Below are 115343 nucleotides of genomic sequence, written 5' to 3'. Positions count from 1 at the left end.
CCAAGCTCCGCGCGTTGGCTGTTTAAATCCTCAGAGACTGTATCTGCCGCATCAATGGCAGCTTGTGCGCCCGCCTGCGTCGAAATGTCCACACTCAATATTGCACTGGCAAAACCACCATCAGTCTGCTGTAGCGACTGAGTGGTATTAGCGTCGGGACCTACCTGAAAACTACGAGACTCACCGTCAAAAATTTGTGCTCCACCAAATGTAGTGTTTTCAAACGTTTCGCTGATTTGCGTTTGCAACTGCGATACTTCCTCTTGCAATGCTTGACGGTCACTATCTGTCAGCGCCCCATTACCAGCTTGAATCGATAATTCTCTAATTCGGGAAACCGCATCATTCACACCAGATAATGCCGAGTCAGCAGTTTGCGAATACGAGATACCATCATATGCGTTACGAATAGATTGACTGTAGCCGTCCTGTTGAGACGTCAAACGATTAATGATCTGCAAAGCCGCAGCGTCGTCTGCAGCAGAATTAACCTTCTTACCAGAAGCCAGCTGTTGATTGAGTTTATTAGCAGTCTGCTCCGTACGATTAAAAAAAGCAGTACTTTGTGATTGGATTTTCATATATACCCCCATTCACTATCATTAGGTTAAATCTACGCTATTGTGAGCAAAAAGTCACCATAGCCGTTAAATTTCCTGCAATGACTGGCATAAATACTGCAAAACACATAGAAGTGATATAAAGTATTGAGTAGTAGCTAATTTATTGTATCGGTGAGATATCTAGAGCAGTTTCGATACTCGATACTGTAAAGTTTTGATTGCACCTGTAGGTGGACACCCTATGTTTGATAATAAAACCATTTTAATAACCGGCGGCACAGGCTCTTTTGGCAAAAAATATGTAAAAACTTTGCTCGAGAGATACAAGCCTAAAAAAATCATTATCTTTTCTCGAGATGAGTTAAAACAGTTTGAGATGCAACAAGAGTTTAATCAACGCTGCATGCGATACTTTATCGGAGATGTACGAGATAAAGATAGGTTACGAAGAGCAATGCAAGGCGTCAACTACGTCATTCATGCCGCTGCATTGAAACAAGTTCCTGCTGCTGAATATAATCCTATGGAGTGTATTAAAACCAATATTAATGGGGCTGAAAATGTGATTGAAGCCGCTTTAGATAATGATGTAGAAAAGGTTATCGCACTTTCTACAGATAAAGCAGCAAATCCAATTAATTTATACGGTGCTACGAAGCTCGCATCAGATAAACTTTTCGTCGCTGCGAACAATATTGCAGGTGGACATAAAACTCTTTTTTCCGTTGTCCGTTATGGCAATGTTGTCTGCTCCAGAGGCTCTGTAGTTCCTGTCTTTCAAAAGTTCATTGATGAAGGTAAAGATCACATTCCTATCACACACCCTGAAATGACCCGTTTTTGGATAAGCCTGCAGCAAGGGGTTGACTTTGTACTGAAGAATTTTGAGCGGATGCTAGGTGGTGAAATCTTCGTTCCAAAGATACCTTCCATAAAGATTACGGATTTGGCGACCGCGATGGCCCCCAACTTACCGCAGAAAATTATTGGTATACGTCCAGGCGAAAAACTTCACGAAGTAATGTGTCCTGCAGACTTATGCTTTGATACTTTTGAATATGACGATCATTTCGTTATCGCTCCGGGTATAAAGTTCAGTAGTCGAAGTAACGACTTTACGATCAACGCAATTGGCGAAAAAGGCCACCCTGTTAGTACTAACTTCGAATTTAACTCTCTCGATAACCCTGATTATATGTCTGTTGAAGAAATATTGGCATTTAACATTGAGGCAATTAAATGATCCCATATGGCAGACAAGATATTAATCAAGATGATATAAATGCTGTCATTGAAGTTCTAAGGTCAGACTGGCTAACCCAAGGCCCTAAAGTTCAAGATTTTGAGTTAAAAGTTGCGCAACACTGCAATGTTGAACATGCTATCGCATGTAATAGTGCTACTTCAGCTTTGCACATAGCGTGCTTAGCAATAGAAATCGGTCCAGATGATATCGTTTGGACATCACCAGTCTCATTCGTAGCAAGTAGTAACTGTGCCCTATATTGCGGTGCAAGCATCGACTTTGTTGATATAGACACCCAAACGGGTAATATGTCGATTCAAGCTTTGACAAAAAAACTTGAGCAATCAAAATCTGAAAATAAATTACCCAAAGCTATCATTCCAGTGCACCTTGCAGGTCAGCCTTGCGATATGTATGAAATTGCTGAACTGTCGAAAAAATATGGATTTAAAGTAATAGAGGATGCCTCCCACGCTATCGGTGCGAATTACAAAGGGGAACCTGTAGGAAACTGTAAATACAGTGATATCTGCGTATTTAGCTTTCATCCAGTAAAGATTGTCACAAGTGCTGAAGGAGGCATGCTTACAACTAAGCATGGACAATTAGCACACAGAGCCAAGTCATTTAGAAGCCACGGTATTACCTCTGATCCAAAAGAATTACTCCAGCAAAGTCACGGTCCTTGGTATTATGAACAGCAATCTTTAGGCTTTAATTATCGACTGACAGATATACAAGCAGCTCTCGGTCTAAGTCAAATGTCGCGCCTAGAAGATTTTGTTACTCGGCGAAACCAGTTGGCTGAGATTTACAGTGATAATTTGCCTAAGCAGTTTTGCCATTTAACTCGGCTATCTAATCGTCGCTCCTCCTATCACCTTTATATCGTGCTGCTACCTGAAGGCTTGGACCAAAAATACGTGGTCACACATTTACGCGATAAGGGAGTGTTTGCACACGTCCATTATATCCCGATTCATTTACAGCCGTTTTACCAGTCTCTCGGATTTAAAAAAGGTGATTTTCCCAATGCGGAAGCGTACTATAAACGTGCCATTACTTTGCCTCTACACCCTAATTTGACAACACAAGATATTGCTTACATCTCGTCCATATTGTCGGAGCTATTATGAAGTTAGCACTAGGTACCGTTCAATTTGGTTTAGATTATGGAGTGAGTAATTTTGATGGCAGACCGGGCACAGCAGAAGTGGCTCAAATTCTAGAGATTGCTGAAAAAAATAATATCAACTTGATTGATACTGCTATCGGTTACGGCAATAGTCACAACGTCCTAAACGATCATCATGTAGCCAAACGTGATTTCAATCTGATCACGAAACTTCCTCCGCTCAACAAAGCTTACTTCGAAAAGTCGGATGTAGACCATTACCTGCAATATATTGAAAGTGCTTTTGAGGAACTCGGCGCCGACTCTTTATACGGCGTGTTATTTCACCAAAGTGCAGATCTCCTAAAGCCCGGAGTAGAAGCAATCTGGCAAAGACTAACAGCCCTTCAAAGTGAAAAAAAAATTTCAAAGCTAGGTGTATCGATGTATGCCAATGCTGACTGTAAACAGCTCTTATCACTTTATCAGCTTGATCTAGTTCAACTACCATACAATGTATTGGACAGATACTTTGAACAGACAGGATGGTTAGCTCAATTCCGACAACGAGGAATTGAAGTTCATGCTCGAAGTATATTTCTACAGGGGTTGCTTTTGATGGAATCTGACAAAGTACCGCCTTACTTCAAGCCTTGGATAAGCAACCTTGAACAGATTTCAAAACTCGCAGAGACCTTCAATACCTCCAAGTTAGTTATTAGCCTCGCTTATGTATTACAGCAAAAAGCGATAGATCACTGTGTTGTTGGAGTAAATAAGGCTCGAGAGCTTACTGACATACTATCAGCTTTTGAGAATGCGATTCACATAGCTTCAAGTGACTTGCCAGATTTGAGTGTGGATGATTTAGCGTTAACCAACCCCGCACTGTGGCCATAACGAATAGGAATTAAAATGCAAATGAAGACAAACCAGTCCCCACTAAAGCTTGCGTTCATTGGTGGTGGCAATAATTCAGCTGTCGGTTATGTACACTTTGCAGCCACTCAACTCGACAACAAATTCACCGTTGTTGCTGGTGCTTTTTCACGAGATACGGAACAAAACATTGCAACCTCAAATCGCTGGGGTATATCAGAGCAACGCACTTATCGTTGCTGGAAAGAGCTTATAAAAAAAGAGAAAAGTAACGTAGATGCCTTTGTTGTACTGACACCTACACCCCACCATATCGAAGTTCTCACAACTTTGTTGGAGCAAGATATACCCGTAATTTGCGAAAAATCATTAGTTTGCGGCCCACTTGAAATAGCAACTCTCGAGAAGACTTATAACGCCAGTAAGCACTTCTTAGCAGTTACCTATAACTATTCAGGTTATGCCATGATCAGAGAGCTAAAGCATCTGATTAAGCACGATAAGCTGGGAACCATACAGAAAGTTCATTTAGAGATGCCTCAAGAGGGTTTTCGTAGACCTCCAGATATTGCGGGGAAAGCTTCTAGCCCTCAGGCTTGGCGCTTACACGACAGCGAAGTTCCAACAATTTGTTTGGATTTAGGCGTTCATTTACATCACTTGTCCACTTACTTGCTCGACATTGAACCGAACGAAACCATAGCAGAATTTGCGAATCACTCGCAGTACCCAAATTTAGTAGATGATGTACATATGCTATTAAAATATCCATGTAATATTAAAGGTAGTATGTGGATGTCTAAGACAGCAATAGGACATAGGAATGGCTTAAAAGTGCGCATTTATGGTGAAAAAGGGAGTGCGTTTTGGTATCAACTCAACCCAGATGAACTTGAACTCAACTATAATGATGGCCGCAGAGAAATTTTGGACCGCGCTGGGCAATGTGAGTACGCAGGTCAATTTCGGTATAACCGTATGAAGCCAGGCCACCCTACCGGGTTTGTCGAAGCATTCGCTAACCTATACGCAGATATACACCACGAGCTATGCTTATATCTGGAAGGTGAAAAGAAAAGCAATGACTACGTATTTGGCCTAGAGCAAGCTAAAGCAGGTCTGTGCCTATTTAAAGCCGCCAAAGAATCTGTACACTCTGGTACATGGGAAAAAATAGCGAATTAACATCGTTTCAATAGACCTTATTTATTCCCTAATCAATTTTAGGGAATAAATTTTCAGCCAATTGCATCAAACACTTCGCTCTCGAGTTCTGAATGAGCCAAGCTTTGCTAACGACTTTTACCTTCGGTTTAGCTCTTCATACCACTAAAATAAAAATCACTTTCGGGATATCTCCCCCTTGCATAAGGTGTTGTTCAACCTATCTTTTGTAGCTCACCTTGTGCTGAACATAATAGTGCTTTTACATCGTGTAGCCTCAAAGCCAGCCGTAAACGTGCAATCGGCCTTCCAGTTTGTCCACTGTTCTGATTAGATAATAAGCTTGTTAATCAAACGGCTGTCAGGCAAGCCTAGTTGCTTAAATTCTCTATATATCGGAGCATAGTACTGAACCGCTGCGATAAACACCGGTGTCTGGGTTTTTGTCAGCACATCTGGCGCATAAACCGGTTTACCCATAAACGTGGTTCCAATTTTATTGGGGTCTGGATCAACAAAATAAGCTAACTCGACTCTTTTGAAGTAGTTGCTATGCTCCAATAACAGACGTGCTGTTTCTCCTGCCCCCCAAAGAGCAACAGGCACTTTGGAGTCCGCTAACGCGACGATATCATTCAGCCCAGCCAGCTCCAATTTATCCGCTAACAACGCCTCTTCATCAGCGCTTAACTCTCCGATACGCATGAGTATCAAGTCGTCTAAATAAACTACGTGTGCGCCAAGCTGCTTTAATGATTTATATAAACGCACAATAAGCACCAAATCATCGCTGCTAATACGCTCTTCTTTAAAATCAAAACTTATCTGAAAATTACAAGCTTTCAGCTGATATCGATCAATTAGCTCGGCAAACGCACGAATTTCCGCTTGAAACTTATTTCCATCCGTGAATATGTATTTAACCGTAACGGCTTCGGCATTAGCACTGGAGTACTTTACAAGGTTTTCCATCACCTTATGTAAGCTGTTTTTGCCCCGGATCTTGACAAACGTTTCTTCAGTCCCCGCATCTATACTCGTAAATATGCTAACTTTCTTAGCGAGCAATAGCTCATAGATCGCTTTATTAAACACTACCGCATTAGTTATAACCCGGTTGCTTGATAGCGGTAATCGCTCCGTTGTCTGCAAAAGTAATTTAGAAAAATGCTTATCAGAGGTAGGCTCCCCTCCACCCCAAATGCAAAGCGCTTTTTCACTCAGTCGTTGCTCATCTAATAATGCTTTTTGCAAAGCCAGTACATCGTAAGCTGGCTTTTCTCCACCGTAGTAAGTATCGCTACAGTAGCTACATTTCAAGTTACATACTGAGTGATGCTCATACGATACCTTTGTAATTTTACTAGATTCAATCGCCCCCCACTGTTTAAACTCTAGGTAAGGGCAACCATCGCAACCTGTCGGCTCACCCATATTGATATCTGCAAATAGCTTTTTCTTTGCATCCATTATCGTTTTTACCAGATTTTCGGATTGCTCTAGCTGCTCACTATTAACAATAGTTACGTCGCCACGCATTTCGTTGTCAACAAAGAAACGCTTACAACAAGTACGAATTTCTTTTGGTGCAAGAAACGCGGAGTGATGTAAGTCTATACAGCTCCACTTTTTCCCTTCGTTTTCTTCAAGGAATTCATCTATTACTTCACTTCGGCGCGGCGCTGCGGTTTCATGCGTCATCATGGTATTAAGAAAGTGTTTTACTAACAAACTGTAATAGGTTTTGTCCAATGGTAGGCTATCAATAGGCACAGAAAAATCGTTAAGTTGTTTAAACGTATATTCATAGAGAGGCTCTCGAAGCTCCTTACTTGGCGCTTTTAAGAATATTTTCCGGATGCAAGTAGCAACCAACCCAATTACACCGGTTAAGAAAGCAGTATGCAGGCTTTGGTTCTTTGAAACTGATTTGAGGAGTGTGTGGATCACTGCATAAGAACGATAAAACCCTTTGATGTGAGACGTGCTAACCGAATTCACTATTGAACCAGGTCGTGGGGTTTTTAAATAGATAACTTCATCCAGTAATTTTACTTCCCTTGCATGCCAGTACACTAAAAAGGTAAAGTCAATATCTTCATGGAAGCCACCAGCAAAGGACACCTGATGCTCTATCAATAATTGACGCTTGATCATCAAGTAAATTGCCGAATGATCCATTCTAAATTTTACGTATTTTTCTAACAACAACGCTTTTTCATTTGTAAATTCAGGTTTATCAAACCGACCTTCAAAATGAAATGTCTCATTGTTAACGTTATCTTTTTTATATCGCCAGTCAAAAGCCACCACATCACAATTAACAGCTTCGGGATCAACAAATTGTATCAACTGCTTTAACGCTAGATCAGTCAATGCGTCATCACTGTCAACAAATAAAATCCACTCCCCTTTAGCATGCTCTATACCCAAATTACGCGCAACTCCCGGACCACTATTAGTCTCAGTCTGGAGCACATGCACAGCTTGATTGCGCTCTGCAAAAGCTGATAACAACGCAAAAGTACCATCCGTTGAGCAATCATCAATTACGATGATCTCAGCGAAATCTTCTAATTGAGTCACCAAACTTGCAAGACAAGCTTGAATATACTCAGCGCTGTTGTAAGTTGGTACTATTAGTGAAATCTTCATGCTATTACTCTCTAAAGTGCTTATCTACCTGACTAGCTGTATGTCTCTTTGACTTGCTGCCGGAGTACTTTTCCCATCGCATTTCGGGCTAAATTGTCACACTTTTCAATAATCCGAGGCTGTTGATAATCGGTCAATTCAGCGAAGCATAATTTACGTAACGCTCGCTCAAGGCTTTCTTCTTGTTGTACATTCGCCTGCTCGTAGACTACTTTAATGACTTCTCCTAAAGTAGGATCGGCAACGCCAAAAGCAACGCAATCAGTAACTAAGGGGTGACGTTTTATTACCTCTTCAATATCTTGTGGGTAAATATTGATGCCACCACTTGATATTACCTCTTTTTTGCGACCCACATAAAATAGAAAACCTTCCTTGTTCAGGTAGCCCAAATCGCCTGTGTAAAAATAACCTGTATCATCATATGCTGCTTTCGTAGCCTCTAACTGTTTCAAATAACCTGAAAATTGAGTTGTAGTTTTACAGGCAATTTCTCCGACAACTCCGATTTCAACAGGCTTTCTGTGGCCGTCACAGATCTTTACATCAACAAATGGGAGAGGTTTACCTACACTGCCCTGATTTCCACCTTCATCATCGATACAAAAGTCCGTTACTACCCCCACTTCAGATGCGCCATAGCATTCATGAAACTCGCAGCTAAGTAACTTTAATAACTTCCCTTTCGTAACTGTGTTTAAAACAGCTGATGAAGACACAAGTATTCGGACGGAGGAAATGTCTTTGTTTTCGACACCTTGGGCAACTAGCCCCTCAAGCTGTGAAGACACCGCAAACAAGAAACTGACTTGATACTGTTCGATAGCACCTAGCCAGCTTTGTAACTGAAACTTAGGTAAAATCACAGTTGTAGCGCCGAGCATTAACGGCATTAATACCCCTCGTTGGGCAAGGGAATGATAAAGCGGTGTTGCGACCAAAATGACATCATCTGACGTTAATTGATAGTAATTTATCGTTGCTGAAAACGCGCGTTCAATCTTACACTTTTGACTTAACACGATTGGTTTTGGTGAACCTGTTGAGCCTGACGTCATAGTCAAAATAAAGTCCAACTCAGGCGCTGCATCCGAGTATTCTTCGTCATGTTCTACATCGGTGAAAATATCTTCCCAACAACGTTCACCGAGAACGCTTTCACCTATAGTTATTACCTCATCTTCTCTCACAACCGCACTTTCCAGTAAAGTACGACTAACAGTGGGCCAACAAATGGCCATACTTACAGGAGTCTTCTTCAGCGCTATTTCTAACGCAGCTCCCTTTAGGGTTATTGGCAACGGTACCACAGCTAAACCCAATTTCGCAGCAGCTAGCAATACAACAGGGTATTCAATGCCATTGGGTGCAAACAATGCAATTCGCTGCCCCGGTGTTAGACCCTGGTCCTTAAAAAAGCGACTTAAAATTAGGACGTAATTAAATAACGAGCGGTAGGTAACTTCCGTTCCGGAAAATACTACTGCTACCTTATCTGGCGACTTTTCCACATTTCGATGAAAAAGGTGGTATATATTAACCATGCTCGTTCTCTCTCGTTAACATTACATAATTAAACTTTTTAGGATCAGCTGATGGGAAAATTGATTGTGTAACCTGAAAATGAGGACTATCGACCTCAATAGCTTTGAAACCATTATGCTGATTCAGCAAATTAACAAATTTATTGTCTTTATGGATTACTGCAAGCCAAATACCATCAGGATATTCTTCCTCACAGAGTTTTAGCTGCCAGTTTAATGCCAACTGGACATACGCAAAATTAACCTGCTCAAGAGCTGAAAACCAGCCACCATATAAGTATGTTTGTCCGTTTTGCTCAAGTGATTGGTGCCAAATATAGATAAGAGGATTACCATCTAATTCAACGACAAAGTTTTCACGCTGATTTTGATGCCACCACTTGTAGTGACCAAGTGTCGGGATAGCTTCCGTGATAGTCATTCTGACGTTATTATGTTGACTATTGCGGGCGTGTAAATAGCGATTAATATCAAAAAAGTCTACCATCCTAACGGTTAAATCTGCTGCTATAGGTAGATATTCACGTTTACAAAGTGACTGTATTTCCGCTTCAGACTGTGTCTGTTGTGATAATAAATGACTTGAAACTCTAGCAGCTCCCCGGCCATCAACGCAAACTTTACTGTGGTTTCTGTACTCAGCTAGCTTGTCTGAATTATCAAGTAATATATTAATCAATTCAACGACTTCCAACGGATCACTAGAAAAAAACTCAGGCAGATGTAAACAGTGCCCTAAATCATCCAACCAGCTCTGATTATGCTCTTGATTTTTAGCCATACTAAATGTTAGTGCAGGTGTTTTTGTTGCAGCAAGTTCATACAACGAAGTACCCAACGCACCAACAAATAACTGTGCTCTAATAAAGCTTGGGTACAAACTCTCTGGACTTCTGTTTATCTCAACTTGTGGATAAATATGCTGCAACGATATTATCGATTCATAATTTATTGCAGATGGTCCTAGGACAATTTCTATCGGCTGACATGGCCTAAGCTGACACACTAATTCAATTATAGGAGTCAATAACTCCCAATCCCCGCCACCACCGAGAGAAAATAGCAGATGAGAACGTTCTATATCTGCGCGCGAACTGTCGTGATATACACTTTCAAGTAAAGCATATTTAGGTCCCAAAAGCGTTTCACAGTCATGAGATACCAAATGATGATAATAAGCTTCGGTTTGATCTCCTCGCCATCTAATATCTATTAATGTATTGGCTAAATGTTCACGACCCAAATCATCTATTACAACAAGTTTAAATTGATCTTGAATCTGGCTTTCCCACTCTCTACCTAATAGATAAGAGTCAACAACGATAGCTTCAGCACTTACTTGGTAAGCGATAGATAAAGTTTGTTGGGCATCATCATATTCACTCGTCCCATGAGTAATTAGGGTGACGCTGTCGTTAATACCACTGATATAGTCACTCAGACAGTCATTTTCATCTAAAATGAAATGACTACCACAACCCCGAACACTAAGCTCCTTAGCCAAATTCAAGCATCGTTTTAAGTGGCCAATTCCTTGAGTGCTGTTAACACGAAAAACAAACATCAAGACCTCAAGATTACATCAATGAGGCCACCCACTGTCGCTGAGTCTGGTCTCAACATTTGCTCAGGTGTTAATCGAACCCCAAAATCGGTTTCGATCTGCATTACCATTGATAACATTTCAAATGAGTCTAATAACCCGGACTCCATAAAATTAAAACTTTGTAGCTGTTCACTCTTAACGGCTACACCACGAGCTAATAGAAAGGTCTGAAAAAATTCAAGTAGCTGAGTTTCGCTAGGCATTAACAAAAATCCTCCCATTTAAGCTGAGTACCTGCAGGTAAAGACTTATTTACTCGTCGCCCGACAAGCGATGGCAAGTGCTTTGGTTGAATTTCGCCTCCACCTGGGCGCATTTGTCGCAAGTGCATATCAGACAGCGTTTCACCCGATTTAACGTCCTTAATAAGGTAAACACAACGGCGCTTTTGACAAGGAGTATCTGGGTAATGTACTCGCCCCATTGCTTTCTCGATCTGTCTTACACCATGTACAAGGTTTTGTAATTCTTCTGGTGTCATTGAGAAAAAGCTATCTGCAGTTTGATCATTTTTATCCATTACAAAGTGCTTTTCGATAACACATCCACCCACAGCAACCGACGCTAAAGGCACATCGTTCCCTAGAGTATGATCTGACAAACCAACAGGAACCGAAAAAGCTTCTCGCATATGCGGTATTGTTCTTAGATTAATACTATCAGCAGGTGCCGGATAAGTACTGGTACACTTTAACAGGCATAATTCAGTGACACCGGCATCTTTTGCTACTTTTACTGCGTCTGCAATTTCAGGCAGCGTCGCACCGCCAGTAGACATAATCACAGGCTTGCCGGTTGCGGCAACATCACGAATAAGTTGATGATCAATCAGCTCTGGAGACGCAATTTTATATGCCGGCGCATCAAGTTGTTCTAATAAATCAACAGCTGATTTATCGAATGGTGAAGAAAAGCAAGTAATCCCTATTTTTTTAGCTAATTCAAAAAGTTCAGCATGAAACTCCCAAGGCATGTACGCATGTTGATAAAGATCGTATAAATACTGCCCCTTCCACGGCCCATCTTTAATAAAAAAATGTGGTAAGTCACACTTCATTGTAAGCGTGTCGGCACTATATGTTTGTAATTTAATTGCATCGGCACCCGCTTCCTTTGCCGCATAAACCAACTCTTTGGCTCGACTTAAGCTTTGTCCATGGTTTGCAGACATCTCAGCAATAATATAATTTGGGTGTTGATGTCCGACTAGACGCCCATCTATTTTAAGCTCTTGTTTAAACATATTTATCCAACTTTTACTTGCTCAACATGTTTATTTATGTCGAGTACTTCTGGGTGTGCTTTTAATTTTCTCTTCAGTTCAGGAAAACTAAATTCAGTCTTATTATCGAAGAGCTGAAAAACTTTCTGTATTGCTAGATAGTCATCTGGTTCGTCTAAAGTCAAACGCCAACCAGATAAATCCTCATGATAACTATAATCAGCGACCTTCAAATTTTTCACTATATACTGTGTCAGGTGCTCTCTCTCAAAATCTTGGCTAGCACTGGCATGTGCTTGTGCTAGCGCTGCGAATGTAAATACCTCGGTGTCAAGGCCATTTGGAAATCCACAATGAGGACCCGCGCATACATAATCAAAATTGTTGCGGATATTAAAGAAATGAGAAACGACCTTAGCGGTTTCATAGGCATCAATCAAAGGGCAATCACTAGTACAGCGAACAAGTACTGTATCTGGTTTCGCGTTTACTAATTCTGCTGCTAAGTAATACCTGCTGAGCACATCGTGAGTATCCCCCTCAACAAACCTTACCCCCAAAGACTTGCACAGTTCGGTAATTGGAGTTTGGGAGCCATCATTGGTTGTTGCTACAATAATTTTGTCTTTGAAAGGGGATAAGCGCTCAATCATAACCTGAAGCACTGGACGTCCGCACAAAGGCAACATCACTTTTTTCGGCAAGCGAGTTGATGTCATCCGCGCCTGAATAATAATATGAAAGTCCTTATTTTTTAAGCTTTCATAAATAGAGTTACTCTGATTCATACTAATAACTAAAATACTTCAATGCTTTGTTATCGGCCAAACCGATAACTAATTTAATAACAATTCCATTTTAACCCCAGAGAGACTTTCATCATCGAGTTGATCAGGTTCCAAAGTCTTGAAACCCATTTTAATGTACGCTTTCACAGCTGGGACATTAGACTTATCAACGCCCAAAAACACTCTCTTAAGGTTGTATTTGTCTTTTGCTATTGTGATAAAAGCAAAAATTGCCTCTTTCGCAACTCCCTTGCCATGCCAATTTTTATCGCCAATCAAGATCCCCATTTCAGCCGAGGTCCCACCAGAATATTCTGAAAGAATAAACTTCACGTTGCCAATATGCTGCTCAGCTTCCTTTGTAAAAATTCCATACAAATAAGTATCTGGCGTATTATTTTGTGTATTGATATATGTCACTAAATCGTCGGTCGTTTGTTGTCGGTTTAAAATAAACTGACTGACGTCACTATTTAACCATGAAAGATAATCAGCGGTTGCGTCGGACGGAGTTAACCCTCTCATTTTGAAACGCTCGGAAACAATCATCATTTTGTGCTTTCCCGTCTAATATCAAATATCAGTATTTAAAAGGTTGTTAATATTAATTTAACCTTTTAAAACCAGCAGTTGTCGGAGTAACCTCCTTCAGCACTTCAGGATCATGCAGAGCGACTTTTACTGCTTTAAATGCATTGTCTACTGCAGATAGATATTCATCTACGTGTTCTTCTTTATGTGCATACATTGCATAGAACATATTTGTAGCTAACACTCCTTGGTTTATCATCTGCTCTATAAAATACGCCTTCAACTGCAGTGGGTTATCATGCTCGAAAGAAAAATGACACAGGGCATCAATACCAGAAATATGAATGCTCAAACCATGTTTTTCAGCAAGAGACTGCCAACCGGCTTTAACCAGTGCACCAATTTTTTGAAGATGATCATGCACGTTATTTGCTTCATAATAACGTATAGTTGCTAGTGCTGCGGTTGGACCCACTCGCTCCGTCCACATCGTACTGGAAATGAAACTTGATTGTGCAGCATCCATCCACTTCTCTTTTCCGATTATTGCGGCCATCGCATAACCATTCGCTAATGCTTTAGAAAATACGGCAATATCAGGTTCTATACCAAGCAGTAAATGCGATCCTCCACAGTTAATTCTGAAACCCATCGATATTTCATCAATTATTAATGGGATACCCAGTGTTTTGGCTATTTTTCCAACGAAACTCCAATACTCTGAATTAGGTGCAATATTACGCATTGGCTCCATAACAATTGCGCCGAGCTCAGGGCCATGTTGCTCGACAACCTCTTTTAGAGAGTCAATGTCATTATATGAAAATGGTATTGCAGTGCCAGCCAACGCTTTTGGAACACCCGCTGGAGATAAACCCGCAATTAAATGCTCATCTAGGTTTTCTTTCGAGGACACATTTGCCGCCAAGTACCAGTCATGCCAGCCATGGTAACCACAAAATGCAATTTTATCTTTTCCCGTCGCGGCGCGAGCAATTCTTACAGCAATTGTCATTGCCTCTCCACCGCACCTTGCGAATCGGACTTGATCTGACCATGGATGCAGCTCTACTAATTTCTCTGCCAACATGACCTCTTCTGGACAGTTTAAACTAGAACTAACCCCATTATTGATTGTTTCAATTACAGCCTGATCGACGGCAGGCTCAGCATACCCTAGAATGTTTGCCCCTATGCCAGATATCGACATATCAAGATATCGTTGCTCATTGAGGTCCCAAACATAACAACCTTTCGCTTTGCTGAAGTAACCTGGCCACACACTTTGATTAAACATGTCGGGTCGCTTTGACAATAATTGTGAAAGACCAGGGATCAGTTGCTTCGCTTTTGCTTGCATTTCAGTATTTTTATTCGTCATGATTTCTCAACTAACATTTTCAACTTCACTGATGAAGCAAAGTTAGTACCAATTAGGTGGTAACTAACCTTTAAATTTGGCTTGAGTCACTTTTAATCTTCAGTAAACAACTCCTTCAGGGAAATCAAGGGTAGTTTTACTGATATTTTTCACTCAAGAATCAGATTTCAGTAAAGTGTAAGGGAATTTTAAATAAACAGCTAATTTTAAAAGAAAATGGGGGAAAACGTAGAGAGTAACAAGCCATGCAAAACGTTTATTATTTCTGGTTTAAGCTGGCTCCGAAGTGTCTACTCATTAACTTCGGAGCCGCGACAAAATCTTGTCACCCTTTTACATATCGACTTTTACTGACAAAGTCTATTTCTTTGGCGGTAGTATTCAGGACATTGCTTAAGAAAATCAACCCAAGCCTTTAACGCTTTTCTAAAATACGGAACCACTTCGTAATCATCACCAAAGTTATGAAGAATTGAAATTAATATTGATGACGTATAAAGAGCTTCACCTTCTAGTAACTGATACAAGCCTAAATGATCTGCAGAATTTCTAAATGAGTACAAATACCTGAGACTTTTCAGTAAAACTTCTTGCGCAGATTCTCGACAATCAAACTCTTCTTCCAAAAGCTCCACCATTGTGCCGCACAGCTGCTCAAACTCTTCTTCACAAAGTAGCTTTTCCATAGATTCAATGTCAGCTTTAGCTGCAAAAAGGTTAGTTTTGATATGCTCCACAACTTGGTGTTTATCAACTCCCCTTTCAGGCAACAAAATGTCTTTACTCTCCAGTGGTATAGAGTGCTTAATCTTTGCACCATTACTACAGTTGTAACAGTTTACATTTTCTTTAAGAAATGATTCTAGAATCCTTTCCATTTGACAGTTGCCAACATACATAAACTCATCAGAAAGTACCGTTTCACAAAAGTTTCCTGGGATCCTGACTTGCCCCCCTATTTTGGTTGGTTCAATGACAGTCTCACCTTCTTCACTGTAATAAAAGCTTGCCTTACTATGATGATGTTCAGGGTCTATGTAGCCATTATCCACACCAAACAGATAGATGTCTTTAAATCCAAGATGACATGCATAACTCAGCGCAGTATTGCCCACGAGAGGATTTGAAAATGACAGGCTTCGAAGCACTTTATTCTCATTCCTGTAGTGAGATAGTTGCAACATTTGTGTACCTGACTCACCAGGCTTAAGCGCCATTCCCGCCCATCCAAATAGACCAGCCACATCAGGATGCATCACATTAGTAACAAGCAAATTTAAGTCTTTGCGCATCGATTCCGGTATATGCTGCTTGAGGAAATAATAAGTTGATTTAGTTCGTTCCAGTGCAACGTGAAAATCGGGAATAATCCCATGCTTTATTAATGCTGTAGTCGCTGAGTTACACGCGAATATAATGACTTTATCTTGGATCCGCTTTAGCGGTTCAATATTGGCGTCTAATGAAGGACCGTTTGCAACCACTACGGCTGGTATATCATGCAATAGCGCTTTATCTTGCTGTTCATTGGCAGAAAACATGAAGTTGCAGTTGTTTTTAACATTCCCCAATGAGTTAGCTATCCCGATCATAGCATCATCGAAGAAGCCAAATCCCGCGAAAAACTGGTGGTAATTCTTTTTAAATTCTGCGATCCATTTATTTACTTCAACTGATGGATAATGCTGATAAAACCAAGAGTGGCAGACACTGGCTACACTTATTTCTCTTGAGCGTGAATAAACCTTTTCGTAAATTTCATGTTCTGTGACCCCTACACCTAGATAAAGGTAAGCACCTTGAGCCTCAATTTTTTCAAGTATAGAAACCCAATCGGAAACAAACAAACTAGCAAAAAAGTAATCTTCATTCGGTTCAAAAATATTTACGTAACCAGCTTTACAAGCATCGATAACGTCTTCAAGGTGATAGCCAAGCCCAATACCGAAAATCATCTTGTTTGGAACTGCACTACCTAACTTCTTAAATGGCGCTAAGTTCGATTTCGTCTCAACAAAGATTTCCCCTAAGTTTCGCATCAATTCAACATGAAGAAACTCGATATCACCATTTTCAACAAATGCAACACCGGAGTGGTCTAAACGTCCAAGAATTGGATTTTCGATATTTTTCTGTGTCTGCTTTTGTATTTGTGAAACTGGGTCTTCGCTATACATCGGTACACCAGTTTTATAATCAATAATATTGGCGCTGCCGTTAGGGTTAACAAATAAGTTAAACAGCGAGTTTGGCTCGTACGTTAAGTATTTTTCGTAAATTTCTGGAAAATGTGATTTGAAGGCTTTGAGGTTTCTTTCAAATTTTAAATTGGCAGCTTCTATAAACAACTCTTCTCTAAGCGCCTGTTCTTCCACGGCTTTTAATTTTACTTCAAGAGTTTCTAACTGGGACTTAATTGGATCCATGATATTATTTGAACTCGTTATATTTCTTGATTGAGGATTGTTTTCGCTGAATCTTCAGCAACTGCTCTCGGGTACTTCTTTTTTCTTGACTCATACGTTCAATCACTTCGTTCAACATTGCGATTGACTCTTCTAAGTAGACCCTTTTTTCTTCAACATCTTCTATCAAGTCTGAACGCTTTTGAATATATAAACAAAATTTCTTTGTTTCTGTTTCAGCGAGTTCCATCTCACCTCTTTGAAGGTGTTCGAAAATCAAACACAACAATTCCTCAAGTTCGTCTCTATGCTGGCTATCCATGACTAGCATCTTGAGAAGCATTATTCAGTGTTTTAATGCGGACATCTACAGGGATCGCATCCCAAGCTGATTTAATTTCTTTCAACAGGTTAGACACTTCATCTACGATGGCTGAATCATTTTGTACTGATGCATCCAGTAGCCTATCCATCATATAACTGTACAGAGCATATAAGTTTTCTGTTACTTCACCACCAACATCAAAGTCTAAACATTCACGTAACGCTTCAATAATTGCTGATGCTCTTGAAATATGTTCGGATTTGGCTTCAAGATTTCTTTTATCAATAGCGACCTTTGCCAGTACCATTTTTTCAATAGCGCCTGCCATCAACATCTGGATAATTTCATAACGATCCGCACCTGCCACTCGAGTTTTAAGTGCTTCTCTCTGGTAATTCTTAACTTTTGCATTATACATGTTCAATCCTCTCTATTACTTGGATTTGGTAAAGCCTGGAAGATTAGAAAGTTGAGCCCCCAAATAAGATTGAGTTTGCTGCATTTGCGCGATAAGTACATCAAGCCCTGCATATTTTTGACGTAAGCTAGCTTCAAATGACTTCATACGCTCCTGGTGATTTATGACATCGTCCTCTAAATCGTCAAGTTGAGCATTCAAACTAGTCTCACGTTGTTTCATAAGTCCATCTGAATCGACGTAGTTTCCGAGCAATTCTTCTAATTTTTTGGCTACACCATTTTCCCCTGCAAATGCTGTACCAATATCATCGTAATTATCATCCATTGCTTCGTTTAAGCTGCGAACTAGTGATGACTTTTCTAAATAACCTTCTTTATTAACACCAAGGCCCATGTCAAACACTGACTCAAATGGTCCAGCATCAGTCAACGTAGAACCCAGAGTAGAAACCAACTGATCACTCAATGCTCTCATCGAAGCATCACCATTTAGAGGCTTTCCGACTCGAGTTTGCAGGCCAATCATTCCAACGAGATTATTGTAATTTGTAATCAACTCATCGACGAGCTTAGTGACAGACTCTCTGTCATAATCTACGTCCAATTTAGCTGTTAATTTTGTACCAGATGTGTCCTCAGGGCTAACTTCGAGTGCTCTTATCGTCATATCTTGAACAGCATCTTTAAATGTGTTTGTATCGCTGTTAACTGTAAGGCCATCTACCGTTATAATTGCATCTTGCGCTTTGTCTGCATCCGCAATTACCATGCCACCAGACGGGTTTGTTGTCGCGTCATATGTCTCAATAGCATCAAGCTCAGCAGTATCACTTGTAATCACCAGGTCGTTTCCATCGCCACTGACATTTGACGTAAAAACAAGTTTGGAGCCTACATCGGGATCACCTGTGTTAATAATATTGGCAGTGATACCGAAGTTGGTATCTGATGCATTAATAGCATCTCTTAACTCAGCCAGAGTCATTCCAGCAGTTACTTCTAAATCAAATGATTTATCCGCACCTGCTGAAAAAGACAAAGTACCACCACTTGCACTAACAACTGCGTCGGCTGAAGCAAAAGCACCGTCCGCAGAAACGGCTCGGCTTCCTTGCGCCAATTGTTCTACAGCAATCTTGAAATTACCCGTAGAAATATCTGACGTTGGTGTTACGCTGATTATTTCAGCACCATCTGGTTGACGAATATTCGCGATTCGCTTGCCAAAGTTATCGATGTCCGCTAGTTTTTCAATTGTGTCTTTAAGTTTTGAAATGGCAGATTTAACCTCACCGACAGAAGACAACTCAACTTTCAGTGATTCTTGCTTTGCAGCAAACCTTTGCATCTTGGGTACGTTTTCCGCATCCACAGAAGCTTTTATAATTGACTCTAAATCAAGCCCTGAGCCAACACCCGCAGATGTAATAAGTGGCATAATCTACCTCCAAATCTATATCAGGCGGTTCTATCAAATAACACGCCACGCTTTGTAAGTTTATCGGCAAACTCTTCCAAAGCCTTAGCTACTTCCCTAAACTCTTTTGAAGGAATTTCCCTAATTACTTCATTGCTAGACTTATCTAAAACAAGAACAACTGGAGGATCACCCTCTTCATCAAGTTGAAACTGTAAGTTCGTAGCCGTAACGGGGATAACATCGTTTAGTCTAGCTAAATTGTCTTTAACTTCTGATATTAACTGTTCATTACTGCTAGCACCTTTGCCATTATGCTCAGGTGAATCTTCAGGCTTTACTCCATCTGGAGTATTACCGCGTTCATTGTTTAATTCTTGTCTTGGTTGCTTAATCAGTTGGCTATCAACCGAATAGTTTAGCCCTTGAGAAATTTGAACATCACTCATCTAGACCTCCTGTAAAGCCTATAAAGAGTATACGCCAAGTTCGCGAACATTCCCAAACTTGACGCTTTTCTCAGAATATTACCCAAGTAACGATAGTGCTACCTGTGGACGCTGATTAGCTTGGCTCAAAATAGAGCTACTCGCTTGCTGTAAAATCTGCATCTTAGTCAGGTTGGCTGTTTCTTGAGCAAAATCGGTATCTCTAACTCGAGATTGAGCTGCTGATAAGTTTTCTTGGATATTTGACTGGTTACGAATAGTTGACTGGAATCGGTTTTGTACCGCACCAAGCTCAGCACGTTTCTTATCAACTACCGCAATCATGGTATCCATTGCAGCCAGTACTTGCTGTGCATTTTCTTGCGAAGATACACTAATTACGGTGGCAGCCATGTTGGTGAAACCAGCGGTAGCCTCTGTAACTCCAGTACCAACATTACTGATACCAGCAGCTAATGTTGACATTGTTTTTCCTGATACTGCTGACGCAATGCCGGCGATACCAGACATTGTGAAGCCACCATTTGCTGTCAAAGAGTTAGAGCCGTTTGAAGACGAACCAACGTCTTTCATACTAAAGCTTATAGTCTGAACGGCATCAGAGCCAACTTGGAAATTTGAATCATAGGTGCCATCTAGTAGATTTTGACCACCAAAAGTTGTGTCTTTAGCAACACGGTTAACTTCCGACGCCAATGAGCGAATTTCTTCTTGCAGTGCTAATCGGTCTTCGTCTGTATTCGAACCATTTGATGCTTGTTGCGCTAGCGTACGAATACGCTGAAACATTTGTGTCGTCTCATCCAAAGCACCCTCTGCGGTTTGCGCAAGAGAAATACCATCATTCGCATTTCGAATACCTTGGTTTAATCCATTAATTTGTCCTGTTAGACGGTTCGAGATCTGCATACCTGCAGCATCATCTTTTGCACTGTTTATTCTAAAGCCTGATGACAATCTTTTAAAAGAAGTATCAAGCGCACTACCTGAGTTCATCAATTGTCTTTGTGCATTCAATGAACTGACATTGGTATTAACGTAAATAGCCATAATAGCCTCCGCTTTATAATACATATTTCAATGCTGCGGGATACCCCTACCCTGCAGTATTGAAGAGGTTAGAGTACTAGATTGATAGTTCTCTAACTCTTCTATCGACTATAAAAGAGGAAGCTTTAGCTTTTTTTTAAAAAAATTTAACTCATTAGCCTTGTAGTAGACTTAAAGCTGCTTGAGGTCGTTGATTTGCTTGACCTAATATAGTTTGGCTAGCTTGTTGTAAAATCTGATTCTTCGTTAACTTTGCAGTTTCTAAAGCAAAGTCCGCGTCTTTTACTCGCGATTTCGCTGAGTTTAGATTTTCAGATACGTTCGACTGATTTCGAATGGTCGACTGAAAGCGGTTTTGAACAGCACCCAGCTCTGCACGTTTTTTATCCACCACTGCAATCATTGCATCCATCGCTGCGAGAACTTGTTGTGCATTTTCTTGCGAAGAAACACTGATCAAAGTTGCAGCCATGTTCGTAAAACCGGCAGTCGCTTCTGTTACTCCGGTGCCAATATTACTAATACCAGCAGCCAACACTGACATCCCTTTACCTGAAACCGCAGACGCAATCCCCGCTATTCCAGACATAGTGAAGCCACCATTTGTGGTCATTGAGTTGCTACCGTTAGCAGAAGAGCCAACTTCCTTCATGCTAAAGCCAATTGTTTGAACGGCATCAGCACCTACTTGGAAGTTTGCAGAGTAGGTTCCATCAAGTAGATTTTGACCACCAAATGTTGTATCACTTGCGACTCGATTTACTTCAGCAGATAGCTGACGAATCTCTTCTTGGATCGCTAAACGGTCTTCATCAGTATTAGAGCCGTTTGCTGCCTGTTGCGCAAGCGTTCTAATTCGCTGGAACATAGAGGTGATTTCGTCCATTGCACCTTCAGCTGTTTGAGCAAGAGAAATACCGTCATTCGCATTACGGTTGCCTTGTTCAAGTCCCATGATCTGTGAATTTAATCGGTCGGAGATCTGCAAACCTGCAGCATCATCAGCAGCACTGTTTATCCGCAAACCAGATGATAGACGCTTGAAAGAAGTATCTAGTTCATTACCTGAATTAGTCAATTGTCTTTGTGCATTAATTGCACTGACATTGGTATTTACATATAAAGCCATAACTCACTCTCTTTTTGCCAAATCAATATCTAATTGATAGATAGTTAAATGACAAAGCGGCATGCATGTTTCAGGTTTTCTTTTTACTAAGGCAACCAATTGCCACTTTGACGCCAAAATTAACTCTACTGGGTTTAAAGCAAGTTACAGGCCAAAAAGACACAAGGTTATAGACACAGCTAAAGAATAAATTTAATACCATGATAAATATGAAATTTATAGATTTCTATTTTGAGATTTGGATCTAGATATTATCTTAGCGTCAATTTACTGTGCTTATTTGAGCGGTACGCATATACCGTGTGAGCGATGTTCACCAATAAATCTTAGACAAAATAGCCTAGACATTGAAGTAGCTGGTTAAATAATCTGTGCATCGAGCATCTAACGCCTTATCCAAGGCCTCATACATTGATTTAGCGGCAAACAAATAGATTTTACGCTCTATATATAGTTGGTACTAAAGGAAGTTATATGAAGTAAAAGAGGGGCTGGCTAGCCCCTCTTTAGTAAGTTTGAGAGTGAGTGTCATTTTTTTAACACAAACTTGGCATGGTATGTGCTTTAATTAACGTGTTCATTGTTTTAATGAACGCTATTGGATTTTTTAGCTCCTCCGCTTTATCATCCAATTCGGTGCCTAAGCAAATACCCCATCTGGCTTAGGCACCTTTTACCATCCTAGTTAAATTATCCTAGTAGACTTAGTGCAGCTTGAGGACGTTGGTTAGCCTGGCTTAGAATTGTTTGGCTTGCCTGCTGTAGAATCTGCATTTTAGTCAAGCTAGCTGTTTCTTGAGCAAAGTCAGTATCTTTCACTCGAGATTTTGCAGCTGATAAGTTTTCCTGAATATTCGATTGGTTACGAATAGTTGATTGGAATCGGTTTTGTACCGCACCAAGCTCAGCTCGTTTCTTATCAACTACTGCAATCATTGAATCCATCGCAGCTAACACTTGTTGTGCATTTTCCTGTGACGATACACTAATGATTGTAGCTGCCATGTTGGTGAAACCAGCTGTCGCTTCTGTAACACCTGTACCAACATTACTGATACCAGCAGCAAGGGTCGACATTGTTTTGCCAGTTACCGCGGAAGCGATACCCGCGATACCAGACATTGTGAAGCCGCCATTTGCTGTCAAAGAGTTGGAACCATTCGCAGACGAACCAACGCTTTTCATGCTGAAGCCAATTGTCTGTACTGCATCAGCACCGACTTGGAAGTTAGCCTCGTATGAGCCATCTAGTAAATTTTGTCCACCAAAAGTTGTATCTTTTGCTACACGGTTAACTTCTGATGCTAAAGAACGGATTTCTTCTTGAATCGCCAATCTGTCTTCATCAGTATTCGAACCGTTTGAAGCTTGTTGAGCTAGGGTACGCATACGTTGGAACATTGAAGTTACTTCGTCCATTGCCCCTTCTGCAGTTTGTGCAAGAGAGATACCGTCGTTCGCGTTACGGTTACCTTGGTTAAGACCATTGATTTGTGAACTCAAACGGTCAGAAATTTGTAGACCTGCAGCATCATCAGCAGCGCTGTTGATACGAAAGCCTGAAGATAGACGCTTAAATGATGTATCTAGTGCGTTACCAGATTGCATTAATTGTCTTTGTGCGTTCAATGAACTTACGTTAGTATTTACATAAAGTGCCATGATGGTTCTCCCACTTTAAATCGAGTCTTTCACTCTCAAACTTAGAAACTTTCCAACCTTTGAATGTTTTTCACTCTCCGGCTTGGTTATTTAAGTTATCGGTCGGCAAAAATTTTCCTTTAGTGTTTTTTTTAAAAAAAACATAAACAACTGATTGATATAGACTTTTTGTTTTATATGGAACAAAGGACAGGAAGTTATGGCTATGAGCTAATACTGAAGAAATGTATTGAAAGTACTATTACTTTCAATACATTAAATTAGATAGTAGTGTTTTAGGCTGTTTTGAAGAAGGTAACCTTTAAAGGCTACCTTTTTAACGAATGTAGTCTAATAAAGAAAGGTTAGTTAGGCGGCCAAATGTTGCCTGAGAGGCCTGTAATGCAGTTTCATGCTTGGTGAGCTCTGAAATCGCTGAATAAAAATCGACTTCAATCAAAGCCGCTTTATTTGCTTTATTATCAACGTCCAAGTCTGAATTTGCATCAGATACAAGCTTTGCAGCATTTAACCTGCCACCAAGCCCCGCTTGTCCTTGCGATATTTTAATCTTGGCATTATCTAGGCCAGTAATACCATCAGCCAGTACCTGTTTGTAATCATCACCCGTAATACTGGTATCTCTCAATGACGTAATCATAGATTCTAATGTATTTAGAATGTTTTCCTTCTGAGGCTTTTCCAAATCAAAGCTTATTTGGCCTGGCGCAGCACCAGCGAAGTCAAACTCCATGCCAGCGACTTTAATAGTTCCGCCTTCTGCAGTACCGGTTGAAATAACCGTTCCCCCCTGCTCAAGCTGGTAAGTATTTGGTGTACCCGCTGTCACTACTAAGTCAAAGGTGTTTGCACCTGCAGGCGCACTTGGATCGGCGTTGTAATTTGCTTTATGGAACTTATCAAAAACCCCTTGTTCGTCCACATAGACGGAGGCCGATGTAATACCACCAGAAACCACACCTGTGTTTGAAGTAATATTCAGTCGCTTCTCTGCACTTTCAAATACATCAAAACCGTTATCACTGGAACGTATCTCGACGCCTTCAGAAACTTTTATTTTATGCTGTCCTTGGTCACCGTTATATACGTACTTTCCAGTGGCAGAGTCAAAGCTGTAAGTTTGCGTATTGTCTTGGTAGCCGGAAAATATAAACTTACCATCTTCACTTTTTGAGTTCATCAAATCCAAAATAGTATCTTGGATTGACTCTAACTCATCAGCGATTGCTTGGCGGTCAACATCGGATAACCCACCATTACCTGCTTGTATCGACTTGGTATAAGCACTATCAATGGCCGTTTTAATATTTTCTAGTACTGACTCTTGAGTGTCTAATCTCGAAGACAACATAGTCAAATTCTTAGTAAACTGATCGTTTGCTTGGATCCGGTCGTCAAAAAGCATGGCTCTAGCAGTCGCTGAAGCATCATCAGAAGCACTCAACACCCGCTTTTGCGTGTTCAACTGCTGTGTTGCTTTATTCACGTCTTGCTGATTACGCAAAATAGAATTGAGATTAGAATTAAAAATTTGATTTTGAGATAAACGCATAATTACCTCGCTGCACTTAATAAGGTATCGAACACAGTTCTTGCTGCCGAAATGACTTGCGCCGAAGCCGAGTAAGACTGTTGAAAACGTAACAAGTTGGCCGCCTCTTCATCTAGGTTTACGCCCGATAGAGATTCAAACCATGCGCTTGACTGATTGGCTAACGCTTCAAATGCCGCGCCATTGGTTTTCGCTTGATTGGTAATAACCCCTACACCAGTGACAATATCGGCATATGCTTCATTAAAGGTTTTATGGCTTTCTGTACTACCTGTAGACTCTACATTTTGTCTAACTAAATCCGATGATTTCAGACCATCGAGCGCTGCACCATTACGGTTGTCATCAAAGCCACCAGTGTTAAAACTAATCTCAAAACTATCACCGGTATTCGGCGTACCCTCAATATCGAAAGTGAAGCCAAGATTATCAAAAGGTGCAGGCGCTGCTCCCACTCCAGAAAGAATATCTTTACCATCCGCAGGAGCCGTAAAGGTATGCGTTGTACCTGAATTACTGGTTAACGTATATTCGTTAGCATTGGCTGTTTTAGTCAACGTATAAGGACCATCATTCAACGTTGGCGGCGTTCCTGCAGTAAACGCACTGGTCGTGGGATCGGTATCAGTGACGACTCCGGCTGAAATGGTCGCCGTACCATTATTGTCTGCTGATTTTTCAGTACGAATTGGCGACGCTAATGCGAGTGCTTCTGGTCTTTGAGTTGCAAGCTCCAACCCAGTTGCAGCCTGTTGATTTAATTTCACAAGAAATCTATCACCTGTTGCACCACTACCCGTTACGTTCATTTGTAAGCCAAAATAATCGCCCGTTCCCGTGATGACTCCACCTGCAATATTACCAGTCGTCGGAGTACCGATAGGATTGCCTTTGGCATCTACAGCTGTTATTTCAACGGTTGTTGCACTGGTATAAGTAACTTGAAAATCGGTAGCTGGCAACTCATTGCCGCGCCCAGGCTCAAGTGTTGCCGTAAGCGCTGCGGTGCCTGTATTTTCGCTGTAAGCAAAGCCACCCACGGTAGGTATTTTAAATATATCTCCACCTATGTTGCCATCTAAGTCCATTCCCAATCTATTTTGCTGATTAAAAGCATCTGCCAATGCGAGGCCAATTTGACCTAGTTGGTTTTGTGCCGGGATCAACACTTCATCTCTAAACGCCAGTAACCCACCGATTTTGCCTTTCAAGCTGCCGCTATCTAACTCGAGCTGTACAACATTTTTATCTTTAATGTCTAGGATTAGTTCTTTATGGTTAGGATCTGGGTTGCCTTTCATCGCGAATAAATTGAAGGCTCCACCTTGCATCACAAGTGCATCCCCAGTGCCTAAAAATACGAGCTTCTCGCCATTTTCACCATCGAGTGTTTCTATATCTACAAGTTCAGCGAGTTCCTTGATAGCTTGATCTCGCTCGTTAAGTACACTGTGATCGACATTGTTCAGATTGAGTGCTGATTTACTCGCTACTTGTTTATTTAACTCGCTGATTTTTTGAACAAGGTTGTTAGCTTCTTCTGAGAAAATATCCAATTGCTCGTTCACAATACTGTTTTGATCAACAACTATTCCTGACAGTCTATCCATTTGATCAACAAGACCTTGAGCGCCCGTCATAAATAAAGAGCGGTTAGTTGTCGATGAAGGCAAGTTAATCGCGCTTTGTAAATTGTTAAACATCGAGTTGATGCTCTTGCTCAGACTGTTTGAGTCTTGTGCAAACAACGTATCAACACGGCTTGCCTCAGTGACAAACTGCTCGTAGTAAGACTGATTAGAAATATCACGATTTAATTGCTGCTGCGCAAATTGGTTGAGCAAACGCACGGTTTCACCGCGGCCAACCATGCCACCTATCATTGTTCCGTGTTCAGTCCGTTCACGGATATACCCTTTGGTATTTAGGTTAGCGATGTTTTTACTGGTGGTTTGTAGTAACTCAGAGTTAGCCCTAACCCCTGCTGCACCAATATTTAATAGATCAAATGACATCTCATCTGACTCCCTTTGTTAGCGCACCGGATAAGAAATCGGATACATCAATACGCTTTAAAACTGACTTAATTTTGTTGGCATAATTCGGATCGGTCGCGTAGCCTGCATTTTGAAGCTCACTTAAATAAGCATGACTATCACCAGCCTTATTTAAGGCTTGCTCGTATCTCGGATTACCTTTTAGGAAACTGACATAATCATCAAAGCTTTGTTCTAGCGACTTGTAAGCACGGAAATCGGCTTGCTTTTGCACCGGTAACCCTTGCTCAAATTCAAGTGTCGATTTTCTGGCGCTTTCACCACTCCAGCGGCTATCCGCTTTGATATTGAATAGATTAAAACTGCTACTACCATCTTTTTTGCTGATGATGTGTTTACCCCAACCAGTTTCCAGTGCAGCTTGTGCAACCATTACCGCAGGGTTCAAGCCTAGCTTTTTCGCAGCAATTTGAGCGTATTTCCAAATTCTGTCGACGAATTCCTCAGGAGAAGCAAAGCCTGTTTGCTCATCGCTTGAGGTATTTGCCTTAACATTGACAGCCTGCGGTTCAGGTTTACGCACACTCTCACTCGCTGTCGCCTGTCCTTTAAAGGAAAGATCGCCGTCAGCTCTCATTACTGAGGCAGGCTTATACTTTTCAGAATTAGGAGACAACTGCTGCACAATCAGATCTGCAAGTCCTAAGCTGCCCTGCTCAGATAAATGCATCGAAAGTTGCTGATCATGCATTTCTTCAAAAAATTTGACACCACTAGAGTTAAATGGACTGTCTTTATCCTCTAGCGCCTCATTCGCTTTACGCATGCTTTGTAACAACATTTGCGTAAAGATAGACTCAAACTGTTGTGCCGCCTTTTTCAATGCCTGATCTGAGGCACCTTGATCGCCAGCACCTTTCAGCGCCTCTTTACGGATCGAATCAAGGTTTCCTAGGTCAAAAAAGCTTTGATTTTTCAATTGGTCGGTGTTCATACACTCAGCACTGTTTGACGTTAATAACTATACAAATAGAAATGCAAAATCCGAGCCAAAAAAAAGCCCCACAATTGTGGGGCTAACTAGTTGATTAATAATAGAACATCAAATGACGACTAATTGACCATTTATTGCGCCCGCTTCTTTTAGCGCTTCAAGGATCGCCATTAAATCACCAGGTGCAGCACCAACTTGGTTAATTGCCCTAACCAAGTCATCAAGGCTCACGCCTGGGTCAAACACAAACGCTCGAGAGTCGTCCTGATTTACGTCGATAATACTTTGCTGCGTCACTGTTGTTTCGCCATTCGCCAGCGCATTAGGTTGAGACACATTTTGTTGCTCAGCAATCGTTACGGTAAGGCCGCCATGAGTAATTGCCGCAGGCTGCAACTTGACATTTTTGCCGATAACGATAGTACCTGTGCGCGAGTTAACGATGATCTTCGCAGCGGTATCCGCTGGTTTGAATTCAAGATTCTCTAGCGTAGATAAATACGCAACGCGCTGAGACGGATCTCTTGGTGCAATTACTCGAACTGAAGCTGCATCCATAGGTTTAGCACTGTTTGGTCCAACAAGACCATTGATAGTGTCGGCCAAGCGCTTTGCGGTAGTAAAATCCGGTCTATTCAAGTTAAAGGTAATGTAATCACCCTGAGTAAAGGGGCTTGGAACTGCTCGCTCCACTGTCGCGCCGTTTGCCACCCGACCTACTGTCGGGGTGTTGATCACAACTCGGCTCCCATCGGCACCATCAGCGCCCAAACCACCGACAATCAAGCTACCTTGCGCAATTGCATATACGTTACCATCAACCCCTTTAAGAAAGGTCTGAAGTAACGTGCCGCCTCGTAAACTACCAGCACTACCAATTGATGACACAGTAACGTCAATGGTTTGACCGGGTTTAACAAAAGGTGGTAAGTCAGCATGAACCGCAACTGCCGCGACATTTTTAATTTTTGGCTTTAAGCTTGCTGGCATCGTGATCCCAAAGCTATTCAACATCGCTTTAAAGCTTTGCTCGGTAAATCTGGTTTGCTCACCGGTACCAGGTAAGCCCACAACTAGGCCGTAGCCTACCAGTTGGTTTGAACGAACACCTTCAACCATACTGACGTCTTTAACTCGCTCAGCAGATGCCAAAGAAGAAAAACCAACCAACGTAATGGCCGCACCGATAAGCAAAATATTCTTAAGCATATTGTTCATTTTCAGCACCTTAAAACGGCATCAGCGCGCTCATAAAGAAACTCGTTAACCAACCTGCACTTTGCACTTCTTGTTGGTCGCCTTTACCTGAGTATTGAATTCTGGCGTTTGCTACTCGATTGGACTCAACGGTGTTATCTGCCGTTACATCCTGAGGTCTTACTAATCCTTCTAAGCGAATAAACTCCTCGCCAGTATTGAGAGTTAACCACTTTTCGCCACGGATCACTAAATTGCCGTTTGGAAGTACTCGGGTGACGTTTACTGAAATATTACCAAATAGGCTGTTTGACTGATTGGCTTGAGAATCACCAGAGAATGAAGAGCTTGAACTTGCTCCAAATTGTATCGCTTCCTTACCAATATTGATGGCATTGCCACCAAGACCAATCACAGGGTCTAGGCTTGAATCACTAGATTTATCAAGTTGAGAATTCGCAGCTTTGGTCGCCTGAGTCGTTTCTCTGAGTACGATGGTAATAATATCACCGACTCTTAACGCTTTTTTATCAGCATAAAGATCATTGGAAAACTGCGTATTAAACAATGACCCTGTTGCTACCATTTGGGCTTGATTATCCTCGGGATAGATAGGTGCATAATACGGGTCGTCACGCACCACATTTTTATTTTGTGTTGTACTACATCCAGATAATGCAGCGACCGTTACGATGGCTAAATATAATGCACGCATAATACCCCCTACCCAATTACAACTGTTGATTAATGTAGCTCAGCATCTGATCTACCGTTGAAATCACTTTTGAGTTCATCTCATACACGCGTTGTGTCTCGATTAGATTTACAAGCTCTTCGGTCACATTAACGTTTGACGTCTCAAGTGCGCCTTGAACTACTTTACCTAACCCTTCAACGCTTGGGTTACCTTGTACAGGTGCACCACTTACCGCAGTTTCTGTGTACAGGTTTTGACCAATTGGCTCAAGACCTGATGGATTAATAAAGTCACTGATCGTCAATTGCCCAATGACAACGTTTTCAGCTTGCCCTGCAACGCGCACTGATACTTCGCCATCTTGAGAAATAGTGATTGACTGTGCATCGTCGGGCACATTCATCTCTGGTAACACAGGAAAACCCGCACCAGAAGTAACTATCCGTCCCTCTTCATCCGTCGTGAACTGACCGTTTCTTGAATACGCAGTTGTGCCATCTGGCATCTGAATCTCAAAAAAGCCCGGACCTTGGATCATCCAATCCAAAGAGTTTTCGGTACTTAACATATTACCTTGAGAAAAATTCTTTTGGTTAGCGACCACTTTGGCACCTGCACCAAGCATTAAGCCTGATGGTAGTTCTGTATCCTGAGAGCTGCGGCCACCTGGTTGATTGATGTTTTGATACAGCAAGTCTTCGAATATCGCCCGACTCTTTTTGTAGCCGACGGTACTGGCGTTCGCCAAGTTGTTCGAAATAACTGAAATATCAGTTTGCTGAGCATCTAAGCCTGTTTTACTTATCCACAATGCTGGATTCATAATCTCTACCTCACTCTTAAACTATGCGTAGGAGCGAAGTGTGTCGCTCATCTATTTCTTCAGCTGTTTTCATCAGCTTAATTTGCATTTCAAATTGTCTTTGATGGTTGATCATATCCACCATCTCATGAACGGGATTGACGTTGGACATCTCTAAGAAGCCACTCATTACTTTTGCAGTTGGAGATATTTCACAAAAGCCACAGATCCCATCTTCTAGCTTATCTTCTTTTGGTCTATACAGGCCGTCATTGCCCTTTTGTAGCTTGCTATTATCTGCTTCAATAATTTTCAGCCTATCAACCACTTCAAGAAAGTTGGCAGGGGCGCCTTGTGGACGCACTTGAATAGAGCCATCGTCACTAAACACCACTTTATCAACGGGGATAGGTAAGACAATAGGTCCACCTTCGCCAATAAGTTGACGCCCGTGGGCTGTGACTAACGCACCGTCATTACGAATGTTAAGCGTACCGACTTTGGTGTAAGCTTCTTCGCCCGAGGCGTCAACGACGCTGATCCACGACTTATCATCTACTGCAATATCAAGCTCACGACCAGTTTCAACGATTGCACCACCGGTCATATTCGTACCAGGACGTTCTTGCATAGCAAAAACCCGAGAGGGTAACCCTTCTCCGAATGCCTGCATTGAACGCGCTTGAGCAAAATCTGCTTTGAAGCCAGTCGTGTTGGCATTAGCAAGGTTATTCGCTTTGAGTGCCACACCGCGTAAGCTCTGCTTAGCGCCTGACATTGCGATATACACCATTTTATCCATGACGATGACCTATAAAATTCAAACTTAATCTAGTTAATGCAAACACAGTGCCAAAGTGATGAGATGTTTTTGACGGGCATAAAAAAGGCTGCCTTTGTAGCAGCCTTTGGAGGGCATAATATATTATCGGATCTGTAATATATTTTGTTGTAATGTTGAGTTAACCTCAAGCGCTCGAGAGTTCGCTTGGAAGTTACGTTGAGCGCTGATAAGATCAACTAACTCGTTTGTGAGGTTGACGTTCGATTGCTCTAACGCAGATGAACTAATACCACCAAGCGTACCTGTGTTTGGTTCGCCTGCAAGTGGCTCGCCAGAAGATAGGCTTTTCTTCCACTCAGTATTACCAATCGCTTGGAGGCCTTGAGAATTCGGGAAGCGTACGAGCGCGACTTGCCCTAGGAAAGTCGAGTCACCGTTAGTGTATGAGGCCACTACTTTGCCATCAGTACCAATATCAATACCAGCTAATCGACCTACGGTTGCACCATCTTGTTCCAGCGCTTTCACTTCAAATCGACCTGATGAATATTGTGTCGGTAACTTCTGAGCCGTGTTTGCTTCATCACGCCAGTTAACAACAATATCATTCGGGAAGGTTGCGCCGTTTTCTAACAAGTTTGACATACCAATAGTTGGATCCGTCGCATCTTGAGGACCTGCAAGGCTAAGCGGGTTAAACGTCGTACCCGTATTATTGCTAAATGTCAGTGGTGAAGCTGATGGATCATCCGCTGTTTGTGAAGGAATACCACTTGCATCAAAACGAAATACGCTTACTGGAGTGTATGGCACTGCTGGCGTAGCGGTTGGGTCAATTTGCTGCGCATTGTGGTTAAATGGCTTATCGTCCATTGTTGCATAAGTTGACCATTGATTATCCGCTGTTTTTCTAAAGAACAGTTGTAACGTGTGCGATTCACCCAATGAGTCATATACCGTAATTGCCGTTCTTGAGTTATACGATGCACTTTGCGTAGGATCGAATGCAATCGTAGGTGGCTGCGCCGTTGCATCTAGATTAAACGAAGTATAGATTTGCGACGTTGCTCGAGGAGACCCTGATGCATCTGGAATTTGAATTGGCGATGTGGTACTTAGACTCAAAGACGTCGTATCACCTGTTGATGGATCAACAGGGAAGCCTTGCAAGTAGTCACCTTTTGCATTCACGATAAAGTTGTCTTTATTTAGTTTAAATGCACCAGCTCGAGAATACGTAAAATCCTGAGACTGAAGAGAGTTTGACATGGCAAAATAGCCTTCGCCCTCAATCGCCAAGTCTAGCGAGTTTTGCGTGAACTTTAATGACCCTTGGTGAAACTGCTGCGCTACCATGGTAGTTTGTACACCATCACCATTTTTCGTTTTGCCAGAGCTAAAAACCGAAGACGCGTAAACATCAGCAAATTCTGCACGAGACTCTTTAAAACCCGTCGTGTTCACGTTAGCAATGTTATTTGCTGTTACGTCCAAGTCTTTTTGCGCGGCGGCAATACCTGTCAGTGCTATATTGAAACTCATACTCTCACCTCTAAGTTCTTAAGGTTAATTCTTTAAAACTACTATGCTATTTCAGCAATATCAGTTAAGCGCACCGCGCCTTCTTTGGTATTAATGACGATGCCGTTAGCACCATTAACATTAACACTGTCAATATTTCTAAATGTGGCCGAAGGTAAAGTCTGATATTCACCTTCAATCATGCCTTCCGCTTTTATGGTATATTCACCAGGGGGCATCATCTCGCCATCTTTATTCTTACCATCCCACTCAAAACGCACAGCGCCTACACTTTGCTCACCAAACTCAAGCGTCTTGACAATCGCTCCAGATTCGTCATAAATACCCACAGATAAATTCTGCACAGGCTCTTGGACAATCACCGAGCCCTTTGTAAGTGCATCATCACCATGTTCTAACGTCGTTGATTCGAGTAATGCTTTTTTACCAATCAGCGTTGATGCTTGAAGCGCTGAGTTAGAAGTCATTGATGCAGCTAACGAGTCAAAATTCTCATTTAGCTTCGAGATCCCCTCAGCCATGGTAAAACTAGTCATCTGCGCGATCATCTGATCGTTGTCCGCAGGCTTACTTGGATCTTGGAAAGAGAGCTGTTGAGTAAGCAGCGAGAAGAAATCTTCTTGCGATAGCTCATCTCTGGGCTTTTTCTCCTCGGCCTGTTTTTGCCTATCCCAGTAGAGTGAATCTACACCCGTTGAAGAAGTGGCATTTACATTATTACTCATCAGCTGTTACTCCCAATTTAGCGCTGGCCTAGTTGCAATGTTTTACTAAGCATTTGCTTTGCAGCGTCTGCAACTTGAACATTGGTTTGGTAAGAGCGAGAAGCAGAAATCATGTTTGCCATCTCCTCTACCACATTCACATTCGGTTTATAAATGTAGCCATTTGCGTCAGCACTTGGGTGGTTTGGGTTGTATTCAACTTGAAGCGGCTTGTCGCTCTCAACCACACCTAAGACTTTTACTCCAACTGAAGATCCCGCAACATTGTTCTGGGAAGCTGCAGCTTTGGAAAGTTCAGCGGCAAATACAGGGTGTCTAGCGCGATACACAGTATCCTGACTAGAGCTCACTGAGTTTGCGTTCGAGATATTACTTGCGGTGGTATTAAGTCGCACATTCTGTGCGCTCATTCCTGAACCCGCAATATCGAAAACGTTATATAAACTCATAATTATGCCCCTTGTCCGCCGAGTGCCTTTTTAAGGCTACTGAACTTACCACCAAGAAATTGCAAACTGGCTTGGTACTCTAATGCATTCTGTACATACAAGTTTCGTTCCACTTGTATATCAACTGAGTTACCATCACCTGTATCTGCTTGATTTGGCGAACGATATAGTTCAGACGAGTTACTCATTTTGGTACCACCAGTGAGGTGTTTTGCATCTGTTCTAACCATATCATTGCCGCTTCTTTGCATTGTCTTTGCCGCTTTTAAAGCACTAGCAAAGTCAATATCTTTAGCTTTGTATCCTGGAGTGTCTGCGTTTGCGATATTGCTTGCTAGAATTTCAGCGCGCTGTGAGCGCAGCAGCATCGTATGCTGATGTATACCCAACGCTTTATCGAAACTAATTGCCATTATCTGACTCCAAAAAATTGACTCAGGTATGACAAAGCAACCTTTAGGCCAGTTTTAAAAAAAGATTTATTCATTAAATTTCAATGTGTTACATTGTGTTTTTTGGAATAATTAAACTTGAGCCAATATTGAGGAGTGAAATAAATAAGAGGAAGCGTCTGAAGAGTCAGCGGTTGAACTTAGAAAATCCAAGGTTAATTAGTGTAGATACTGGAACTGCGACTGAGTACAAATATTCAATACCTATTTATAGCGAACGTCCCTGCCGCTATATGTGAATATTAAGTCTTTTTCTGATAGATAATACCAGGATTACAACGGATCATATTAAAGTCGTCACTTAAACCCGCCATCGATTCTGACGCACCTAAAAACAAATAACCATTAGGATTTAACGACTGAGCAAATTGCGAAATGATTTTGGCTTTCACTTCCGGTGAAAAGTAGATCAGGACGTTACGGCAGAAAATTACATCAAACTTACCCATCAATGCATAAGAATCTAGCAGGTTTAAATGTCTAAAACTGACCATTTTACGGATCGGTTCAACAACCTTAGCCATTCCATTGCCACTATCCATAAAGAACTTCTTTCTACGCTCAGGCGACAACCCTCGCGCCAACGCTAGCGCGTCATATTCAGCATTCTTACACATATCCAGCATGGTGTTAGAAATGTCTGTACCGACGATCTGCACACCCATTTTCAGCGCGCCAGGGCTTTTACTCACATACTCACTCGCAGACATCGCGATTGAATATGGCTCTTGTCCTGATGAACTTGCCGCCGACCAAATCTTAACTGGGCGTCTCAAGTCTTTAAACTCTGGTAAGATTTTCGATTTAATTAGCTCGAACGGATAACTATCCCTAAACCAAAGTGTTTCATTCGTTGTCATCGCATCCACCACAGCGGCACGCAATTGCCGCTCATGGGGACTGAGTGTTTTAGCTACTAAGGACGAAAGTGTTTCCACACCAAAGCGAGCCATCAGAGGAGCGAGTCGGCTTTTGACCAAGTACAATTTATTGTCACCCAGTACAATACCGCACTGTTGCTCCAAAAAGGTTCTAAATTGATCGTACTCTTTTTGCTCTAAATGCTTATTTTCCAAGTGCTACCACCAGCTTTAATCACAATGAACCCATTTTTTAACCGCTGAAGCTAATTCATCTGGGTTAAACTTAGCAATAAAATCATCAGCGCCAACTTTCTCAATCATGGCCTGATTAAATACACCACTCAGTGAAGTATGGAGTATCACATGCAATGGCGCTAATTTTGGATCAGCTTTTATTTCAGCCGTTAGCGTATAACCATCCATTTCCGGCATTTCAACGTCAGAAATTAATAGCCCGACTCGCTCAGTGACATTATTTTGACAGTCCATTTCCGCAATTTCACGAAGCCTGATAAGTGCTTCTTTGCCGTTCTTAGCAAGTTCAGTCTGAACACCTAATGGCTCCAATGCACGTTTGACCTGATTACGAGCAACTGCGGAGTCATCAGCGATAAAGACAATACGTTCGCCTAAATCTTTTTGCATTTCACCATCAGAGACAATGTCGGCACTGACTTCTGTGTTGATTGGGCAAATTTCATTGAGGATCTTTTCTACGTCTAATATTTCAACTAGCTCGTTTTCAATTTCTGTAACCGCTGTCAAATAGGAATAACGACCTGCCCCAGATGGCGGGGGCATTATTTTTTCCCAGTTCATATTCACAATGCGTTCTACTGCACTGACTAGAAAACCTTGAACTGAACGGTTGTATTCTGCAATCACAATAAAACAGTTACGAATATCTTGAATAGGAGGTCCACCTACCGCAAGTGACATATCAATTACGGATATAGTTTGGCCTCGAATATGAGCAACCCCTCGGATAAGCGGGTTTGACTTGGGCATGCTTGTCAATGCTGGACATTGAAGCACTTCTCGGACTTTGAAAACATTAATGCCGAAGCGCTGTCGACCTTGAAGTCGAAAAAGTAATAGCTCGAGACGGTTTTGTCCAACCAACTGTGTACGTTGGTTAACCGAGTCTAAAATACCTGCCATTTCAATCTCCTACTGTATAAACCGCTAATCGGAACGATCTTTGCTTCGACTCTGATATGGTTTACCACCCTTGATTAGGTGCAGTTATTAAAGCAGAATCTTTATACCTTGTTTCACCCCATAAGCATAGTCGAAACATCATGAGTTTGTTAAAAAAAACCCATTACATTCAGTTTTTTTGTTTGTTCGCTTATTTTATAGGCGTTGACTATGGTTATTGTCAGCAATATGACAACAAAACTTTAGAACAAAACGCAATAGAATTTGTTGAACCGAATGTAGAGCAAGATCCCGATAGTCAGCTGTCACTGACTGCTATACCACTTGATTCAAGAATTCCAGCACGGGATTGTCAATCGCCGTTGCAATATAGTACAGCGATGGCTCCGCCTTTTGATACTCAAGTGACAGTTCAAATTAGATGCAACGATACCCTCAGCTGGACTCAATACGTCCACGTACGTATCGATCACCTCTTCCCCATATTAGTTAGCGCAACCATGTTAGAAAAAGGCCGTGTTATTCAAGATGAAGATGTAAAAATAGAGTATCAGCCAAAACGTTTTCGCAGAGTTTCTTATATAGAAGATAAGTCGATACTAATAGGCAGTCGCAGCAAACGTAATATAAGAGAGGGCCAAGCCTTTACCCAAGCCCATATTTGCATGGTCTGCAAAGGCGATACTGTGACGATTATTGCTAAATCAGGTGGACTCGTGATCAAAACTCAAGGAGAAGCACAGCAAGATGGCAACCGTGGTGAACTTATTAATATTAAAAACTCTCGCTCTGGCAAAACCTTACGTGCTAGAGTAATAGAAGTGGAAACAGTAGAGGTGAATTTATAAAAAATTTGCTAAAGTAATACTACTAAACGCCGATAACAAGGCTGAGAGTATAATTTTATTGGGTCTACAATCATGGTTAATCAAGTTAACGGTCAGAATCAGTCTACATCCGTTGCTAATAATGTTAAGCAACAGAAAGCTGAATTGCAAAGAAATGATGCCAATAGCGCATCAGTTAAATCACCAGCTATACCGAAAGCAGCGGCGGATTCAGTCAGTCTGACTCCACAAGCGCAACAGCTGAAAACAGTCAACGAAAAAGCGCAGCAATCATCAGGCTTTGACGACAAGAAAGTCGAAGAACTGAAAAAAGCGATAGCAGAAGGCAAGTATCAAGTTGACGCGGAAAAACTCGCCAAAAACATAGCTGCATTTGAGTTCGAAATATATGGATGATTTGGTTCGGCTTTGCCACCACAAACTTTCAGAACAAATCTCGACGCTAGAAGCGATGACCCAGCTTCTAGCGCGTGAGCTTGACGAGCTTGCGTCCCGACGTGGCGACAATTTAAAAGAAATCGCTCGTGAAAAGCTAACTCTCATTTCAAAACTGCAAAAGCTCGACAATGAATTGTCAAAAACTGAGTCTCACGTCTTTGAACACAATGAAGTAGCCCCGCTCGTCGCTAAAGTGCGAGCATTACTCAGTGAGTGCCAAACCAAAAATGAAATCAATGCTAAAACGGCTCATCAGGCCAATGTAAGCACACGTGAACTAAAAGGGATCTTAATTGGCGCACCAACTTCGATTACATATGGTCAGGATGGTAGTGTGAAAAGTAGCGACAGTGAGTTAGTACGTAATCTAAAGGCGTAGCCACGCCAGCCATATTTTAGTTTTGAAGAACAACCGAAGTGAAGCGCATTAAGTAAGCAACATGCGATGGGTGCTTACTTAAAGCTGTAAGATATCTTCTTAATTTTCTGCGGCTTGACTTGAGTAATATACAAATCATAAACGCGTTTCATATCAAGCTCTAATTCCGTCGCGTAAGTATCACCAACAGCGTAACTTTTCAGCACCTTAGCTCCTCGTACGAGTCCATTTACTTGGCTCTTAAGGCCGTCGTTTTGGGCAATAGCACCTTTTACCGTAATAGTGGATGTCAAATTCTGGCCATAGAGTTGCTCAGCCAATTCTCGATAGGCTTCTAATTTTGAGACTTTAATGGCCATCAGCTGCTTCTCACCCGCAGTTTTACCCGGCTGAGCACTCAAAGGCGCGTACCCCACTGCCCGTAAAACAGGAAAGGTTTCCGGTTGCACCGTTTCATATTCAATGTGCTTGTCAACGAGGCTTGAACAGCCACTGAGTCCCGCTAGCGAACAAACCATAACAACTGCACTGATAGAATTAGTGATACGCATTTCACCACACTCCGCTACAATAAATACCAATCAAAATTTAACACTTCCCCAGCATCGTGGTCTCGCAAGGGTTGTTGTGGTTTCATCGAGTATTGGCAATAAATAAAAATTAACTTTCATGATCTATGATTATGCACGAACCTTGCCAAAATTTGGCACAGGTATTGCTGAGTTAAAGAGTAGTTTTTGATCTGGGCATTTAAACATGAAAAAGCAATTCACGATCAGTCTATCACTGTTGTGCATCACCTTAACTAATCCAGCTTATGCCGAATGGTTTGAAGTGACCGGCATGGCTGACGTTAAAAATGGCGATCATCAAAAAGCCAAAAGAAAGGCCGTAAACGACGCCATCACACAAGCATTGCTGTTTTCTGGTGCTTCTGTGAGTAGTGTACAAACCGTCACCGATGGTGTGCTCACCCAAGATCAACTTAAGATCCGCTCAAATGCCGAAATCCAAAGCGCCAACGTGATTGCTGAAGCAAAAGTCGGTGACTCATGGCAAGTAACATTGCATATCGATATTACCCCACAAAGTACTCAGTGCCCAACCAGTGCTTACAATAAACAGGTTGCAGTCACACAAAGCCAGCTAAAAAATAAACATCAAGCAACTTTAGGTCAAATTTTTGACATAAATAAAGCCGTGAGCGAGCGCCTATATCAAACAATGACTGAACAAAAGTCGAGCTTAGAACCCGTTCCCTATTTTGCACAGACCCTAGATGTTAGCCGCTTTTTCAGTCAACGTTTTGATTATAATGAGCAGCTAATCGAGACCATTACAGCAAATACCAACAGCCAATTTGTACTACTGAGTCAAATTACTGATATTGCTAGTGTCGATAAACTTAATAGTGACCTCGCATTTTGGCAAAGCGATAAATACTTAAGAAGCTTCAAGGTAGACTTTGCGCTGTTTGATGCACTTTCTCATGAAAGGGTGTGGCAAAAACAATATGCCACTCAAGGCGTATGGCCGTTTAAGAAAACCAGATTAATCGATGTGTACAGTGAGCGCTTTTGGCAGACAGATTATGCTGATGAGATCCAAACCACGCTGACACAAATCGCAACTGATTTAAACGCAGCGGTCGCCTGCTTACCAACCAATGGCAAAATCCTACATATCGATGATGAACAAGTCGTAATTAATTTAGGCCGTATGCATGGCTTAGAGAATGGCCAGATCCTTAACGTAGCGCATAGCAATCCGCTGACTAATGTCGATGGTAAAGTGTTTATGCATCAAATTAAAACCATCAATAAACTGCAAGTGATCCAAGTGAATGCGCAAAACGCCATTGCAGTAAATATCAGCAATCGCCCACTTCACAATGTGCAAATTAATGATTTGGTTGAAATTCAAATAGAAAATGAAAATGAGTTTGAACTGTAAGTGCTGAGCCTTCCTGTAGCAAAAGGCAAGATTTTCGATGACTTTACACCCTCTGCATCATGCTTCCATCACCCATTTACTTTGGTCATTCCACGCAGAAATGAATACCAATGGCGTCCCCAGTAGGAATCGAACCTACATCTAAGCCTTAGGAGGGCCTTGTTTTATCCATTAAACTATGGGGACAATCTCTAAAGTCAGATGACAATCGCCTTTTTTGACCTTCACTAGCGGGATCTGCGGTACTTAATACCAATGAAAGTCTGGAGTTGTCGATTCTCTGTTGTACTGCATCTCAGTGACTTCGCTTTAGTATACTGATCTTAATGAACTTTTAAAGATTAATAGTCAATTTATTCGCGGTAATAAATGAGCTGGTTCAGTAGATGAATACGCAGCAGTTAAGACCCACTACTGCGCTATCAGTTACTTTGCTTGAGGTGTGAATAAGAAGTAAGATAGTTCTTCGTTTAATAAAACCTAAATGGTATTTCTTTTAAAAAACGCTATTTGAAGTACTACCTTGAAGCGGTCGCCTGATCATCAAGGATAAAATACGGGATGGTCACCACCGTGCTTGCGATCACTAAGTTAGTGTTAAACTCTAACAATCTTGCATTTACCTCCACGCCTCGTGGACGATAAACCATAGTGCCTGTCAGCAAATGGCTGGGCGATTGCGTGTTTTTCAAGCGACTTGCGTTACGCGAAAAAGTCAAATCACCACTGGATGTCACTTCTATTTTTCCAAGCGCTTTAAAGTCTAACGCTTGATAACCCAGCTTTTGCATTTGATGCATCAAAGACTCAGCCAATTGGTTTCCTAGCTGGTTTGTATCCCTTAATGATTCATTAAAATTGACAAAACTGGCTACCGCTATCGACTCAGGCTTTTGCCCTAACACAGTATCTGACAGTTCCAACGCAATTTGATTGGCGTAGTTAGCAATTTCTTTGCGATGCCGATAGCTAATGAAGCCAATATCTTGCGATACCACGGCGTGTGAATCTTCATTGCGCTCTTGCTCTTCCATCATGGCATATAATATTTCCATATCGGATTGCTGCGTTTTTGTAGATTCAGGAGCAGTCTGTTTTGTCATTTCGCAGCCACCGAGTAATGCAAGTGTCGTCGCGAATAGCACTACATTTTTCATCATCGCCTCCGAATTAGTTCGCACGCTCTATACGAATGCCATCGTATGCCGCACCATCTTGTAGGGCGTTAACTACGTTTTGCGGTAAAAAGCCTTGAGCAGAACCCACGACACTTTTACTTCTAAGCCCAACCACTCTGGCATTAACCATAACTCCACCCTGATGATTCACCAAAGTACCACCTAGCACGTACAAAAAAGGATGGTCGTCAGATAGCTCTAAAAAGTCACGGCTAAAAATAAAATCGCCTTTAGGTGTCACCCGGATATAGTCTGTTGTTTTAAAGTCCACAACAGGGATCCCAAACGCATGAAGCTCATGGATAAAGCTTTCAGCCAACTGATTACCCAGCAAGGAACCTTTATCAAATTCTTTATCTAAAAATACAAAGCTTGTCACTGCTACCGGTGTTTTCTCATTCACGTGTTTCAAGTTTGCAACCATGTCTTGCATAATAGACTGGACATAGTGAGTGACATTTTTACCAGCCATTTGCTGAGAAACAGAAAATTGCTTCATACCGTTTGGATTACTTTGATACATCGAAGATTTTTCAAAGCCATTACGCACGGGCTCAGCCTGAGCATTATCCACCGCAAAAAAGTTACTCTGAGCACAGCCAACCATCAATGAAAGCGGCAAAACCAAACTTAATACTTTTTTCATTACTTTCATCTCCACTAATATTGGCTTCGTATAATCTGACCGTCACGATTTGTGACACGCTCCGTACCCCACATCACAGCTTTAGGAATGCTGATTGATGCGGCTGAGACGGCTCGATTATGTAACGTATCAACCAGCCGCGCATTGACCAAATAGGTATCTCGACTTTCTACGATTGTCCCGACCACCACAAGGTCAATTTTCTGGCGCTGATTCAGCACATTCAATTCTCGACTTAACATACTATCGGCAGAACTTTGTAAAGATAAAGCGTTTCTGAGTCGATATTCCACAACGTCGGCCCCCATTTGACTTAAATGGGTCATGAGGGATTCTTGCAAGGCCACACTCAAGCCTGAACCTTGCCCAGCAACGGTATCATCCAGCTGATTAGCCTTAAAAAAACTCATCACAGCAAGCGTTGAATTCGGCTTGAATGGCCGCACATACTGCCCGAGTTCCGCGGCTAACTGAGCGCCAAACCCATCTAAGTCAGGTAAGATTTCTTGCTGCTGGGTCGCTTCTCTTTTGCCAACCTGTTGGCTGTTTGTACACCCCGCCAACAACATAATCACTATGAGTGCTAGATATTTCATTTCACCAAACCCACGATAAACTTATTGGATAAAATGCAAAATACGCACCAAGTTTTAAAGTCGATGACTGGTGTAATGGCTAACCAAACAGCTTAAACCTGCACGCTTAAGTTGCTGGCAACCTTTGTATGCAGAGGCCTTATCTGCAAATGCACCTAATTTGAGCCGATAATATTTCGTATTTTGAATATCTATTTGCTCGATATTCACTTCGCTTGTTGCAAAGTCTTGCGGTAACTTATCCTTGAGTTGCTCGTAGATTTGCCTAAGCTTGGTATATTCCGTTGTAGAGGCCAATTGAATTGCAAATTCAGCCATCTCTACAGGCTGTTCTTGTTTCTCGGTGGGCTTTGTTTTTTGCTCTATCACTTGCTCGGGTTGCTCTGCTAAAAGCTCAGCATCCTTTTGCTTTGCAAGCGAATTTGATAGCTGCATCGCAATAACATCTAAATCTTCCTGCACTTCTTCAAACTTAGCAACCTGCTGTTTTAGCGCTCTGAGCTGTTCTACTTCTTGTTGTAAAGTGCTTACCTGCTGTTCCAGTAAAGATAGCTGCTTCTTCATTTGTAATGAGTCAAGTTGACTCTTGCTCGCAGTTGCTTGGCAACCACTTAACGCAACGAAACTGAGTATAATGAGATGCCACTTAATTGATTGCATTGTTTTCTCTTTCATAAATAGTTAAGGCTTCCACCGTGCAAGAAACTTTGAAGGGAAATAGATTTTGGCAAATATTTGCCGCATTTTGTGTGGCGTCATCTCTTAATATAAGTAAATAAGTGGCGTCGCCTTCTTTTTGCGCATACCCAAAACCACCGCTTAATAACGCGGGATAACGCTTAGCCAAAATCGCCGCATACACTTTTAATATCGTTAATGTCTTGAAGCGTCCAACTACAGCAAACTCTTGCGTGGTTGCGCGCTGTCGTTGTAATTCGTGATTTACATCAAGCAGCAAGTCTCCCTCTGCACTTAACTCCACTTCTATCTGTTGAGTACTGGCTACCGCGAGCCTTTTCGCATCACTTATCGCTGTACGGTAAGTCCCAGGCTTCAAACCAGTAAATACATAGTAGCCGTCATATGCTGTCTGAGTGCGCGCGACTTCGTTACCCATTTCATCAAGTAAACTCACGGTGGTGAACCCTGCAGGTCGGCGCTCAGTACCCTCATTGATTTCAACAATACCTTCAACTTCCGACGAGTTTACAAATGGTATTTCAACATATTCAATATGACCGGGTCTTGGAGTGAATGAAAAGCCATCGTTCGCAGGAATTAAAAAGGGTTCTGGGATCGTTTCTTTGTCAACAATAATATCTGTTCGTTTGTAATTAACCATTGCGGGTAATAGAGCCACACCGTCGTCGTCAGTTTTACCTTGTGCAAAGTTTTGCAATGCTTTTATAGTTACCCCCTTCAGCGGTAACTCCCCATCGTCAAGATAGCCGTTATTATTTTGGTCGATAAAAGCACGAATCATCAAAGAGCCAAACTGCGACAAGCGTTTGCCAGTTAAAAAAACCTGATCTACGGTTTCGCCTGCTCCAATACTTACTTGTCCAGAAAGGCCTAGTTGCCAGTTATCATCGTTATCGTATTGCAAGTCTGTTAACAACCTAAACTTATCATGGTTCCAGCTCAATCCAAGTTCGGTTTTATAGTAATCTGCAGCCAAGTCTTTGTATAAGGTAATGCCAAAATCAAGCTCAGGACTTAGCGCTTTGCTCAACTCTAGCTCAGCTGCTGTAATTTCATTAGAAGGTTTTATGTCATACCAAGTAGTAAAACGACTATATATCCCCAAAATCCTTCGCTGCCAGCGCAAGTAGCCACTCACATCGCTGGCTTGATTTGCCTGCTCTTGCCACACAAATTGGTTACTGAAAGTGCCCCAATAATTACCCGTACTAAACAGTAGCGACGCTTGCTCGGTGGTGTCTATATTAGCTCTATTAAGCTGAAAGTATTCAGCACGATAGTAAATCTTAGCGGCATCAAAAAGAGACCAATCTCCCGCCGCCGTTAATTTTATCTCGGTCGCATTTTCATCCCGTTCTAAATCTTCCTTTAGCTCAAATTTAGCACCTACCTGCTGGCCAAATAGACGGGTTCGAGTATTTGCAGAGAGACGTTGGTTCGTTTCGCTCTTACTATAGTCAACGTCCAGTAATAGTCGTTTATTAATATTGGTGTTAAACCCTGTAGAAAAGTACTGTTCTGAGGCGCTATTTTTCACACCTTGACGATGCTGCAAACCTGCATACACCGCAAAGTTTTTAGTAAGACCGTAGTCAAATCGACCATTTACTTGCCAGCTTGACTTCCCTGATGCTGCGGTCTTGTCGCCCAGTATACTTTTACCCGTCTCAGTAATTGATACGGCAAAAAAGCCTTCACCTTCGTTTACGGTGCTCTGTTCAACATAATAGGTCTGCACTTCTTTTGATACTTGACCTTGACCTCCATACATCACCAGTTCAAAGGTATTTTCACCAAATAGTAAATCAATATTTTCAAACTCATAGCGCCCAGATTGGACATTATTTTCTTGCCCTATTAGCAATCCATTTCGATAAAGCTCTACGTCCCACCCTACCTGAACAGGACCTGAGATGACAATGCGCTGACGGTTCGTATGCCTATCTAACGGCGCGTTACTGAAGCTCACTCCTCGCCCTTCTTCATTTAGCGCATCGACTCCAACTTGAACACTCTGGACATCCCCGAGCGATACCTTGGTAAAATTCCCAAACGGTAAAACATCGGCCTTTTTAGAAGCACGGTTGAGGGATAATCGTGAGCGATTAATCACATCTCCCTCTCTACCAGCAATAAAATACTGAGCTTGCCAATAGGCGATGTCTTGCGAACCAATAAGGGAATAAGACGTCTGGCTAATGTCTTCAGTCAGCTGCGTATTTATCTGAGCATCCAGCACTGGCTTACCGATGCTTTGATAAGGACTTGGTCTCCACGGTAATGTTGCGCTGGCATTGCGGTCAAACCTGACAACTTCTCTTCCTAATCGCTGTTGCTGCGCTTCTATTGGCAGAATTTGCCTACTTTTAACCGTAAGAGATAAATCTTGTATATCGGTAAACAGGCTCACATCGAATAAGGTCGCAACGATATAATCGGCGAGAAATACCTCACCATTGATAACCTGAACCTCCTTATCACTCAATTGTGTTCGCAGGCCTTTGCTCTCCACTAAATGCGCTTTGGCATTAAGACTAAAGGTGTTTTCAGGAGTGAAGAACCAGCCATCAAAAGTTCCTGATACATCTTCTGATACCACAAACCCCAAAGCTGAAAACAAGCTCAAGAGTTCCACATTGACGCCTTGTTCCGACGTCACCGCGATCACTTCACCTAAATATACATTTCCTTTATAGGCGGATAAAAACAGTTCCGTACCAACATCAACCCGAGAGACCACCCGCTCACTTTGCTGTATCGCAAGTTTTGCTTTCACTCGTTCAACCCGTTCTAATAGCTGTTGCAAAGTATCAACCTGCGATGCCATAGCAGGTTGATAGCATAGTATGCCTATTAGTAACGCGCGCCAAATAGCGGAGGCTCTCATTACGCTCGCTTACCCTAAACTACAAAGATACCGAATCATCTACAAAGGTGCGGTCAGTGTACTCCTCATCACCCACATACTTGATTAAGACCTTGCCTGATGGCCCGAGCTTGATTGCAGGGTCTATCGAGAATTCTACACTCCTTTGATTAAGCTCTGGATATACGGAAAACTTATTTAATACTCCGATCCGCACAGGTTTAACGTCATTTTTCCCCTGCCAATAAGCGGATAATTCGCCAAAGCTACTATATTTCCCAGTTCGATTAAGTAGTACCGTAATTGCCTGACGACCATTTTTTGCGTTGCTTACAATGACATCCTCAAGCTGTACTTGCGGGTTCGCATCGCCAACTCGTAGCATCACCGGAATGCTATAGCTCATCAGCACGTCAATATTGATACCTTCTTGCAGCTTGCCTTTATTATTCGGCAGCTCCCTAAAAAGCAAATGTGAGCGATACTCTCCTTGTTCCATATTCGCCTTTCTGCGCACAGCCAGCTTTATTACCTGACGCTCACCAGGCCCTAGTGTTACTTGCCTAGGTGAAATACGGATGAAATGGCTTGCAGCCATAGGGTTCATTTTTTGCTCGGCAAAGTTGGCATAACCACCTTCTTTAAGTGCTAGCTTCTCTTGAAATTCAAGTCGATAAGATTTGGTCACATCACCATTATTAATGATTGTAACCCTCTCAATTCTCTGACGCTCTTCGAAAGCAACCCGTGTTGGGGTGATCATCAGATTGGCGCTTACTTTACAGCAACAAAACAAAAGCAGCGTTAATATTAATTTATTCATAATTTAGTAAGACAAAGTTATTTCAACGTTCAAGGTTTGCACCCCATCCGAAAGCGATTTACCGTTGCCAGCAAAACGCAATTGACCACCGACCTTAAACTCACCAGACCCAACACTATCGGTGTAAATCGCCTTCTCGTGATACAGCTCTGTCAATTGGAAGGCATCGGATGCACCAAGATTCCAATAGCCAAACCAGTCATTGTAAACGGTCGATTGGACGCTAATTTGGCGATTACGAGGAAAATCGGTCAAGAGGATTTCTGCCGCATGACCAAACTCTACGAATAGAATATTGCTTGAAGTTTGTGGCCTAACATTAGGTTCTATCGTCACTGTGCCTGCGCTATTTTGGTCAATAATCGCAATAGTGCCAAAGCTCAATTTCTTAACGACCGATATATCTTGAGCTTTGGCCAAGTGACTGGCAAAAAGCAATGCCAGTACCATGTAACGCCACATGTTCTAGTAAGCGATTTCGATATCAACTTTACTGGTGTATACACCACCGCCATACGTATCTGTTCCAGAAAGTGCTTTCGTACTTAATGTCGCACCAACTGAAAGCGTTGCGGCACCATTTGCATCAACCCTGAACTTGTTGTTTGTCACTTCACTATTAGGCTGAGCACCGCTCACCACATAAAACTCAAAATCCTTTAAATCAAAAGAGGCATTACCTACGCTATCAACCGTAGTTGCGGCTGGAACCGTAATCGTTAACTCAGTATTTGGCGCGGCATCGGTGATATTGATAGAGCCAGCTCCACCTGTACTAATAAGGTTTATTATTGCATCACCAGTATTCTTGATTTCAGGATCGGTCAATGTTGGATCCGCCTCAATCTTTATAGTGGCGACATCCGCTGCATCGCCCTGCACTCGAATGATACCGAAATCAAGCGGATCACCGGCTTCAGCTGAAAATAAGTTTTTAACTTCTACTTTAACTTCAAGACGAGCAGTATCCTTAGCAATTGCTGAAGAAGTAAGTAAAGCAGCGGAAATAGAGCTTGCAATAAGCGCAGATTTAATCAGTGTTTTCATCTTTAAATTCCTTTAGAGGTCATTTTTATCATCACCGCAATACCGTTTTTGGTGACTTATTGTTTATCGTTCCCAAATGGGAAAACTTTAGTGAAAATTAAAGCATTAATCTTCTACAATCAATGCTTTGGATAGAAAATAGTCTACAGTAGACTTTTGCTTCTTGAGTTGATCTTAATCCTGAAACTGTTGCCCAATCTCGCATTTCAAACGCTTGAATTTGCAATTCTGCCTCAGAAAATATACTAGGAAACTTTCGCTTTACTGCCGCTAATAGCGCTTGATGCTGCTCAACTTGAGGCATGGAATTGATAGATAGGGGAAACAACTTGAGTTGAATTCCAGTCGTTTGATTCGCCTTTTGTTTACTCGCTGAATAACGCTTAACCTCTACGTCAGTATTCGATGTTGCTTGGATATTATTGACGCTTGCTTGAGACTCTAACAAAGTCAGCAAGTTTGTGAGATCCTGCTCTAACGAGCTCAATCGCTCAATACTTTTGAGCTGCTGCTCACTTAACAGCGAAGGCTCTTTAGATGAATGACTACAGCCACCTAAGGTGATTAAAGAGCCGAGTAGTAAAAATTTAAAAAACCGAATATCCACAATAAGTTATAACAAAAATCCATTTTCTGCTATGGTACATAAATCGCGGTAAATAACCAAATGCTTTTACCGCAAATATCGGTACATTTAACTTTATGTAATTACCTTTTAGCAATTAAATCGATAAGAGAAGCAAGCTCAGTTGAATACTCTTCTCTTCGCATCGCATGCTCAACTATCGCTTTTAAATAGCCAATTTTACTTCCGCAATCATGGCTTTTTCCACGTAGCGAGTATGCATCAACTTGCTCTCGCTCCATCAACATGGCAATCGCATCGGTCAATTGAATTTCACCACCAGCACCTAACGGTGTTTTTGCCAAAAGTGGCCAAATAGATTTATTTAACACGTAACGACCAACAACAGCTAAGTTTGAAGGTGCACTTTGCAGTTCAGGCTTTTCGACAATAGACTGCATCGCGCCTGACTCTCCTTGCGCGAGTGCTGCTCCTCCCAAGTCCACAATACCAAACTGAGAAACGAGTTCAGGCGCTACCGCTTCTACCATCACTTGGCTATTACCTGACGCTTTAAAACGCGCGATCATATCAGCAAGATTATCTTTTGTTAGATCGCATGCAGCGTCATCGACTAATACGTCAGGCAGCATAACCACAAAGGGCTCATCGCCAATCACAGGGGCAGCGCAATTGATGGCATGACCAAGACCTCGAGCCTCACCTTGACGCACATGGATCAGCGTAACGCCTTTGGGGCATATAGATTGTACTTCCTCTAGCAATTGACGCTTCACCCGTTTTTCCAGTGTCGCTTCCAGCTCAAAGCTCTTATCGAAGTGGTTTTCAATTGAGTTTTTACTTGAATGGGTTACCAGTACAATTTCTTTGACGCCAGCCGCCGCAGCTTCATCTACTACATACTGGATCAGAGGCTTATCGACAATTGGCAACATTTCTTTTGGAATGGCCTTCGTCGCGGGTAACATGCGAGTGCCAAGACCCGCCACTGGAATAACGGCTTTCATAAATGCTCCTAAATCGCGACCGGTGCTTTTATATGCGGGTGACATTCGTAATTCACCAACTCAAAGTCTTCAAACTTAAAACCAAATATGTCTTTTACTTGAGGGTTGATCTGCATTTGCGGCTTCGCAAACGGCGCTCGGCTTAGCTGCTCTTCAACTTGTTCCATGTGGTTTAGGTATAAATGGGCATCGCCGAAGGTATGTACAAAATCACCCACTTCTAAGTCACAAACTTGTGCAATCATCATCGTTAACAGCGCATAGCTTGCGATGTTAAAGGGCACACCTAAGAAAATATCCGCACTGCGCTGATAAAGCTGACAGGAAAGCTTGCCATCTAGTACATAAAATTGGAATAACGTGTGGCAAGGTGGCAACGCCTGTTTGCCCATCGCTGCATTTTCTTTCGGTGAATAGTTAGTATCAGGTAAAAGCGCAGGGTTCCAAGCACTCACAATCAGGCGACGAGAGTCAGGGTTGGTTTTGATTTGCTCTACAACATCTTTGATTTGATCTATCACTTCACCATTTGGCCCCGTCCAAGAGCGCCACTGGCTACCATAAACCGGCCCTAAGTCCCCGTCATCCGTTGCCCAGCCATCCCAAATGCTAACGCCATTTTCCTTTAGGTATTTGATGTTAGTATCGCCTTGCAAGAACCAAAGTAGCTCGTGAATAATCGAGCGTAGATGACACTTTTTCGTCGTTACAAGCGGAAAGCCTTCTTGCAAGTTGAAGCGCATCTGGTATCCAAAAACACTCACTGTGCCAGTGCCAGTGCGGTCTTCTTTTTTTGTGCCATTATCACGCACATGGCGCATCAGTTCTAAATATTGCTTCATTGTTCGCTACTCTTTAACTTTTAACTTGCCCGGTAGATGGGTTGCTACCTTCACGCTTATATGCCCACACCATAAGGATAGCGCCTGCAATCACCATAGGGAGGGATAAGATCTGACCTTGAGAAATAAAGCCACCATATAAGCCAATATGTGCATCTGGTTCACGGAAATACTCGATTGAGAAGCGGAAGACACCGTAACCGGCTAAAAATAGACCTGCTACACTGCCCGCTGGGCGCGGTTTTTTCCTAAACCATACCAACATCACAAACAATACCAACCCTTCAAAAAACGCTTCATAGAGTTGTGATGGGTGGCGCGGCTGTGGTCCGCCCGTTGGGAAAATAAATGCCCAAGGAACATCCGTTACGCGACCCCATAATTCGCCATTAATGAAGTTACCGATACGACCAGCAAAAAGCCCCACAGGCACCATAGGAACGACAAAGTCACCTACCGATAAAATCGAACGTTTGTTTTTAAGCGCATACACGATAATCGCCGTGATAACGCCCAATGCGCCGCCATGGAAAGACATACCGCCTTGGTCCACCCTAAACAAATAAAGCGGGTTTTCAATAAAATGAGAGAATTGATAAAACAACACGTAACCAATTCGCCCGCCCAAGATCACGCCGAGCATACTGTAAAAAACTAGGTCGCCAACTTGGTCTTTATTCCAACCAGAGTTTGGTTTTTTTGCTTCTTTCCCTGCCCACCACATGGCGAACATAAAGCCGATTAAATACATTAATCCATACCAACGAACACTTAACGGTCCGATGGAAAAAATCACAGGGTCTATCTGTGGAAACTGCAAAGCCATAGCCTTTCCTTAATTCATTAACATATTGCCAGCGATAACAATGAGTAACGCCGCAAACACTTTCTTAATCGTTGTGACAGGTAAGTGGTGCGTAGCTTTAGCACCAATAGGCGCCATAAACCATGAAGTTGCCACTATACCAAACAAAGCCGGTAAATAGACAAAACCTAAAAATCCATGTTCAATATCCACATGTTGGCTGCCAGAGGCGATATAGCCAAAGGAGCCAAAGATAGCAATAACAATACCACTGGCAGACGCACATCCTATCGCTTTTTTCATATCAACAGAGAAAAATGTCAGTAGTGGGACGATTAATGCTCCCCCGCCGATACCAATCATTGCAGACAGCGCCCCCGTTACCGAGGTTAGCATCGCAAGTATCGGTCCTTGTGGTATAACTCTGGTTGATTGTGGCGGTCTTCTGGAGCTCCACGCCATTTTCAATGCAATGCCTACAACACTAACCACAAAAATAATTCTGACCAGTTTTTCAGGCAACATCACTGCGGCAAAACCACTGCCCAACGCGCCGACTGCCACACCTAACATCACCCATGGAGCAATGTGCCATGGAACATTGTCATTTTTATGATGCGCTTTGGCTGAAGATGTCGAAGTGAAAATAATGGAGGCGAGAGACGTCGCAATTGCAACTAACACCACTTGATCTGTGGGTATAACATTAAATTTGGTCAAGATGACAGATAAAATAGGGACTATCAGCAGCCCGCCGCCGATACCAAGCAGACCTGCCAAAAAGCCAACTGCACAGCCGAGCAAAGCGCAAAGTACAACGATGAGTATAATAGTTTCCATCAACAAGCTCTTATTCTTATAGCGCCGTAATGGTAGCGTAAATAGCCTTAAGAAGCACCCTTTGCTTGGTGGCTGGTATAGAGTAATTCTGCAAAATGATGCTCTATCATGAATTCTTTAATAATTCGGCGCACTTGCTTAGATGATGGTTGTGCTAAACACCTTTCAAGTAAAGCTTCCATATCCGTTACTCTCAGTCTACGTAACACCCATTTTACTTTGTTCAGTGATGAGATATTCATGCTCAAACGGCGATACCCCATTGCAATAAGCAAGATTGCTCCCTCAGGCTCACCACCTAACTCTCCACACAGGCTAAAAGGCAGTTCGTGTAATTCACACTGCTGTGCAATCTGGTTTAACACTCGTAATACACTGGGATGATAAGGGTCAAAAAGATCCGCCACTTGTGCGTTGGTTCTATCAACGGCTAATAAATATTGCGTCAAATCATTACTGCCCACAGAGCAAAAATCGATTTTTTTCGACCACTCAGGTAACAAGTACACGCTAGACGGTACTTCAAGCATTACGCCGATTTCTGGCCGATCAATGGTATAAAAAGGATCAGCCCATTCGTCTTGCAGCTCAAAACAAGCCTGCTCAATGAGTGCCATCGCTTCATCTATTTCCTCACTATGACCCACCATCGGCAACATGATCTGTAAGTTGCCAAGACCCGCGTTTGCTTTGATCATCGCTTTGATTTGATCCAAGAAAAGCTCGGGGTGATCCAGCGATACACGAATGCCCCGCCATCCTAAAAATGGGTTTTCTTCTTTGATATCAAAGTAATCTAGAATTTTGTCGCCACCGATGTCTAAAGTCCGCATCACTACGGGCTCAGGGTGATAACGTGATAACACCTCGCGATACCAGACTTCTTGCTCCGATTGTGTTGGGAATTGGCCTTTTTGCATAAACCAAGACTCAGTACGATAAAGACCAACGCCATCGCAATAACTGGCGCTTAATGTCTCGGTCGATAGATCAAGCCCAGCATTTAAGAGTAAATTTATACGCTCACCATCGAGTGTAATAGGCGGCAAATCATGTTCCGCTTCAAACTTATCATGCAGAATGTTGTCTTTACGTTTGATTTCAACGTACTCATTGACCAACATTTGCGAAGGCGAAATATAAAGCCGCCCAGAATACGCATCCATGATCATGGACTTACCATCAAACTGTAATAATGGAATGTCTTCTATGCCCCAAATAGCGGGGACGCCCATCGCGCGAGTCAGAATGGAAGCATGAGAGTTGGCCGAGCCATGCACACTGACTACCCCTTTGAGCTTTTCTTTTGGTACTTGCGCTAACATAGTCGGGGTCAAGGTATGGGCGATTAGAATCGTATTATCTGGATAGTGTTTAACAGCTTGCTCAGTTGAGACTAAATGTTGGAGCACGCGCAGGCCAATATCATTAACATCAATCGCTCGCTCTTTGATATAAGGGTCACTCATCATATCAAACTGAGCCACAAGCTTTTCGATAACAAGCTTTAGCGCGGTTTTTGCGTTCCAGCCTTGTTGTATCTCAGACTCCACTTGTTTACCTAAACTCTTGGCATCCAAAAGTTGTTGGTAAACCTCAAACACAGCTACCGCTTCTTTTGGAATATCATCACTCAAGGTTTTGGCTAAAATATGGAATTCTTGCCGAGTCGCGGCCACCGCTTGATGAAACAGCTGAATTTGCTGCTGAATATTGTCACTATGCTGCGGTTCAATACTCGTAAAATCAATATGGGGTAACACCACATAACCATCACCTAAGGCAATACCAGGTGCACTCGATACCCCTTTTAACACTGAGGTTCTGTGACTGCTTGCATCTTGTTGAAGTAAAGTTTGGATCTCGGTGTTGGCAAGCTGTGAAGCCAATTGCGCTGAAAGCGTAATAAGAAAGGACTCTTCATCATGGCTAAATACACGAGCAACCTTTTGCTGCACCACAATAACCCCAAGCACTTTACGCTGGTGTACAACGGGCACTGATAAGAAAGCATTGTAGCCTTCTTCATTGACCTCAGGTGACAATTTGAATCTTGGATGTGATTGGGCGTGGGCAACGTTAATTGGCTCTTCACGCTGGGCAACAAGACCGACTAGGCCTTCGGTAAATCCCATTCGGAATTTTCCGATTGCTTCAGGGTTTAAGCCATCCGTTGCCATCAGGATAAAGTTATCTTGACTGTAATCGGCAAAATAAACTGAGCAGCATTCAGTGTGCATGGCATCTTTGACCATAGTAACAAAGCAATTTAACGCGCTTTGTAGGTCACTTTGCTGTGCCACTGACTCAGCAATCGATCTTAACGTTGCTAACACCTGCTGCTCCTATTTTTATCGTTTTGTGCGCCAGAAATCCTTCTGCCCTTGCTGTTCACGTTTACCAAATGGCATCGCAAACGGAGCGAATTCCTTCATCACTCGACGATAGACATCACGCTTAAACGATACAACTTGACGTACTGGATACCAATAGCTAACCCAGCGCCAATCATCAAACTCAGGGTGATGCGTACGTAATAAGTCTACGTCTTCATCTTTACACCTAAGTTTCAATAAAAACCATTTCTGCTTTTGCCCGATACAAACTGGGCTTGAATCTCGTCTAATTAACCTTTTTGGTAGTTTGTAACGTAACCAATGTTTAGAACTTGCTACTATTTCAACATCTTCTGGCCTAAGTCCAACTTCTTCATGAAGTTCACGATACATCGTTTGCTCAGGTGTTTCCCCTTGATCTATTCCGCCTTGAGGAAATTGCCAAGAGTGTTGTCCGTAACGACGGGCCCAAAAAACCTGCCCCTGATTATTACAAATCACTATTCCGACATTGGCACGAAACCCTTCGGCATCAATCACCTTAGTGCCTCATTTATAAGTCGATTTTTAATGATTGTTCCACAACTCCCGCGTCACGGCAAATTTAATTCCATTCTATACCTAAATTATCTCAGCATACTCTCAAGTTACCCACAACTTGTGCATAACTAAGTATTTTTCAGTTCAAATTACGAACAAATCCACAATTACACACTTCAAACTCTAGGTTTTCCACATATTCTGTGGATAATTATGTTTATAGTCTTGTATTTATCCAAAGCCATAAGATTTTCAAGCCACTCCGACTGTAGCAAAATAAAAATAACTTCATATTTATCATATAGATAATAAAGTTATTACTTTAACCATATGTTGAAATAACAAGCCGCACTTAAGTTGAGCGCAAAATAACCAACTTACTTCACCACATGATTTCTTTTATAATCGTGTTTTTAAGGGATAGACTCAGGAGTATCGCTTGCCACCAGTTACACCACCACGCTCTGTGGGCGAACTTATGCAACGTGTTGAAAACATAGCCGGTTTAACATTGGGTGAACTTGCTCAGCAGCGCTCGTTTAAAACACCACAAGACTTGCTCAAAGAAAAAGGCTGGGTAGGACAACTCATAGAAGCAGCCTTAGGTGCCACCGCGGGCTCAAAGCCTGTGCCTGATTTTGAGCATATTGGCGTTGAACTCAAGACTTTGCCAATAAGCTATCAAGGCAAACCGCTAGAGACTACCTATGTTTCTGTCGTGCCGCTGACTCAGTTAACAGGATTAACGTGGGAAGCGTCGAGTGTTAAAAAGAAATTAGCTCACGTTCTTTGGCTACCCATATTAGCCGAACGAGAAATTCCTTTAATAGATAGGGTTATTGGACACGGCTTCTTATGGCGGCCAGACGCGCATCAAGAACAGTTGTTACGAAGAGACTGGGAAGAACAAATCGAGTTAATCGCTACAGGTCACGTAGAGCAAATCTCAGGGCACCTTGGCGAAGTCATGCAGATAAGGCCAAAGGCAGCAAATGCCAAAGCGCTCACTGACGCCATAGGGCCGAACGGTAAAATAGTGCAAACTTTGCCAAGAGGTTTTTATTTGAAAATCAATTTCACTCAATCGATATTAGCGCAAGAGTTTGGTGCTTAAAAACACCTGTTGACTTTTTGTACAAAAAGTACAAATGTAAAACAACCAACATCTTGTATAGATTTGGTTAACATTTATATTTTTATAGAAGGAGACGACAATGAAATTAAAGTTCAACAAAAAATCGATTAAAGAACTTAGTGTGAACAAAACACTTGCTACTAAGATGACGCCGGCTGTTGCTGGAGGTAATGGTCCTGCAACGATGGATGATGCTTGTAATTCACTTCAAGTCTGTTGGACATTTAGAAATGGCCAAGCAAATTGTGAGATTTGGGGTGATGACCGCTAGCAATAAAAAACGCCAGTAGCTAAACTGGCGTTTTTACAATACATCAAGTAATGCTAATTACTGACCTTTGATTTCACTACGGCCTTTGTATACTGCTTTTTCACCTAGCGCTTCTTCAATACGTAGCAATTGGTTGTACTTAGCTACACGATCCGAACGGCAAAGTGAACCTGTCTTAATTTGACCTGCAGCTGTCGCCACTGCTAAATCAGCAATGGTAGCGTCTTCGGTCTCACCAGAGCGGTGTGAAATAACGGCAGTAAAGCCAGCATCTTGCGCCATTTTGATGGCATCAAGCGTTTCAGACAGTGAACCAATCTGGTTGAATTTAATCAAGATTGAGTTACCAATGCTTTCTTCAATACCACGCTTTAAAATCTTAGTGTTAGTAACAAAGAGATCATCACCCACTAGCTGAACTTTATCGCCAATTTTATCTGTTAGGACTTTCCAACCAGCCCAGTCGCTTTCGTCGAGGCCATCTTCGATTGATACAATTGGGTAACGTGCTGCAAGATCGGCCAAGAAGCCTGCAAAACCTTCCGAGTCGAATGTTTTACCTTCGCCCTTTAGGTCATACTTGCCATCGACATAAAACTCAGACGCTGCACAGTCAAGTGCTAGTGTTACGTCTTTGTTCATTTCGTAGCCAGCTGCTGCAACCGCTTCAACAATCACTTCTAGCGCTTCTTCATTTGATTTAAGGTCTGGAGCAAAACCACCTTCATCACCAACTGCAGTGTTCAGGCCACGAGACTTAAGTACGTTTTTCAGGCTATGGAAGATTTCAGCACCCATACGTAGTGCTTCACGGAAGCTCTTTGCGCCAACAGGCTGAACCATAAACTCTTGAATATCAACGTTGTTATCCGCGTGCTCACCACCATTGATAATGTTCATCATCGGAACTGGCATTGAGTACTGACCTGCTGTACCGTTGATGTCTGCGATATGCTCGTATAGCGCCACGCCTTTGTCTTGTGCAGCTGCTTTTGCTGTTGCTAGAGATACCGCAAGGATGGCATTCGCACCTAGTTTTTCTTTGTTTTCAGTGCCGTCTAAGTCCAACATGATTTGGTCGATTGCACGTTGCTCTAGCGCGTTTTGACCTTCAAGTGCTGCCGCGATTTCGTTATTTACGTAGTTTACCGCTGTTAATACACCTTTACCTAAGTAACGAGACTTATCACCGTCACGTAGCTCTAGTGCTTCACGGGTACCCGTAGATGCACCTGATGGCGCACATGCACGGCCCCATGCACCAGACTCTAGGTGTACGTCCGCTTCTACTGTTGGGTTACCGCGTGAGTCCATAACTTCACGGCCAATCACTCTAACGATTTTTGACATCTTGATTCCTCTTATTCCCAAAGTGGTGTGTGTTGCACTGCTTCTGTCGCAGGCGAATTCAGGGTCAATAAACCCGCTTTAAAGTTTGCCTTATCTCTGTTGCTTCGCAAAGTGAAGAATTTACACGTATCACATTGACGCGCCGGCAGATAAGAAAAAGTTTGGCGATAAACACTACACTTAGCGCCTATTGCAAAACCTTCTGCAACAAAAAAGCCGTGCAAGAGCACGGCTTTTTTCTTATTACGAAGATGCTTTTTGGTGGCTGTATGCCGCCGCAACAAAACCTTCAAATAATGGGTGACCATCACGAGGCGTTGACGTGAACTCAGGGTGGAACTGAGCCGCGATAAACCAAGGGTGATCTTTATTCTCGATAATCTCAACTAGTTTCTTGTCTTCTGACAGACCAGTAAATTGCAGACCCGCTTTTTCAAGCTCAGCAACATAGTTGTTGTTTACTTCGTAGCGGTGACGGTGACGCTCAACGATTTCGGCATTACCGTATACTTCACGTACCTTAGAGCCCTCTTTTAAGTGGCAAAGCTGCGCGCCAAGACGCATAGTGCCACCAAGATCAGAGTCGTGGTCACGTACTTCAATCTTACCGTCTGCATCTAACCACTCAGTGATCAGACCAACTACTGGGTGTGGGCTTTCAAGATCAAATTCAGTTGAGTTAGCATCAGTCAGACCTGCAACGTTACGCGCATACTCGATTAACGCAACTTGCATCCCTAAACAAATGCCTAGGTATGGTACTTTGTTTTCACGTGCATATTTTGCAGCTAAGATCTTACCTTCAACGCCACGGTTACCAAAGCCACCTGGTACTAAGATAGCATCAAGGTGCTCAAGTAACTCAGTGCCTTTGCTCTCGATATCTTGAGAGTCAACATATTCAATATTCACCGTTAAACGGTTTTTCAAACCAGCATGCTTCAATGCTTCGTTAACTGATTTATATGCGTCCGGTAATTCGATGTATTTACCAACCATACCAATTGTCACTTCACCAGTAGGGTTTGACTCTTGATAAAGTACTTGTTCCCACTCAGATAAATCCGCTTCCGGACGTTCAAGGTAGAAACGACGACAAATGATGTTATCAAGCTCTTGCGATTTCAATAGCGCAGGGATCTTATAAATACTGTCTACGTCTTGTAGCGAGATAACTGCTTTTTCTTCCACATTAGTGAATAGGGCAATCTTCGCGCGCTCGTTCGCTGGTAGTTTACGATCTGAACGACAGATCAAAATATCAGGTTGAATACCGATTGAACGAAGCTCTTTCACTGAGTGCTGAGTTGGCTTAGTTTTCACTTCACCCGCAGGGCCTAAGAAAGGCACTAGCGTCAAATGCATAAACAAAGCGCTCTCACGACCAAGCTCTGTGCCTAGCTGGCGAATTGCTTCTAGGAAAGGTTGTGACTCGATATCACCAACCGTGCCACCGATCTCTACGATAGCAACATCATGGCCTTCCGCGCCTTCAAGCACGCGACGCTTGATGTCGTTTGTGATGTGAGGAATAACCTGAATAGTGGCACCTAAGTACTCACCTCTACGCTCTTTGCGCAACACGTCTTCAAATACACGGCCTTGTGTAAAGTTGTTACGCTTGGTCATTTTAGTGCGAATAAAACGCTCGTAGTGACCAAGATCAAGGTCGGTTTCCGCGCCGTCTTCGGTTACGAATACTTCACCGTGTTGGATAGGGCTCATAGTCCCAGGGTCAACATTGATGTAAGGATCCAGCTTTAGAATCGTTACTTTCAAGCCACGTGCTTCTAAAATAGCGGCTAAAGAAGCAGCTGCAATACCTTTACCCAAGGAGGATACTACTCCGCCCGTTACGAAGATAAATTTTGTACTCATGCGAACCCTAGAAATTTCAGGAAAATTGGAATTTAAATAAGAATCAAGACGGGGCGATAGTATAGCAAAAGCACCTAAGTCATTCCAGCTAAAAATGACTTAGCACGGTAATATATTTTATCAGGAGGTCGTTTTAAGTAACGAACAAACCGTAAAATCAGTCTCTGTTTTTACTGCGTTGACGACGTTTCACTGTCTCCCAAGCATCATCCATCTCCTCCAAGCTCGCATCTTTAAGTGATAGTGAGGACTCATTCAAAACGGCTTCGACTTGCACAAAGCGATTTCTAAATTTCTCGTTGGCTTGACGTAGCAGCTGCTCCGGATCTCGTTTTATATGTCGGCTCACATTTACAGTTGCAAACAACAAGTCGCCCACCTCTTCCGCCGTATGTTCAGAGAGTGGATCAACTTGCAGCGCCTCGCTCACCTCTGCGACTTCCTCTTGTACTTTATCCCACGCGCCGTGGTAACTTGGCCAGTCAAATCCAAGTTTGGCTGCTTGCTTTTGAATTTTGTAGGCTTTTGATAATGCTGGCAAGCTGCTTGGAATATCCGCCGCGAACGCCCCTTGTTTTTGTGCCTGTTTTTCTTGCTGTTTAATGGCGTGCCATTGCTGTTCAAGCTCTGCTTCGCTTAAGCTTTCCTGCTTTTCAAATACATGGGGGTGACGTCTCACTAATTTGTCATTGAGGGTTTGCACTATGTCAGCAAAATCAAACAACCCCTGCTCTTTTCCAAGCTGAGCATAAAAAATCACTTGGAACAGCAAGTCCCCCAACTCTTCTTTTAAGTGAGCAAAGTCGCCTTGCTCGATAGCATCGGCAACTTCGTGTGCTTCTTCTAACGTATGAGGGACAATGGTTTTAAAGGTTTGCTTCTTATCCCAGTCGCATCCAGTGCTTGGGTCGCGCAGCTGCGACATAATCTCTAGCAGCTGCTCTATCCCCGTTGCTGTAGAAGGCTTAGAGTCGTTTGGCATCAAAAACACCTTCGATTTGCATCAATTTAGTCAGCAAGCGATGCATAGCAGAAAGGTCATCCACCTCTACCTTCATCATAAATACTGCTACGTTTTTATCGTCTTGTGTTTGTACGTTCATATTGAGCACATTGACTTTTTCATTGGCAAGCACAGAGCTAATGTCTCGGATCAGCCCTTGGCGGTCGTGTGCTTCAATTTTTAATGTAATGGCGTACGACGCTTTAACATCATCTGACCAACTGACCGCAATCTCACGCTCTGGATGTACATCCGTAATATGAGCAAACGACTCACAATCAGAGCGATGCACAGCAATACCTCGCCCTTGCGTGATGTAACCCACAATTTCATCGCCCGGTACCGGCTCACAGCATTTCGCCATATGACTCATCAAGCTGCCAACCCCATCAACGACCACTGCGTTTTTGTCGCCTTTCGTGTGTTTTGGCGAGGAGATTTTTAACTTAGGTGTATCCTCAGGTTTATCTTGAACGTAGTTCAGGAATTGGTTGATACGAATATCACCGGCACCAATCGCCACCATTAAATCGTCGAGCTCTTTAAAGTTAAAGCGGTCAATCGCGGGTTCTAAATCTTTATAGGTAATATCTAGTTTTTGCAGATGACTATCTAAAATTTCCTTACCCGCTTGAAGATTTTTGTCTCTATCTTGCTGCTTAAACCAGTGATGGATCTTACTGCGCGCTCTTGAAGAATGAATATATCCCAGCGACGGGTTTAACCAATCTCGACTTGGTGAAGCATTTTTCTGGGTAAGAATTTCTACCTGATCGCCTGTGCGCAATGTGTAAGTGAAAGGCACTATTTTACCAAACACTTTTGCACCAATGCAGCGATGTCCAACATTGGAATGAATGTAGTATGCGAAGTCGAGTGGCGTCGAGCCTAGCGGCAAATCAAAGATATCGCCCTTGGGCGTGAATACATAAACACGGTCTTCGACAACCTGATTCTTCAGCTCATCTGCTATTTCACTGCCATCTACCACTTCTTCTTGCCACTGCAACAGTTTGCGTAGCCAGCTAATTTTTTGCTCGTATCCTGAGTTTCTGCCCGGCAATGCACCTTCTTTGTACATCCAATGTGCCGCCACCCCAAGCTCTGCATCTCGATGCATGGCCTCAGTGCGAATTTGGATTTCTACCGTTTTGCCCTCAGGACCAAATACCACGGTGTGGATAGACTGATAGCCGTTTTGCTTAGGCGTAGCAATATAGTCGTCAAACTCTTTGTTTAAATGCCGCCAGCTGGTGTGCACAATACCCAAAGCGGCGTAGCAATCTTGAATTTCATCTACCACCACACGCATCGCGCGAATGTCGAACAACTGTTCGAATTCATAGCTTTTCTGCGCCATTTTTTTATAAATGCTGTAAATATGCTTAGGGCGACCGTAGACCTGCGCTTTAATGCCTGCATCCGCAAGTTTTTGTGCCACCGAATTAACCATATTCTCCATATAAGCTTCGCGGTCTAGGCGTTTATCAGAAAGCTTCTTGGCAATAGACTTATACGTATCCGGATGCAAATAACGGAAAGAGAGATCTTCAAGTTCCCATTTTAATTGGCCAATCCCCAAACGGTTCGCAAGTGGCGCAAAAATATTGGCTGCGGCTTTTGCAGCAACGACTCTTTCTTCTTCCGATGCTTTCTTAACCGCACGTAAATGGCAGATTTGCTCAGCAAGCTTAATCACCACGGCACGCACATCTTCCACCATAGCGAGTAACATACGGCGGATGTTGTCGACTTGTACCTTACCCGAGCTTTGGTGTGCTAAAGTGCTGATGGTGTCCATATTCTCCACCCCTCTTAAAAGCAGAGAGATATTTTTGCCAAGCGCTTCCTCTACTTGCTCAAGGGACAACTTTCCAGCAACAAAATAAGGAGTTAAAAACGCAGTTGCTAAAGATTCGCTATCAAAATTTAAGTCTGCAAGGATCTCGACCATTTCGATGGCATTATTGAGATGTTCCGTTGACTCATCCGCGGGACAAAGTTCATAGGCCTTTTGCAGCCAGTCCCTTTGATCCTCTGACAAGTTTAAGATAGTGAGTCGCGCATCAAACTCTAGTGGCAAAGTGGTTTGATGCGACTGCCGAGTAGCAACCATGTTTTGATACCTCCTTAAAATTACTTACCCGCCTCATTTTCGGGTAAATTATCTAGCCTAATGCTCGGGCAATAACGGCCTCAAAGCTCAGGTTATTTACACTGTTTTTTAAATAGCGCCATGGTTTCGATATGTCCCGTGTGGACAAACATATTCATTAAGCCAAGCTTCTCTAATTCAAAGCCTGCCTGTGCTATTACCGAAGAATCACGCGCCAGTGTCACAGGATCACATGACACGTATAAAATACGGCTAAACTGCGTCAACGGTAATTGCTGTAGAACCTCAAGTGCACCTGGCCTTGATGGATCCAGCACCAACACATCCAGATTTGCGTCGAACCAAGCAGCCTCTGTAATCGACTGTGTTAGATCAAAACAGTGAAACTGAACATTACTGATTTGATTAGTTTGCGCATTTTGCTGAGCCATTGCAACCGATTGCGCTTCACCTTCTACCCCAATCACATTTTTTGCTTGTTTTGCGAGCACCAAAGAGAAATTTCCCACCCCACAGAAAAGGTCGAGCACACTTTCATCGTTACTCAGCAGTAGCCAGTCTGTCGCTTGGCGCAGCATTGCTTCGTTTACTGATTGATTCACTTGAATAAAGTTGTTCAATTTAAACTCAAGTGTTAAGTCAAATTCACCAAGGTGATAGTGCGGCAACTGGGAATACACAACTGGCATCTCGCCATCGTCGAACAGGACCTGACAATTCTCCAGCTCGTTTTGTAGCGTTTCACGAGTCGAAGCGGACAGTGGCTTTGTATGACGACACAACACATAATTATGATTATCGGCCTGACAAAGCTGAATATGACTGATCAGCCTAAACTCACTTAGCGACTGTGCAAGCGCACTTAGCGTGTTAACAATACGCTCAAAAGGCGACACCAATACGTCACATTGTGCTATTTCGATAATCTGCTTCGACTGACTTGCTCTAAAGCCCAACTTCACGCTTTTGCTTTGTTTATCATAAATACATGCCAAACGAGCTGCACGACGATAATGAAGCGGCATTGAGGTGATCGGTGCTTGCCATGGTAAGTGTTTGATATTGGCAAAACGTGCAAAAAGTTTTTCAACTGCATGCTGCTTTTCATTGAGCTGACCATCAACACTTTGATGCTGCAAGCTACAACCACCACACTGCTGGTAATGCGGGCAAAACGGCTTAACACGCTCATTAGAGGCATTAAGTACTTTGGTCATCTTCGCTTCCAACAGTTTAGACTTGGCCTGTACAACCTGTGCTCTCACTCGCTCACCAGTCAAGGCACCAGCCACAAAACAGACCTTACCTTCATGACGAGCAACACCTCGCCCCTGATGATCCATTGACTCTATGTTTAATTCTATTTGCTTTGACGGCTTAGCAGCTTTCTTAGCACGAAAAATCTGTGCCATTGGGTTCCTCATTTGTTTGCTTATCACGTCGGTAAAAGATAATCTTAGTTACAGATTTCTCTGCACTTTTTTGACCCTATGACAAAATTAAACCTGCGTGACAGTATTTTACTACTCACTCTTTTGCCAACCCTTTTGGTTGGCTTGCTACTTGGTGGTTATTTTACTATAAATCGCTACGTAGAGCTTGAGGAAATTCTGATAAGTCAGGGAAATCGCATTGCAGATTCTCTGGCTATGTCAGTAGAATACCCAATAGAAAAACAAGATAAAGCGCATTTACACCGCATTTTAAGCCAAGCACACAATAAACACGCACCTCTGGTAAAAAGTATCGCGCTGTTTGATAACCAAAATCAGCTTATTCTTACCAGTAATTATCATAGTGAATTCGACAAATTACATTATTTTGGTGAAGTGCAAAAGCTACAAACCACCGAAGTTACTACACTAAAAAATACCTTTGTGTTTTATTCACCAGTTAAAAACCATTTAGCCAAAAAAACCGATTGGCATAGTGCTGAGCCAGCTACGCTCGCGGTTTTAGTTGTAGAGATCAGTAAAGACCAAGCCTTGATATCGCAGCAGCGCGCGCTGATCTTGAGTGCTATTGTTATTATTTTCTCCTTTTTACTTAGTGTTATGTTGGCCATGCGATTATCACGTATGCTGACCAAACCGATTGCCAGTTTGATTTTAGCCACAGACAAACTCAACGAAGGTAAACAAGACATCGCTATCAATGAGCCGATGCGGGGTGAGTTTGAGCTGTTGCGCCAAGGCTTGATTGTTATTGGCAGAAAGATGGCCAATCAAAAAGACGAAATGCAAAAGCACATTGATCAGGCAACTAGTGATTATCGCGAAACCCTAGAGCAGTATGAAACGCAGAATATTCAGCTCAATATTGCCAAAAAAGAAGCACAAGACGCTAACCGCGTAAAATCGGATTTCTTGGCTAAGATGAGTCACGAACTTAGAACGCCGCTCAATGGGGTCATTGGCTTTACTCGTCAACTTTATAAAACACCATTAAATAAGCACCAAAAAGATTATTTAGATACCATAGAGCTATCCGCAAATAGCCTGCTTACCATCATTAGTGACATCTTGGATTTCTCAAAACTAGAAGCCGGTGCTATGGAGCTGGAGAATATCCAGTTTGAATTACGCGACGCAGTTAATGAAGTCATGACCTTATTAGCGCCAAGTGCCCACGACAAGCAGCTAGAGTTTTCGATTTCTGTTAATCGCCAGGTGCCGGACAACTTAATTGGCGACCCAACACGATTTAAACAGGTATTGACCAATCTAATTAGTAATGCCATCAAGTTCACGGAAAAAGGCTCAGTCAAAGTGGATATTAACCATCGCTTGATGGATGAATCTCAATCCTCGTTGTTAGTGTCTGTCAGCGATACTGGGGTCGGTATTGCGCAGGATAAGCAAGATGCGCTATTTACGCCGTTTGCTCAAGCCGATACCAGTATCACCCGTAAATTTGGCGGCACAGGTCTGGGTCTTATCATCACTAAGCATATTGTTGAGGCGATGAATGGCCGTATCACTCTGAACTCGGCACCTGGAAATGGTACCTGTTTCTCATTTAATGCCGTCTTTGCCCTGCCAAATCGTCTCTACAACGACGATTTGCCAAGCAAACCGCTGGAAAATAAGCGCGTGCTTTACTTCGAACCGCAAGAGCATACTCATTACGCTGTAATGGCCCAGCTACAGGCATGGGATATGCAGGTGACTCGTTGCCTCACCGAAGAAGAGTTTGATACAGCCTTGGCGCAGGATTTTAATTACGATATCTGTCTAATCGGCTCTATGGCGAGCGTCGATCAAATGCAGACGGTCAAGAGTTACATCAAGCAAGCTCGCGGCTCCGCAGACTACTTATACTTGATGGTTAATACCGTGTCTCATAATATGCGTGAGGCGCTTATTGGCAGTGGTGCTGACGCTTGTTTAAGCAAACCACTTAATCACAGAAAACTATGCGAAATGCTTGCAGCACCCTATCGTTTAGACCACCCAGACATGAGTGCCAATGAAATCGAGGCTACCAGTTTACCACTTAAAGTGCTCGTTGCGGACGATAACGATGCTAACTTGAAGTTGATCTGTACTCTGTTAGATGAGCAGGTAGAGGCAATAGATACCGCACATAATGGCGCTCAAGCAGTCAGTTTATGTAAATCAAGGAAATACGACCTGATATTTATGGATATTCAAATGCCCATAATGGATGGTATAAGCGCCTGTAGAAGCATAAGAGATTCGTCCTTAAATGAGGATACCCCTATTATCGCCGTCACCGCACATGCACTTGCTGGCGAAAAAGAGCAACTGCTTAAAGATGGTTTTAGTAACTATATGACTAAACCCATAGATGAAGATATGCTCAAGCAAATTATTTGCGACCATAGCGCATCTTCACCAGTCGCGAGACAAAAAAATATCGAGAGTCATCAGCACAGTGTGCCGCCATTTAATAGCCAAATGTTAGATTGGGGGTTAGCGTTACAGCGAGCGGGTAATAAACCTGATTTAGCATTGGAGATGCTCAACATGCTGCTTTCTAGCGTGCCCGAAACGTTGCAGCAGTTGGAGTCTGCGCAAGACGCAGAGGATCTCCCTACGCTGCTCAAAGTAGTGCATAAGTTTCACGGGGCTTGTTGTTACACAGGCGTACCAACCCTGAAGAAATTGGCTGAAACCATCGAGACGGGATTAAAACAAGAAAAACCACTCAGTGATATCGAGCCTGAGCTATTTGAGCTGGTTGATGGACTCACTTTATTGCTTTCTGATTCCGAGCCCACACAATCCAGCTGACCTTTATGTTCACACTCTTCTATTCGCTACTTTCTATGCAAACAACCATGGAAATAGCGAATAGATAGGAAGTGTGGCACATAGCTCCTAACACACCAGTCAACGCTTCCCGACAATTTATTACACTTTCTAACAGCACTTTCCCAAGTCTTGTAACAAACTTCTTACATTCTAAATTCTCACAATCTTTAACTTACGAAAGGAATTCTGTATGTATCTCATCAAGTCAGCACTTACATCTGCTGCCATCTTTACCCTCGCTTTTGCTTCTTGTAGCCACGCCATTGAAACGTCATCTGACGAATGGCAAGTTCGTCTAGGAGGAGGAGCAGCCGCTGCAGATTTGCCATGGAAAGGCATTGAAAGTGAGCTGATCTCAATTCCCATTATCGATATCCAAAAAGGAAACTGGTTTATCAACAAAGACAGCTTAATTGGCTATCGCTTTCCTATTACCGAAGATTTATCTGTCTACTCCGGATTGGGCTATCGTCAAGACGGCTATGACGGCGTGTTCCGAGATGCGAAATCTGAGGACGAGGTTTTTGTAGGATATGACGCACCGGATGGCGATGTTACCGTTAACTATGGCGTCACCTATCTATGGTTTACCCTCGCTGGTCACAGTGATATTTCCGATAATTCAGATTCAACCACGGCTACTTTTTCGGTATCAATCCCACTGTACAACGATGGTCGAGGATTTAAAATCTCGGCAGTAGGTAACGTAGAGTGGCAGCAATCAGATTACGTCAATTATATTTACGGGGTGAGCGGGAAAAACATCGATATAAGCCGTGGTCGAGTGGGCTATTTAACTGCTGATGACGCCGTGAATTATTCGGCAGGGTTTACCGCACATTATCAGTTAAAAACACAACTCAGTTTGGTTGGTGGGATAACACGAACTAAGCTCGATGATGTAATTGCCAATAGTCCTTTGCTAGACAGAGACACCAGTGACCTCGCTTATGTTGGCCTAGTCTATCAATTTTAGGCTGTTGCCCGGGTTAAAATTAAATAAAAAACCCAAGTTAAACTTGGGTTTTTTATCTTAATGCTTATGCACATCATCAAATAGTTTAATCGCTTTCGGCGCTTTCCGCTTCTTGATTATGTAGCTCAAGGCTTGCAGACATCGCAGCTTCACGATTAGACTTTGCCGAATCATTGCGCAGTTCATCAATGTGATTGAGGTAGTTTTGATCAACATCTCCTGTGATGTATTGACCATCAAATACCGAAGTCTCAAAGCGAGCGATCTCTGGGTTTTCTTGACCAACGGCTGCAATCAAGTCGCTTAGGGATTGGTAGATCAAACCGTCCGAGCCAATACTCGCATTGATATCTTCCACTTCACGACCATGAGCGATTAGCTCTGATGCAGAAGGCATATCGATGCCATATACGTTCGGGAATCTTACCTCTGGTGCTGCTGATGCAAAGTACACGTTCTTCGCACCCGCTTCACGCGCCATCTCAACGATTTGCGCTGATGTAGTGCCCCGCACAATAGAATCATCGACAAGTAGCACGTTCTTACCAGCAAACTCTCTGTCAATTGCGTTAAGTTTACGACGTACAGACTTCTTACGCAGCTCTTGGCCCGGCATAATAAAAGTACGGCCAATGTAGCGGTTCTTAACAAACCCTTGACGATAAGGAAGCCCTAGCACGGAAGCAATTTCAAGTGCGATATCACATGATGTTTCAGGGATTGGGATAACCACGTCGATATCTTTATCGCCCCACTCAGTTGCGATTTTCTCACCGAGCTTGGTACCCATATTCACGCGAGTCGCATAAACAGACATTTTATCAATGTTTGAATCTGGACGAGCAAAATATACAAACTCGAAGATACAAGGTGCAAGCGTCGTTTTAGCAGCGCAGATCTGAGAGAAAAACTCACCTTTTTCGGTTACGTAAATAGCTTCACCTGGTGCAACATCTCGCACAAACTCAAAGCCATCCGTTGCCAATGCAACACTCTCTGAAGCGAACATGTATTCCATGCCACGCTCAGTTTCTTTCTTACCGAAAACAAGCGGACGAATACCGTGAGGGTCTCTAAATGCCAAAATACCATGGCCGATGATCATCGCGATACTCGCGTAACCACCAGAAACAATAGACACAACCTCAGTTACTGCCGTAAACATGTCTTCCGCGTCTAATTTCATCTTGTCTGTTTTGCCAAGCTCGTGAGCTAAGATATTCAGCAAGATCTCTGAATCAGACGTAGTATTAACGTGGCGACGCGCTTGAGTAAACAAACGCTCTTTTAATTTTTCTGCATTGGTTAAGTTGCCGTTGTGCGCAAGGGCAATACCAAATGGAGAGTTTACGTAGAAAGGTTGAGCTTCTGCTGAGCTTGAAGAACCAGCAGTAGGATAACGTACATGACCAAGACCAATGTTGCCCTGTAGGCGTTTCATGTGTCTTGTATGAAATACGTCTTTCACTAGACCGTTTGCTTTTCGTAAGCTAAACGTATTGTTGTCAATGGTAATAATGCCAGCCGCATCTTGGCCGCGGTGTTGCAAAACAGTTAAGCCGTCATAAATCGCCTGATTAACAGGAGATGTTCCGACTATCCCAACGATACCACACATTAAAAATTTCCTCGCCGATTAACGGTTTACTGAATCTAAAAAGCTCGAGTTATGTTCAAGATAGGAGAAAAACCACTCTATCACAAAGCCAAATTCAGGAATTAAGTTTGATGTTTTCCACCACTGCGTGTCTGGTGCACTGGTAAACGCATCAAGGAAAAAGAGTAAGGCGCTAACGACTAACACACCTCGAAGTCCACCGAATACAATCCCAAAGATCCTATCGGTGCCTGAGAGCCCAGTTCTTTGAACCAGTTCACTCAAGACATAATTAACAAGCCCACCTAACATCAAGGTCGCAAAAAAGAGTATGGCAATTGCGGCTGCATTTCTTAAAAGGGGTTCTGAAACGAATGTTAGGAAGGTTGCGAGATATTGGTAAAAAATACTAGAGATGAAAAAAGCGCCGATCCATACGACAAGTGACATCGCTTCTTTGACAAAGCCTCGAAGCAAGCCAAAGATAGTCGATAAACCAACAATACCAAGAATGGCGTAATCAACCCAGATCATAGTAACCAATAAGTCGTTAATGTGGGGCGCATTCTAAAAGGTTTGGCATCTAAATGCCAGATCATTTTGTCACTTCAAATTGTGTCAAACGACCATTTAACTTAGTTAATTTCTTTAATTCTGGTAACTTAGCCTCAAGTTCAGCTTTATTTAAAGCTGGTCCGACAAACACTTTTGTCAGTGTACCATTGGGCGTTTTAACGGGTTTAGTAAAGGTTTTAAAGCCATTATCTGCAAGCTTCTTCGTCAATGCATCGACGTTCGACTTATGTGAAAAGCTACCAAGCTGAATGACATAGGCCATTTTTGAAAAGTTAGCAGTCTCAGGACGCGTTAATTTCGCCACCTCAACTTTGTCGGTCGTTGCGACGGGTTTCGCCTCAACTTGTGTAGGTGACGTATCTGATTGCTGCGTATTGGCTAGCGTTGTCTCTTCTGTGCCTTCTAGCTTAGCATCATCGGCGTCAATATCTTCCAGCGGCTCAGAGGGCAACTCAGGCGCAAGCTTGGCTTGCGCATCCACTTTTTCTTGCAGATCAATTGTTTTGAACTCAGGTCTTTCAGGGATCGCTTGAAATCCTTCCTTGTAGTGGACCTTTTCACCATCAAGGATATTTGGAATAAAGATCACCGCAGCTACGACGACGATACTTGTTCCAACAAGGCGATTTATAAATACTGAGTTCACAACTTTACTCTCTACTTTACATTAAATCATCTATAACTATTTTCGCCAGTACTCCATTGCCTCAGCAACGGTAAAGAACGAACCAAATATCACTAGTACCTGCTCGCTCGCAAGTGTATCGAGCTGAGTATCAAGTGCTGCTGTAACGCTATCGAATAAGGTGACATTGCAACTTGAGTCAAGCAATGGCTTAAGGTTTTCCGCACGCTCTCCACGAGGTCCAGAAAGCGAAGCGAAGCTCCAGCTATCTACATATTGGGTGACTTCTTTCAGCACACTGGCTTTGTCTTTATCCGCAAGCATAGCGACTAAGGCATGAATTTTAAACCCTTTTTGCTTGAGTTCTTGTAACTTAGTTGCCAAATATCTTGCAGATTCTGGATTATGAGCAACATCTGTATACACTAACGGCATGGCATTGAGTTGCTGAAAGCGACCCTCTACTTGCAAATTTGCCAAACAAGTCTTCACTGCATCATAGCTAGGTAGCAACTCAAGTTTAGCTAATACCGTTAACGCTGTCGCAGCATTTTGTGCTGGAATGGCTGGTTTGTCGAAGTGCCAATCAAAATCAAGATATTGCCATCTAAACTGAGAATCTAGCGGGGTAAAATAAAAATCGCGCTTTGATAACACCATCTCTGCGGCAATTTCGTCGCCATAGTCCGTAACCGTATGTGGAATATTTAAATCACCAACGATTGCAGGCTTACCACTGCGGAAAATGCCAGCTTTGTCATAGCCTACCAGTTCTCTAGTATCACCCAGATACTCTTTATGATCTAAGTCGACAGTCGTGATAACAGAGGCAAATGGCGAGACTATATTTGTCGCATCAAACCGCCCGCCTAAACCAACTTCAAGCAAAATATAATCAACCTTACAGCGCTTGAAAATACTTAACGCGCCAAGCGTACCAAACTCAAAATAAGTTAGCTGAGTGTCTTTGCGGGTGTCGTCGAGGAATTTAAATGCATCGATATGATACTGATCTTCAAGCTCTACCCCATTCACTCGGACGCGTTCGTTGTAGCGTACTAAATGTGGTGAAGCGTAGGTGCCAACCGACAACCCTTGTGCGAGCAACAACGACTCCAAGCACCTAGCCGTTGTGCCTTTACCATTGGTACCGCCAATTAGAATTATTTTACTGAAAGGCTCAAGTAATCCGGCTTGCTCGGCAACTTGTGCTACACGCTCAAGTCCCATTTCAATGGTGGCTGGATGAATTGCTTCTAAATAACAAAGCCAATCATCAAGGCTTGATGATTGGCTAGGCTGTTTAACCGTCATAAGTTGAGTAGCTCAATTTGAAAAATTTACGCTACTCTATGCTCTTGTTCAGTGGAAGGCAAGTCCATAAACTTCGCCAAAATACGCGCTAACGTATCGCGCATTTCACGACGGTCGACGATCATGTCAATCGCACCGTGCTCTAATAAGAACTCACTGCGCTGGAAACCATCAGGTAGAGTTTCACGTACCGTTTGTTCGATAACACGTGGACCCGCAAAACCGATAAGTGCTTTTGGCTCTGCCACATTGATATCACCAAGCATCGCCAATGATGCAGAAACACCACCCATTGTTGGGTCGGTCAATACAGAGATAAATGGCAAGCCTTTGTCACTCATTTTTGCCAATGCAGCACTTGTTTTCGCCATTTGCATCAATGACATAAGTGCTTCTTGCATACGTGCACCACCAGATGCAGAGAAACAGATTAATGGCATGTTATGTTCTAAACAAACGTTAACTGCATCAACAAATCTCGCACCAACAACTGACGCCATTGAGCCACCCATAAAGGAGAATTCAAAAGCAACAGCAGCAACAGGAATACCCTTCACACGGCCTTTCATTGCAACTAAAGCGTCTTTCTCACCGCTTGCCTTTTGTGCTTGAACGATACGATCCGAGTATTTTTTAGAGTCTTTAAACTTTAATACGTCTTGTGGCTCATGCTCTGTGCCAAGCTCTTGACGATCTGAATCATCTAAGAAACTTTCAAGACGTTTACGTGCCGTAATACGCATGTGATGATCACACTTAGGACATACGTTTAAGGACTTTTCTAATTCCGCTTTGTATAGGATTGAATCACAATCTGTACACTTTGCCCAAACCCCTTCTGGGATCTCTTTTTTACCAGAAGATTTCGTGGTTTTAGGTAAGATCTTTTCTAACCAACTCATTTGCAACTCTCTATCGTGCTTTATTCTGTTCCGTCAGCAAAGACAGACATCTTTTCCCAATTAAATCATGATTTAGCTATAGGTGATATAAAAAACTGGTCTTAAGAGTATAAGGTACTACATAAATATGACCGTTACACTAATTCCTCAGGCAAGAATAAAGGCCCAAGCGGCATCTTTTCTATTTGCCATTGTTCAGGGTAGTCCACATCAACTAAATACAATCCGTTAGGTTTTGCCGTAGCACTTGCTAAGGTGCGGTCTTTGGCAACAAGCAGTTCTGCCATCCACTCAGGCTCTTGCTTGCCAACACCAATATCAAGTAAACAACCTGTAATATTGCGCACCATATGATGTAAAAACGCGTTCGCTTTAATATCAATGACGATATATTTGCCAATGCGTTTCACCTCTAAGTGATGGATATTACGAAACGGCGTATTAGACTGGCAATGTACCGCCCTGAAAGAAGTGAAATCTTGCTCCCCTATCATCACAGGGCATGCAGCTTTCATTCTTTCAACATCAAGCTCGTGGTGAAAATGCGTTACGCCACTGCGTAAAATACCCGGCCTGTAGGTGTGATTATAAATAACGTAGCGGTATCGACGAGCTGTCGCAGAAAAACGAGCATGAAACTCAGGGTCGACTTCTTTAGCAAATCGTACCGCAATGTCGTCGGGAAGCTGAGAGTTCATTCCTAATGTAAAAGCGCTCATATCGCGAGCAGAATCCGTGTCAAAATGCACGAGTTGACCCGTTGCATGAACCCCCGCATCAGTGCGCCCTGCGCAAGTTATCTCAACGGGATGATTACAGATATTCGATAGCGCTTTTTCTATTTCTTCTTGGACACTGCTGACATGATTTTGCCTCTGCCAACCACTATAATTTGCACCATTATATTCAATGCCTAACGCTACTCGCATACTTTTTCTATCGCAACCCATAACAAAAACGACATTTTATGCGATTGGCGATGTGAATTAAAGCGCTTAAGCTAAGAAGTAGATGATGATACCGGCCAAACAAGGCAATTACTTTGTTTGGTCGGTATCGTTGATGTGAGTATTAAGACTCTGTAAGACCGGATTTAAGCGACTTAGCCTCAGCTTGCACCGAATCTGGGCCGTTCTCAATAACATCGCTGAGCGTTGATATAGCCGAATCATAATCTTGAATTTCGATGTAAGCTTTTGCTAGATCTAATTTAGCGGCAAACCCTTCATCCTCTAAATCAACATCCGTGGTATTTTCACCCGCTAACAGCTCTTCAAAATCGCCAAGCCCAACGTCCATATTTGCGCCAACGTAAGGTTCAACATCGCTATCAAGATCGTCGCTTTGTTCAAGTAGATCTTCAATTTCTAAGTAGTCTTCTGAACCTTCGGCGTCCGTTGGTAGCGCTTGGGCTTCTCCTGCGACCAATTCGTCTTGTAACAAGCTATCGAAATCTACTTCAAAATCTTCTGCATTTCCGGCATCAAAGTCACTGGGATCGTCCAGTTCGCTGAGTAGAGCATCGAAGTCTGCTTGGGTGAAGTCAGCCATAAATTCTTTTTCAATTTCGGCTTCATTAACCTCTGGTAATTCAGATTCAGTTTGTGGCTCAGAAAGTAGAGTTTCCAAGTCATCTTCATCGTTTAATTCTGGCAGAGCCTCTTCAATTTCAAGCTCTGGCTCATCTTCAAGCAAAGTTTCTTCGTCAAAATCTGCGGTTAACTCTGGCAGCTCGTCTTCGATTTCCAGTTCAGGTTCAGACTCAAGCGTATCACTTGCAGCTTCTTCGAGCGTTGCTTCAGCTTCGTCTTCAAGCAGAGCCTCTTCATCAAAGTCTGCATTTAACTCTGGCAGTTCGTCTTCGACTTCCAGTTCGGGGTCAGACTCAAGCGTACCACTTTCTGGTGCTTCAGGTTCGTCTTCAAGTAAAGCCTCTTCATCGAAATCTGCATTTAACTCTGGCAGCTCGTCTTCGATTTCAAGCTCAGGTTCAGACTCAAGCGTATCACTTTCAATTTCGTCGAGCGGCACTTCAGAGTCGTCTTCAAGCAAAGTCTCTTCATCGAAATCTGCGTTTAACTCTGGCAGTTCGTCTTCGACTTCCAGTTCGGGTTCAGACTCAAGCGCATCACTTTCAGCTTCGTCGAGCGGTGCTTCTGGTTCGTCTTCAAGCACGTCACTTTCGGCTGTTTCGACTGGTGCTTCTGGTTCATCTTCAAGCAAAGTTTCTTCTTCGAAATCTGCAGTTAACTCTGGCAGCTCGTCTTCAATTTCAAGCTCAGGTTCAGACTCAAGCGCATCACTTTCGGCTATTTCGACTGGTGCTTCTGGTTCATCTTCAAGCAAAGCCTCTTCATCGAAATCTGCAGTAAACTCTGGCAGTTCGTCTTCAATTTCAAGCTCAGGTTCAGACTCAAGCGTATCACTTTCAGCTGCTTCGACTAGTGCTTCTGGTTCGTCTTCAAGCAAAGCCTCTTCATCGAAATCTGCAGTTAACTCTGGCAGTTCGTCTTCAATTTCAAGCTCAGGTTCAGACTCAAGCGTGTCACTTTCGGCTGCTTCGACTAGTGCTTCTGGTTCGTCTTCAAGCAAAGTCTCTTCATCGAAATCTGCGTTTAGCTCTGGCAGTTCGTCTTCGATTTCAAGTGTAGGTTCAGACTCAAGCGTATCACTTTCTGCTGCTTCGACTGGTGCTTCAGGCTCATCTTCGAGCAAGGTTTCTTCGTCAAAATCCGCAGTTAACTCTGGCAGCTCGTCTTCGATTTCAAGCTCAGGTTCAGACTCAAGCGCATCACTTTCAGCTTCGTCGAGCGGCACTTCAGGTTCATCTTCAAGCAAAGTCTCTTCATCGAAATCTGCGTTTAACTCTGGCAGTTCGTCTTCGACTTCCAGTTCGGGTTCAGACTCAAGCGCATCACTTTCAGCTTCGTCGAGCGGTGCTTCTGGTTCGTCTTCAAGCAAAGTCTCTTCATCGAAATCTGCGGTTAACTCTGGCAGCTCATCTTCGATGCCCAGTTCGGGTTCAGACTCAAGCGTGTCACTTTCGGCTTCGTCGAGTGGCGCTTCAGGCTCGTCTTCAAGCAAGGTATTTTCATCGAAATCCGCACTAAATTCAGGCAAATCATCTTCATCAAAGCCAGAGATTTCATCGTCGAGAAGATCGTCATCAAGCCCGTCCTCTATATCCAATTGAGCGTCATTGGATAATGCTTCTGATAATGCTTTTTCGGTTTCGCTTTGCGAGTCAGTAGTTTCAAGTTCTTCGCCGAGCTCCAGCTCAGGGTAACTCTCTAGCTCTGCGCTTGGTTGCAGATCTTCTTCGTCAAGAAACTCTTCTTCTGCCAGTAAATCCACCTCGTCATTAAGTGGATCATCTCCCAGCTCAATTTCAACTTCTTCATCCGAAAAGTCGTCTTCAAGTTCAGCATCCAACTCAAACTGTTCTTCGGCTTGAAGCTCCTGTAATAGCTCATCAACACTTTTTAAATCAGGATCTTCAAATTCACTGTCTTCGTCAGCTTGAACATTTTCATCACTAAAATCTGCTTCATTGGCTAGATCGGACTGTAATGTATCTTCCACCGATTCTTCAGATGATTCCGGAATAGCATCCTCTTCATCCAACATACCCGACAAGTGTCCTGACTCCGTTTGATCAGACTCAGCTAAAGGCTGTTCAGACCCCACTTCAGACTTGTCAGCTCCCTCTTCCTGCTCCGGCAAATCATCTTCTGGTGTTTCGTCAACTAATGCATCGAGTTCGTCCTCAGCCAGTTCATCAGATTCTTCTTCCAGCTCTGGCAAAATATCTTCTGGTGCTTCGTCTAGTAATGCGTCGAGCTCGTCATCTACAGGCTCACCAACATCCTCTTCAAGCTCTGACAAAACATCTTCTGGTGCTTCGTCTAGTAATGCATCGAGATCGTCATCGGCCAGTTCATCAGATTCTTCTTCCAGCTCTGGCAAAACATCTTCTGGTGTTTCATCAACTAATGCATCGAGATCGTCCTCGGCCAGTTCATCAGATTCTTCTTCCAGCTCTGGCAAAACCTCTTCTGGTGTTTCGTCAACTAATGCATCGAGTTCGTCCTCGGCCAGTTCATCAGATTTTTCTTCCAGCTCTGACAAAACATCTTCTGGTGTCTCGTCAACTAATGCATCGAGTCCATCCTCGGTCAGTTCATCAGATTTTTCTTCCAGCTCTGACAAAACATCTTCTGGAGTTTCGTCAACTAATGCATCGAGTTCGTCATCGACCAGTTCATCAGATTCTTCTTTCAGCTCTTGCAAAACATCTTCTGATGTTTCGTCAACTAATGCATCGAGTTCGTCATCGGCCAGTTTGTCAGATTCTTCTTCCAGCTCTGGCAAAACATCTTCTGGTGTTTCGTCAACTAATGCATCGAGATCGTCACCGGTCAGTTCATCAGATTCTGCTTCCAGCTCAGGTACTGTATCTTCCTGTGCTTCATCTAATAAAGCATCGATATCATCACCAGCAAGATCGTCGGACTCTTCTTCTAATTCCGGCAACGTATCTTCTTGCGCTTCATCTAATAGAGCATCGATATCATCACCAGCGAGATCGTCGGACTCTTCTTCTAATTCCGGCAATGTATCTTCTTGCGCTTCATCCAATAAAGCATCGATATCATCACCAGCGAGCTCATCAGACTCTTCTTCTAATTCCGGCAACGTATCTTCTTGCGATTCATCCAATAAAGCATCGATATCATCACCAGCTAGATCATCGGACTCTTCTTCTAATTCCGGTAACGTATCTTCTTGCGCTTCATCTAATAAAGCATCGATATCATCACCAGCTAGATCGTCGGACTCTTCTTCTAATTCAGGCAACGTATCTTCCTGTGCTTCATCCAATAAAGCATCAATATCGTCACCAGCGAGATCACTAGGCTCTTCTTCTAATTCCGACAACGTATCTTCTTGCGCTTCATCTAATAAAGCATCGATATCATCACCAGCGAGATCGTCGGACTCATCTTCTAATTCCGGCAACGTATCTTCCTGCGCTTCATCCAATAAAGCATCGATATCATCACCGTCGAGCGTATCTGACTCTTCGTCAATTTCAGCTAACGCATCGTCTTGCACTTCATTTAACAGGGCATCAATATCATCACCCGCAAGCTCAGTGCTTGGTTCCTCAAAATCAGGCAATGCATCATCGTCAGCATCTTGAGAGGCATCAAGTAGCGCATCGATATCATCAGCATCGACTAAGCTCTCACTATCAAAATTGCCGCTAAATTCGGGCTCTTCATCTAGCGCACCATCAAGAATTGAATCGATATCATCATCGTTTGCACCAGCATCCGCTTGCTCATCTGCGAGTTCCTCGCTCAGAGCGGCAAGGGCATCATCGCTAACATCAATTTCTTCATCTTGAGACTCATTGAACAAATCATCAAGATCGCTGTCACTTAAAATATCTTGGCCATCATCAACATCAAGCGAAACTTCATCAACAGCCTCGTCAAAGCTCTGTTGCATAAAGTCTTCGTCATGGTCATCATCAAACGAAATATCTTCGTTTAGTAAGCTATCCAATTCATCTTGATCTAACGTATCACTTCCTTCATCGAAGTCGTCATCAAGTGAGTCAAAGGTAATCTCATCGTCTTCAGGTAAGATATCGTCATCTAACTGTACGCTTGCGCCCAGTGCGTCTTCATCGTCGCCCATTCCGATATCAAGTGGGTCTGGCTCAGGGTCAAATGCAGTTGCAGCGGTTGCAGCTCCCGCCGCCGCAGTGCCTGCAGCCACCGATGGTGTTTGCGGAAGAAAATCGTCGTCATCTGTCGACGCTTGAGATTGGTTTCTTCGGCGTAGGTACATTACTAATCCAGCAATTGCCAGTAGCGCTGGTAATGTGGCAAGTAATGCAATGCCAGCTGGTGAGCTAAAGAATGTGCTTAATTCGCTACTTTCTTGCGCTTTTGCCTGAGCCGCCTGCTGGTCAATCATTTCATTTTGCAAGTCAATAACAGCCTTGAGCTGTTGCTGGATTTCGCTGTCTTTACCAAGTTGGGTACGAACCGTTTGAAGTTCAGTAGAAATAGCACCGAGCTGCTGTTTTAATTTATTGTTTTCGGATAGGATTTCTTCAACATTACGCACCGAGGATTTGAACTCTTTTTGTAAGTCCATCAGGCGCATGTCCTGTTCCATCTTTAAAGAGCGCAGTTGATTAGTCAGGTCTTCTTTTGCTTCTTCTACATCGACTTTACGAGCTTGTGTAACCTTTTTTTCAGCTTCGTTTATTGCATTTGGATTCAATAATCCCTTACGTTTCATTTCCCAAAGTTTGTCATCTTGATCTGACTTCTGCTTTGCCAACTCAGGGTTTACACTGCGAATTTCATTGATGGTAGGAATACGTAAATACGCCCCATCCTGCATATGGTTGAGGTTTTTATCTAGAAATGAATTAGGATTTTTATCGTAAAGCGCCTTCATCACCTGATAAATGGTGACCGAGTCATCTGGTCGCACTTTTTGTGCTATACGCCACAATGTATCCGTGGGTCTGATAGGCCCTATTGACCGACCTTGAGCCCCATAATCAACCCCTTTAGGGCCTTTTAGCACTACCCCCTCTTGGGTATATACTGGTGTGGCAATCAGTGCGAATACAAAGATACTAAATAAGGCTAAACCGCGCATGCCGATCCTTTACTCAAATGTTTAACACCCGTTAAACGACATTTTATTATTATGGCTTTGAAGCAAGCTCTATTCCAAATGCAAACTATAAACCAGATATGTTGGAATATCCATTGCAACGTATTGAAAGTTAACATGGTTATAATGCTTTTTACTGATTTTGGAATAGTTGATATAGGTGAAGAATAGTCAAGTATTTGACCTAACGGCAAACTTCTTGGCAGAAGTTTGCCGTTATATCGCAAAGTAAGCAAATTTTTGCTTACTTTGCGATATCAATGGGTACTTATAGATAGCTTTCTATCAGGGCTTCTGCAATTTGGATGCTATTTGTTGCTGCACCTTTTCTGGTGTTGTCTGATACCACCCATAAGTTTAAGCCCAATGGATGTGAAATATCTTGCCTTACACGACCCACATAAACGGTATCGTTACCACTTGCATCACTTACCGGTGTTGGGTAGTCGTTTTCGTCTTCAATTAACTCAACACCCGGCGCATCAGCAAGTAACTGCTTAACATGTTCAAGATCATAAGGCATGCGCGTTTCAAGATGAATGGCTTCAGCATGACCAAAAAACACAGGAACGCGAACCGCAGTCGGGTTCACTAAAACACTTGAGTCGCCCAAGATTTTTTGCGTTTCCCACACCATCTTCATTTCTTCTTTGGTGTAACCATTTTCTTGGAACGCATCAATTTGAGGAATAACGTTAAAAGCGATTTGTTTGCTAAACACTTCGTTTTCCATCGGTCTTGCATTCATTAAGTTTGCAGTTTGCTTAGCCAACTCATCTACCGCTTCTTTACCTGCACCAGATACCGCTTGATAAGTTGAGACATTAATTCTGTCAATGCCATAGGCATCATAAATTGGTTTAAGTGCCACTAGCATTTGGATTGTAGAGCAGTTTGGGTTAGCAATGATGTTACGGTTTCTAAAATCTGCAAGACTGTCTTTATTCACCTCAGGAACCACTAATGGAATATCAAAGTCGTATCTAAAATGTGAGGTGTTATCTATCACAATGCAGCCAGCTTCAGCGGCGATTGGTGCATATTTCTCCGACACGGAACCACCCGCTGAAAACAAACCGATATGGGCATTAGAAAAATCAAACTCTTCAACATCCAGAACTTCGATCTTTTCACCCATAAAGTCAATTTCTTCACCCGCGCTTCGGCTACTCGCCAGTGGGTACAATGTGTCTACAGGAAATTTTCGTTCCGCTAGTAATTCGATAATTTGCTTGCCAACAAGACCTGTTGCGCCAAGTACCGCAACATTATATTTTTGCGACATTATTTTTCCTCATTCTGTAATATACCAACCACAACACTTAACTCTTGTGCTCAGAAAAGCCAAGTTGGTAAAGCTTTGCACTGATTGGTGAGTCATTATTGACTGCAATTGTACTAAATTCTCGACGCACGGGATATGCTTTACGCAAGGTATCAAAGCCCAATGTGTTTAGCTGTTTTCTCATGATGCCATCATCACGACGAATGTCATAAACAAGATGCGCTAAATTGATAATATCCTGCTCGTTGGCTGTGCTTTGCAACTGGCAGCCTGTGACGCTTGGCTTAGGGAGAAAATCACTAATCGTTATGCAGGCTGGTAAATCGAACTCTCGGCATACAGCTTCGTATAACATTTGCGTGCCTCGTGCCTTGCCTTCTAGCGTATGGCCGGCAATATGTACAGAGGCAAAACGAGTATATTGCAATAATGGCAGCAAAATATTCGGCTCATTTTCCCAAACGTCTAAGATCAGCTCAAGCGCTTGCCCATCCTCTACAGCGCGCAAAAGCGCTTGATTATCGATAACATCTCCACGGCTTGCATTGATTATCACCGTGCCCGGCTTTAATGCCGCTATCCGCGATGCATCAAGTAAATGAACCGTTTTATGCGGGCCCTGCTTAACTAATGGAACGTGAAATGTCACGATATCCGCGCGAGCCAATGCTTCATCTAAGGCTATATGTGAACCCAATGTCCCTGCTTGCTGCCTGACTGGGTCACACAATAATATCGTAAGACCAAGCCCTTTAAGCTTTGATGCTAAACACGCGCCAATATTACCAACACCAATGATGGCAATCGTTTTATCTTTAAGTGCCGTGGAGGTTTCTTGTGCATATGCAAGTAGAGCGCTTATCACGTACTCGGCAACAGCTATCGCATTACAGCCTGGTGCGCTGCTGAACGAGATATTGGCGCTGGCCAATAATGAGGTATCAATATGATCAATCCCTATTGTCGCAGTCCCCACAAACTTCAGCTTATCGGCTTGTGCTAACAGGGCCTCATTGACTTTGGTGACTGAGCGAGTCAACAGAATATCGACGTTTTTCAGCTCGTCAGGTTGAAGGTTACGGCCATCAAACCGAGTTACCTCACCAATTTCGCAGAAGAATGACTCAACTAAGGGCATATTTTGATCGGCTAATATTCGCATGCGGGTTTCCTGTCACCTATTGTCTCGAGTACTCAGGCGATAACACATCGCCTGAGTCGAGTTTAACATGGCAAGGTAGGCGACTAATAATAAAACCTTTTATTTTGTGTCACCGCTTTATTGCAACCAAAGGCTATTGCAAAAAACATCACACAGCATACAAAAACGACCGCCCCCTTGAGACTTAACCAACCACCTGAATCAAGCAAAGGACAAAACGTCATGGCCAACACGTTAATACAACACAATAATAAAGCCCAACGGGTATAAGCTCGGTAGCCAAGTAATGCGGCAAACAAACTGCTAAAAACATTAAAAATTACCGCTTCAGGAAAGAGATGGAAGGCCGACAACATGGCCGCAAAGGCTAAAATAGTGACTAGATAAAAAATACTCTGCTGCATCTTGTTTCTCCTTAACATGGACAGCAATATCAACCGCTACACTAGGTCGTGGCGGTAAATCCTAACTCACATAGCTACCAAGAAAATGGACTGCATTTGCTACTCCTTAGCAATTCTTAAAGCACCATTTTATCGCTATGCTTAACCCAATTGTAGAAACATTAACGTGTATTTCAATGCAAATTAGACATGAAGTTTTGGCAATTATAATGCACATATTAGGCACTTCGCTGAAAGAAAATTCATGTGCAGTTTCGCCACATTGCACTATGTTCATTACACTTAAATATCGTTCAGTAATTAATAACGTTGAAAATCTTCTTAGGTTGTAGATGGGGTTTAGTCAAAGTAACCTTCAAATTAACAACAAGAGAGGCATGAGTCATTTAACACTCCGATTCAGTACAAAACGTAAATAATATGTCACAACAAGGCATCAACTAATTCGCCCAGAAGGTATGAAGACGCTTGAAATATCAGCGTTAACCAGCTAGTCTAACTGGGTGGTCAGACCTCTTATAAGGAAGAACAACATGACACTTATATTTGTTCTCGCGTTGTTAGCCTTGCTCAGCGCAGCAAGCTATCATCGCGCAAGCTGGAATACCGCTCTAGGTATTGCAGCAGTTACAATGCTAGTTGGCACCTTTGCTGGTGCATTTGGCATTATTTCTTGGTTAATTTTCTTAGCGATTGTTATTCCGCTTTCAGTAACGAACCTGCGTCAGCAGTACATCGTGGCTCCAGCATTTAAAGCGTTCAAAAAAGTTACGCCGACAATGTCAGAAACCGAAAAGTCAGCGATTGATGCAGGTACAACTTGGTGGGAAGCCGATCTATTTTGTGGTAACCCAAACTGGGATAAACTTCATCAGTTTCCAAAGCCACGCTTGAGCGTTGAAGAGCAAGCGTTTTTGGATGGTCCGGTGGAAGAAGTGTGTGCCATGCTTAACGACTGGGAAGCAACACACGAGCTGACTGACTTACCGCAAGACGTGTGGCAATACTTAAAAGACAACAAGTTCTTTGCGATGATCATCAAAAAGCAATACGGCGGTCTAGAGTTTTCAGCTTACGCGCAATCTTGTGTACTACAAAAGCTTACCAGTAAATCAACTTTACTTTCGTCTATTGTGGGCGTACCTAACTCGTTAGGCCCAGGTGAACTACTTCAGCACTACGGTACTGACGAGCAAAAAGAACACTACTTACCTCGCCTCGCCGTGGGTGATGAAATCCCTTGTTTTGCATTAACGTCACCAGAAGCGGGCTCTGATGCTTCATCGATCCCTGATTTTGGTGTGGTATGTAAAGGCGAATGGGAAGGTGAAGAAGTATTAGGTATTAGCCTAACGTGGAACAAACGTTATATCACTTTAGCACCTGTTGCGACTGTACTTGGTCTGGCGTTTAAGATGCGCGACCCGGACGGTCTATTAGGTGATAAAGAAGAGCTAGGTATTACTTGTGCGCTTATTCCTACAAACACGCCTGGCGTAAAAATTGGCCGCCGTCATTTCCCACTGAATGTGCCATTCCAAAATGGCCCTACCCAAGGCGAAAACGTGTTTGTACCACTCGACTTCATTATCGGTGGCGCGAAAATGGCAGGACAAGGCTGGCGCATGCTGGTTGAGTGTTTGTCGGTTGGTCGTGTTATTACGCTACCTTCAAACTCTGCTGGTGGTATTAAATCCCTTGCAGTTGCAAGTGGCGCATACAGTCGCATTCGTCGCCAGTTCAAACTTCCTATCGGTAAGATGGAAGGGATTGAAGAGGCACTAGCGAAACTTGGTGGCTATGCGTATAGTTCTGATGCTGCGGTGACTATGTCAACTGGCGCGGTAGATTTAGGTGAAAAGCCTTCGGTTGTTTCTGCCATTTTGAAGTACCACTTAACCGAACAAATGCGTGCTTCAACCATCCATGCCATGGATATTCATGGTGGTAAAGGGATTTGCCTAGGTCCAAACAACTACGTTGGCCGTGGTTACCAAGGTGCACCAATTGCAATTACGGTAGAAGGTGCAAACATCCTAACCCGTAACATGATCATCTATGGTCAAGGCGCTATTCGTTGTCATCCATTTGTACTAGCAGAACTTGAGGCTTGCTCTATCAAAGATAAACAAGAAGCGCTTGATAGCTTCGATAAATCCTTGATGGGTCACATCGGTTTCACTATGTCGAACTTGGTAAGAACTAAGTGGTTAGCCCTAACCGGTGCACGTTTCACCAAAGTACCATTTAACGATGAAACTGCGGTTTATTATCGTAATGCCGCTCGTTACAGTGCATCATTGGCATTAATGTCTGATATTTGTATGGCTGTATTTGGTGGCTCACTTAAGCGTAAAGAGCGTATTTCTGCACGTTTAGGCGACTTATTAAGCTACCTTTATCTGGTTTCTGCAACGCTTAAGCGCTATAACGATGAAGGTCGTCGTAAAGAAGACCTTCCGTTTGTGCAATGGTCTTGTCAAGAGCACCTGTACCTTTGTCAACGTGCCCTTGCTGACTTAATCAACAACATGCCTTCTGCTGCATTACGTGGCCTGTTGAAAGTGGTTCTGTTCCCATTTGGTCGTCCGGTTCGTAAACCAACTGACAAAATGGAGCACAAGCTTGCTCAGCTACTTCAAGTACCTAGCGAAACGCGTGATCGCCTTGCAACACACATCTACTTAAAAGATGAGCCTCTGTGCTTGCTTGGTAAGCAAGAGCAAACGCTAAAAGACATTCTTGCCGTAGAGCCGTTATTTGAAAAGGTATGCCGTGGTACTGGTAAAAAGTTACCGTTTATGCAACTTGATAAAGTAGCAGCAATGGGACTTGAAGCAGGTGTACTGAGCGAAGACGAAGCAGCTAAATTGACTGCCGTTGAAGCAAAACGTCTTGCCGTTATCAACGTTGATGACTTTGACCCTGAAGAGTTACTTGCCGGTAAAGCAAGAACCAAGGAATCAAGTAAAGCAGACGCAGCATAACTATTTTTGTTTAGGTAGTGTGATCCATACTACCATAGCAATTAGCGTGGATATAAAGGTCAGAATTTTCTGACCTTTTTTCTTGGCAGGTTATACCAATTTGACTTAATACTTGCTCAATTTGAAGGAATAAATCTGACGCTAACAGCGTTAAAAATTTCTTATTTAGAACAACTAAATAACAAAATTTTTGCCTGGTTATCGACAAGATTTTCTCGCCTCAAAATAGACCACTTAATTAAGAAAATTGGTACTAGAGCCGGGGGAACACAGCTCTAGTGATTTAAAATAAATATCGCACTTTAAACGTCACTAAGTCTTGCACTGGTTGCTGCCATAAATCAGCGACACTACCAAACCAGTCTCTGCGCCCGACTTGCGACTTTTCAAGTGTCGAAAAGTTTGCACCTCCTCGTTGATACACTAAAAAAATGTCTGAATATGCACCCATGCGATAACGCAGTTTTAGCTGGCTTGCTAAGCGCCTGTCGTCAAAACTGGTGTCACCATGAATTTCGCGAAGCTCGCCATTGGTAATTTGATAAATCGTCTTACTTTGCGCTTCAAGTATCGTCCACTGTAGCGAACCACTGAGTTCAAGGTTGTCGGTGATCCGACCGTTAAATTCCAACTTATTGGAAAACTCATCTCTGTCGAATTCACTCAAGCGATTTTGCCCGTTCGCCATCAGCCAGCCATCACCGCTTCTAAAGAAATTACTCAACTTAAGGTTCCAGTTGTAGTGTGGCATCCAAGTCAAATCCACGGCGTATTGCTGTGCTGAGCCTGATATTCCTTCTTGGTCAAGCTCTATACTCGCAGCCCAAGAAAAATCCCCCACATAAGGGCTTTGATAAAAGACCCGAGACTCTACACGGCTGGGCATCTCAAACACTTCTGTGCCTCGCCCTAAGTTGTCTTGTTTACCAGTAGTGTAATAATCTAGCCCGAGGTTGAGCTGACCACCATTTGCCAACAAAAACTGCGCTAAATATGCTTGTCTGGCCGCTAAACCAGTTCCTGCATTATTTTGCTCATGCCTAAGTGTGAGTGACTGCTTTAATCTGGTAAACCAGCTGTCTTTTGGGTGCATCGCGTATTCACCATAAAGCTCGCTCACCTGCCAGTCATTGCGTTTCATATAGCCGAGATCACGGTTATCAAATTCGTCATCCACAGCAAAGTAGCGCGCAGCGAACTTCGTCTGTAAAGAAAGTTGATACTCCGCGTCTAGCGATACACCTTGACCTGTAGCACTTTGCTTTTGTGTTTCTACCTCAGTTTGTAATAGCGCGCCTTTGAAAGACCAAGTATCACTACGATACTGTCCATCAAGGGCATAACTCATGGCATCGCGCTCAAGAAACGGTCGGTCTGTTTTGGTCGCAAGTACACCGGCCTGCCAATCTTGCGTGCGATAATTAGCTCTTGCTGCAAAAAACTGTTTACCAATATCGTCCGAAAAGTCCGACTCAGACACAGCAAAAGTACCAAATTGCACCGACTTTCCTTTATGTACAAATCGTAGCGCCGCATCTATGGGAGTGATTGCACGTGCACCATCATCACTTGATGCCCCTATACGACGAGTATGAATAAGCTTAGTGCTCTCAAGTGCAGCAACTTCAAAAAGGCTGATATCTTGGGTGAAAAATGGACGTTTATCGGTGCGAAGCGTTTCCACGGCCGAATAATTCACATCAACATCATCGATATCCACCTGACCAAAGTCAGGATTCACGGCAAGACTCACCTTCTGATGATGAGAAGGCTTGTAAAACAAATCAAAGCCAACATCGGACTGATGCTGGCGCTCGGAAGGCGAAGTGCTTAGAGGTGCAAATTGAACCTGATGCGCAAAGTAAGGCACAAATGCCAATTGAGAATGCGCGGGGATCTGTGCTGCGATCTTTGGCATAGTCAGGAAGAAATCGCTATTTGCTGTTGTATCCTCATGGTTTGCATAGATAAAATTACTTTTAAGTTCATACAACTGTACCGAAACCCCAATCTTTGTAAGCCCCAGCTCATCTCCTGGCTGAAACGACACGGTATGCCAAGGGATCAATAATTCCGTGGTCCAATACGTATCGTCAATATGATTGGCATAGTGCCAATCCCCATCCCAATCGTAATCCACGTTTAAGCTTGGGGTTACAACACCATCTTGCGAGCCGCCACCTAATGTCACCGAAAATTGATATGCACTACTACCGTCGCCTGAAAAGTCCACAACGACCCGATTGAAGTCAGCTTGCATAAAGCGGTCATGAATATTGAATTGTCGCTTGCGCTCGGCTTTATTCTGGAAGTTTTTAATACCAATATAAACGCCGTCGGCGGTTGCAAAGGCTTTTGCGGTAATTTTGTCATTGGCAGATGCCAAAGTTACAGGCACAACCTGAACAAATTGTTCAAAGTGCGTAGCAGAACCCCACTGCGCTTCATTCAACTTACCATCAACCACGATAGGTTCCGCAAGTACAGCGCCTGCCATCATGGGATAACTTAAACCGAGCCAAAATTTATTGCTTTTATTCATACATACTTTCCTCAGAGTTATGCCTGCTATTGCAACAAACTTTGCCGTAAAAAGTTCTTAACTTTTTCTGAAGAAAGCTGACTTAACCTTTATAAACATTGACTTAATCTTAAGAAACGCTAACGTTATGGGAACAATTGGGTTTGATTATTGAAATTGGTACTCGGCGTGCAGGCACAGGAAGTAGAGATGGTTTGTTTTGGACATTGGCAGTTTGATCTCCAGCAAGATTGCCTAACACATAGGCAAAGCCAAGAAACCGTAAAACTTGAGCCACAAATGGCAAGGTTACTCGCGCTTTTTATTGAGCATCATAACGAAGTGCTTGAGAAATATTGGCTTACCGAGCAGCTGTGGCAACACGCGGTTGTCGAACCCAATAGCCTTTATCAGCTTCTGACTAAACTGCGAAAAGTGCTCGGGGACGACCCTAAAAACCCAATTTACATCAAAACCATCCCAAAGCGGGGCTATCGCTTTATCGCGCCACTAGAAAGACATGAAATAGCGCCTCGTCATACGGCAAAACCAGTCAAAGTAATCGCCAAGTCCCGTATTTTTTCACTCAGTGCCGTCGCAATGGCAGTGTTATGCTTTGGTGCAATCGCCTTTTTTAATCAAACACCAACAGAAAAGACACCATCACGCTACGAAACCTCGAGTCTCAGTCATGAGCTTGGCCTTGAATTTGACGTTGATGCCCACCAGAGCAAAGATCTCATCGCGTATGTAAAAGATTTTACTCACCTTATTATTGCCAACAAACAAGGCTATCAATTAAATGAACACCGCTTTGATTCGCGGATCAGTTTTCCAAGTTGGAGCCCCGACTCAGACAAACTGGCTTTTTGGCAATATCAAGGTAGTGGCTGCCAACTTCATGTTATGACTGCCGCAGGGCAATTTTTTCATAGCTCGCAAATTCTTCCGTGCCAGGTTGGTACTAAACCCGTTTGGAAAAGTGACAAAGAGCTTATCTTAACGTTCGGCCAATATAATGCCAAAGCAGCACATCTTTACCGACTTGAGTCCCATCAAATGGTTAAACTGCCACTTGCTTTGGCAGCCAATGAACAGTTAAAAATGGCCCTTCGAGCGTGGCAAGACAAAACCTTTTATTTGGTTCAAGATAAACAAGGGTTAGCAAGGCTACAAGCGCTTGATGGCACGGTACATCTGAAGTGGTCAGCCCCAGTCACTTCCGTTGCTTTTGATGTTTATCATCAAGCTGTAATTGCGAGTCAATATGGCAGCCTATCACGACACTTTAGAGACGGTGACAGTCAAGCCATCAAAGAAACGGAAATTGGCTTATACACGAGCTTCTCAAGCGATAATCGCGGCGATATATTCGCGGCATTGGAGAGCTTTCAAGTTAATATCAAAGACCGAGACGATCTCCCCTTATTTTCAAGCTCAAGCATCGATTATTTACCACTGACCAACAGCTTGGGAGAAACGGCATTTATGTCGAGGCGCAGCGGCGTATGCGAGGTGTATCTATATCGCGATGATAAAATCAGTCAGCTTTCCTTTCATCAGGGGCATGAATACGTTGGTTTTTTAGTATGGAGTCCAGAGCTGAGCTATTTGGCCTCAAACCGTGATAACGATTTAGTGATATACGACCGAAAACGCCCACTCACCCAGTTCAATTCACAGCTGAGTCAGCCCGTCAAAAGCATGGGCTGGATAGATGAGCAAACACTATGGGCTTATGACGGCGAAACATTAAACCAATACAGCTTATCTGGGGCGCTTATCAGCAGCCATGACAGCACAGCTGACTTTGTCTTTTATCACCCCGAAAGACAAACTTGGTTTGTACTACAACAAAACCTATTGCTGGAGTACGAGACGCTCTTCGAAAGCGACTCAGAAGCGTTAAATAAATATGCGCTAAGTCAAAAGCAAACCAATCAATTTAGTAACTTAAGAATTCGCGGCAACGACATCTATTGGCAATCCGCCTGGTCAAAAGAGGACTACATTTGGCAACTCACCTTGATGCCAGAGCAAAACCCTACGCTTAAAAAAGTCGGCCACTTGATTTGGCACTACGATATCGACGCGCTTGGGGATTTACTCATAGCAAAAATGGAAAGTGTAGAAGGCGATATCAAGAAACTGACTCGCCTACCAGAAGCTGCTAACTAATGATGCTCATTACAAAAGCACATACGCGGTATAGCTCAGCACTAAGGTGCTGAGCCAAGTCATAGCTAAATGCTGTGGACTTTTTAATGCACTTAACACTAAAAGTGGTAGAAAGACATAGGGTAATAGACTCACTACACTCAGTCCTAATAACATATAGACAGGCACTGAAAAACAGACGGCAGCCGTCAGCACAATAATCCAGATACTCTGCTTTGCCGATTGCAGCTTATCTATACTCAACCAATATGCAGTACGGTCGTAGACTTCAGGTTTGAGATCAATGGCAAGGCTCGACCACCATAATAGATTTAACGTCACCAGACCTGGAACGTAATTTGCCATCAGATCGGGGCGCTCTGCGCTTAAGATCGCGCCAAACCATAGCACCAACACACTCATCACAATGCGCCAAAGCAACACAAAATAGTGGTTGTAAGCAAAGCTCAGCCAAAATGTCGTCAACCCTTTAACCATTACCGATAGTGTCACTTTACGCAGTAGCAAAGCAGCACAGCCAAGCACTATTAGGTTTACAGCAACCAAATACCAAGTAATTTCGACAACAGCAAAACTGATAATAGCTGTCATCAATAACCCCATACTGGTCCCCAAAGGTCGATAAATGAAACAAAGGGCAATGAAGAATTGCGTCACCGCAAAAAACAGTAAGTGCCACGCTTGTGTGATTTTCTCAATTCCAATCGAGTAGCAGAGAATTAGCGTCATCAATAATAAGGGATGAACAACCAGTACGGACAACCCATCCGCCACTTTTTGATGGATTGCACGATGCAGGATCGTGTGGTGGTAACTTCTGTGCGCTTTGTCCAAAACCGCATCTCGAAACACAAATAGAATAAAGCTTTGCGCCGCAAGTAATCCCCATGCAATTTGTACCTGTGCAATGGGATTATCACTTTCTACAATTTTACCTATACCCATAAATAGTATTGCGATAAAACCTAACAGATAAACTTGAAACAAGGCAGCTATCATCAAGCCAAATTGCTGAAGTTGCTGGCCTATGGCTTGCAGCGATAGGGAAAGTGATGCCTTTCTGTAACGATAGTAATAAAGCATATTAACTACCTTGCTTTGGTGCTAAGGGAACAGAGTGAAATCCAACTTGTAAAAAAGGTTCAGGCTCATGACTTGTCATCAGCACCATGCCAGCGTAGTTTTGCGCGAGCTCAACGATATATTCGCAGCCTGCCGCGTCCAAAGCTGCAGTAGGCTCATCGAGCAATAAATAAGGGGTATTACGCATCAAGGCATTAATAAGCTGAAGCTTCTTTTTGTTACCAGAGGAGAGATCCGCGTAACGCGTCATTAAGAAGGTTTCAAACTGAAAGTCGTTTACAAGCTGCGAAGGAAAATCACATTGCCATGCGGTTGATGTGAGAGTTAATAACTCTTTTGCACGCAAAAAAGCAGGAAATGGAATATTGTCTGACGCAAGTGCAACAAGTGTTTGGCGTTTATCGATTTTCTTGTCTTGTAATAGAATGTCGCCATTGAAGGCATCATCAAGCCCAGCAATCATACTCAGTAAGGTGGTTTTCCCTACGCCATTCGGCGCCGCTAAACAAACTCTATTATGCTCAAACTGTTGTGAATAATTGTCAAACAGTACCTCTTTGGAGAAGCTTTTACTTAGAGATTTTATCGTTATCATCTTGCTCTACACTATAAATCCAAATAGGGATTTATATTTATGTTTAAAAATGTAGTTGTCATAAAACTTAACTTATTACAAAAGCCAATATTTATCACCTAGTTAGAAAGTAAAATGGCGTAAATTACGTACCTTATTTTGTAACAAAGCCTTACACACTACATTTTTTAACATCTTATAAACATCATTAAGTAACCTTTCATTTTTCCATCCTATACTCTTGCTCCGAAATCGCTTGAATAACGACCTATGTTCAAAATATTGATAAAGGAGATCAACTATGAACTTTCGTATCCTAACTGCAGCCACCCTATCCCTATTAGCGGTTGCATGTTCGTCTGAAGATGTCGAGACCGCTAACTTCGGTTCTGACATCTATAAAAACCAATATAACTTGGTTAATGCCACCGATTATGAAATTGCATTTCACCTTGCTAACACTGAGCTAGACGGTGATGAACGAAATGTCGCTGACGATAAATATCGCGTCAAAGTACTAGCTTCCGGTTCAGAACCCGTACGCATAACACACGAACATAACACCAACCGTGAAATCAGTTTTTATGCTGAGTCAGTCAACAAGCTTGGCATGGTAGAACAAGAAAAAATTAAGGTAAGTAATGACCGAGATTATCACTTTGTTGTAATGCAAGATAGCAACGATACCTTAGATATAAAGGTGGTTAGAAAGTCTAAAGATGATCACGATAATAAATTTACCGTACGAGTATTAGCTTCCAAAACAATGACATTAAATATTAACGGTTCAGACGTTGAATTTGATAAAGGAGAAGTCAGTAGCTGGTATCAAGTGGATGACTGTAATCAAGATATTATGATGGGTGATGAGGTTATAAGTCTTTGCAATGCATCACTAGACCGCTCTTACTTACTCGTCGTCGGTGAAACTGGATTAATGAGCACCGTTTTAGAATACTAATTAATCATCGCTTTTGAGGCTGCCGATATTCCGGCAACCTCAACGGTTAGCCGTCTAGATTTATATTTATAACGCATTTTTTATTCACAAAAAATTCAACTTTCTGCCGAAATAAGTCAATTCTATTCATTTTCAGATCCGACCATACAAAATAGTGACATTTGTCATAAGTCAGTTTTATTAAACTTTCCACGCGCAATAAAAATAGAGTTTTAGCTTTAAAAATCAATTAATTCTTTATATCTCATAGAGATAAAAAATAGCTATTAACAACTCCATATTGCAATCATTTTATAACATTTCAATTATGTTAACGTTAGATTTAATTAACATTAAAATGTCAAATTTTTCGTGTTGACACCCTGAAAACTCGGGCTTAACCTAGCCGCCGTTCTTAAAACACAACAATCAAAAAATCACATTTAATATTTTTTATTTACAAATAAAATAATCTTGTAACAAAGATAGCGACAATAGTATCGCGACAAAGCCGACCAAGTTAACGGATTGGCACACACGGGACGTTGGTTAAGTAGTACTCGCCTCTAACAAGTATGATTGGGTTTTCTAAACAGTTTCCCGTCATACAAAAATATAAGCATTGTGAAAATCACAATCGGATTCATTATTTTAGTCAGAGTAGGAAAGTCATGAACCAGTACAACACAGAAAAGGAAGCAATTCAGGTCGAGAAAAAGCTCGGTAGTATTGTTTTCATCTCGCAAGATCAATCACTTTCTCTGGAGTCAGTGCAAGATTACGCAGCTCAGCCCTTATCCAAAGTAAAATTGGACGAGTTGGCACTAAAAGCTAGAATCGAGCAAAACCGTCAATACCTGGACAATAAATTAGCAAATCAAGAAGATATATACGGCGTGACGACTGGTTTTGGTAACTCAGCAAGTAACCGTATTTCGACTTCTCTCTCTGAAGAATTACAACAAAACCTCATTGCTTATCATGGCTGTGGCGTTGGTGATTACCTTTCAGAGTCTGATTGTGCCGCGACTTTATTGATCCGCATGAACTGTAATGCCAAAGGCTTTTCAGGCGTTAGTTGGGAATTGCTGGCGCAGATGGAAACCTTCCTAAACAACCGCATCATCCCGGCTATCCCTTCTATGGGTTCAGTAGGTGCGAGTGGCGACTTAACACCACTTTCTTATGTCGGTGCCGCACTTGGTGGTAAGCGTAAGGTGTACTATCAAGGACAACTGCGTGAAACCGCTGAAGTATTAGAAGAGCTAAACATTGCGCCATACAAGCTAAAGCCGAAAGAAGGTTTAGCTATCATGAATGGTACTTCGGTTATGTCTGCCATCGCCACGAATGCGCTAAAAGACATCCGCCGCGGCATTGATTTAAGCTGCAAACTGATCGCGCTTTATGTCGAACTTATCGAAGGTCGTGCATCGCCATTCCATAAACGCGTACACGAACTTAAACCACACCGCGGACAGCAGATCTGCGCAGAGAAAATTCTAGAGCGCTTAACTAACGTCGATCAGCGTTTAGGTCGCAGAAACCGCACCGATGACAACATTGAGTTTGGCAAGCAAGAAACGTTCAGGTTGCAAGATAGCTATTCAATTCGCTGCTCTCCGCAGGTGTTAGGTCCATTAATTGATGCTGAGATGTGGGCATCACAGATCCTAACGACTGAAATCAACTCAGTGAACGATAACCCACTATTTGATGATGAGAACGACCTTATCCTCAACGCGGGTCACTTCTACGGTGGTCACGTTGCAGCGGTGTGCGACACCCTCAAGCCACTCGTTGCAAACATGGGCGCGTTACTAGAGCGTGAATTAGGCATTTTGGTTGATGATCGCCTTAACGGTGGAATTTCTAACAACTTGGTTGCGCGTGAAGATCTTGGCGACAAAGCTTGGGTACACCACGGTTTCAAAGCAATGCAAATTACCTCTTCTTCTCTTGTTGCGGAAGCACTTAAAAATGCAGGCCCTATGTCAGTATTTTCACGCACAACAGAAGCACTAAACCAAGACATCGTCAGCATGGGCACCATCGCCGCACGTGACCTTCGTCGTATAACAGATCTTATCAAGCCAGTTATTGCTATTCAGGCAATGGCGATCCGCCAGGCATTTTATGTTGATGGGAAAGATGCAAAAGCAGAGAAACTTAACGCACTTTCTCGCGAGTTTTTCGACGAAATTAGCAGCAACTTCCAACCAGTCATTGAAGATAGGCCGATGGATGTCGAAATCAACAATATGGTTAACGCCCTATTTAATGAGCAGTAACCCTCTCTAAGTCATTTTTGAGATGACAATAACGCTATAGCTGGCAGCTTCACTGTAGCCAGCTAGGGCTTGTTGTTGCTCAAAAACCGCTAATGAGACGTAAACTACACACCAGAGAAACTAAAAAGGATATAAAAATGAGTAGCTTAGAATCAATAACACAATTTATTAAACAAGACATCATTGTCGACAATTTAGAAGTGGTAGATAGCATTGATGAAATCGAAGATGATGCTCAACTTATCGGTGACGGTCTAGATCTAGACAGCATCGAGGTGCTTGATCTTGTGGTATCTATCGAGAAAAAATACAACCTTAAGTTCAAAGATTACCCAGAACAAACCATTCAAGAAAAAATGAAAAACGTCAGTACCTTAGCTAGCTTTGTTCACGAACAAGTTGAAGCACAAACAACAGCTGAAGCTTGTTGATCTGACCGTAACCATTTTCGCTTGGAAGGACACCATGCAAACATACAGTGCCATTCGTTCAACACTCATGCAACTGATTGAAGCTGAGTTAGAAGTAGATAAAGAACAACTAGACGTACTAAGTGACGACGCCAATTTAATTGAGGCGCCACTGTTTCTCGACTCGGTCGACCTTATGCAGTTATCTGCTGCATGTAAAAAAGCGTTCCAATTAAAAGACTTGGGCGAATTGAGCACTGTAACTTTGGCGACACTAACACGCCAAATAGCGTTAAACTTAACGCAACAAAAACAAGCAACACCCTTGGAGACTTGGGCAGATCAAGTCACCTCTCTCAAAGAGACCGATTTACTAGCACTGATACAGCGTAGTCTAGAGTGTGAGATCAACGGTCAGGCTCGCCTTATCAAAGACAGCACGCCCTGCGATATCATTGTGAGCACTATGGTGTTATTAGCGCACAATATCACTCCGGTACTAAGTGCGAATGCGGCCGCGAACGTCAATGCGTTTAGCTGGCGAGAACTCACGCTTGCCAATCAAGAGGTAGAAGTTCCGTTTCATTCCATGACGGCATTTTTACAACAGCATAGCGATAAGACAATTGGCTTTGAAACGTCAGGCAGCACAGGCAAGCCACAAACTTGGCATAAATCCATCGCCTCACTCCATGCAGAAGCCGTCACCTTTGCTGACACTTTCTCGTTTGACGCAGTAGATTATTTCTGTGCTTGCGTTGATATCCGCCACATGTTCGGCTTTATTTGGGCATTTATGCTCCCTCTGCAGCTTGGCAAACCGGTGTGTTATGAACTCGGTTCAACACCGGATTTACAACCTGTAAAAGACAAACAGGTAGGTGTGATCTTAACGCCAACTATGTTTGACTTTGTGGCCGATCAGTTAAATCAAAACCACTGTTACTTAATAAGCTCAGGTGCACCATTCAAAGGTGAGAAAGAGCAAAAACTTGCCGACCTTATTTCTTACCTATCACTTTCAATACAAGCTTTTGAGGTACTAGGAAGCACTGAGACCGGCGGTATCGGCTATCGTCCATTAGGCAACAACGAAACGCACTTTACTAAGTTCACTGCGGTCGACATTTATCAAAATGGCGAGCACAAAACCATGTTGAGGTCACCGTTTTTAGTGGCTAATTGTGATGAGTTTGAGCTCAAAGATAAGCTGATTTTCAGCAATGAAAACCAATTCACACACGGTGGGCGCGCAGACCAAATATTTAAATATGCAGGTAAACGCTACTCCCTACAAAGTATAGAAAAAATCCTCCAAGAACGCTTTGTGGGACTTCGCCATCGCGTGTTTTTTATCGAGGACAATAACAATAATAAAGGGGGCGAGCTGGTCGCCTTTGTCGAAGGACTATCTTGCATCCCTACACTTCAGGACATCAGAAGTTGGTTTAAAGATTTACCCACGCCGCAGGTTCATTTTTTGGCGCAATTTCCAGAAAACGAGCTCGGCAAAATCACCCTCTCGGCACTACAGGAATGCGTACATGAATAATAAACAACAAACTTTCATTACTGGTTATGGTGTGCTCTGTGCAGCGGGCGAAAATCGCCAAACGCTGCTAACTAGCATCAAGGAAAACCGCACTGGTATTGACCGCATTAATCGTTTCGACACACAGGGACTAACACACAATGTTGGGGCGCTCGCTATCAATTACGAGAATCACAGCGCAGAACATTTTGATATGGATCTGGCGAGCCAATACGCTATCCATGCCGTTACAGAAGCACTTGAGCATGCAAATTTAGCCTTAACTCAGATGGACAGTACCCGTGTGGCATTTATTCTCGGTAATGCAAACTGCGGTATGTTTTCATTGATGGAGAGCCTTAAAGGTCAGCATCAACTGGGGTTTAAGTTTTATCCACCACATCAAATTGCAACCGATGTCAGCCGCCACTTCGGTATTCAGGGCCCTGTAATGACTTTCACCTCGGCCTGTACCGCAAGTAGCAGTGCCATTGCTTTTGCTAAACAACTCATCGAAAACGGCCAAGCAGATGTCGTCATTGCTGGCGGTGCGGATGCCCTGAGCGAGCTGGTTTACGGCGGTTTTCAGTCGGTACAGTCCTTGAGTCCTGAGCCTTGTGCTCCGTACAGCGAAAAAATGGGATTAAGTTTAGGTGAAGGCGCAGGTTTTTTAGTCTTTGAATCGCAAACACATGCCAATCAGCGTAACGCAACGCTGCGATATCAATTGCTCGCGACAGGGTCGAGCTTAGATGCTCACCACGCTACAGCGCCTAACCCCGAGGGCGATGGTGTACGCCGCGCTTTTACGCAGACATTGTCCTATGCGCCCGTTGCAGCAAGTGATATTGAATATATCAACAGCCACGGGACTGGTACGCCAGCAAATGATGGCGCAGAGCTAAAAGGGATCCAATCTGCCATTGGTGAACAGGCCATGCGCGACGTCTCGGTTTCAAGTAGTAAATCTTACTTTGGTCATACCCTTGGTGCCGCTGGTGCCGTAGAACTTATTTCAACTTTGGTCAGCCAGGATGAAGGACTTCTACCAGCAACACTGGGGGTCGACTCAATAAGGTCGTGTTGCCATGCGTATCAATTAGTGACCAATCAGGCCAGACCTCAGGTTGTTGATGTTTTTGCGGTGACTAACTCAGCATTTGGTGGCCACAACACCAGCATGCTACTCAGTAAACATCAGAAAACGTCGATTAACACGGCGTCAAAACCGGTGTATCTACTTGCTGCCACCAGCCTGTCTGATACTGAAGTATACAATGCTCGACAAAATAGCACCGACCACTTTGCTGAATTTAACTTAAAACAGCAGTTTCCCGCACTTTTTCAGCGCCGTACACCGTGTGTTGCACAATTTGCCTTAGGTGCCTGCCAATTTACCTTACAAGACAGCGATCTCGATCTAGCTCAATTACCACTGCCAGAATTCGCAGCCTACTATGCTAATCCCATTGGCTCGCTGGAAACCTTAGATAAAAACCTCGCATCATTTCAAGATGGCATTGCAGAGCTAAAAAGTACGCACTTCCCCAATACCGTCGTCAATGCCACATTAGGGCAACTGGCACTTGGCTTTGGCTTTAAAAACTCGGCCACTTGTGTGAGTGATTTAGGCAATGACTTTTTACATGCGCTTTGGAGTGCAACTCTTGATATGCGTGAAGGTCGAAGTCGATATGCGATGGTATGTAGCTCGCAAGACGATACTGCACTCTCGCAGCAGGTCTGGGCTGCACATCAATTCCAAGCAGATATCGGTCATTTTTCCAGCGCGGCGCTCTTGGCAACCAGCGAGGTGTTACCGGCAGGCTACCAACCTCTCGCAGAACTCATTGATTTTATTCAAATCAATGATGCGCAGGAACATCAAGCACTAGACAGATTATTGGCAAGCAAAGCTAGAAAGCTAAGCCAAGTAGGCAATGTCGTGTTAAGTACTCATCACGACGAAGCGTTTGCCACCATTGCAGCAAGCTTGGACAGCCATTTACCACAAGCTCAACTTATAAAATATCAGCCACAAACCACGCCTCTACACAGTACAGAATTAGCAGTGCGTGCGCTAATGCATGCACTCAACACCCCAGTTGGTGATACCGAGTTAGATCAAACCCTACTCCTAAGCGTTAATCTCGCGGGAAGTATGACGGGATGTATTTTACGAACAGTAAGGAAATAAGATGACGACCGTGATCGAAGTGAAGAACTTAAGGAAGGTCTACAAAAGAACACGAAAAGTTGCCGTCGATGACGTCTCTTTTAGCGTTAGCGAAGGCGAATGTTTTGGACTCCTTGGGCCCAATGGCGCCGGAAAAACCACGACGTTGGAAATACTTCAGGGCTTGCGTAGTGCAACGTCAGGTGAAGTGACGTTATTCGGTCTTAATTGGAAGCAACACGAAAGCAAACTTCGCAGCCTTATGGGTGGCGTGATGCAACACAATAACCTCTACGAAAAACTCAAAGTAAAAGAGTGCGTCGAGCTATTTGCCAGCTTTTACCCAAGCTACACGCCAATTGATACGCTGCTTGAGCGCTTCAATTTAAGCGAGAAAAAGGGCGCTTGGCTAAGCGAACTCAGTGGTGGACAAAAGCAACGCGTATTTTTGGCGATGGCAGTGGTTGGCCAGCCCAAGTTGGTGTTTTTAGATGAGCCAACTACGGGACTTGACCCCACGAGTCGCCAAGAGTTTTGGCACATCATTAAAGACCTCAAAGAAGCCGGTACCTGTGTGATGTTAACGACGCACTACATGGATGAGGCTGAGTTCTTATGCGACAACTTAGCCATCATTAATTCAGGTCAAATCATAGAGTCAGGCGCGCCAAGCGACATTATTAATCGCACCTTTGAGACTCCAGTGATTAAAGAACCCAGAAAAGCCACACTCAACGACGTATTTTTGAAACTCACAGGTTCCACGATGGAGAGGGAAAGTTATGCCTGAGTTAAGTCAAACTAAGTTATATCCATTTTGGCAATTAATGATGGTCAATATTCGACCTTTTTTCCGTGATAAAGCGGTATTGCTATGGACATTCGGTTTACCTATTTTCATCGCCCTATTGTTGATCCAAGCCTTCTCTGGTGGACCAAAAATGTCTCCTATGAATGTGGTGGTGATGCATGGCGAGCAAATTGAACAGAAATGGCTTAAAGCGATGGAGGAAGATCCACTCGTTACCGTTACCCGCCTCTCACAAACCGATTCAATTGTGCTGGAAGACAGCTTTGCTTCTGCTCAGCTGGCGGAAGTGATCAGTTCACCAGGCTCAGTGCTGCGTAAACTGCAAAATGAGGTGAGCCCTGAAGTTTACCTTGCCCCCAACGCTATGTTTTCTACTCATAACTCCGATGAGTCGTTAATGGCACGTAACTATCTATTGCGTCTTAAAGCGCAAGCTAACGGCGAAGAGATGCGAAGCAATGTCATTAGCGTCAAAGGTTATCGTTACACTGACTGGTTGATCCCGGGGATCATCGTGTTACAAGTTCTTGGTTTAGCACTGGTGTCGATTGCCAACAGTTTAGTGTCGGACAGACAAAACGGCTTTTTTAAACGTCTACGCCTTTCTCCTTTCAAACGCCGTGATTACATCATTGGGATCGTGCTCGCACGCTTATTCTTACTGGTGTTCCAAATGCTGATTCTGTTCGTCGCATTTCACTTTTTATTTGGTTACACGCTGCAAGGAAACGTGCTGGATATCATTGCAGTAATGGCACTCGGTTCATTTTGTATCTGTATGCTCGGCGTGTTAGTTGGCGCCCGTAGCCAACGGGTTGAAGTCTCATCAGGGATAGCTAACTTACTTTACTTTCCGTTGATGTTCTTATCGGGCATTTATTTCGACACGGCTAACTTTCCCACTCTATTGCGAGAAATAGTTTCGTTACTGCCAACCACTGCGTTTTTGGATGCACTGCGCTTAGTCGCAAACCAAGGCGTTGAGCTGGCTGCGGTAAGTCGTCAATTGATTATTTTAGGCGTCACCAGCGTGGTGTTCTTCCTCATCGTTTACTTCTGCTTTGACTGGGGAGATGAAAAATCATGATTACCGATAACTTGCCGCATAAGGCACCATTTAAGTTTGCAGACAAGATAATCGAACACTCTCCAGGAGAGATGATTGTTGGATTGAAGTTCGTCTCGCATAACGAGCCAGGCCTGCAAGGACATTTTCCGGATGAGCCTATTTTCCCTGGTGTGTTAATCATTGAGACCATGGCGCAGATCAGCGGCTTGTGCTGCAACAACACGCACAAAGGGGGCATGCTGTCTTCCATAGAAAAAGCCAAATTTAGTCGCCCTGTTCGCCCCGGCGAAATCATTAAAGTAACGGCAAAACTAGAAACTGAATTTGGTGCGATGGCGCGCTTTAAAGCACAAGCACACGTTGAAGATGAGTTGGTTGCAAAAGCCGAACTCACGATTGTTTACACTGATTAAGGAACTTGGTTGTGTTTACTGGAAAGACAGTAGTAGTGACTGGCGTATCCAAAGGGATAGGCAAAGGCATCGCACTCGCCTTTTTGCAAGGTGGTGCTCGAGTATACGGTATTTGTCGCACACAAACCCCCATCGCGGAGTTACACAAACCTGAGTATCAAGCTCGTTTCACTCAACAAAGCGGCAATATTACCGACAGCGAGTTCGTCAACTCCGCTATTCGCCAAGCGATAAGCGACACGGGTCGGGTTGATGTGTTAGTGAATAACGCTGGGATCACGAATGATAGCTTGTTCTCTCAGATGTCGTACGACGCTTTTCATAACGTGTTAGATATCAACTTCAAAGGTACATTGCTGTGTTGCCAAGCGGTGTTACCAGTCATGACTAAGCAAGGTGCAGGCAAGATTATCAACATGGTGTCGCAAAGTGGAATAAGCGGACGTGAAGGCCAAGCCAACTACGCGACCTCAAAAGGCGCAATTATTGGCCTCACTCGGACTATTGCACGGCAATATGGTCACTGTGGTGTTTACTGTAACGCACTCGCTCCGACGTTTATTGCAACCGATATGATTGATGATATCCCCGCAAGCATTATCAACCCGGTGCTTAAACATACCGCACTAGGTCGTGTTGGGAGCGTCAAAGAAATTGCTGATGCCACGCTATATCTCGCTTCTAGCGCCTCTAACTACCAAACGGGAAATGTGCTTCGTTTGGATGGAGGGCTTGCGGTATGAATGCTCAAGCGTTTATTTTACTTTATCCAACAAGTGAATTTGATAGCCACTTCGTTACCCATTTGCTGTCGCAAAAACATCCGTTACTCCTTATCAATGCAAGTGCTGAGGTGCTCGCGCATAATCCAGAAGCGAGCCATATCCACCTCAACGCTCCCCTCTCTGAGTTAAATACCAATACATTACTAGATTGGTTTGAACTCAATAATAATCAGCAAGAAGTGATGGTACTGCATTGTGCCAATCGCCTTGATGAAAGCAATCTACTTGAAGACATTGCCGTTGGCGAGCAAGTGATTGCGCGTCTAGAAAGCGCATTTGCGGCACTCAGAGTCATCGCCGACAACCTCAGAGTGAGTGGTGGAAACCTCGTCTTTTTAACGCAATCAGACACCTTAAATTACGAGTTAGAAGCCACCGCCAGTGTCTGTAACCACGCTCATAATGCATTGATGATGACGCTCGCGCGCGAGTATCAAGGTAGCAAGCTGGCAGTGAACAGTTTTGTGTTACCGCTACTGGCTACCGATAGCAAAGCCGCAAGAATCCAAAAGCGTAACCTAAAAGGAGGCGTACTGGGTGCACGACCTGCGGTATACAGCTATCAAGACTTGGTGGAATACCTAGTCAACTTTATGAAAACCAACACCATGCTCACCGGTCAATCCATCGCATTCACACCAACGCTGGAGCTCAAGCTATGATGCCGGTTGACTTATACTGTTTCCATCACGCAGGTGGCTCTTCTTTGTTTTTTAGGGAATGGGCCAAACATTTACCTGCGCATTGGCAACTCCACGGCATCGACTTACCGGGCCGTGGTACTAAAGCAGGTATGCAATCTTTACGGGACTGGGATGAGGCACTTAGTCACCTAAGTAGTAGCACGCAACTTCAGCCGCGTAGTGAGCGGCTGTGCGTGTTTTTTGGTCACAGTCTTGGCGGGATGGTGGCTTATAAGCTTGCCGATCATCTTGCTAAACACGCACTGACAACACCGGATTTACTCTGTTTATCTGGATGCCGCGCGCCAAGTATTCCCTCGGCTACCCAGTACTCAAAATTGACTGACTCGGACTTGCTCACGACTTTATATCATCTCGACATGCTGCCTAAACATCGTTTAACGAAGGACGTAGAAGCGGTTGTGGCCGCTATGTTTAAAGACGACTTTATGTTAGCCGAGCAACCCGTCAGTACAGACATCACGTTGACGATGCCGGTCGAACTGATCCTCGCCACACAAGATCACTTGGTTAAGCCTGAGTCACACCAAGCTTGGTCTGAGTACTGCGAGAACCATTTTCAGCACCATCATGTCGATGGCGGTCATATGTATTTACAACAACGCCCAACGCTGGCGTGTGAGGTGATTGTCGCCGCTGTAGCGCGACACTTAGCACGCTTGCAGCAAACAAAATACCAAAAAGCAAACTGGCAAAAGCCGTTGTGTTAAGGCGAAAAAACAAGGATCACGCAATGAACTCACAGTCCAATTCCGCCAATTTCAAGTCTCTGACAACGAGGCAACTTCACGTATGGCAAGCCCAACAGCTTGATTTGGCAAATCCAGTATATAACATCGCTTGCGCGGTACAATTTACCGGCGGGCTCACAGCTGAGGCGCTAGAGCGAGCCTTAGTGTTGCTATTTGCAAGGCACCCAGTTTTATCGAGTCGTATTGATGAGGCTCATGGCGAGCCACAACTCGAATTATTAGCCAGTGCCCCTAAGTTATTAGCCGTGCCTGATGAGATTGCCGCTTTTAGTGACTCTGTCACCGCCAAAACCTTAATTGAGCAAGCTATCGATATCACTAAAGAGACCTTTCAATTCTACGCTTGTAGCTCAGAAACTCGTTTGCTATTGACCATCAAAGGGCATCACATCAACTGTGACCAGTGGGCATTGCAAGTACTGATGAGCGATTTACTCGCATGTATAGAAGCGGTGCTTGATAACTCTGAACTTGATCTCGCCCCCCTTGATTATCAAGTGATGTTTGAAGAAAAGCCTGAGCGTGCAGCAACTTCACAACAGAGCGAACTCTATCCTATCGATTTTTACCAGAGTAATACTGGGGCACTAGCGCACCATTATGACGGCATCGCGTTTCGTGAAGAAAACCCAGAGGCACTCAAACAAGTAAAGCAGGCAGCCTCTCAAGCTGGCGTTACGAGTTTTAGCGTCGTGCTTGCCAGCGTCTTTTTGACTTTATTTCATACCACTGGGCAAACCGATTTGACCATAGGGATCCCGATGGCTCGCCGCACCCGTAAAACACGCGCGATCTTAGGTCATTATTCAGACGTTGAAACGGTTTCTATTTGCGATATTGAGCAGTACACAGGCGCATCGCTTATCAGTGAAGTCAGTAACCAGCTCACCCAATTACTGCTGTCAGGAAATAATAATAAAGACGCTGCAAAGCATATTAATGTCACCTGTAACTACTTAGCCAAGCTAAAAAGCAATGGCATTCGTCCAGGGATCACCCCGTTGATGATTGGTCGCCAAGGGTACGAACTTGCTTTGGGCACAACGGGAGATACCATTATCAAAGGGGTATCCATCGAGCCTGGTGTTTCACAATTTGATATCGAATTTACGCATTTTGAAACCGAAGGTGGCCTTTGTCGTAAAGTGGTCGCCGCTAAGTCTGTCTTTTCTCGCGTGGCAATGACACGGATCACCGATATTCAGGCGCGCTTTATTGAATTACTTACCCACTCTAGCGATCTTAATATCGCCGAGCTGCCTGTACTGGATGAAGAAGAGCAAAAGCTTATCTTGGCGCGCAGCAATCAAGATAATGAAACGTTCTTTTCCGACACCACTTTAAATCACTGGTTTGAACAAGCGGTAAGTAAACACCCAGATCAAATCGCACTACAAACCCAAACACAATCTATCGATTATAAAACCCTTAACGCCAGAGCCAACGCCCTTGCCTTGCATTTACGGGAGCAATATCAGTCTCAGTATCAACAAACCCTCACTGCCGATACGTTAATTGCGCTGTACATGCAGCCTTCTATCGAGATGCTGATTGCAATTCTTGCTGTCACTAAAGCGGGTGCGGCTTATGTGCCGCTGTCTCCCGACCATGCCAGCGAGCGAACAACCTTTATTCTAAGTGACACCAACCCAAGCCTGTTGATTGTCGACGAGCAAGAGTATGCCGCCGCACAAGACAAATGCCGTTTGGCGGAGGTGGCTTGCCCATTAGTTACACCACTCAATGCCCAGCAACAAAGCGACACAGCCCCTGTCATCAGCCAATCACCGCAGGACTTGGTATACATCATTTATACCTCAGGTACGACTGGCCAACCAAAAGGCGTGATGCAAACTCATGAAAACGTCGCCCGATTGTTCACGGCAACGGAGCAAGATTATGGCTTTGACCACCACGATATCTGGGTGCTTTACCATGCCTATACTTTTGACTTTAGTGTATGGGAAATGTGGGGTGCCCTACTTTATGGCGGTAAACTCTGTATTCCTGACAACAGCCTGATCCGCGATTTTGAGGCCTTTGCAGACTACTGCTCAGATAATCAAGTGACTGTGCTTAATCAGACTCCTGCCGCATTCTATGAATTTAGTGCAGCGGCATTAAGCGCAAAATTGAATTTTGACAAACTGAGGTATGTGATTTTCGGTGGTGACAAACTCAACCCCGAAATGCTCAACCCTTGGTGGAACTGCTACGGCGATGAACAGCCGCTATTGGTCAACATGTATGGGATCACTGAAACCACGGTGCATGTCACCTATAAAGCACTCACGCAACAATCAAGTTCTAAAGCCTCTCATATCGGTAGACCCATATTAGATATGAAAGCGTACGTGCTAAATTCCAAATTGCAGTTGGTCGAACCCGGCGCCTGCGGTGAGTTATATATTGGCGGAGCAGGTCTTGCTCGTGGTTATTTAAACCGCGAAGCACTCAGTCAAGAACGCTTTATTAGCAGCCCATATGCAAGCGAACAAGATATTCAACAAGGACGAGCCAGACTGTATAAAACCGGTGACTTGGCAAGACGCCTGCCGGATGGTGAGTTGGAGTATATCGGTCGTAACGATAATCAGGTGAAGATCCGTGGCTACCGTATCGAACTGGGTGAAATCGAAAGCGTGATCAACCAATTGCCAGAAGTTGCCCAAGCGGTGGTTATCGACCGTACCCTACAAAGTGTTCCCTACCTAGCCGCTTATATCAAGTTTAAGCCACAACATCACGGCCAAACTGCCCAAGTGAAAGCCCATGTGAGTCAAGCGCTACCCAGTTATATGCAGCCAAAAACGTGGACTGAGCTTGCGGAAATACCTTTGACTGGCAACGGTAAATTAGACCGTAAAGCGTTGCCAGAGCCTGAACTGGTAAGCCAAAGCGAATATGTGGCGCCGCAAGACGAAACGGAAGCGCAACTGTGTGAAGCATTTAAAACTTTGCTTGGTGTTGAGCAAGTGAGCACCAAAGATGATTTCTTTGCTATCGGTGGTGATTCTATTCTCACGATTCAACTCGTTGCTTTGCTCAGAAAACAAGGCATTGAACTACAAGTAAAAGATATCTTTGATTGTCCAACTGCAGCGGCGTTAAGTCAGCGTATTGTTAGCGTACAAGCGACTCAACGAGAGATAGCACAAGAGCAAGGCCTGCTGAGCGGACGCTTTGATCTACTGCCAATTCAACAATGGTTTTTCAATAAAGCACTACCGGAGGAGAATCATTGGAATCAGGCATTTGCAATCAGGATCCCAAGCGGCTTTAGCCAAACTCAATTACAAGAGGCGCTACACAGTTTAAGTGATCAACATGATATGTTGCGCACAACCTTTATGGAATTTGAAGGCCATATTACGCAAGAATATAACGATGTTAGTACGATGGCGCCACTCAACGTCCTTAACGGCAAGTCGCACGATGTACAAGCAGAGCTCAACGCGCGACAAAGCCAGTTCGATATTTGTAATGGCCCACTTTGGCAAGTTACACATATCGAAGCATTTTGTGAAGACTACGACCTGCTTCACTTTGCACTTCACCACTTAATCATCGATGCGGTTTCTTGGCGGATCATCGCGCAAGATCTGCAAACCCTTTTAGCACAAGGAGAGTTGCTGAGTAAACGCACCAGCTATCGACAATGGGTAGAAATGATGCAAGCGTACCCGGCAGCACACCCGCAAGAAATGGTATTTTGGCAGCGTTTAGCAACCAACTTACCAAGCTATCCGCCAAGCATGGCTGCAACACCGTCAACCGCTTGGTTAGAGCTAGACGCGCACACCACGGCCCGCTTAATACGTGACGCGAATGCTGGCTTCAATACGCAAGGTGAAGAGTTACTACTGGCTGCTTTGTGCCAAGCATTGAGTAAAACCTTTAAGCAAACTCAGCATGCTATCACGTTGGAAAGTCATGGTCGTGAAATGTGGCGTGATGATGCTGATATCAACCAAACAATTGGCTGGTTCACTTGCTTGTACCCGCTACGCCTGACTCAACAAGCGACACTAAGCGACACCATTATTGATGCCAAAGAAGCGCTACGCCAGATCCCAAATAAAGGTCTTGGTTTTGGTAGCGCACAACTGCAAGACACCAGCTTAACGTTGCCAAATGTCAGCTTTAACTACCTAGGCCAAATGGGTGGGCAAAGCGATGCGCTTTGGCAAATAGACAACCAACTGCAAACCGAGACAAGTTCTGCACAAAACGGCTCGGATCTGATCCTCGATATCAATGCGTTGGTTCAGGGCGAGCAACTTAGGATCAAAGTGGATTCATTACTAGATGGAAATCTTACCGATGCCTTCGCTACTCACTTAACACAAGCGCTGCATGATGTATTGGATACAGCGCTCGAGGCGAAAAAGCGCGGCGGTGTAAGCACCCCTAGCGACTTTGGCGCGGGCTCGCTTTCTCAGGAGCAACTAGCTGCACTGCAATCCCAGTTAAGTGAAACACAATTAGAACAAACCACGACTCAGTCTGAAAAAACACAAGAATTAGAGATTTAAACCATGTTGAATTTATGCCAATCACTTGCAAAGGATAACATTGCGCTTTGGGCCAATGGAGACAAACTTAAAATTGTCCATGGTGAGCAAGGACTCAGCCAACAATGGGTTGATTACCTCAAAGCAAATAAAGCCGCATTATTAGATTACCTTGTATCGCAGCAAGTTTTTTCCGAACAAGACTTTGAACAGTTACTAGCGACTGAGCATAAAAAGGCATCTGAGATCCGTGCCATCTTTGATGCTAACAGTATGCAAAAAGGTTTTGTTTATCATCACCTTGCCCAACCAAATGACGATGCTTACCGAGTTCAGTTAGTCATCGATTACCATCAAGCACTCGATGTCGATGCTTACCAACAGGCTTGGATCTTGGCATCAATGCGTTACCCTGCGCTACGTACCGCGTTCAACTGGGAAAATGAAATCATCCAAGTGATCAAAGGAGGAACCGGATTTACCCCAAATCACTTCAGTTTTCACGACTTCAGCACGTTAGACCAAGTTGAACAACAGACACGTATCGATAAGCTCATTCACGATGACCGTAATACGCCTTTCGATTTGACTCAACCGGGATTAATGCGTTTTGCTATCGTTAAACGCGCTGATACACATTACACCCTAATTAAAGCAGAACACCACAGCATCAGCGATGGCTGGAGCTTTCCGGTGATGCTGCAAACCGTGCATCAAAACTACGCCAAACTAACCAAAGGCGAGCCGGTCATTGTTGAAGAAGAAACGGCTTACCTACAAACACAAGCACGCTATCAGCAAAATCAAAAATCTAGCGATAGCTATTGGCAAACCCAAAAAGCACAATTTGGTGAGCCCAATGATATCAACCGCTTATTGAGTAAAAATATTGACCAATCTGGCTCGTCACAGATCCAAAAAGCAGCTTCGAGCGAATTAAAGCTCTCTTCAGAGCGCCATCAACAGCTCAAAGCATTTGCTAAACAACACGGACTCACGCTGAACGTCTTAATGCAATTTGCTTGGCATAAAGTACTGCAATATTACTGCGACGCTGAGCAAACCATAGTAGGCACAACGGTCTCGGGTCGTGAACTACCCATTGACGGGATCCATGCCAGTGTTGGTTTATATATCAATACTCTACCTCTTTCCCTTGATTGGCAAGAAACGGCCAGTATTCGCACCCAGCTTACAGCGCTGAAAGAAAAAATTGCAGAACTTAACGGCAACAGCAGTGTTTCACTGTCGCAACTACAAGAGCCGAATACTCGCCTGTTCAACAGTCTATTTGTATTTGAAAACTATCCGACGCCAGCGGGACAAGACGTACTCGAATGGTCGTTCGATAAGATGATTGAAAAAGTAGACTATCCGCTCACCATCAGCATTGTTGAACAACAAGATATCTTGCTACTTAAGTTGAGCTTCTGCGAAACCATGCTGGCACCAAGCAAAGCACAGCGATTGCTCACCCAAATGACATTGGTGTTAGATGCCATTATTGCTGATGAAAACCAGCCGCATAGCCAAATTTCTTTGTTAAGTAATGATGAGCGAGCACCAATGGTTGAGGTAGACGAGCATGCGGATTATTTGCACTCTACTATTCATGAATTGGTTGCTCAGCAAGCACAAAAAACGCCAACTCGAATAGCGCTAGTTGAAGGCGAAATGCAGCTGACCTATCAAGAATTAGAACAAAGCGCGAATAAGCTTGCCGCCTACATTAAAGATCATGTGGACGTTGCCGCTAGCCATCGCTTTGTTGGGCTTTTCTGTGAACGCTCTATTGCAATGGTAATCGCAAAACTGGCTATCCTAAAAGCGGGTTGTGCTTATGTACCGCTTAACCCTGATTATCCAGATCAGCGCATTGAGTATATGCTCAACGACACGCAACTTGGTTTGATTTTAACACAAAGCGAGCTGCGCCCGCGTATCGAAACACTCGTTGCAAGTTGTGATGCAGAGCCGCAAATTACCTGCTTAGATAGCTTGTCTTTGTCTGATGCAGCGCCCGTACTGTCATGTGCACATGCGCAAACCGAAGCCTATGTGATCTATACATCCGGTACGACAGGTGAGCCAAAGGGCGTGGTCGTTCCACACCGTGGCGTTGTTTCTTTGGTACAAAATACTGATTTAATAAACACGTCAGAAAACGACGTGTTTATTCACCTATCTAATCCAAACTTTGACGCCGCAACGTTTGAAGTTTGGACACCACTGATAAACGGCTGCAAATTGGTTGTAGCAAGTGCGCAACAAGGCGCGGATCCTGACAGCCTATCAAGGTTAATTAAACAACACGGTGTTAGTGTACTTTGGCTAACGCGCACACTGTTTGATTCGCTGTATTTACAACAACCTGATATTTATGACAATGTCCGCTGCGTACTAACAGGCGGTGAGGCAATCACTCCAAGCATAGTCAAACGCATTCTCGCCAGAGATACGCGACCAGAGTTGGTAATAAATGCGTATGGCCCAACTGAAAGCACGACATTTACCACTTTCTATCCATGCGCCAATATTGATGGCCCGGTGCCCATCGGCCAAGCCATTAATCATCGCCAAGTATTATTGCTTGATAAATATCTTAATCCAGTGCCATACGGCGCGACAGGCGAGATATTTATAGCAGGAGCCGGACTTGCATGTGGCTACCTTAATAAACCCGAAATGAGTGCTGCGCGCTTTATCGATAACCCCTTTGCAAGCGCAAAGGCCAAACAATTCGGGCTAGATAAACTGTATAAAACGGGAGACTTAGGACGTTGGTCAGAGTCTGGCGTACTAGAGTTTTTAGGCCGTAACGATCACCAAGTGAAGATCCGCGGGTTTAGGATTGAGCTTGCTGAAATAGAAGCACAACTCAACGAATTGGCGCAAGTAAAAGTCGCCGCTGTGGTGGTATTCGAACAAGCGGGCAACAAGCAACTTGCTGCATACGTGGTACCAGAGCACGGCGAGTTAGACCTCAATGCAGTAAAACAGGAACTGGCTCAGGTTTTACCTAGCTATATGATCCCAAGTTACTTTGAAGTGATGTCGGCGTTACCGTTTAACAACAATGGTAAGCTGGATCACAAGCAATTGCCGACTCCAACCGTGGTGGATGAAGACAACTATCAAGCACCGAGCAGCGAATTAGAAAAACAATTGTGTGGTATTTGGCAGTCAGTATTGGGCCTAGAACAAGTGGGCGTTAATGATGACTTTTTCAAAGTCGGTGGCGATTCTATTGTCAGTATTCAACTTGTGTCTGCGCTGCGTAAAGCTGGCTTTAACCTTCAGGTTAAAGACATCATTGACGCCCCAAGCGTGGCAGCGCAGGCCTATTTAATTCAACACGTTAGCACTGAAACCATCGAACTTATCACGGAGCAAGGTAGGTTAAGTGGTGAGTTTGCACTACTGCCTATCCAACAGTGGTTTTTCGATTTAGGGCTACCAAATCCACACCATTGGAACCAAGCATTTACCCTTAACTTACCTGAACACATTGAACACACGGGGCTGACGCAAGCTATTCAAGCGCTGAGCGAACATCATGACATGCTACGTTGTCACTTTGTTCAGACCAGCAACGGGGTAAAACAAGCGTACCAAGCGGCAATAGAGCTTGAAGTCCCATTACTTGATGCGACGGCTCTGAGTAAAGACGCGTTATTTAACGAATTGACCAAACTACAAAGCCAATTTGATTTATTCAATGGCCCCCTTTGGCAGGCAGCGTTGGTGAAAACGGCCGAGGGCAGTCAGGTATTCTTTGCCTTCCATCATGCCATTATTGATGTGGTATCGTGGCGGGTGTTAAGCCAAGACTTACAAACCCTATTAAGTGGTGAAGCACTAACAGACAAGCTTACCAGCTATCGTCAGTGGGTGGATGCCATTGCCACCTACCCTTCGGCTCACCCTGAACAAGCGTACTATTGGCAGCAGGTACAAAAGGGCTTTACTAGCCAACCCACTTACTCAGCACAATCACAATACAGCATCACGTTTGCGCAAGAAACGACTGCTAAATTGCTACGAGATGCCAATCTTGGTTTGAATACTGACATTAACGACTTGCTTTTGGCGGCACTCAATATTGCCCTACACAGCACTTTTGACAGTACCGTTAATCATATTCAACTTGAAGGTCATGGTCGTGAAAATATAGATCCGCGCTTGGATGTGTCGCAAACCATAGGCTGGTTTACCAGTATGTATCCTGTGCGCCTTGAACACCACGACGACGTGATTGCAACCATCGCAAACACTAAAGAAATGCTGCGTCAGATCCCGGATAAAGGCGTGGGCTATGGCGCTTTTGTACAAGCTGGCAAAGTCAGCGTAATTCGCCCTCAGGTGAGCTTTAACTACCTAGGTCAATTGAATCAGCAACAACAGCAAAGCCGAGACTGGCAGCTGGATGATACTCAAGCAGGCTATGTGATGACAGAGGCAAACGCTCAGGCTGACAATGCACTGCTACTCAACATCAATGGCGCAGTTCGCGGTGACAAGCTTCACTTTGATGTGGTTTCGAGGTTGAACCAATCACAGTCGTTGGCATTTGTTGAGCACTTTGAAATGGCGCTTCATCAGGTCATTAATGCAAGCTGTGAACTAGCCGCGCAAGCGCCGCAGCAAACCCCTAGCGATATGGGGTTAAGCGACTTGTCTTATGGGCATTATCAAGCGCTGAGCAAGCACTATAATATCGAAGCACTTTACCCGGCTAATAGCTTGCAACAAGGCTTTATCTATCATGCTGTTAACTTCCCAACGGATGATGCCTACCGAGTGCAATTGGTCATGGATATTGAACAAGCGCTAGAGGTTGAACACTTTATTCATGCCTGGCGTTTAGCGTCGCTTCGCTTCCCTATTCTACGCACCGCTTTTGATTGGCAAGAATGTCTACTCCAAGTGGTGTGTCGCGACGCCAGTATTGATGACAGTCACTTCACCATAGTAGATCTATCATCCCTTGACGAGCACGGCCAACAGCAAGCCACCAGCAAAGCTCAAGCCGCAGACCGACAAGTTCCGTTTAACCTAAACCAACCGGGGCTTATTCGCTTCACCTTGTTTAAGCGCAGTGAAAACCTCTACACACTTATCAAAACCGAGCACCATGCCATTAATGATGGCTGGAGTGGACCGTTAATGCTGCAAGCTGTCGCGGGGTATTATCGCCAGCTTTGTGATGGCAACACGCCTGAGGTGCAAACGCAGCAAACCTATTTAGAAGCGCAAGCTTATTATCTTAAAAATGCAAAGAAAACGCAGGCTTACTGGCAGCAGCAACAAGCTGACTTTAATACCGCAAACGATATAAACTTGTTGCTTGGTGGCCAGTATGACTTGTCGCAAAGTCGAATTGTTGAACAAGTGCAATCGGTACAGTTTAGCCTTCAAGGTGAGGCATTTAGGTCACTACAACATACTTGTCAGCAAGCTGGCGTCACCCTCAACGTGGCACTGCAATTTGCTTGGCATAAGTTACTGCAAACCTATTCTGGTGATAGCCAAACGATTGTTGGTAGCACAGTTTCCGGTCGTGAAATTCCAGTCAATGGGATTGAACAAGCGGTCGGTTTGTTCATCAACACCTTACCTTTAGTGGTGAATTGGCAAGCAGAAGCAAGTTGTAATGACATTCTCAAAGCCATTCAAAAAGGCGTAGCTGCACTCAATAGCCACAGCGACATGAGCTTGTCGAAACTGCAACGTGATGGTCAACGCTTGTTCCATACCCTCTTTGTATTTGAAAACTACCCGACTCCAGAAAATACCGGCAGCTGGAAGTTTAGAGAATCAATAGAAAAAGGCGATTATCCGCTTTCTGTGGTGGCCCAAAGCGAGCAAGACCGCTTAGACTTTGTGATGCATTACAACGGGGAATGGCTGAGCACCGCACGGGCAGAGTGGATCCTTGACCAAGTACAAGCTATTTTGGTTCAGCTTGGGGAGCGACTGACACAAAGCCATCAAAGCATTAGCTTGGTCAATTACCAAATGCAGACAACGCTTAGCCAATGGCACAACAACGCCGAGTCGTTTGCCACCGACAAAGATCTAGCAAGCTTAGTAGAGCAGCACGCCACTAACACCCCTGAGCTGACGGCCATGTTAACCAGCAGTGGTGAAGCACTGTCTTATGCCGAAGTGAACGGTAAAGCCAATGCCCTTGCAAAGCAAATCCTTGCTCAGCACCCCAAAGTACAAGCTGGCCTATTGCCTGCCGATACCCCTATCGCCCTCTACTTTTCTCGCAGTAGCGAGATGCTTATTGCTATTTTGGCCGTGCTCAAAGCCGGTGGTGCCTATGTGCCTGTTTCACCGGATTACCCAGAAGCTCGGGTTGAGTTTATTTTAACTGACACCAACACCGACTTAGTGCTAACGCAGGAAAGCCACTTGCCGTCACTTAACCCTGTGCTTGGAAAAGCCACAGCGCTCGGCGTGAAGGCGCTCAGTGTGAATACGCGTGCACTTGCAGTGGAGCATGAGAACCTAACCCGTCCAACCGCGTTGGCTAACTTGGCTTATATCATCTACACCTCAGGGACAACCGGACAACCAAAAGGCGTAATGCTCACGCAGCACAATGTGCTTTACTATCTTCACGCCTTAACCAGCCAGTTAGGTGACAAGTATCGTAATATCGACTTTTCTTCTAACTACTGTTTTGACCTGTCGGTGACCACCACCTTATGCCCGCTTCTTGCTGGACAAACGGTGTGTGTTTATGAAGGCGATATTCTTGATGCCGCCGCCTTTAGAGCTCATCTAAATGCCGCGAATATTGGCTTTGTGAAAACCACACCC

91 protein-coding genes and 1 tRNA gene (1 of these 92 running past the window's edge) are annotated in these 115343 nt (G+C 43.4%); 27 read left to right on the top strand and 65 right to left on the bottom strand.

Annotation, left to right across the window (positions count from 1 at the left end):
• On the bottom strand, positions 1-581 hold the 5' portion of the coding sequence (locus BB427_RS01770; RefSeq protein ID WP_039492535.1) for a flagellin N-terminal helical domain-containing protein. Its footprint begins 205 nt before the window's first position; only the first 581 of its 786 coding nucleotides appear in the window; its start codon is at positions 579-581; the stop codon falls past the left edge of the window.
• A 223-nt stretch (positions 582-804) separates the two neighbouring features.
• Here BB427_RS01770 and pseB point away from each other — a divergent pair, with 223 nt between their 5' ends.
• From pseB to BB427_RS01750, 4 genes are read left to right on the top strand one after another with little or no spacing between them, the layout of a single operon-like run.
• Positions 805-1806 (top strand): UDP-N-acetylglucosamine 4,6-dehydratase (inverting), encoded by a 1002-nt coding sequence (gene pseB, locus BB427_RS01765; RefSeq protein WP_039492537.1) that lies wholly within the window; start codon positions 805-807, stop codon positions 1804-1806.
• Positions 1803-2945: a UDP-4-amino-4,6-dideoxy-N-acetyl-beta-L-altrosamine transaminase gene (pseC, locus tag BB427_RS01760; RefSeq protein WP_069018752.1), complete on the top strand. Its 1143-nt coding sequence runs from the start codon at positions 1803-1805 to the stop codon at positions 2943-2945. The genes pseB and pseC overlap by 4 nt, the downstream gene beginning before the upstream one ends.
• Complete coding sequence (locus tag BB427_RS01755; protein WP_069018751.1) at positions 2942-3823, top strand: aldo/keto reductase; 882 nt, start codon at positions 2942-2944, stop codon at positions 3821-3823. The genes pseC and BB427_RS01755 overlap by 4 nt, the downstream gene beginning before the upstream one ends.
• A gap of 15 nt (positions 3824-3838) precedes the next feature.
• Positions 3839-4987: a Gfo/Idh/MocA family protein gene (locus BB427_RS01750; RefSeq protein WP_223193695.1), complete on the top strand. Its 1149-nt coding sequence runs from the start codon at positions 3839-3841 to the stop codon at positions 4985-4987.
• Between the two features lie 309 nt (positions 4988-5296).
• On the opposite strand, the gene BB427_RS01745 is transcribed toward BB427_RS01750, so the two are convergent.
• From BB427_RS01745 to BB427_RS01605, 29 genes are all read right to left on the bottom strand, one after another.
• Positions 5297-7621: a glycosyltransferase gene (locus tag BB427_RS01745; protein WP_069018750.1), complete on the bottom strand. Its 2325-nt coding sequence runs from the start codon at positions 7619-7621 to the stop codon at positions 5297-5299.
• 32 nt (positions 7622-7653) lie between these two features.
• Positions 7654-9165: a class I adenylate-forming enzyme family protein gene (locus tag BB427_RS01740; RefSeq protein WP_069018749.1), complete on the bottom strand. Its 1512-nt coding sequence runs from the start codon at positions 9163-9165 to the stop codon at positions 7654-7656.
• On the bottom strand, positions 9158-10729 hold the full coding sequence (pseG, locus tag BB427_RS01735; RefSeq protein ID WP_069018748.1) for a UDP-2,4-diacetamido-2,4,6-trideoxy-beta-L-altropyranose hydrolase: 1572 nt from the start codon (positions 10727-10729) through the stop codon (positions 9158-9160). Before pseG ends, BB427_RS01740 begins: the two co-directional genes overlap by 8 nt.
• Complete coding sequence (locus BB427_RS01730) at positions 10729-10974, bottom strand: phosphopantetheine-binding protein (RefSeq protein ID WP_039492552.1); 246 nt, start codon at positions 10972-10974, stop codon at positions 10729-10731. Before BB427_RS01730 ends, pseG begins: the two co-directional genes overlap by 1 nt.
• Complete coding sequence (gene pseI, locus BB427_RS01725) at positions 10974-12014, bottom strand: pseudaminic acid synthase (protein WP_069018747.1); 1041 nt, start codon at positions 12012-12014, stop codon at positions 10974-10976. The genes BB427_RS01730 and pseI overlap by 1 nt, the downstream gene beginning before the upstream one ends.
• A 2-nt stretch (positions 12015-12016) precedes the next feature.
• On the bottom strand, positions 12017-12781 hold the full coding sequence (locus tag BB427_RS01720; RefSeq protein WP_083229821.1) for a cytidylyltransferase domain-containing protein: 765 nt from the start codon (positions 12779-12781) through the stop codon (positions 12017-12019).
• 48 nt (positions 12782-12829) lie between these two features.
• Positions 12830-13333 carry a GNAT family N-acetyltransferase gene (locus BB427_RS01715; protein WP_083229820.1) on the bottom strand — a complete coding sequence of 168 codons (504 nt, stop codon included), beginning with the start codon at positions 13331-13333 and terminating at the stop codon, positions 12830-12832.
• A gap of 52 nt (positions 13334-13385) precedes the next feature.
• The gene (locus BB427_RS01710) at positions 13386-14693 is read right to left on the bottom strand and encodes an aminotransferase class III-fold pyridoxal phosphate-dependent enzyme (protein WP_069018746.1); all 1308 of its coding nucleotides are present in this window, start codon (positions 14691-14693) and stop codon (positions 13386-13388) included.
• Between the two features lie 347 nt (positions 14694-15040).
• Positions 15041-17119 (bottom strand): motility associated factor glycosyltransferase family protein, encoded by a 2079-nt coding sequence (locus BB427_RS01705; protein WP_069018745.1) that lies wholly within the window; start codon positions 17117-17119, stop codon positions 15041-15043.
• 4 nt (positions 17120-17123) lie between these two features.
• The gene (locus tag BB427_RS01700) at positions 17124-17420 is read right to left on the bottom strand and encodes a hypothetical protein (RefSeq protein WP_069018744.1); all 297 of its coding nucleotides are present in this window, start codon (positions 17418-17420) and stop codon (positions 17124-17126) included.
• Positions 17413-17841: a flagellar export chaperone FliS gene (gene fliS / locus BB427_RS01695; RefSeq protein WP_039492563.1), complete on the bottom strand. Its 429-nt coding sequence runs from the start codon at positions 17839-17841 to the stop codon at positions 17413-17415. The genes BB427_RS01700 and fliS overlap by 8 nt, the downstream gene beginning before the upstream one ends.
• A 15-nt stretch (positions 17842-17856) precedes the next feature.
• Positions 17857-19281 carry a flagellar filament capping protein FliD gene (fliD, locus tag BB427_RS01690; protein ID WP_039492565.1) on the bottom strand — a complete coding sequence of 475 codons (1425 nt, stop codon included), beginning with the start codon at positions 19279-19281 and terminating at the stop codon, positions 17857-17859.
• Between the two features lie 20 nt (positions 19282-19301).
• On the bottom strand, positions 19302-19709 hold the full coding sequence (locus BB427_RS01685; protein ID WP_039492567.1) for a flagellar protein FlaG: 408 nt from the start codon (positions 19707-19709) through the stop codon (positions 19302-19304).
• Between the two features lie 78 nt (positions 19710-19787).
• Positions 19788-20759, bottom strand: coding sequence for a flagellin N-terminal helical domain-containing protein (locus BB427_RS01680; RefSeq protein WP_039492670.1), 972 nt, complete (start codon positions 20757-20759; stop codon positions 19788-19790).
• 154 nt (positions 20760-20913) lie between these two features.
• Positions 20914-21888, bottom strand: coding sequence for a flagellin N-terminal helical domain-containing protein (locus tag BB427_RS01675; protein ID WP_045989524.1), 975 nt, complete (start codon positions 21886-21888; stop codon positions 20914-20916).
• Between the two features lie 690 nt (positions 21889-22578).
• Positions 22579-23550, bottom strand: a complete 972-nt coding sequence (locus tag BB427_RS01670) for a flagellin N-terminal helical domain-containing protein (RefSeq protein WP_045989523.1) — start codon at positions 23548-23550, stop codon at positions 22579-22581.
• Positions 23551-23866: 316 nt separating this feature from the next.
• Entirely contained in the window at positions 23867-25102 is a 1236-nt protein-coding gene (gene flgL / locus BB427_RS01665; RefSeq protein WP_069018743.1) for a flagellar hook-associated protein FlgL, read from the bottom strand.
• 2 nt (positions 25103-25104) lie between these two features.
• Complete coding sequence (gene flgK, locus BB427_RS01660) at positions 25105-27117, bottom strand: flagellar hook-associated protein FlgK (RefSeq protein WP_039492574.1); 2013 nt, start codon at positions 27115-27117, stop codon at positions 25105-25107.
• A gap of 1 nt (position 27118) precedes the next feature.
• Complete coding sequence (gene flgJ, locus BB427_RS01655; protein WP_069018742.1) at positions 27119-28093, bottom strand: flagellar assembly peptidoglycan hydrolase FlgJ; 975 nt, start codon at positions 28091-28093, stop codon at positions 27119-27121.
• A 108-nt stretch (positions 28094-28201) separates the two neighbouring features.
• A complete protein-coding gene (locus BB427_RS01650; protein WP_010606307.1) occupies positions 28202-29302 on the bottom strand; it encodes a flagellar basal body P-ring protein FlgI in 1101 nt (366 codons plus the stop codon).
• 19 nt (positions 29303-29321) lie between these two features.
• Positions 29322-30005: a flagellar basal body L-ring protein FlgH gene (gene flgH, locus BB427_RS01645; protein ID WP_069018741.1), complete on the bottom strand. Its 684-nt coding sequence runs from the start codon at positions 30003-30005 to the stop codon at positions 29322-29324.
• 16 nt (positions 30006-30021) lie between these two features.
• Positions 30022-30810: a flagellar basal-body rod protein FlgG gene (gene flgG / locus BB427_RS01640; protein WP_039492578.1), complete on the bottom strand. Its 789-nt coding sequence runs from the start codon at positions 30808-30810 to the stop codon at positions 30022-30024.
• A 16-nt stretch (positions 30811-30826) separates the two neighbouring features.
• A complete protein-coding gene (locus tag BB427_RS01635) occupies positions 30827-31591 on the bottom strand; it encodes a flagellar basal body rod protein FlgF (RefSeq protein WP_010369280.1) in 765 nt (254 codons plus the stop codon).
• A 123-nt stretch (positions 31592-31714) separates the two neighbouring features.
• Positions 31715-33115 (bottom strand): flagellar hook protein FlgE, encoded by a 1401-nt coding sequence (flgE, locus tag BB427_RS01630; RefSeq protein ID WP_045989520.1) that lies wholly within the window; start codon positions 33113-33115, stop codon positions 31715-31717.
• A 41-nt stretch (positions 33116-33156) separates the two neighbouring features.
• Entirely contained in the window at positions 33157-33840 is a 684-nt protein-coding gene (locus tag BB427_RS01625; protein ID WP_010606303.1) for a flagellar hook assembly protein FlgD, read from the bottom strand.
• Positions 33841-33857: 17 nt separating this feature from the next.
• Positions 33858-34289 (bottom strand): flagellar basal body rod protein FlgC, encoded by a 432-nt coding sequence (gene flgC / locus BB427_RS01620; RefSeq protein ID WP_010369286.1) that lies wholly within the window; start codon positions 34287-34289, stop codon positions 33858-33860.
• Positions 34290-34291: 2 nt separating this feature from the next.
• Positions 34292-34702, bottom strand: coding sequence for a flagellar basal body rod protein FlgB (gene flgB, locus BB427_RS01615; RefSeq protein WP_017218088.1), 411 nt, complete (start codon positions 34700-34702; stop codon positions 34292-34294).
• 281 nt (positions 34703-34983) lie between these two features.
• Positions 34984-35817, bottom strand: coding sequence for a CheR family methyltransferase (locus BB427_RS01610; protein ID WP_069018740.1), 834 nt, complete (start codon positions 35815-35817; stop codon positions 34984-34986).
• A gap of 15 nt (positions 35818-35832) precedes the next feature.
• Complete coding sequence (locus tag BB427_RS01605) at positions 35833-36765, bottom strand: chemotaxis protein CheV (protein ID WP_010606301.1); 933 nt, start codon at positions 36763-36765, stop codon at positions 35833-35835.
• A 140-nt stretch (positions 36766-36905) separates the two neighbouring features.
• Here BB427_RS01605 and flgA point away from each other — a divergent pair, with 140 nt between their 5' ends.
• The 3 genes from flgA (at position 36906) to flgN (ending at position 38430) form a co-directional block, all read left to right on the top strand.
• A complete protein-coding gene (flgA, locus tag BB427_RS01600; protein ID WP_069018739.1) occupies positions 36906-37613 on the top strand; it encodes a flagellar basal body P-ring formation chaperone FlgA in 708 nt (235 codons plus the stop codon).
• Positions 37614-37685: 72 nt separating this feature from the next.
• Entirely contained in the window at positions 37686-38009 is a 324-nt protein-coding gene (flgM, locus tag BB427_RS01595) for a flagellar biosynthesis anti-sigma factor FlgM (protein WP_069018738.1), read from the top strand.
• Positions 38002-38430 (top strand): flagellar protein FlgN, encoded by a 429-nt coding sequence (gene flgN / locus BB427_RS01590; RefSeq protein ID WP_045961738.1) that lies wholly within the window; start codon positions 38002-38004, stop codon positions 38428-38430. Before flgM ends, flgN begins: the two co-directional genes overlap by 8 nt.
• 74 nt (positions 38431-38504) lie before the next feature.
• On the opposite strand, the gene BB427_RS01585 is transcribed toward flgN, so the two are convergent.
• A complete protein-coding gene (locus tag BB427_RS01585) occupies positions 38505-38981 on the bottom strand; it encodes an LPP20 family lipoprotein (protein ID WP_039492591.1) in 477 nt (158 codons plus the stop codon).
• 205 nt (positions 38982-39186) lie between these two features.
• Between BB427_RS01585 and BB427_RS01580 the strand changes: the two genes are divergently transcribed.
• The gene (locus BB427_RS01580; protein WP_069018737.1) at positions 39187-40383 is read left to right on the top strand and encodes a flagellar assembly protein T N-terminal domain-containing protein; all 1197 of its coding nucleotides are present in this window, start codon (positions 39187-39189) and stop codon (positions 40381-40383) included.
• Between the two features lie 111 nt (positions 40384-40494).
• Here BB427_RS01580 and BB427_RS01575 read toward each other — a convergent pair.
• The 16 genes from BB427_RS01575 to rppH form a co-directional block, all read right to left on the bottom strand.
• A tRNA-Arg gene (locus tag BB427_RS01575) sits at positions 40495-40569 on the bottom strand.
• 332 nt (positions 40570-40901) lie between these two features.
• Positions 40902-41543 (bottom strand): FlgO family outer membrane protein, encoded by a 642-nt coding sequence (locus BB427_RS01570; protein WP_254663562.1) that lies wholly within the window; start codon positions 41541-41543, stop codon positions 40902-40904.
• A gap of 10 nt (positions 41544-41553) precedes the next feature.
• The gene (locus tag BB427_RS01565; protein ID WP_069018735.1) at positions 41554-42207 is read right to left on the bottom strand and encodes a FlgO family outer membrane protein; all 654 of its coding nucleotides are present in this window, start codon (positions 42205-42207) and stop codon (positions 41554-41556) included.
• A 14-nt stretch (positions 42208-42221) separates the two neighbouring features.
• Positions 42222-42803: a FlgO family outer membrane protein gene (locus tag BB427_RS01560; RefSeq protein WP_069018734.1), complete on the bottom strand. Its 582-nt coding sequence runs from the start codon at positions 42801-42803 to the stop codon at positions 42222-42224.
• Between the two features lie 54 nt (positions 42804-42857).
• Entirely contained in the window at positions 42858-43463 is a 606-nt protein-coding gene (locus tag BB427_RS01555; protein ID WP_069018733.1) for an SPOR domain-containing protein, read from the bottom strand.
• A complete protein-coding gene (locus BB427_RS01550; protein ID WP_254663561.1) occupies positions 43450-46392 on the bottom strand; it encodes a hypothetical protein in 2943 nt (980 codons plus the stop codon). The genes BB427_RS01555 and BB427_RS01550 overlap by 14 nt, the downstream gene beginning before the upstream one ends.
• Positions 46393-46411: 19 nt before the next feature.
• Entirely contained in the window at positions 46412-47134 is a 723-nt protein-coding gene (locus BB427_RS01545) for a fimbria/pilus periplasmic chaperone (protein ID WP_045989516.1), read from the bottom strand.
• A gap of 63 nt (positions 47135-47197) precedes the next feature.
• Positions 47198-47644 (bottom strand): DUF4402 domain-containing protein, encoded by a 447-nt coding sequence (locus tag BB427_RS01540; RefSeq protein WP_045989515.1) that lies wholly within the window; start codon positions 47642-47644, stop codon positions 47198-47200.
• 15 nt (positions 47645-47659) lie between these two features.
• A complete protein-coding gene (locus BB427_RS01535; RefSeq protein ID WP_010369323.1) occupies positions 47660-48241 on the bottom strand; it encodes a DUF4402 domain-containing protein in 582 nt (193 codons plus the stop codon).
• Positions 48242-48338: 97 nt separating this feature from the next.
• Positions 48339-48848, bottom strand: a complete 510-nt coding sequence (locus BB427_RS01530; protein ID WP_045989513.1) for a hypothetical protein — start codon at positions 48846-48848, stop codon at positions 48339-48341.
• A 101-nt stretch (positions 48849-48949) separates the two neighbouring features.
• Positions 48950-49834: a UTP--glucose-1-phosphate uridylyltransferase GalU gene (galU, locus tag BB427_RS01525; RefSeq protein WP_069018732.1), complete on the bottom strand. Its 885-nt coding sequence runs from the start codon at positions 49832-49834 to the stop codon at positions 48950-48952.
• An 8-nt stretch (positions 49835-49842) separates the two neighbouring features.
• On the bottom strand, positions 49843-50676 hold the full coding sequence (locus BB427_RS01520; RefSeq protein WP_069018731.1) for a thymidylate synthase: 834 nt from the start codon (positions 50674-50676) through the stop codon (positions 49843-49845).
• A 13-nt stretch (positions 50677-50689) separates the two neighbouring features.
• Positions 50690-51502: a prolipoprotein diacylglyceryl transferase gene (lgt, locus tag BB427_RS01515; RefSeq protein WP_069018730.1), complete on the bottom strand. Its 813-nt coding sequence runs from the start codon at positions 51500-51502 to the stop codon at positions 50690-50692.
• A 9-nt stretch (positions 51503-51511) separates the two neighbouring features.
• Positions 51512-52321, bottom strand: a complete 810-nt coding sequence (locus BB427_RS01510) for a sulfite exporter TauE/SafE family protein (RefSeq protein WP_010369329.1) — start codon at positions 52319-52321, stop codon at positions 51512-51514.
• A gap of 47 nt (positions 52322-52368) precedes the next feature.
• Positions 52369-54657: a phosphoenolpyruvate--protein phosphotransferase gene (gene ptsP, locus BB427_RS01505; protein ID WP_069018729.1), complete on the bottom strand. Its 2289-nt coding sequence runs from the start codon at positions 54655-54657 to the stop codon at positions 52369-52371.
• Positions 54658-54672: 15 nt separating this feature from the next.
• Positions 54673-55197, bottom strand: a complete 525-nt coding sequence (gene rppH, locus BB427_RS01500; RefSeq protein WP_010369331.1) for an RNA pyrophosphohydrolase — start codon at positions 55195-55197, stop codon at positions 54673-54675.
• Positions 55198-55636: 439 nt separating this feature from the next.
• Between rppH and mutH the strand changes: the two genes are divergently transcribed.
• Positions 55637-56311, top strand: coding sequence for a DNA mismatch repair endonuclease MutH (gene mutH, locus BB427_RS01495; protein ID WP_069018728.1), 675 nt, complete (start codon positions 55637-55639; stop codon positions 56309-56311).
• A gap of 100 nt (positions 56312-56411) precedes the next feature.
• Complete coding sequence (locus BB427_RS01490; protein ID WP_010369334.1) at positions 56412-56603, top strand: hypothetical protein; 192 nt, start codon at positions 56412-56414, stop codon at positions 56601-56603.
• 57 nt (positions 56604-56660) lie between these two features.
• Here the strand turns inward: BB427_RS01490 and eno are convergent, their stop codons facing one another.
• From eno to rlmD, 5 genes are all read right to left on the bottom strand, one after another.
• Positions 56661-57953, bottom strand: coding sequence for a phosphopyruvate hydratase (gene eno / locus BB427_RS01485; protein WP_010606280.1), 1293 nt, complete (start codon positions 57951-57953; stop codon positions 56661-56663).
• A gap of 243 nt (positions 57954-58196) precedes the next feature.
• Positions 58197-59831: a CTP synthase gene (locus BB427_RS01475; RefSeq protein WP_069018727.1), complete on the bottom strand. Its 1635-nt coding sequence runs from the start codon at positions 59829-59831 to the stop codon at positions 58197-58199.
• Between the two features lie 157 nt (positions 59832-59988).
• Positions 59989-60813, bottom strand: a complete 825-nt coding sequence (mazG, locus tag BB427_RS01470) for a nucleoside triphosphate pyrophosphohydrolase (RefSeq protein WP_069018726.1) — start codon at positions 60811-60813, stop codon at positions 59989-59991.
• Complete coding sequence (relA, locus tag BB427_RS01465) at positions 60797-62950, bottom strand: GTP diphosphokinase (protein WP_010369348.1); 2154 nt, start codon at positions 62948-62950, stop codon at positions 60797-60799. The genes mazG and relA overlap by 17 nt, the downstream gene beginning before the upstream one ends.
• 92 nt (positions 62951-63042) lie before the next feature.
• The gene (gene rlmD, locus BB427_RS01460) at positions 63043-64362 is read right to left on the bottom strand and encodes a 23S rRNA (uracil(1939)-C(5))-methyltransferase RlmD (protein WP_069018725.1); all 1320 of its coding nucleotides are present in this window, start codon (positions 64360-64362) and stop codon (positions 63043-63045) included.
• A gap of 78 nt (positions 64363-64440) precedes the next feature.
• On the opposite strand from rlmD, the gene barA reads away from it, so the two are divergent.
• Together barA and BB427_RS01450 are read left to right on the top strand one after the other, a co-directional pair.
• Complete coding sequence (barA, locus tag BB427_RS01455; protein ID WP_045989506.1) at positions 64441-67206, top strand: two-component sensor histidine kinase BarA; 2766 nt, start codon at positions 64441-64443, stop codon at positions 67204-67206.
• Between the two features lie 211 nt (positions 67207-67417).
• Positions 67418-68203: a MipA/OmpV family protein gene (locus tag BB427_RS01450; protein ID WP_069018724.1), complete on the top strand. Its 786-nt coding sequence runs from the start codon at positions 67418-67420 to the stop codon at positions 68201-68203.
• An 85-nt stretch (positions 68204-68288) separates the two neighbouring features.
• Here BB427_RS01450 and purF read toward each other — a convergent pair whose 3' ends face one another.
• The 10 genes from purF to BB427_RS01400 form a co-directional block, all read right to left on the bottom strand.
• Positions 68289-69821, bottom strand: a complete 1533-nt coding sequence (purF, locus tag BB427_RS01445; protein ID WP_010369357.1) for an amidophosphoribosyltransferase — start codon at positions 69819-69821, stop codon at positions 68289-68291.
• 18 nt (positions 69822-69839) lie between these two features.
• Positions 69840-70334 carry a CvpA family protein gene (locus BB427_RS01440; protein ID WP_069018723.1) on the bottom strand — a complete coding sequence of 165 codons (495 nt, stop codon included), beginning with the start codon at positions 70332-70334 and terminating at the stop codon, positions 69840-69842.
• Positions 70335-70395: 61 nt separating this feature from the next.
• Positions 70396-71022 carry an SPOR domain-containing protein gene (locus tag BB427_RS01435; protein WP_045989504.1) on the bottom strand — a complete coding sequence of 209 codons (627 nt, stop codon included), beginning with the start codon at positions 71020-71022 and terminating at the stop codon, positions 70396-70398.
• A 36-nt stretch (positions 71023-71058) separates the two neighbouring features.
• Complete coding sequence (folC, locus tag BB427_RS01430) at positions 71059-72315, bottom strand: bifunctional tetrahydrofolate synthase/dihydrofolate synthase (RefSeq protein WP_069018722.1); 1257 nt, start codon at positions 72313-72315, stop codon at positions 71059-71061.
• A 26-nt stretch (positions 72316-72341) separates the two neighbouring features.
• Positions 72342-73217 (bottom strand): acetyl-CoA carboxylase, carboxyltransferase subunit beta, encoded by an 876-nt coding sequence (gene accD / locus BB427_RS01425; protein ID WP_045989502.1) that lies wholly within the window; start codon positions 73215-73217, stop codon positions 72342-72344.
• 134 nt (positions 73218-73351) lie between these two features.
• Positions 73352-74146: a tRNA pseudouridine(38-40) synthase TruA gene (truA, locus tag BB427_RS01420; protein ID WP_017218112.1), complete on the bottom strand. Its 795-nt coding sequence runs from the start codon at positions 74144-74146 to the stop codon at positions 73352-73354.
• 142 nt (positions 74147-74288) lie between these two features.
• Complete coding sequence (locus BB427_RS01415; protein ID WP_069018721.1) at positions 74289-79904, bottom strand: FimV/HubP family polar landmark protein; 5616 nt, start codon at positions 79902-79904, stop codon at positions 74289-74291.
• A gap of 286 nt (positions 79905-80190) precedes the next feature.
• Positions 80191-81207 carry an aspartate-semialdehyde dehydrogenase gene (locus tag BB427_RS01410; protein ID WP_039496085.1) on the bottom strand — a complete coding sequence of 339 codons (1017 nt, stop codon included), beginning with the start codon at positions 81205-81207 and terminating at the stop codon, positions 80191-80193.
• A 37-nt stretch (positions 81208-81244) separates the two neighbouring features.
• Positions 81245-82369, bottom strand: coding sequence for a 4-phosphoerythronate dehydrogenase (locus tag BB427_RS01405; protein WP_069018720.1), 1125 nt, complete (start codon positions 82367-82369; stop codon positions 81245-81247).
• A gap of 83 nt (positions 82370-82452) precedes the next feature.
• Positions 82453-82773 (bottom strand): DUF6419 family natural product biosynthesis protein, encoded by a 321-nt coding sequence (locus tag BB427_RS01400; RefSeq protein ID WP_010606266.1) that lies wholly within the window; start codon positions 82771-82773, stop codon positions 82453-82455.
• A gap of 533 nt (positions 82774-83306) precedes the next feature.
• On the opposite strand from BB427_RS01400, the gene fadE reads away from it, so the two are divergent.
• Positions 83307-85760: an acyl-CoA dehydrogenase FadE gene (gene fadE / locus BB427_RS01395; RefSeq protein ID WP_039496080.1), complete on the top strand. Its 2454-nt coding sequence runs from the start codon at positions 83307-83309 to the stop codon at positions 85758-85760.
• Between the two features lie 283 nt (positions 85761-86043).
• Here the strand turns inward: fadE and BB427_RS01390 are convergent, their stop codons facing one another.
• Entirely contained in the window at positions 86044-88302 is a 2259-nt protein-coding gene (locus BB427_RS01390) for a DUF5916 domain-containing protein (RefSeq protein ID WP_069018719.1), read from the bottom strand.
• A 150-nt stretch (positions 88303-88452) separates the two neighbouring features.
• On the opposite strand from BB427_RS01390, the gene BB427_RS01385 reads away from it, so the two are divergent.
• Positions 88453-90459, top strand: coding sequence for a winged helix-turn-helix domain-containing protein (locus BB427_RS01385; RefSeq protein WP_254663560.1), 2007 nt, complete (start codon positions 88453-88455; stop codon positions 90457-90459).
• 9 nt (positions 90460-90468) lie between these two features.
• Here BB427_RS01385 and BB427_RS01380 read toward each other — a convergent pair whose 3' ends face one another.
• Both BB427_RS01380 and BB427_RS01375 read right to left on the bottom strand, forming a co-directional pair.
• Positions 90469-91542, bottom strand: a complete 1074-nt coding sequence (locus BB427_RS01380) for a DUF6136 family protein (RefSeq protein WP_069018717.1) — start codon at positions 91540-91542, stop codon at positions 90469-90471.
• Between the two features lies 1 nt (position 91543).
• Entirely contained in the window at positions 91544-92137 is a 594-nt protein-coding gene (locus BB427_RS01375) for an ABC transporter ATP-binding protein (protein WP_069018716.1), read from the bottom strand.
• A 280-nt stretch (positions 92138-92417) separates the two neighbouring features.
• Between BB427_RS01375 and BB427_RS01370 the strand changes: the two genes are divergently transcribed.
• From BB427_RS01370 to BB427_RS01310, 13 genes are all read left to right on the top strand, one after another.
• Positions 92418-93077: a hypothetical protein gene (locus BB427_RS01370; protein WP_010606260.1), complete on the top strand. Its 660-nt coding sequence runs from the start codon at positions 92418-92420 to the stop codon at positions 93075-93077.
• A 650-nt stretch (positions 93078-93727) separates the two neighbouring features.
• Complete coding sequence (locus BB427_RS01365; protein WP_010606259.1) at positions 93728-95347, top strand: HAL/PAL/TAL family ammonia-lyase; 1620 nt, start codon at positions 93728-93730, stop codon at positions 95345-95347.
• A gap of 137 nt (positions 95348-95484) precedes the next feature.
• Positions 95485-95778, top strand: coding sequence for a phosphopantetheine-binding protein (locus BB427_RS01360; RefSeq protein WP_010369398.1), 294 nt, complete (start codon positions 95485-95487; stop codon positions 95776-95778).
• Between the two features lie 34 nt (positions 95779-95812).
• Positions 95813-97309, top strand: coding sequence for an AMP-binding protein (locus BB427_RS01355; protein WP_069018715.1), 1497 nt, complete (start codon positions 95813-95815; stop codon positions 97307-97309).
• Complete coding sequence (locus tag BB427_RS01350; RefSeq protein WP_069018714.1) at positions 97302-99485, top strand: beta-ketoacyl-[acyl-carrier-protein] synthase family protein; 2184 nt, start codon at positions 97302-97304, stop codon at positions 99483-99485. Before BB427_RS01355 ends, BB427_RS01350 begins: the two co-directional genes overlap by 8 nt.
• A gap of 1 nt (position 99486) precedes the next feature.
• Positions 99487-100254, top strand: a complete 768-nt coding sequence (locus tag BB427_RS01345) for an ABC transporter ATP-binding protein (protein WP_069018713.1) — start codon at positions 99487-99489, stop codon at positions 100252-100254.
• Positions 100247-101362, top strand: coding sequence for an ABC transporter permease (locus BB427_RS01340; RefSeq protein ID WP_010369409.1), 1116 nt, complete (start codon positions 100247-100249; stop codon positions 101360-101362). Before BB427_RS01345 ends, BB427_RS01340 begins: the two co-directional genes overlap by 8 nt.
• Positions 101359-101757 carry a 3-hydroxyacyl-ACP dehydratase FabZ gene (fabZ, locus tag BB427_RS01335; RefSeq protein ID WP_010369411.1) on the top strand — a complete coding sequence of 133 codons (399 nt, stop codon included), beginning with the start codon at positions 101359-101361 and terminating at the stop codon, positions 101755-101757. The genes BB427_RS01340 and fabZ overlap by 4 nt, the downstream gene beginning before the upstream one ends.
• Before the next feature lie 11 nt (positions 101758-101768).
• Complete coding sequence (locus BB427_RS01330) at positions 101769-102500, top strand: SDR family NAD(P)-dependent oxidoreductase (RefSeq protein WP_010606256.1); 732 nt, start codon at positions 101769-101771, stop codon at positions 102498-102500.
• A complete protein-coding gene (locus BB427_RS01325; RefSeq protein WP_069018712.1) occupies positions 102497-103204 on the top strand; it encodes a hypothetical protein in 708 nt (235 codons plus the stop codon). Before BB427_RS01330 ends, BB427_RS01325 begins: the two co-directional genes overlap by 4 nt.
• Entirely contained in the window at positions 103201-103956 is a 756-nt protein-coding gene (locus tag BB427_RS01320) for a thioesterase II family protein (protein ID WP_069018711.1), read from the top strand. The genes BB427_RS01325 and BB427_RS01320 overlap by 4 nt, the downstream gene beginning before the upstream one ends.
• 23 nt (positions 103957-103979) lie before the next feature.
• On the top strand, positions 103980-108533 hold the full coding sequence (locus BB427_RS01315) for a non-ribosomal peptide synthetase (protein ID WP_069018710.1): 4554 nt from the start codon (positions 103980-103982) through the stop codon (positions 108531-108533).
• 3 nt (positions 108534-108536) lie between these two features.
• Positions 108537-115343: non-ribosomal peptide synthetase (locus tag BB427_RS01310; RefSeq protein WP_083229819.1), on the top strand; the 6807-nt coding region annotated here is incomplete at its 3' end.

It is taken from the genome of Pseudoalteromonas sp. BMB (assembly GCF_001709235.1).
Taxonomy (GTDB): Bacteria; Pseudomonadota; Gammaproteobacteria; order Enterobacterales; family Alteromonadaceae; genus Pseudoalteromonas; species Pseudoalteromonas maricaloris.
The sequence above is the reverse complement of the archived record's forward strand: the minus strand, read 5'-3'. Positions and strand labels throughout refer to the sequence as shown.

Coding starts and splice junctions, on each gene's coding strand:
- pseB (WP_039492537.1), top strand. CDS start 805: ATGTTTGATAATAAAACCATTTTAATAACCGGCGGCACAGGCTCTTTT.
- pseC (WP_069018752.1), top strand. CDS start 1,803: ATGATCCCATATGGCAGACAAGATATTAATCAAGATGATATAAATGCT.
- BB427_RS01755 (WP_069018751.1), top strand. CDS start 2,942: ATGAAGTTAGCACTAGGTACCGTTCAATTTGGTTTAGATTATGGAGTG.
- BB427_RS01750 (WP_223193695.1), top strand. CDS start 3,839: ATGCAAATGAAGACAAACCAGTCCCCACTAAAGCTTGCGTTCATTGGT.
- BB427_RS01745 (WP_069018750.1), bottom strand. CDS start 7,621: ATGAAGATTTCACTAATAGTACCAACTTACAACAGCGCTGAGTATATT.
- BB427_RS01740 (WP_069018749.1), bottom strand. CDS start 9,165: ATGGTTAATATATACCACCTTTTTCATCGAAATGTGGAAAAGTCGCCA.
- pseG (WP_069018748.1), bottom strand. CDS start 10,729: ATGTTTGTTTTTCGTGTTAACAGCACTCAAGGAATTGGCCACTTAAAA.
- BB427_RS01730 (WP_039492552.1), bottom strand. CDS start 10,974: ATGCCTAGCGAAACTCAGCTACTTGAATTTTTTCAGACCTTTCTATTA.
- pseI (WP_069018747.1), bottom strand. CDS start 12,014: ATGTTTAAACAAGAGCTTAAAATAGATGGGCGTCTAGTCGGACATCAA.
- BB427_RS01720 (WP_083229821.1), bottom strand. CDS start 12,781: ATGAATCAGAGTAACTCTATTTATGAAAGCTTAAAAAATAAGGACTTT.
- BB427_RS01715 (WP_083229820.1), bottom strand. CDS start 13,333: ATGATGATTGTTTCCGAGCGTTTCAAAATGAGAGGGTTAACTCCGTCC.
- BB427_RS01710 (WP_069018746.1), bottom strand. CDS start 14,693: ATGACGAATAAAAATACTGAAATGCAAGCAAAAGCGAAGCAACTGATC.
- BB427_RS01705 (WP_069018745.1), bottom strand. CDS start 17,119: ATGGATCCAATTAAGTCCCAGTTAGAAACTCTTGAAGTAAAATTAAAA.
- BB427_RS01700 (WP_069018744.1), bottom strand. CDS start 17,420: ATGGATAGCCAGCATAGAGACGAACTTGAGGAATTGTTGTGTTTGATT.
- fliS (WP_039492563.1), bottom strand. CDS start 17,841: ATGTATAATGCAAAAGTTAAGAATTACCAGAGAGAAGCACTTAAAACT.
- fliD (WP_039492565.1), bottom strand. CDS start 19,281: ATGCCACTTATTACATCTGCGGGTGTTGGCTCAGGGCTTGATTTAGAG.
- BB427_RS01685 (WP_039492567.1), bottom strand. CDS start 19,709: ATGAGTGATGTTCAAATTTCTCAAGGGCTAAACTATTCGGTTGATAGC.
- BB427_RS01680 (WP_039492670.1), bottom strand. CDS start 20,759: ATGGCTATTTACGTTAATACCAATGTCAGTTCATTGAATGCACAAAGA.
- BB427_RS01675 (WP_045989524.1), bottom strand. CDS start 21,888: ATGGCTTTATATGTAAATACCAATGTCAGTGCAATTAATGCACAAAGA.
- BB427_RS01670 (WP_045989523.1), bottom strand. CDS start 23,550: ATGGCACTTTATGTAAATACTAACGTAAGTTCATTGAACGCACAAAGA.
- flgL (WP_069018743.1), bottom strand. CDS start 25,102: ATGCGTTTATCTCAAAATCAAATTTTTAATTCTAATCTCAATTCTATT.
- flgK (WP_039492574.1), bottom strand. CDS start 27,117: ATGTCATTTGATCTATTAAATATTGGTGCAGCAGGGGTTAGGGCTAAC.
- flgJ (WP_069018742.1), bottom strand. CDS start 28,093: ATGAACACCGACCAATTGAAAAATCAAAGCTTTTTTGACCTAGGAAAC.
- BB427_RS01650 (WP_010606307.1), bottom strand. CDS start 29,302: ATGCTTAAGAATATTTTGCTTATCGGTGCGGCCATTACGTTGGTTGGT.
- flgH (WP_069018741.1), bottom strand. CDS start 30,005: ATGCGTGCATTATATTTAGCCATCGTAACGGTCGCTGCATTATCTGGA.
- flgG (WP_039492578.1), bottom strand. CDS start 30,810: ATGAATCCAGCATTGTGGATAAGTAAAACAGGCTTAGATGCTCAGCAA.
- BB427_RS01635 (WP_010369280.1), bottom strand. CDS start 31,591: ATGGATAAAATGGTGTATATCGCAATGTCAGGCGCTAAGCAGAGCTTA.
- flgE (WP_045989520.1), bottom strand. CDS start 33,115: ATGAGTTTCAATATAGCACTGACAGGTATTGCCGCCGCGCAAAAAGAC.
- BB427_RS01625 (WP_010606303.1), bottom strand. CDS start 33,840: ATGAGTAATAATGTAAATGCCACTTCTTCAACGGGTGTAGATTCACTC.
- flgC (WP_010369286.1), bottom strand. CDS start 34,289: ATGAGTTTATATAACGTTTTCGATATTGCGGGTTCAGGAATGAGCGCA.
- flgB (WP_017218088.1), bottom strand. CDS start 34,702: ATGGCAATTAGTTTCGATAAAGCGTTGGGTATACATCAGCATACGATG.
- BB427_RS01605 (WP_010606301.1), bottom strand. CDS start 36,765: ATGGCAGGTATTTTAGACTCGGTTAACCAACGTACACAGTTGGTTGGA.
- flgA (WP_069018739.1), top strand. CDS start 36,906: ATGAGTTTGTTAAAAAAAACCCATTACATTCAGTTTTTTTGTTTGTTC.
- flgM (WP_069018738.1), top strand. CDS start 37,686: ATGGTTAATCAAGTTAACGGTCAGAATCAGTCTACATCCGTTGCTAAT.
- flgN (WP_045961738.1), top strand. CDS start 38,002: ATGGATGATTTGGTTCGGCTTTGCCACCACAAACTTTCAGAACAAATC.
- BB427_RS01585 (WP_039492591.1), bottom strand. CDS start 38,981: ATGCGTATCACTAATTCTATCAGTGCAGTTGTTATGGTTTGTTCGCTA.
- BB427_RS01580 (WP_069018737.1), top strand. CDS start 39,187: ATGAAAAAGCAATTCACGATCAGTCTATCACTGTTGTGCATCACCTTA.
- BB427_RS01570 (WP_254663562.1), bottom strand. CDS start 41,543: ATGATGAAAAATGTAGTGCTATTCGCGACGACACTTGCATTACTCGGT.
- BB427_RS01565 (WP_069018735.1), bottom strand. CDS start 42,207: ATGAAAAAAGTATTAAGTTTGGTTTTGCCGCTTTCATTGATGGTTGGC.
- BB427_RS01560 (WP_069018734.1), bottom strand. CDS start 42,803: ATGAAATATCTAGCACTCATAGTGATTATGTTGTTGGCGGGGTGTACA.
- BB427_RS01555 (WP_069018733.1), bottom strand. CDS start 43,463: ATGCAATCAATTAAGTGGCATCTCATTATACTCAGTTTCGTTGCGTTA.
- BB427_RS01550 (WP_254663561.1), bottom strand. CDS start 46,392: ATGAGAGCCTCCGCTATTTGGCGCGCGTTACTAATAGGCATACTATGC.
- BB427_RS01545 (WP_045989516.1), bottom strand. CDS start 47,134: ATGATCACCCCAACACGGGTTGCTTTCGAAGAGCGTCAGAGAATTGAG.
- BB427_RS01540 (WP_045989515.1), bottom strand. CDS start 47,644: ATGGTACTGGCATTGCTTTTTGCCAGTCACTTGGCCAAAGCTCAAGAT.
- BB427_RS01535 (WP_010369323.1), bottom strand. CDS start 48,241: ATGAAAACACTGATTAAATCTGCGCTTATTGCAAGCTCTATTTCCGCT.
- galU (WP_069018732.1), bottom strand. CDS start 49,834: ATGAAAGCCGTTATTCCAGTGGCGGGTCTTGGCACTCGCATGTTACCC.
- BB427_RS01520 (WP_069018731.1), bottom strand. CDS start 50,676: ATGAAGCAATATTTAGAACTGATGCGCCATGTGCGTGATAATGGCACA.
- lgt (WP_069018730.1), bottom strand. CDS start 51,502: ATGGCTTTGCAGTTTCCACAGATAGACCCTGTGATTTTTTCCATCGGA.
- BB427_RS01510 (WP_010369329.1), bottom strand. CDS start 52,321: ATGGAAACTATTATACTCATCGTTGTACTTTGCGCTTTGCTCGGCTGT.
- BB427_RS01490 (WP_010369334.1), top strand. CDS start 56,412: ATGAAATTAAAGTTCAACAAAAAATCGATTAAAGAACTTAGTGTGAAC.
- eno (WP_010606280.1), bottom strand. CDS start 57,953: ATGTCAAAAATCGTTAGAGTGATTGGCCGTGAAGTTATGGACTCACGC.
- BB427_RS01475 (WP_069018727.1), bottom strand. CDS start 59,831: ATGAGTACAAAATTTATCTTCGTAACGGGCGGAGTAGTATCCTCCTTG.
- mazG (WP_069018726.1), bottom strand. CDS start 60,813: ATGCCAAACGACTCTAAGCCTTCTACAGCAACGGGGATAGAGCAGCTG.
- relA (WP_010369348.1), bottom strand. CDS start 62,950: ATGGTTGCTACTCGGCAGTCGCATCAAACCACTTTGCCACTAGAGTTT.
- rlmD (WP_069018725.1), bottom strand. CDS start 64,362: ATGGCACAGATTTTTCGTGCTAAGAAAGCTGCTAAGCCGTCAAAGCAA.
- barA (WP_045989506.1), top strand. CDS start 64,441: ATGACAAAATTAAACCTGCGTGACAGTATTTTACTACTCACTCTTTTG.
- BB427_RS01450 (WP_069018724.1), top strand. CDS start 67,418: ATGTATCTCATCAAGTCAGCACTTACATCTGCTGCCATCTTTACCCTC.
- purF (WP_010369357.1), bottom strand. CDS start 69,821: ATGTGTGGTATCGTTGGGATAGTCGGAACATCTCCTGTTAATCAGGCG.
- BB427_RS01440 (WP_069018723.1), bottom strand. CDS start 70,334: ATGATCTGGGTTGATTACGCCATTCTTGGTATTGTTGGTTTATCGACT.
- folC (WP_069018722.1), bottom strand. CDS start 72,315: ATGACGGTTAAACAGCCTAGCCAATCATCAAGCCTTGATGATTGGCTT.
- accD (WP_045989502.1), bottom strand. CDS start 73,217: ATGAGTTGGTTAGAAAAGATCTTACCTAAAACCACGAAATCTTCTGGT.
- truA (WP_017218112.1), bottom strand. CDS start 74,146: ATGCGAGTAGCGTTAGGCATTGAATATAATGGTGCAAATTATAGTGGT.
- BB427_RS01415 (WP_069018721.1), bottom strand. CDS start 79,904: ATGCGCGGTTTAGCCTTATTTAGTATCTTTGTATTCGCACTGATTGCC.
- BB427_RS01410 (WP_039496085.1), bottom strand. CDS start 81,207: ATGTCGCAAAAATATAATGTTGCGGTACTTGGCGCAACAGGTCTTGTT.
- BB427_RS01405 (WP_069018720.1), bottom strand. CDS start 82,369: ATGCGAATATTAGCCGATCAAAATATGCCCTTAGTTGAGTCATTCTTC.
- BB427_RS01400 (WP_010606266.1), bottom strand. CDS start 82,773: ATGCAGCAGAGTATTTTTTATCTAGTCACTATTTTAGCCTTTGCGGCC.
- fadE (WP_039496080.1), top strand. CDS start 83,307: ATGACACTTATATTTGTTCTCGCGTTGTTAGCCTTGCTCAGCGCAGCA.
- BB427_RS01390 (WP_069018719.1), bottom strand. CDS start 88,302: ATGAATAAAAGCAATAAATTTTGGCTCGGTTTAAGTTATCCCATGATG.
- BB427_RS01380 (WP_069018717.1), bottom strand. CDS start 91,542: ATGCTTTATTACTATCGTTACAGAAAGGCATCACTTTCCCTATCGCTG.
- BB427_RS01375 (WP_069018716.1), bottom strand. CDS start 92,137: ATGATAACGATAAAATCTCTAAGTAAAAGCTTCTCCAAAGAGGTACTG.
- BB427_RS01370 (WP_010606260.1), top strand. CDS start 92,418: ATGAACTTTCGTATCCTAACTGCAGCCACCCTATCCCTATTAGCGGTT.
- BB427_RS01365 (WP_010606259.1), top strand. CDS start 93,728: ATGAACCAGTACAACACAGAAAAGGAAGCAATTCAGGTCGAGAAAAAG.
- BB427_RS01360 (WP_010369398.1), top strand. CDS start 95,485: ATGAGTAGCTTAGAATCAATAACACAATTTATTAAACAAGACATCATT.
- BB427_RS01355 (WP_069018715.1), top strand. CDS start 95,813: ATGCAAACATACAGTGCCATTCGTTCAACACTCATGCAACTGATTGAA.
- BB427_RS01350 (WP_069018714.1), top strand. CDS start 97,302: ATGAATAATAAACAACAAACTTTCATTACTGGTTATGGTGTGCTCTGT.
- BB427_RS01345 (WP_069018713.1), top strand. CDS start 99,487: ATGACGACCGTGATCGAAGTGAAGAACTTAAGGAAGGTCTACAAAAGA.
- BB427_RS01340 (WP_010369409.1), top strand. CDS start 100,247: ATGCCTGAGTTAAGTCAAACTAAGTTATATCCATTTTGGCAATTAATG.
- fabZ (WP_010369411.1), top strand. CDS start 101,359: ATGATTACCGATAACTTGCCGCATAAGGCACCATTTAAGTTTGCAGAC.
- BB427_RS01325 (WP_069018712.1), top strand. CDS start 102,497: ATGAATGCTCAAGCGTTTATTTTACTTTATCCAACAAGTGAATTTGAT.
- BB427_RS01320 (WP_069018711.1), top strand. CDS start 103,201: ATGATGCCGGTTGACTTATACTGTTTCCATCACGCAGGTGGCTCTTCT.
- BB427_RS01315 (WP_069018710.1), top strand. CDS start 103,980: ATGAACTCACAGTCCAATTCCGCCAATTTCAAGTCTCTGACAACGAGG.